At 68.0% G+C, this 112445-nt stretch carries 95 protein-coding genes (1 of these 95 only partly in view); 38 read left to right on the top strand and 57 right to left on the bottom strand.

Annotation, left to right across the window (positions count from 1 at the left end; translation table 11 throughout):
* Positions 1-12 precede the first annotated feature (12 nt).
* A complete protein-coding gene (locus ABL840_RS30375; protein WP_093301933.1) occupies positions 13-1185 on the bottom strand; it encodes a DUF3883 domain-containing protein in 1173 nt (390 codons plus the stop codon).
* A gap of 317 nt (positions 1186-1502) precedes the next feature.
* Here ABL840_RS30375 and ABL840_RS30370 point away from each other — a divergent pair, with 317 nt between their 5' ends.
* Together ABL840_RS30370 and ABL840_RS30365 are read left to right on the top strand one after the other, a co-directional pair.
* Positions 1503-2339 carry a class I SAM-dependent methyltransferase gene (locus tag ABL840_RS30370; protein WP_093301930.1) on the top strand — a complete coding sequence of 279 codons (837 nt, stop codon included), beginning with the start codon at positions 1503-1505 and terminating at the stop codon, positions 2337-2339.
* A 123-nt stretch (positions 2340-2462) separates the two neighbouring features.
* On the top strand, positions 2463-3095 hold the full coding sequence (locus ABL840_RS30365; RefSeq protein ID WP_093301928.1) for a DUF938 domain-containing protein: 633 nt from the start codon (positions 2463-2465) through the stop codon (positions 3093-3095).
* Positions 3096-3109: 14 nt separating this feature from the next.
* Here the strand turns inward: ABL840_RS30365 and ABL840_RS30360 are convergent, their stop codons facing one another.
* Positions 3110-3955 (bottom strand): HEAT repeat domain-containing protein, encoded by an 846-nt coding sequence (locus tag ABL840_RS30360; protein ID WP_093301926.1) that lies wholly within the window; start codon positions 3953-3955, stop codon positions 3110-3112.
* Between the two features lie 80 nt (positions 3956-4035).
* Entirely contained in the window at positions 4036-4314 is a 279-nt protein-coding gene (locus ABL840_RS30355; protein ID WP_093301922.1) for a hypothetical protein, read from the bottom strand.
* 196 nt (positions 4315-4510) lie between these two features.
* On the opposite strand from ABL840_RS30355, the gene ABL840_RS30350 reads away from it, so the two are divergent.
* From ABL840_RS30350 to ABL840_RS30340, 3 genes are all read left to right on the top strand, one after another.
* Positions 4511-4798, top strand: coding sequence for an HU family DNA-binding protein (locus ABL840_RS30350; protein ID WP_093197585.1), 288 nt, complete (start codon positions 4511-4513; stop codon positions 4796-4798).
* Between the two features lie 176 nt (positions 4799-4974).
* The gene (locus tag ABL840_RS30345; RefSeq protein WP_093301920.1) at positions 4975-5514 is read left to right on the top strand and encodes a C40 family peptidase; all 540 of its coding nucleotides are present in this window, start codon (positions 4975-4977) and stop codon (positions 5512-5514) included.
* A gap of 7 nt (positions 5515-5521) precedes the next feature.
* A complete protein-coding gene (locus ABL840_RS30340) occupies positions 5522-6052 on the top strand; it encodes a YcxB family protein (protein ID WP_093301918.1) in 531 nt (176 codons plus the stop codon).
* A gap of 17 nt (positions 6053-6069) precedes the next feature.
* Here ABL840_RS30340 and ABL840_RS30335 read toward each other — a convergent pair whose 3' ends face one another.
* The 13 genes from ABL840_RS30335 to ABL840_RS30275 form a co-directional block, all read right to left on the bottom strand.
* Positions 6070-6786 (bottom strand): DUF2894 domain-containing protein, encoded by a 717-nt coding sequence (locus ABL840_RS30335; protein WP_418116065.1) that lies wholly within the window; start codon positions 6784-6786, stop codon positions 6070-6072.
* Entirely contained in the window at positions 6779-7444 is a 666-nt protein-coding gene (locus ABL840_RS30330; protein WP_093301916.1) for an OmpA family protein, read from the bottom strand. The genes ABL840_RS30335 and ABL840_RS30330 overlap by 8 nt, the downstream gene beginning before the upstream one ends.
* A complete protein-coding gene (locus ABL840_RS30325) occupies positions 7441-10329 on the bottom strand; it encodes a DUF802 domain-containing protein (protein WP_093301913.1) in 2889 nt (962 codons plus the stop codon). The genes ABL840_RS30330 and ABL840_RS30325 overlap by 4 nt, the downstream gene beginning before the upstream one ends.
* Entirely contained in the window at positions 10326-11060 is a 735-nt protein-coding gene (locus ABL840_RS30320) for a DUF3348 domain-containing protein (RefSeq protein WP_093301911.1), read from the bottom strand. The genes ABL840_RS30325 and ABL840_RS30320 overlap by 4 nt, the downstream gene beginning before the upstream one ends.
* 126 nt (positions 11061-11186) lie before the next feature.
* Positions 11187-12470 (bottom strand): FAD-dependent oxidoreductase, encoded by a 1284-nt coding sequence (locus tag ABL840_RS30315; RefSeq protein ID WP_093301908.1) that lies wholly within the window; start codon positions 12468-12470, stop codon positions 11187-11189.
* An 87-nt stretch (positions 12471-12557) separates the two neighbouring features.
* Positions 12558-13937, bottom strand: a complete 1380-nt coding sequence (locus ABL840_RS30310) for a DUF5666 domain-containing protein (protein WP_093301906.1) — start codon at positions 13935-13937, stop codon at positions 12558-12560.
* Complete coding sequence (locus ABL840_RS30305) at positions 13934-14755, bottom strand: DUF6502 family protein (protein ID WP_093197567.1); 822 nt, start codon at positions 14753-14755, stop codon at positions 13934-13936. Before ABL840_RS30305 ends, ABL840_RS30310 begins: the two co-directional genes overlap by 4 nt.
* Positions 14756-14869: 114 nt before the next feature.
* Positions 14870-15385: a GspH/FimT family pseudopilin gene (locus ABL840_RS30300; RefSeq protein ID WP_093197564.1), complete on the bottom strand. Its 516-nt coding sequence runs from the start codon at positions 15383-15385 to the stop codon at positions 14870-14872.
* Between the two features lie 20 nt (positions 15386-15405).
* A complete protein-coding gene (locus tag ABL840_RS30295) occupies positions 15406-18477 on the bottom strand; it encodes a pilus assembly protein (protein ID WP_093301903.1) in 3072 nt (1023 codons plus the stop codon).
* Between the two features lie 43 nt (positions 18478-18520).
* Complete coding sequence (locus ABL840_RS30290; RefSeq protein WP_093301901.1) at positions 18521-19087, bottom strand: hypothetical protein; 567 nt, start codon at positions 19085-19087, stop codon at positions 18521-18523.
* Positions 19084-20250 (bottom strand): PilW family protein, encoded by a 1167-nt coding sequence (locus tag ABL840_RS30285; RefSeq protein WP_093301898.1) that lies wholly within the window; start codon positions 20248-20250, stop codon positions 19084-19086. Before ABL840_RS30285 ends, ABL840_RS30290 begins: the two co-directional genes overlap by 4 nt.
* Positions 20247-20804, bottom strand: a complete 558-nt coding sequence (pilV, locus tag ABL840_RS30280) for a type IV pilus modification protein PilV (RefSeq protein ID WP_093197553.1) — start codon at positions 20802-20804, stop codon at positions 20247-20249. The genes ABL840_RS30285 and pilV overlap by 4 nt, the downstream gene beginning before the upstream one ends.
* The gene (locus ABL840_RS30275; protein WP_093301896.1) at positions 20798-21205 is read right to left on the bottom strand and encodes a type IV pilin protein; all 408 of its coding nucleotides are present in this window, start codon (positions 21203-21205) and stop codon (positions 20798-20800) included. Before ABL840_RS30275 ends, pilV begins: the two co-directional genes overlap by 7 nt.
* Before the next feature lie 220 nt (positions 21206-21425).
* Here ABL840_RS30275 and ABL840_RS30270 point away from each other — a divergent pair, with 220 nt between their 5' ends.
* From ABL840_RS30270 to ABL840_RS30235, 8 genes are all read left to right on the top strand, one after another.
* A complete protein-coding gene (locus tag ABL840_RS30270; protein WP_093301894.1) occupies positions 21426-23498 on the top strand; it encodes a carbon starvation CstA family protein in 2073 nt (690 codons plus the stop codon).
* A gap of 5 nt (positions 23499-23503) precedes the next feature.
* Entirely contained in the window at positions 23504-23713 is a 210-nt protein-coding gene (locus ABL840_RS30265) for a YbdD/YjiX family protein (RefSeq protein WP_093301893.1), read from the top strand.
* 126 nt (positions 23714-23839) lie between these two features.
* Positions 23840-24643 (top strand): class I SAM-dependent methyltransferase, encoded by an 804-nt coding sequence (locus tag ABL840_RS30260; RefSeq protein ID WP_093301891.1) that lies wholly within the window; start codon positions 23840-23842, stop codon positions 24641-24643.
* A 120-nt stretch (positions 24644-24763) separates the two neighbouring features.
* A complete protein-coding gene (locus ABL840_RS30255) occupies positions 24764-25189 on the top strand; it encodes a sel1 repeat family protein (protein WP_093197539.1) in 426 nt (141 codons plus the stop codon).
* Positions 25190-25286: 97 nt separating this feature from the next.
* Positions 25287-25979: a hypothetical protein gene (locus ABL840_RS30250; RefSeq protein WP_093301890.1), complete on the top strand. Its 693-nt coding sequence runs from the start codon at positions 25287-25289 to the stop codon at positions 25977-25979.
* Between the two features lie 22 nt (positions 25980-26001).
* Positions 26002-26619, top strand: coding sequence for a phosphoribosyltransferase (locus tag ABL840_RS30245; protein WP_093301889.1), 618 nt, complete (start codon positions 26002-26004; stop codon positions 26617-26619).
* Positions 26620-26775: 156 nt separating this feature from the next.
* Positions 26776-27876, top strand: a complete 1101-nt coding sequence (locus ABL840_RS30240; protein ID WP_093301887.1) for an alpha/beta hydrolase — start codon at positions 26776-26778, stop codon at positions 27874-27876.
* 83 nt (positions 27877-27959) lie between these two features.
* On the top strand, positions 27960-28442 hold the full coding sequence (locus tag ABL840_RS30235; protein ID WP_093197527.1) for a hypothetical protein: 483 nt from the start codon (positions 27960-27962) through the stop codon (positions 28440-28442).
* Between the two features lie 41 nt (positions 28443-28483).
* On the opposite strand, the gene metC is transcribed toward ABL840_RS30235, so the two are convergent.
* From metC to ABL840_RS30215, 4 genes are all read right to left on the bottom strand, one after another.
* Positions 28484-29689: a cystathionine beta-lyase gene (metC, locus tag ABL840_RS30230; protein ID WP_093301886.1), complete on the bottom strand. Its 1206-nt coding sequence runs from the start codon at positions 29687-29689 to the stop codon at positions 28484-28486.
* Between the two features lie 60 nt (positions 29690-29749).
* Positions 29750-30760 (bottom strand): Bug family tripartite tricarboxylate transporter substrate binding protein, encoded by a 1011-nt coding sequence (locus tag ABL840_RS30225; protein WP_093197521.1) that lies wholly within the window; start codon positions 30758-30760, stop codon positions 29750-29752.
* A gap of 71 nt (positions 30761-30831) precedes the next feature.
* Positions 30832-32415: a rhodanese-like domain-containing protein gene (locus ABL840_RS30220; protein ID WP_093301884.1), complete on the bottom strand. Its 1584-nt coding sequence runs from the start codon at positions 32413-32415 to the stop codon at positions 30832-30834.
* Between the two features lie 87 nt (positions 32416-32502).
* Complete coding sequence (locus ABL840_RS30215) at positions 32503-33093, bottom strand: cysteine dioxygenase family protein (protein WP_093197515.1); 591 nt, start codon at positions 33091-33093, stop codon at positions 32503-32505.
* 106 nt (positions 33094-33199) lie between these two features.
* Here ABL840_RS30215 and ABL840_RS30210 point away from each other — a divergent pair, with 106 nt between their 5' ends.
* Entirely contained in the window at positions 33200-34078 is an 879-nt protein-coding gene (locus ABL840_RS30210; protein ID WP_093197513.1) for a LysR substrate-binding domain-containing protein, read from the top strand.
* A gap of 21 nt (positions 34079-34099) precedes the next feature.
* Here the strand turns inward: ABL840_RS30210 and ABL840_RS30205 are convergent, their stop codons facing one another.
* The 8 genes from ABL840_RS30205 to ABL840_RS30170 form a co-directional block, all read right to left on the bottom strand.
* Positions 34100-35692, bottom strand: a complete 1593-nt coding sequence (locus tag ABL840_RS30205) for a diguanylate cyclase domain-containing protein (protein WP_418116064.1) — start codon at positions 35690-35692, stop codon at positions 34100-34102.
* Between the two features lie 123 nt (positions 35693-35815).
* Complete coding sequence (locus tag ABL840_RS30200) at positions 35816-36637, bottom strand: GNAT family N-acetyltransferase (RefSeq protein ID WP_093197507.1); 822 nt, start codon at positions 36635-36637, stop codon at positions 35816-35818.
* A gap of 29 nt (positions 36638-36666) precedes the next feature.
* Positions 36667-37761, bottom strand: a complete 1095-nt coding sequence (locus ABL840_RS30195) for a hypothetical protein (RefSeq protein ID WP_093301881.1) — start codon at positions 37759-37761, stop codon at positions 36667-36669.
* Entirely contained in the window at positions 37761-38708 is a 948-nt protein-coding gene (locus tag ABL840_RS30190) for a methyltransferase (protein WP_093301880.1), read from the bottom strand. Before ABL840_RS30190 ends, ABL840_RS30195 begins: the two co-directional genes overlap by 1 nt.
* Positions 38702-39586, bottom strand: a complete 885-nt coding sequence (locus ABL840_RS30185; RefSeq protein ID WP_093301879.1) for an iron-containing redox enzyme family protein — start codon at positions 39584-39586, stop codon at positions 38702-38704. The genes ABL840_RS30190 and ABL840_RS30185 overlap by 7 nt, the downstream gene beginning before the upstream one ends.
* 118 nt (positions 39587-39704) lie before the next feature.
* On the bottom strand, positions 39705-40535 hold the full coding sequence (locus ABL840_RS30180; protein WP_093301877.1) for an urease accessory protein UreD: 831 nt from the start codon (positions 40533-40535) through the stop codon (positions 39705-39707).
* A gap of 24 nt (positions 40536-40559) precedes the next feature.
* Positions 40560-41090: a nucleoside deaminase gene (locus tag ABL840_RS30175; protein ID WP_093197494.1), complete on the bottom strand. Its 531-nt coding sequence runs from the start codon at positions 41088-41090 to the stop codon at positions 40560-40562.
* Entirely contained in the window at positions 41087-42109 is a 1023-nt protein-coding gene (locus tag ABL840_RS30170) for an ABC transporter substrate-binding protein (protein ID WP_093197493.1), read from the bottom strand. The genes ABL840_RS30175 and ABL840_RS30170 overlap by 4 nt, the downstream gene beginning before the upstream one ends.
* 371 nt (positions 42110-42480) lie before the next feature.
* On the opposite strand from ABL840_RS30170, the gene ABL840_RS30165 reads away from it, so the two are divergent.
* Positions 42481-43563 carry an aromatic ring-hydroxylating oxygenase subunit alpha gene (locus tag ABL840_RS30165; RefSeq protein ID WP_093301876.1) on the top strand — a complete coding sequence of 361 codons (1083 nt, stop codon included), beginning with the start codon at positions 42481-42483 and terminating at the stop codon, positions 43561-43563.
* Between the two features lie 21 nt (positions 43564-43584).
* Here the strand turns inward: ABL840_RS30165 and ABL840_RS30160 are convergent, their stop codons facing one another.
* Positions 43585-44886 carry a D-amino acid dehydrogenase gene (locus tag ABL840_RS30160; RefSeq protein ID WP_093197488.1) on the bottom strand — a complete coding sequence of 434 codons (1302 nt, stop codon included), beginning with the start codon at positions 44884-44886 and terminating at the stop codon, positions 43585-43587.
* A gap of 128 nt (positions 44887-45014) precedes the next feature.
* Between ABL840_RS30160 and ABL840_RS30155 the strand changes: the two genes are divergently transcribed.
* From ABL840_RS30155 to ABL840_RS30145, 3 genes are read left to right on the top strand one after another with little or no spacing between them, the layout of a single operon-like run.
* Entirely contained in the window at positions 45015-45482 is a 468-nt protein-coding gene (locus ABL840_RS30155; protein ID WP_093197485.1) for a winged helix-turn-helix transcriptional regulator, read from the top strand.
* A gap of 12 nt (positions 45483-45494) precedes the next feature.
* Positions 45495-46022, top strand: coding sequence for a GNAT family N-acetyltransferase (locus ABL840_RS30150; protein WP_093301874.1), 528 nt, complete (start codon positions 45495-45497; stop codon positions 46020-46022).
* Positions 46019-46420, top strand: a complete 402-nt coding sequence (locus tag ABL840_RS30145; RefSeq protein ID WP_093197483.1) for an OsmC family protein — start codon at positions 46019-46021, stop codon at positions 46418-46420. The genes ABL840_RS30150 and ABL840_RS30145 overlap by 4 nt, the downstream gene beginning before the upstream one ends.
* Positions 46421-46441: 21 nt before the next feature.
* On the opposite strand, the gene ABL840_RS30140 is transcribed toward ABL840_RS30145, so the two are convergent.
* Positions 46442-47629 (bottom strand): serine hydrolase domain-containing protein, encoded by a 1188-nt coding sequence (locus ABL840_RS30140; protein ID WP_093301873.1) that lies wholly within the window; start codon positions 47627-47629, stop codon positions 46442-46444.
* Positions 47626-47979 carry a winged helix-turn-helix transcriptional regulator gene (locus tag ABL840_RS30135; RefSeq protein WP_093198433.1) on the bottom strand — a complete coding sequence of 118 codons (354 nt, stop codon included), beginning with the start codon at positions 47977-47979 and terminating at the stop codon, positions 47626-47628. The genes ABL840_RS30140 and ABL840_RS30135 overlap by 4 nt, the downstream gene beginning before the upstream one ends.
* 128 nt (positions 47980-48107) lie before the next feature.
* Here ABL840_RS30135 and ABL840_RS30130 point away from each other — a divergent pair, with 128 nt between their 5' ends.
* Complete coding sequence (locus ABL840_RS30130; protein WP_093301871.1) at positions 48108-49010, top strand: NAD(P)-dependent oxidoreductase; 903 nt, start codon at positions 48108-48110, stop codon at positions 49008-49010.
* Between the two features lies 1 nt (position 49011).
* Here ABL840_RS30130 and ABL840_RS30125 read toward each other — a convergent pair whose 3' ends face one another.
* Entirely contained in the window at positions 49012-50073 is a 1062-nt protein-coding gene (locus ABL840_RS30125; RefSeq protein ID WP_143042934.1) for an alpha/beta hydrolase, read from the bottom strand.
* Positions 50074-50316: 243 nt separating this feature from the next.
* Between ABL840_RS30125 and ABL840_RS30120 the strand changes: the two genes are divergently transcribed.
* The 3 genes from ABL840_RS30120 (at position 50317) to lpxO (ending at position 53414) form a co-directional block, all read left to right on the top strand.
* On the top strand, positions 50317-51000 hold the full coding sequence (locus ABL840_RS30120) for a response regulator (RefSeq protein WP_093197474.1): 684 nt from the start codon (positions 50317-50319) through the stop codon (positions 50998-51000).
* Positions 50997-52424 (top strand): sensor histidine kinase, encoded by a 1428-nt coding sequence (locus ABL840_RS30115; RefSeq protein ID WP_093301868.1) that lies wholly within the window; start codon positions 50997-50999, stop codon positions 52422-52424. Before ABL840_RS30120 ends, ABL840_RS30115 begins: the two co-directional genes overlap by 4 nt.
* 93 nt (positions 52425-52517) lie before the next feature.
* Positions 52518-53414: a lipid A hydroxylase LpxO gene (gene lpxO, locus ABL840_RS30110; RefSeq protein WP_093197469.1), complete on the top strand. Its 897-nt coding sequence runs from the start codon at positions 52518-52520 to the stop codon at positions 53412-53414.
* A gap of 10 nt (positions 53415-53424) precedes the next feature.
* On the opposite strand, the gene ABL840_RS30105 is transcribed toward lpxO, so the two are convergent.
* The gene (locus tag ABL840_RS30105) at positions 53425-54309 is read right to left on the bottom strand and encodes a LysR family transcriptional regulator (protein ID WP_093301867.1); all 885 of its coding nucleotides are present in this window, start codon (positions 54307-54309) and stop codon (positions 53425-53427) included.
* A 124-nt stretch (positions 54310-54433) separates the two neighbouring features.
* Between ABL840_RS30105 and ABL840_RS30100 the strand changes: the two genes are divergently transcribed.
* Both ABL840_RS30100 and ABL840_RS30095 read left to right on the top strand, forming a co-directional pair.
* Positions 54434-55426: a tripartite tricarboxylate transporter substrate binding protein gene (locus ABL840_RS30100; protein ID WP_093197464.1), complete on the top strand. Its 993-nt coding sequence runs from the start codon at positions 54434-54436 to the stop codon at positions 55424-55426.
* A complete protein-coding gene (locus ABL840_RS30095) occupies positions 55423-56529 on the top strand; it encodes a threonine aldolase family protein (protein ID WP_418116063.1) in 1107 nt (368 codons plus the stop codon). The genes ABL840_RS30100 and ABL840_RS30095 overlap by 4 nt, the downstream gene beginning before the upstream one ends.
* Before the next feature lie 12 nt (positions 56530-56541).
* Here ABL840_RS30095 and ABL840_RS30090 read toward each other — a convergent pair whose 3' ends face one another.
* Positions 56542-57231: a phosphatase PAP2 family protein gene (locus ABL840_RS30090; RefSeq protein WP_418116062.1), complete on the bottom strand. Its 690-nt coding sequence runs from the start codon at positions 57229-57231 to the stop codon at positions 56542-56544.
* A gap of 104 nt (positions 57232-57335) precedes the next feature.
* Between ABL840_RS30090 and ABL840_RS30085 the strand changes: the two genes are divergently transcribed.
* The gene (locus ABL840_RS30085; protein WP_093197459.1) at positions 57336-58019 is read left to right on the top strand and encodes a response regulator transcription factor; all 684 of its coding nucleotides are present in this window, start codon (positions 57336-57338) and stop codon (positions 58017-58019) included.
* A 4-nt stretch (positions 58020-58023) separates the two neighbouring features.
* Entirely contained in the window at positions 58024-59376 is a 1353-nt protein-coding gene (locus ABL840_RS30080) for a sensor histidine kinase (protein WP_093301864.1), read from the top strand.
* On the opposite strand, the gene ABL840_RS30075 is transcribed toward ABL840_RS30080, so the two are convergent.
* Complete coding sequence (locus ABL840_RS30075; RefSeq protein WP_093301862.1) at positions 59312-60484, bottom strand: acyltransferase family protein; 1173 nt, start codon at positions 60482-60484, stop codon at positions 59312-59314. The two genes, ABL840_RS30080 and ABL840_RS30075, sit on opposite strands and share 65 nt — an antisense overlap.
* 74 nt (positions 60485-60558) lie before the next feature.
* Here ABL840_RS30075 and ABL840_RS30070 point away from each other — a divergent pair, with 74 nt between their 5' ends.
* Complete coding sequence (locus ABL840_RS30070) at positions 60559-60783, top strand: oxidoreductase-like domain-containing protein (protein WP_093197451.1); 225 nt, start codon at positions 60559-60561, stop codon at positions 60781-60783.
* 293 nt (positions 60784-61076) lie between these two features.
* Here the strand turns inward: ABL840_RS30070 and ABL840_RS30065 are convergent, their stop codons facing one another.
* The 3 genes from ABL840_RS30065 to ABL840_RS30055 all read right to left on the bottom strand — a co-directional run bounded on the left by ABL840_RS30065 (position 61077) and on the right by ABL840_RS30055 (position 64382).
* Positions 61077-61973, bottom strand: coding sequence for a YihY family inner membrane protein (locus tag ABL840_RS30065; RefSeq protein WP_418116061.1), 897 nt, complete (start codon positions 61971-61973; stop codon positions 61077-61079).
* A 95-nt stretch (positions 61974-62068) separates the two neighbouring features.
* Positions 62069-62449 carry a cupin domain-containing protein gene (locus ABL840_RS30060; RefSeq protein ID WP_093301859.1) on the bottom strand — a complete coding sequence of 127 codons (381 nt, stop codon included), beginning with the start codon at positions 62447-62449 and terminating at the stop codon, positions 62069-62071.
* A 223-nt stretch (positions 62450-62672) separates the two neighbouring features.
* Complete coding sequence (locus ABL840_RS30055; protein WP_093301857.1) at positions 62673-64382, bottom strand: phospholipase D-like domain-containing protein; 1710 nt, start codon at positions 64380-64382, stop codon at positions 62673-62675.
* 202 nt (positions 64383-64584) lie between these two features.
* Between ABL840_RS30055 and ABL840_RS30050 the strand changes: the two genes are divergently transcribed.
* From ABL840_RS30050 to ABL840_RS30040, 3 genes are read left to right on the top strand one after another with little or no spacing between them, the layout of a single operon-like run.
* Positions 64585-65268 carry a response regulator gene (locus ABL840_RS30050; RefSeq protein ID WP_093197441.1) on the top strand — a complete coding sequence of 228 codons (684 nt, stop codon included), beginning with the start codon at positions 64585-64587 and terminating at the stop codon, positions 65266-65268.
* Between the two features lies 1 nt (position 65269).
* Complete coding sequence (locus ABL840_RS30045) at positions 65270-67045, top strand: hybrid sensor histidine kinase/response regulator (RefSeq protein ID WP_176947467.1); 1776 nt, start codon at positions 65270-65272, stop codon at positions 67043-67045.
* 29 nt (positions 67046-67074) lie between these two features.
* Positions 67075-72723, top strand: a complete 5649-nt coding sequence (locus ABL840_RS30040; protein ID WP_093301854.1) for an alkaline phosphatase D family protein — start codon at positions 67075-67077, stop codon at positions 72721-72723.
* A 33-nt stretch (positions 72724-72756) separates the two neighbouring features.
* On the opposite strand, the gene ABL840_RS30035 is transcribed toward ABL840_RS30040, so the two are convergent.
* The 5 genes from ABL840_RS30035 to ABL840_RS30015 form a co-directional block, all read right to left on the bottom strand.
* Positions 72757-74085, bottom strand: coding sequence for a TolC family outer membrane protein (locus ABL840_RS30035; RefSeq protein WP_093301853.1), 1329 nt, complete (start codon positions 74083-74085; stop codon positions 72757-72759).
* A gap of 3 nt (positions 74086-74088) precedes the next feature.
* Positions 74089-75456: an HlyD family type I secretion periplasmic adaptor subunit gene (locus ABL840_RS30030; protein ID WP_093301851.1), complete on the bottom strand. Its 1368-nt coding sequence runs from the start codon at positions 75454-75456 to the stop codon at positions 74089-74091.
* Positions 75457-75500: 44 nt separating this feature from the next.
* Positions 75501-77225, bottom strand: a complete 1725-nt coding sequence (locus ABL840_RS30025; RefSeq protein ID WP_093301850.1) for a type I secretion system permease/ATPase — start codon at positions 77223-77225, stop codon at positions 75501-75503.
* On the bottom strand, positions 77222-79015 hold the full coding sequence (locus ABL840_RS30020; protein WP_093301848.1) for a type I secretion system permease/ATPase: 1794 nt from the start codon (positions 79013-79015) through the stop codon (positions 77222-77224). The genes ABL840_RS30025 and ABL840_RS30020 overlap by 4 nt, the downstream gene beginning before the upstream one ends.
* Before the next feature lie 88 nt (positions 79016-79103).
* Positions 79104-82784 carry a beta strand repeat-containing protein gene (locus tag ABL840_RS30015; RefSeq protein WP_093301847.1) on the bottom strand — a complete coding sequence of 1227 codons (3681 nt, stop codon included), beginning with the start codon at positions 82782-82784 and terminating at the stop codon, positions 79104-79106.
* A 294-nt stretch (positions 82785-83078) separates the two neighbouring features.
* On the opposite strand from ABL840_RS30015, the gene ABL840_RS30010 reads away from it, so the two are divergent.
* Complete coding sequence (locus tag ABL840_RS30010) at positions 83079-83906, top strand: response regulator transcription factor (RefSeq protein ID WP_093301845.1); 828 nt, start codon at positions 83079-83081, stop codon at positions 83904-83906.
* 13 nt (positions 83907-83919) lie between these two features.
* On the opposite strand, the gene ABL840_RS30005 is transcribed toward ABL840_RS30010, so the two are convergent.
* From ABL840_RS30005 to ABL840_RS29995, 3 genes are read right to left on the bottom strand one after another with little or no spacing between them, the layout of a single operon-like run.
* Entirely contained in the window at positions 83920-85314 is a 1395-nt protein-coding gene (locus ABL840_RS30005) for a class II fumarate hydratase (protein WP_093301844.1), read from the bottom strand.
* Between the two features lie 4 nt (positions 85315-85318).
* On the bottom strand, positions 85319-86308 hold the full coding sequence (locus ABL840_RS30000) for a tripartite tricarboxylate transporter substrate binding protein BugD (protein WP_093301842.1): 990 nt from the start codon (positions 86306-86308) through the stop codon (positions 85319-85321).
* 40 nt (positions 86309-86348) lie between these two features.
* Entirely contained in the window at positions 86349-87731 is a 1383-nt protein-coding gene (locus ABL840_RS29995; RefSeq protein ID WP_093301841.1) for a class-II fumarase/aspartase family protein, read from the bottom strand.
* A gap of 127 nt (positions 87732-87858) precedes the next feature.
* Between ABL840_RS29995 and ABL840_RS29990 the strand changes: the two genes are divergently transcribed.
* Positions 87859-88602, top strand: a complete 744-nt coding sequence (locus ABL840_RS29990; protein WP_093302457.1) for a GntR family transcriptional regulator — start codon at positions 87859-87861, stop codon at positions 88600-88602.
* Between the two features lie 34 nt (positions 88603-88636).
* Here the strand turns inward: ABL840_RS29990 and ABL840_RS29985 are convergent, their stop codons facing one another.
* The 4 genes from ABL840_RS29985 to ABL840_RS29970 all read right to left on the bottom strand — a co-directional run bounded on the left by ABL840_RS29985 (position 88637) and on the right by ABL840_RS29970 (position 92250).
* A complete protein-coding gene (locus ABL840_RS29985; protein WP_093197410.1) occupies positions 88637-89407 on the bottom strand; it encodes an ABC transporter permease in 771 nt (256 codons plus the stop codon).
* Between the two features lie 13 nt (positions 89408-89420).
* Positions 89421-90293 (bottom strand): ABC transporter ATP-binding protein, encoded by an 873-nt coding sequence (locus ABL840_RS29980; protein WP_093301839.1) that lies wholly within the window; start codon positions 90291-90293, stop codon positions 89421-89423.
* Positions 90293-91324: an ABC transporter substrate-binding protein gene (locus tag ABL840_RS29975; protein ID WP_093301837.1), complete on the bottom strand. Its 1032-nt coding sequence runs from the start codon at positions 91322-91324 to the stop codon at positions 90293-90295. Before ABL840_RS29975 ends, ABL840_RS29980 begins: the two co-directional genes overlap by 1 nt.
* Before the next feature lie 152 nt (positions 91325-91476).
* Positions 91477-92250, bottom strand: a complete 774-nt coding sequence (locus ABL840_RS29970; RefSeq protein ID WP_093197403.1) for an IclR family transcriptional regulator — start codon at positions 92248-92250, stop codon at positions 91477-91479.
* A 150-nt stretch (positions 92251-92400) separates the two neighbouring features.
* On the opposite strand from ABL840_RS29970, the gene ABL840_RS29965 reads away from it, so the two are divergent.
* From ABL840_RS29965 to ABL840_RS29955, 3 genes are read left to right on the top strand one after another with little or no spacing between them, the layout of a single operon-like run.
* Positions 92401-94047 carry an OPT/YSL family transporter gene (locus tag ABL840_RS29965; RefSeq protein ID WP_418116060.1) on the top strand — a complete coding sequence of 549 codons (1647 nt, stop codon included), beginning with the start codon at positions 92401-92403 and terminating at the stop codon, positions 94045-94047.
* Positions 94048-94107: 60 nt separating this feature from the next.
* Positions 94108-95172, top strand: coding sequence for a DUF917 family protein (locus ABL840_RS29960; protein ID WP_093197400.1), 1065 nt, complete (start codon positions 94108-94110; stop codon positions 95170-95172).
* Positions 95173-95194: 22 nt separating this feature from the next.
* Positions 95195-95986 (top strand): aspartate/glutamate racemase family protein, encoded by a 792-nt coding sequence (locus tag ABL840_RS29955; RefSeq protein ID WP_093301836.1) that lies wholly within the window; start codon positions 95195-95197, stop codon positions 95984-95986.
* A 17-nt stretch (positions 95987-96003) separates the two neighbouring features.
* Here the strand turns inward: ABL840_RS29955 and ABL840_RS29950 are convergent, their stop codons facing one another.
* Positions 96004-98304 carry an NADP-dependent malic enzyme gene (locus tag ABL840_RS29950; RefSeq protein ID WP_093197395.1) on the bottom strand — a complete coding sequence of 767 codons (2301 nt, stop codon included), beginning with the start codon at positions 98302-98304 and terminating at the stop codon, positions 96004-96006.
* A 255-nt stretch (positions 98305-98559) separates the two neighbouring features.
* On the opposite strand from ABL840_RS29950, the gene ABL840_RS29945 reads away from it, so the two are divergent.
* Positions 98560-99900 (top strand): NAD(P)/FAD-dependent oxidoreductase, encoded by a 1341-nt coding sequence (locus ABL840_RS29945; protein WP_093197393.1) that lies wholly within the window; start codon positions 98560-98562, stop codon positions 99898-99900.
* A 110-nt stretch (positions 99901-100010) separates the two neighbouring features.
* On the opposite strand, the gene ABL840_RS29940 is transcribed toward ABL840_RS29945, so the two are convergent.
* Genes ABL840_RS29940 through gcl form a run of 3 tightly spaced genes read right to left on the bottom strand, consistent with a single transcriptional unit; the run spans position 100011 to position 103546 of the window.
* Complete coding sequence (locus ABL840_RS29940) at positions 100011-100922, bottom strand: 2-hydroxy-3-oxopropionate reductase (protein WP_093197390.1); 912 nt, start codon at positions 100920-100922, stop codon at positions 100011-100013.
* Between the two features lie 30 nt (positions 100923-100952).
* A complete protein-coding gene (gene hyi / locus ABL840_RS29935; RefSeq protein WP_093301834.1) occupies positions 100953-101735 on the bottom strand; it encodes a hydroxypyruvate isomerase in 783 nt (260 codons plus the stop codon).
* A gap of 20 nt (positions 101736-101755) precedes the next feature.
* Positions 101756-103546 carry a glyoxylate carboligase gene (gene gcl, locus ABL840_RS29930; protein WP_093301832.1) on the bottom strand — a complete coding sequence of 597 codons (1791 nt, stop codon included), beginning with the start codon at positions 103544-103546 and terminating at the stop codon, positions 101756-101758.
* A 111-nt stretch (positions 103547-103657) separates the two neighbouring features.
* Here gcl and ABL840_RS29925 point away from each other — a divergent pair, with 111 nt between their 5' ends.
* Positions 103658-104560 (top strand): LysR family transcriptional regulator, encoded by a 903-nt coding sequence (locus tag ABL840_RS29925; RefSeq protein ID WP_093197383.1) that lies wholly within the window; start codon positions 103658-103660, stop codon positions 104558-104560.
* A gap of 33 nt (positions 104561-104593) precedes the next feature.
* Here ABL840_RS29925 and ABL840_RS29920 read toward each other — a convergent pair whose 3' ends face one another.
* From ABL840_RS29920 to ABL840_RS29910, 3 genes are all read right to left on the bottom strand, one after another.
* Positions 104594-106090 (bottom strand): carotenoid oxygenase family protein, encoded by a 1497-nt coding sequence (locus tag ABL840_RS29920; RefSeq protein ID WP_093301830.1) that lies wholly within the window; start codon positions 106088-106090, stop codon positions 104594-104596.
* Positions 106091-106103: 13 nt separating this feature from the next.
* On the bottom strand, positions 106104-106541 hold the full coding sequence (locus ABL840_RS29915; RefSeq protein WP_093301827.1) for a DUF2141 domain-containing protein: 438 nt from the start codon (positions 106539-106541) through the stop codon (positions 106104-106106).
* A 154-nt stretch (positions 106542-106695) separates the two neighbouring features.
* Positions 106696-107808, bottom strand: coding sequence for an AI-2E family transporter (locus tag ABL840_RS29910; RefSeq protein ID WP_093301826.1), 1113 nt, complete (start codon positions 107806-107808; stop codon positions 106696-106698).
* A gap of 563 nt (positions 107809-108371) precedes the next feature.
* Between ABL840_RS29910 and ABL840_RS29905 the strand changes: the two genes are divergently transcribed.
* Positions 108372-112445, top strand: partial view of an RHS repeat-associated core domain-containing protein gene (locus ABL840_RS29905; RefSeq protein WP_418116059.1) — the 5' portion only. The gene runs 681 nt beyond the window's last position; the window shows 4074 of its 4755 coding nt (coding positions 1-4074); its start codon is at positions 108372-108374; its stop codon lies off the right edge, out of view.

Genomic DNA, 112445 nt, shown 5'->3' with positions numbered 1-112445 from the left:
TTAGGTCTTCCTCTAGCGGTGTACGCCTTTCTCGAAGCCCTTCGGTGCTTTGACCATGAAGTTCTGAGGCAGTAGATCGCACCAACCCAAGACGTCTACTGCTCGATAAACTAGGCAGTCCGTCGGCTCGCCATCTCGGTCGTACGTCACTAGGTAGAAGAAGTACCGCTTACCTTGCCCCTCGCTCTGAGCAATTCGAAGCTCATTTGCGGACAAGAAGAAGCTGGACCTAGTGAATGTCTTGACCTCAATATGGCGGGGCTCGTCAGCGTCTGAGAACGAGTCAAAGTCGTAGCCGTACCTTGGCTTCTTTGTCCTGTCGAGAATCTTCGGAATCAGGTGCCCCAGGCCTCGTGAGCGAAGCCTGGCCTTCTCTCTCTCAAGTGCAAACCGCTCGCTCTTCTCTCCTTTCTCCCGAGCTTTCTTTGCTAACTCTTCAAAGTTCGGCTCGAAATCCAGGTTGGAAAACTTGGGCTTCGGCGGAGGCGCCTTCCGCTGAGGCGGAGCAACGCCTGTTAGGTCGCCCGAAACCTGCTGCAGTAAGAAGTCTGTGAGCTTGAGATTGCTCCATCCCTTGAAGATTGGTAGTCGCTGCTTCAATCGAAGCGTCTCATGCTGGATCTCGCTGGGCGACTTACTATCGATATCAAGCGCCCGTGCCAGTTCCAAGAGGATATCTTCGCTGCAGATTGGCAAGTACAGATCGCCAAAGTAGAGACTGAGGATCTTGGCTTTCAGCATCTGCGATAGTCGGTTGGCGTCCACCGCTCTAAAGTCCAAGATCCGACCTCGCTCAACAAGACTTGTCAGCTCATCACGAACGATAGGAAAAACCAGGGCTTCTGCTCCCTCGAGCGATAGGTTTCCAGCGAACTTCTTTGTGTAGCGAAAACGTTGTTCGGGCCGCTTGCCTTCGTGTCCGTAATAGATGCCGAATTTGCTGGATGTCGCACCTTTGATGCGAGCCCACTTGTCGGTCCCGGGCTCAGCCCAATGACAGAACGTCTGACCCTTGTTCTGGCCAATGGCGTATTCTTTGAGAGTCAGCGAGCGGAGAGATTCGATAGGGAAGCGTTCTAAGAACTCCCCACGTTGCATGTCAGCCCCATTCTCCCAAAGTCCGTCATAGATCCGATTGAAGTGCGCGGCAGCTGCCACCAAGGTCTGCGAGATATTTTTCCTCATTCTTTGGATTTCCCTGTGTAGAGCATCGATGAAACACTGCGGTGGTTTTCAAAACTCTAACCAGAGATGGCGACTGTGGAGGCATAGTCTTCCCCTAGATGCAGTGCGCTCAAACAGCCTAAGCGTGCCGAGATCAACTAGACAAGCCCTAGCATACGTTGACGAGGCTAGCCCACAAGGCCACCATGGTGCTACGCCGCCAATGCCCATCAAGCGGCGCGCCTGTTGAAGCCGCCCGGCCCCGCGCTGGACCTAGAGGTAACCTAAGTAGGGCGCCCAAGCGCACCGCTCCGAACAAGCTTTCAAGGAGACCCCCCATGCCCGAAACCGACAAGGTATTCGCAGGTTCGATCCCGAAGTTCTACGACACGCTCATGGTCCCCCTGATCTTCGAGGCCTATGCCCTCGACATGGCGGAGCTGGTCGCAGCCTCTTCGCCCGGCGCGGTGCTCGAAACGGCGGCCGGCAGCGGGGTGGTCACGCGGGCGCTTGCGCCCAGGCTCGGCGCCGGCGCGCGCTACGTGGTGACCGACCTCAACCAGCCCATGCTCGACTATGCCGCCACCCGGCAAGGCAACGGCGCCGATGGCCACAGTAGCACCGGCATCAACATCGAATGGCGGCAGGCGGATGCACTCAAGCTGCCGTTCGAAGATGCCTCGTTCGATGTCGTCTGCTGCCAGTTCGGCGCGATGTTCTTCCCCGACCGCACCGCCGGCTATGCCGAAGCGCGCCGTGTGCTGAGGCCGGGCGGGCGCTTCGTTTTCAACGTGTGGGACCGCATCGAGGAGAACGCCTTTGCCGACGAGGTCACCAACGCCATGGCCGGGCTGTTCCCGCAAGACCCTCCGCGCTTCCTGGCGCGCACGCCGCACGGCTATCACGACGTCGCGTTGATCCGCGAAGACCTGAGCCGCGCAGGCTTCACCAGCATCCAGATCGACACGCGCGAGAAGCTCAGCCGCTCACCCTCGGCGCGCGAGGTCGCCACCGCCTATTGCCAGGGAACGCCGCTGCGCAACGAGATCGAGTCGCGCGACGCCAACGCGCTCCAGCTGGCCACGGACCGCGCGGCACGGGCGATTGCGAGCCGTCATGGTGAAGGCCCGGTGGCCGGCAAGATCCAGGCGCATGTGATCGTGGCGGCGGGGTAGGGGCGCAGGTCGCACGGGTGTGGCCCAGTCAGCCCCGCAGCGCCGAGCGTGGGGCCAACTGCGGGTACAAACGGCAGTTCCCGATCTCGCTCAGCCGCTCTTCTTCTTCTTCTTCGAAGTCAAATGTCCAGTCTTCCCCACAGCCCCGCCGCCGACCGCAACAAGCAGCCGATCCTCGATGCGTTGACCGGCATCCTCGGCGACGAGGGCGCCGCCCTGGAGATCGCATCCGGCACGGGCCAGCACGCGGTGTGGTTCGCGGCTGCGTTGAGCAGATGGACCTGGCAGCCCACCGACGCAGACGCGCGCATGCTGCCCGCAATGGCAAGCCGTATCGCGGAGGCCGCGCTGCCCAATCTGCGCCCGCCGCTGCTGCTCGACGTGATGGCGCCTCGATGGCCATCGGAGGGCTTCGCGTTCGCAGCGGCAACAGAAGAAGAAAAGCAGTTCGACGCGATCTTCTGCGCCAACATGCTGCACATCTCGCCTTGGGCCACATGCGCCGCGCTGATGCAAGGGGCCGCGCGGCATCTGCGTGCTGGTGGGATGCTCGTCACGTACGGGCCCTACATCGAAGACGGAGTGCCGACGGCGCCGAGCAACATCGCGTTCGATGAAGACTTGCGTGCGCGGAATCCCGAGTGGGGTATTCGGTGGCTGGAGGATGTGGCCGTGGAGGCGCGGAGGGCGGGGCTCGTGTTGCGGGAGCGGCATGCGATGCCTGCGAACAATCTACTGCTGGTTTTCCGTTCTTAGGCCAGTCAGATCATCTAGGCCGTGCTCGCGGTACACGCCGCGATGGCCGCCTGGAGGCGACCAGACCAATAGCTATCGAGCTTCGGCGAGCCCCGGTCTCGTGCAATTGCCTGCAATGCTTCCAGCAGCAAGGGGCTCGCCAGCTTCTCTGCAGCCTCCAACTCATACACCCGGCAGTCGGCGTCCAGATGCTCGACCAGATAGTCGATAGCTCTTGCATCACCTCGCGCCGCCAGTCCAACGAGCGCCTCGCCGCGGACCTCGGCATCTCTGTCTTCCAGGTTATTCCACAGAAGGTCGCGAATCTCTGGCGTGTCTTCTTCGTGGGCTGTTCCCAGGCCGAAGGTGGCCCAGTTGCGTACGTCATCGTCGGCATCGGCTGCGAGTCGACACAACGCTTCAATGGAGGCGGGTTCAGGGTACCGGCCCAGCGCGACCGCGACATTCCACCGGACGGACTCATTGCGGTGAGCCGACAGTCGCACGAGTTCCGGCAATGCCGCGGGATGCGGCCGATGGCCGAGTCCTGAGGCCGCCGCACAAATTACCTCGTCATGCGGATCATGCAGGCCGGCAAGCAGCAGTGCCTGTGTCGCGCCCATACCGTATTCGGTGCTGCCGAATTCGGCGCTGCGTACTCGCGTGCGTAATTGGGATGCGACATAGAGGCCGAGAGCCCTGCGTCTCCAGCTGGCATTGCCTGACAGCCGTTGCACAAACTCGAGCATCTGAGGCGATCCGCGCATCTGCAGTTCGACGATGGCGCGCCAGCGCTTTTCGCTGCCCCAGCCGCGTAGTGCCATGCGAATCAACTGCCGCTGGGTTCGCGTTTTGGCAGAGCTCCTTGCCGTCTTCTTCATCGCGGGGATGTTATCTACCTACCTTGCACATGGAAAAGCCAGTCGAGGCCGATCGAATCGGCTTGTCGATGAAAGCTATCTCACCGCCAGGGCGACTCCATCAGCGCCACGTCCTCGAACGACAACTCCCGCACGGCCCCACCGTCGCGCGGCACCGCAAACCAGCAGCGCCCAAGCGGTATCCGCCCATTCGCGTACATCACGCGAACTACCGCTTCCTGCGCGCCAAGCCGCAACACATGCGCCCCAACCGTCCGCTCCGCGTGCGTGAGCGCGAACTCGGCCAGCGCACGCTCGCATGCGAGCCGGTGCCAGCGCCTGTGGTCCTGCCAGGCCCGAAAACGTTCGAACAGCGTCATCGTCGGTACTTTTCATCCAGTCCGGGCCGGAGTTTCGTGCATCGACAGCGTGCATCGATCACGATGTTTCACTTTTGAAACGCGGGTGTGTGTCTTCATTCCTCGACGGGGCGTTTAAAGTTCGAGCCCGGTGCGCCCCGTGCGCACCTGTTTCATTTCAATCCATTCATCGTCCGACCAAAGAAAGACACCCGTTTTGAACAAGACCGACCTCATCGCCGCCATCGCCACGGACACCAACCTGAGCAAGGCCGACGCCGCCCGCGCGCTCGACTCCGCCATCGACAACCTGTCGCGCGCGCTGGCCAAGGGCGACACGGTGCAACTGATCGGCTTCGGCACTTTCGCCGTGGCCAGCCGTCCCGAGCGCACGGGCCGCAACCCTTCGACCGGCGAGCCGATGACCATCAAGGCCAGCAAGGCGCCCAAGTTCACCGCCGGCAAGGCGCTGAAGGACGCGGTCAACGCGCCCGCCGCAGAGTAAGCAAGTAAGAAAAGAGACCCAAAAAAGAACCCGCAGGAGGCACGCGCAGGCCTCTTGCCCACACCTCCCTCCGTGGCGCCCGCGCAGCAGTGCGGGCCGCGGAGGGCCGGCATCTTCAGGAAACCGTCGCATTCCGCGCTAGAGTTCGTGCAGGTTCACGAGCCCAGCCATCCGACATGTACGACGCGCCTGTGCCGACACCCTCATCCCCCACCACATTGCAGCAGTGGCTGCTTCGGCTTCTTTCGATAGGGGCCTGCCTTCTGTTCATCGGCTGTGCGAGCCCCTCCGGGCCACGGCAGGGCGGCGGCCCTGGCCCCGTCATCGGCGGCACCAGCACGCTGACGGCCGAGCAATCGAACAGCATCGCGATCCACGCGCTCGGCCTCGTGGGCACGCCGTACCGCTACGGCGGCAACACGCCCGACGGCGGCTTCGACTGCAGCGGGCTCATCGGCTACGTATACCTCAACAGCGTGGGTGAATCGCCGCCTCGCACGGTGGCACGCATGACGGCCTTCGGCAGCCCGGTGGCCGTGTCCGAGCTTCGCACTGGCGATCTCGTGCTCTTCGGCTCTTCCACGCCATCGCATGCGGGCATCTACGTGGGCAATGGGCGCTTCGTGCATGCACCCTCGACGGGTGGCGTTGTGCGGCTCGATCGGCTCGATGGCGTGTACTGGTCGCGCCAGACGGTGCAGGCGCGGCGGCCCTGAAGTCGGGATGGCGTCGGAAAGCTTCACCCTCACCGCTGCGGATTACGAACGTCTGCAGAAGGTCGTTCTACGTCGCCTCGGCCGCAAACCGGGCCTGTCGGCCATCATGTTCTGGATGCGGGCGAGTATCTGGATCGTGGTCGGCTTGACCGTCGCGGCGTACGTGCACTTCATGCGCGATTACTCGGAGCTTCCGCATATGTGGTTTGTGACTTGCCTCGTGGTGCTCGTGTTCGTGCTGATGATGGTGCTTCCCGGGATATCGCAGGCGGTCTGGCGCAGGCACCTGCTGGCGCCCGACGGGGCATTTCTCGCGCCGCAAACGATCGATGTCACCGACAGCGCATTGCTGATCGAGTCCCCGACGGCTCGCTCGGAGCTGCTTTGGGGCGCCTTTCTGGCGCGTGACGAAGATGACGTGAACCACTATCTTTTTCTCGATGCGACGCACGCCGTGGTGCTCCCACGTGCCGTAGTCGCGGCATCTTTTGCCGACAGGTTCAAGCGCTTCACGGCGCATCTGAAGAACGGGCCGTGAAAACGCGGGGCGGCTTTTCAGCCGCCCTTGCCGCCGCGACCGCTCTTCTTCGCGCCCTCGGCACGCGGGCTCGCAGCACCCGCCGCAGCGGCACCACCACCGCCATTCAACTGCTCGACCCACGACAGCGCATCGACATACGCCATGAACCGGTTGAGATACTCCGGCGACATGTCGCGCATGAGCGTGAGCGAGCGGTGCACGAGCTGGTGCGAGTTGAGCGGGCCGGCGTTCTGTGGCACCTTCGCGCGCGATTGGTTCAGCCGCCGGTCGGCGCTGAGTTTGGACCACGTGCTCTTGAAGTAGCGGATCGACTTCAGCTCGGCGGCTGGCGCAGGCGCTGCAGCGCGAGAAGAGGGGCGGGGCACTGCCTTGCCCGTTGCTGTTGTCTTCGGCGCTGTGGCTGCCGTTGTTGCGGGAACGTCGCCCGGAGCCGGCGCGTGCTTCGCAATGTGCTCGATGAGCTCCGCGAATGCGTCGCGCTCGGGCTCAGCCGGCTGTTCCGCAGCTTCCGCGGACTTCGCCTTCTCCTGATCCTCGCCATACGCCGCAAGCAGCGCGATCACCTTGTCGTCGACGATGCGCCGAACTTCGCCGTCGAGTGCAGCCGCGCGCCGGGCCATCGCCTCGATGACGCGAAAGCGCACCGGGTCGAAGCGTTGATCGCCGCGCGCGAGCGCCGCGGCGACCATGGCGCCGGTGTCGCGAGCGGTGACGTCTTCCTGCTCAGTCACGAGGCTTCGCGCTGGCGCTGGAAGAAGAAGGGCGCGGCGTGGGCGCCATTTCCACGCGACGGTTCTTCGAGCGGCCGTCCGCGTCGGCATTCGACGCCACGGGCTGCTCGGAGCCGAAGGCGGCGGCGAAGATCGTCGATGACGGCACGCCGGCCTCGATCAGCGAGCGCGTCACGGTCAGTGCACGTTGTGCCGACAGCTCCCAGTTGTCCGCGAACTGGCGTGCGTTGTCGCGCATCTGCCGGTCGTCGGTGAAGCCGCTCACCATCAGGATTTCGTCGCGCGACTTGAGATAAGTGGTCAGCGGCGCGGCCAGGCTCTTGAGCAGCTGCTTGCCCTCGGGCTGCAGTTCCGCCGAGTTGAAGGCGAACAGCACGTTGCCGCTGATGCCGATGCGGCCGTTGGTCAGCGTCACGCGGCCGGCGGCAAGCGGCGCCGCCAGGGCCTGTTCGAGCGTCTGCAGGCGCTTGGCTTCGGCCTGTCGCTGCTTGACTTCGGTTTCCAGCTTCGACGCCAGCTCCATCTGCATGCCGAGCGCGCACACGAGGATGAGCACGAAGGCGCCGAGCAGGCCGGCCATGAGGTCGCCGAACACGGCCCATACCGGCACGCCGGGCTCGTCGAAGCCGGCCTCGATGTCTTCGCGGGTGCCCATCATGCTTCGCTGTCCGCGGGCGCCTGCAGTTGCTTCTCTTGCCTGCTGGCGATCTGCTGCATGTCTTCGACTATCTGCTTCTGCGACATGATGCTCAGGTCGATCACCTCGCGCGCCTGTGCGACGTAGTAGGCGAGCTGTTCGTCGCTGCGCGAGATCGATTTGCCCAGCGCGCCTTCGATGCGCTGCAGGTGGGCCGCGAGCTTGTCGTTCGACTGGCTGAAGAGCTGTACGGCGAGGCCGAAGGCCTCACCCAGGCTGGCCACCTCGACGGCGCTGCCGGCGATCTGCGCGGCCACGTTGCTCATCTTGTCGGACTCGGCTTCGGCCTTCTCGGTGAAACGGCTGCCGACGCGCTCCAGCATCTCGGCCGATGCCGACACCAGCGTGTCGATGGCGGCGCGCTGTTCGGTCGAGGCGTGGTTCACCGCGTCGAGCAGGGTGGAAAGGGTTTCGAGGATGCGGCTGCGCTCCTCCAGCATGGTGTTGTCGCGCGCCATGCTGTCGGCGAGCTTCTGGCGCAGCTCCGTTACCACTTCGGCTGCGGCACGTGGTGCTTCCGAAGCGGCCTGCAGCAACTGGGCGATCTCGGTGACGGTGCTCTTCGCGTGCGCCTCGGTCTGCGCCGACATGTCGCGCGCGGTCTGGGCCATGGTGTCGAAGAGCTGCTGCTGCTGGCTCGCGTTGTGCGAGTTGGCCTGCTGCCATTCCTGCTGCAGCGAGGCAGCCATGGCGCCCAGCGATTGGGTCCATGCCGCGAGGCGCTGTTCGTCGCGCGATGCCATCTGCGACATCGCATCGGCCGCGGCCTGCGGTGCCTCGGCGGCGGCCTGCAGCAGCCGCGAGATCTCGGCGACGGTGTTCTTTGCGTGCGTCTCGGTCTGCGCCATCGTGTCGCGCGCGGTCTGCACCATCGTGTCGATGAGCTGCTGTTGCTGACCTGCGTGGTGCGCGTTGACCTGTTTCCATTCCTGCTGAAGCGAAGCGGCCATGGCGGTCAGCGATTGCGTCCAGGTCGCGAGGCGCTCTTCGTCGCGCGATGCCATCTGCGACATCGCGTCGGCAGCAGCTTGCGGTGCCTCCGATGCGGCTTGCAGCAGCCGCGCGATCTCGGCGACCGTGCTCTTCGCGTGTGCTTCGGTCTGCGCCATCGTGTCGCGTGCGGTTTGCGTCATCGCGTCGATGAGCTGCTGCTGTTGGCCCGCGTGGTGCGCGTTGACCTGCTGCCATTCCTGCTGCAGCGATGCGGCCATGGTGGTCAGCGATTGCGTCCAGGCCGCGAGACGCTGTTCGTCGCGCTGCGCAATCTGCGACATCGCGTCCGACGCGGCCTGCGGTGCTTCGGCCGCGGCCTGCAGCAGTCGTGCGATCTCGGCGACGGTGCTCTTCGCATGCGTCTCGGTCTGCGCCATCGTGTCGCGTGCCGTCTGCGCCATCGTGTCGAGCAGCTGTTGCTGCTGGCTCGCGTTGTGTGCGCCGGCCTGCTGCCATTGCTGGTGGAGCGAGGCGCCCATGTCGGCCAGCGATTGCGTCCAGGCCGAGAGGCGCTGTTCGTCGCGCGCCGCCAGCTCGGTCTGCAGCTTCGCATGCGCCTGGTCCACGGTCTGCAGCAGCGATGCGGTGTGCTGCTCGAACGCGGCGGTGGCGGACGTCAGGGCCTGGTGCGCATTGCCCGACAGCTTCTCGCTGACCTGCTGGTGCTGCGCGAGCGCGTCGCCCCAGGTCTTCGACACGTTGCCGACGGTGCTTTCGAGGCGCGCGGAGACGCTGTCGACCAGCGCGGCGGAGCGCTGCTCGAAGGTCTGCGCGAAGTGGTCGTGCGAGCCGCGCACGTCCTTCGACAGCGCTTCGCTGGTGTGCTGGTGTTCGGCGAGCGCGGTCTTCCAGGTGTCGGCCACGCGGTCGGTGGTGGCCTCGAAGCGGCCGGAGAGGCCGTCGAGCTGCTGCTGCACGGTGCTCGAGATGGTCTGGTGCAGCGCCGCCGTCTCGCGCGCGATGCCGGCCATGGTGGCTTCGACCACGGGCTGGATCGCGGCGCCCGCGACGCGCGCGCTCTCGGTCAGGCTCTGCTTGAGCGACTGGTCGACGGAAGATGCGAGGTTTCCGTACACGGCCTCGGCCTTGCTGTGGAAGCTGTCCTGGCTGGCCGCGAGCCGGTCACTGAGGGACTGGTTCTGCCGTTCGATGGCGTGCACCATGGCCTGCAGCTGGCCGATCATCTCGGGCATGGCGTGGGCCTGCTGCTGCAGCAGCTTGAAGGACTCTTCGCGCTGGTGCGTCTGCGAGAAGACGCGCAGCACGGTGGCGATCTTCGTGTCGAGCAGTTGTCCGGCCTGCAGGCGCTCGCGGCGGCTCAGTGCAGAGGCCAGGCCGAGCATGGCCGATGCGGCCACGCCCGCCACCGAGGTGCCGAAGGCGAGGCCGAGGCCCTTCACGGGGGCGGAAAGCGAATCGCGGATGGTCTGCAGGTCGGTCGAGCTTTCCAGCGCGAGGCCGGTGCCCCTGAGCGTGACCACCATGCCGATGAAGGTGCCCAGCATGCCCAGCAGCACTAGGAAGCCGGCGAGGTACGGCGTGAGGGCGGGGCCGGGCAGGCCCACGCGCTCGCCCTCGATGCGCAGGCGCACGGCGTTGCGCAGCGAGGGATGCAGCCGGTCGAGCCAGGTGCCGAGGCTGTCAGGCGGGGCCGAGAGGTCGGCCGTGGCCTGCGCCAGGCTGTCGGTGGCCTGCTGGAAGCGGTGCAGCTCCAGCGCGCCCATGATGTAGAACGCGCCGATGACCAGCGTGACGGCCAGCGCCAGCGGGTTGGTGCCGATGTATCCGGCGCCCACCCAGCCCACGACGGCAAGGCCAGCGACAAATACGGCGTAGTGGAGGAATCGGGTCATGAGGTCCTGGTGGCCTGGGTGCGAAGGGCATCGAGCAGCCCTTCGACCGGTTGAAATCTGAAGTCCAGTTCGGCGAGCAGCACGTCCTGGGCGTCCTTGCGGAACACGTCCAGCCACTCGTCGGCGGGCTGGGCACTGTGGGGGTTGTCGTCTGTCTCGGATGCTTCGGCGTCGGCTTCCGCCGGCGGAGCTTCGGCGGCCTTGCGCAGGCGCTCGAAGTGCCGCTCGAGGATGCCCGGCACGGCCGACAGCAGGCTGTATTCGCGCGCTTCGAGCACCTGCGCCATGACCACGTCCACCGACGCGAGCCGGGCCATGGCCGGCGACTTCGCCGCCATGGCCGCGCGCAGCTTGCCGCGCAGGGTGCTCGCACCCGCTTCCATGGCCTGTTGCCGGGCCAGGTAGCGGCGCTTGTAGGGGGTGAAGTCGGAAGCGGCATCCTTGCCGGCGCCGAAGGTGTCGTCCTCGACGATGGCAGTGGCCAGTGCGGCTTTCACGCGCTGGCATTCGCTTTCTTCGTTGTTGCGTGGGGCGCGGAGGCCGGTTTGCGGCGTTGCCGGGGCACCGTCGAGCGCCGCGGACAGCGAGATGGCGTCGGTCCAGCCGAACCACTGGCTCAGCCGGTCGGCGGTGGGTTGCGCGGGTTCCCGGGCGTCGACGTTGGAAAGCCTTGAGAGCAAGCGAATGAGCGCCGAGCCGTTGAAACCTGTGCGCCTTGAAACTTGCTCCATGCCCCCTGAAAGCGCCCGAATGCGCGTGATCCGAAAAACCCGGCAGTCTACAACAGGGCCCTCTGTCCGAGCCCTCCCGCCAAGGCCCGTCAGGCCCCGGCTATGTAACGAAATGCCAGTTTTTCATCATGTGCGCGGCGAGCGCGGCGAAGTCACGTGTTCGGGCCGCAGGCCCAGCCCAACGGCCCGCGCCGGCAGCCGGCGAAGCAGCGGCCAGCGCGCAAGCAGGCGCAGGGGCAAGGGCAGGCGCCGCGGGCCTGTCGCCGGCTTGCCGTCGAGCACGGCCATGAGCACGCGGTCCTGTATGAAGCGCTGCACGGCCTGGGTGACCTGCACGGGCAGTTCCCTGCGGCGCTGCAATTGGGGCAGCAGGGCGTCGATCTGCTTCTCGGTCGCGTCGCCGGCCAGCGTGGCGGCCAGCAGGTTGGCGGCGGCCACGGCGTCCTGTACCGCGAGGTTGATGCCGACGCCGCCCACCGGCGACATCGCATGCGCGGCGTCGCCGATGCACAGCAGGCCGCGGCATGACCAGCTTTCGAGGCGGTCGACCGTCACTTCGAGCAGCTTCACCGCGTCCCAGTCGGGCAAGGCGGAAGGCAGCCGGTCGGCGAGGAAAGGCGCGATACGGCCGATTTCCTCGTGGAAGGCTCCGATGCCGCGCGCCCGCAGCGCGTCATGGCCACCCTTGGGTATGACGAAGGCGCACTGCCAGTAGTCGCCGCGATTCAGCGTCACCAGGAAGTGGCCGCCCGCGACGTGGCCCGCGGTGGCCGACGGGTCGCCGGCCAGTCTCGGAACGGCCATCCACAGCACGTCGATGGGCGCGCCGAAGCTGATGTGCGGCAGCGCCGCCGCATCGCGCAGCGCGGAATGCCGGCCGTCGGCCGCCACCACCAGCGAGGCGTGTAGTTCGACGTCGCGCGGCTGGCCGGCATGGCGGCCGAGCCGCACCTTCACGCCGTTCACGCGGCCCTTGTCCTGCAGCAGGCCGACGGCTTCGGCGTCGGTCCAAAGCTCGAAGCCCGGGTAGCGCCGGGCCTCGTCGCACATGAAGTCGAGAAAGTCCCATTGCGGCATCAGCACGAGAAACTTGCTGTGCGAGGGCAGGTGCCTGAAGTCGGCCACCGCGACGCTGCGGCCCTCGAAGGTGGCCCGCAGTTCGTCGATGCGGTCGTGCGGGCGCTGCAGGAAGGCTTCGAGCAGGCCAAGCTCGTGCAGCACTTCGAGCGTGGACGGGTGCACGGTGTCGCCGCGAAAGTCGCGCAGGAAGTCGAGATGCTTCTCCAGCACGACGACGGGCACGCCGGCGCGGGCCAGCAGCAGGCCCAGCACCATGCCGGCGGGGCCGCCACCTGCGATGCAGCAGCGTGGCGTCGAGGATGCGGGCGCTTGGGTGGCTTGCGTGTCCATGGCTCCGATCGATCGATCCGGTCGCGCCGCGGACGACGTGGCCTGGGTTGCCCGGCACCGCGCAGTACCGGGCTCGGCCCCCGTGGCTCAGGGTTGCGCGAAGGTAACGCGCTGGGCGATGAGCACGCCGTCGACCACGCGGTCTCCGACTACTGTCACGCGCTTGCCGTTGCCCAGGTCCGCGGCGGTGCCGTTTTCGAAGATGGTAGCGGAGCCGCTGGCATTCACGCGCTGGCCGCGCACCATGAAGTCGGCGGCCGACTGGAAGCCGGCGACGGGGCCGATCACCGTGAAGGACGCCGGCCCGCCCGTGCCCGGCACGTAGCGGATGCGCAGCTTCTTCGCAACGAGCACCTGCCCCGAGAGGAAACCGTCGACCTCGACCTTGACGCCGTTGCCGATGGAGCCGGCCGGACCGCCGGTGATCTGTGCGTTGCGCGCGTCGACCTTGTTGCCGAGCACACGGAAGTCGCCGAGCGAGGCGAAGTCGGTGGCGACGCCCGCGAGCTGGAGCGCGATGCCGTCGGCCGTGGGGATGGCGTACCAGCCCTTGACCGTGGTGGCGGTGAAGTGGCCGGCCACCGGCGCCACGGTGCCGCGCACGCGGACGATGGCGCCTTCGGCCAGGCTGGCGGTGTCGAGGCCGGGGCCGTAGTCGACGGTGAGCAGGCCGAGCGTGAAGTGCCGGCCGACAAGGTCGAGGTTCTGGACGGTGCCTGTCACCAGCGGCTCGACGGAGCCCGGCGCGATCTGGACGCGCGTGGCGCGCAGCGTGCCCGGCGCGGCGGGCAGGCCCCAGACCTGGATCAAGTTACCGTCGACCAGGTCGGCCGCGCCGTTGGAGTCGCCCCAGACGGTGGCGGTGTCGGTGGTCACGCGGCTGCCCATGACGGTGAAGCTGCCGTTCGAGAGGTCGATGGCGGAGGCGGTGCCCCGCAACTCGGCGGCCGAGACGACCTGCGCGGCGGTGCCGCTGGTGAAGTTGGCGTCGACCTTGCCGGCGATGCGCGCGCTCATGCCGATCTGCAGTTCGCTGGTGTCTTCCAGGCTGAAGGTGGCGCTGTCGGTGTCGTAGCGCAGGCCGTTGAGGATGACGCTACCGAGGCCGTCCGCGGCGCCGATGCCGGCGGCGTCCGCGCTCACGCCGGTGCCGCCCGAACCCACGCCGGAGCCGTCGCCGTTGGTGTTGCCTGCGGTGCTGGTGCCGTCGCCGCCTGCATTGCCGCTGCCGGCGCCCGAACTGCCGCCGGCGTCGCCGCCCGAGGCGTTGCCGCCGCCACCGCCGCCTGTGTCCGTGCCAGCCGTGGTGCCCGCTGCCGTGCCAGAGACGCCCGCAATGCCGGTGCCGGACGCTCCGCCGCCGCCGCCGCAGGAAAGAAGCATGGCCATGCCGCCTGCGAGCAGCAGGCCGCGCAGGACGCCGTGCGCGAACCGGAAGGAGCGTGTGAATGTGAGGATCGTGTTCATCGTGAGGGCCCGCTCTTCTTCGGCGCGGCTTCGTCGTCTTCGTAATAGGTATAGATGCCGACGCGGATGCGCGCCTTGCTGTCGGCGGGCGCGCGGTCGACGGCCTTGGTCATTTCGCGGGCCAGTTCGTGATGCAGTCCGGCCCAGCGTTCGCGCGCGAGGCGCTCGATGCTCTCGCAGTCTTCCAGCGTGAGCCCGCGCGCGTACACCGCGCGCTCGAGCATGCGGGGCGATTCGCCCAGCGTGTTGGAAACGGCCGCCAGCAGGTGGTCGCGGCCGTTGTCGCCCAGGAAGGCGAGCATCGACTGGAGGTCTTCGACCGGAACGAAGCCGTCGGACATGAGCTCGGCGACGCCGCTGTCCTCGGCCACCATGTTCAGGCGCACCAGCTCATCCAGGATGGTGCGGTGATGGATGTTGCCGCGGCTGGCCAGGCGCGCCACGCGCTCGAACGAAGGCTCCTCGCTCTCGGTGGTCACGGGCAGGCGGCGCAGTGCGTCGTCGCCGGTCATCATCTGCAGCCACAGCGTGAAGGTCTTGGCCGCGGCCGAGAGCTCGGTGTGGGGCAGGGGGTCGACGGTGGAGCGGACCTTGGCGGTGACGGCCTTGCGGTTCAGGCCGGTGGTCACCGAGATCTGGCTGAGGTTGGGCCGCTTCACGCCCTGCTGGCGCCAGGAGCGTTGCGCCTCCTCGATGAGCAGGTCGCGCAGCAGTTCCTCGAGGTGCGGGTGCTTGACGCCCATGGCGAGCGCCAGCCGGACGACCGGACGAAGGATGCGAGCGCAGGCGGCAAGGGCCCAATCCAGCCGGTGTTCCATGAATGCGGTCGTTGCTCCTGGGTTCGTGAGTTCTAAGTTCCAAGACAGGGGCGGGCCGCCATCCAACCCCCGTCGCTGCGCCGTATTGTCGTTGGTCCGCCGGGCCGCTTTTTCCTAGGTCGACGTGCAGGTCCCGTCGTTCGACTTCGTGACGTTGGTGCGCCCCGTCGCGCTGATGCTCACGGCGCGCGACTGGTTGGCGCTGGGGGTGGTGCGGCAGATGGTGATCCGGCTCTGGCCCGCGCCCATGCCGGTGGCCTGGAACACGATGGCACTGGCGCCGCCCGCTTCGCGCAGCAGGTAGCCGGAGGCCGCGGCGCTTTCCACGCGCAGCACCTGCGTGCCGCTCAGCACGATCCAGCCGGCTTCCCATTGCCCGTTGGTGCTGCAGCTGGTGCCGTTGGCCGAGGCGCACAGGGTGACCGGGGCATTGCGCTTGATGGCCTCGCTGCGCGCGAGCTGGCTGCCCGAGACCAGCGAGGTGGCGTAGCCGCTCAGGCGCGTGGACAGCCGGATGCTGTCGAACGAAGGCACGGCGATGGCGACGAGCACCACCAGCACGGCCAGCGTGACCATCAGCTCCACCAGCGTGAAGCCGTGCGCGCGGGCGGTGCGGGGGCGGTTGCGCATGTTGCCGGAGCTCCGCGGGCTCACTTCTGGATGAACCAGTAGACCCGGCCCTTCGGCTGCTTGAACGCGGCCTTGGGCGCGGTGCCCTTGGGGCTGAGGAAGGAGTCGGGGTTGGCGCCGATCACCACGTCGCGCATGCTGCCGTCGTCGAGCTGGACGCGGCCCACCACGGGCGAAGGCGCGAGGCCGCCGCCCACCACGTTCTGGAAGCGGCCACCGGTTCCCTGCGGCGCGGCGTTGACGTACGACACGTTGTAGACGCGCGCGGTGCCGAGGTCGGCGCGGCACGACTGCGTGTTAGGGTTGGTCGGCGTGTGGGTGTTGAAGGTGGTGATGCCGTAGGCCGTGACCGAGCTCGTCACCACCTGCTCGCCGGCGGCGAGGGCGAGGTACCAGCCCTTCTTCGTCGCGAGGTCGGACGAACTCGGCGTGGATGTGTCGGTGATGGGCTGCAGCGAGGCCTGACACAGCAGCCCGTTGCCGGTGCCGCACCGGCTGACTTCACTGCTCAGCCAGGTGCTGTCGGTGGGCTTGTCGACCAGCATGTAGAAGCGGTTGGTCACGCCGAGCGCGACGTTGTAGTAGCGCAGCGGCTTCTCGCGGTCGCCGGAGCCCAGCAGGATCACGAAGGAGCCGTTGTCCTCCACCACGTCGGGGGCGAACATGAACTTGCGGTTGGGCGTGCAGGTGGTCACGGTGTCGCAGCCGAGCGAGGCGACCTGCGTCATGGTCCAGGCGGACGGCGCTCCGCTGTCGAGCGCGATGCGGTAGACGTTGCCGCCCAGGTCCGCGGCATAGGCGATGCGGGCGACGCCGAGGGAGTCGGTGACGACGGTGACTTCGCCGACCACCGGCCGCGCGGTGGCGAACATCTGCAGGCGCGCGCCGGTGTCGGCGTCGAGCACGTAGATGCCGCTGCCCTTTGCGCCGCTGCCGCAGGCCTGGCTAGCGCTGTTGGTGTCGACGTCCTCGCACTTGTCGTAGCCGCCGCCGAAGATGAGCAGCGGGCTGTTGCCGCCGCCGTAGCCGCTGGCGCGCATCACCTTGGGCGCCGACCAGGTCTGGCCGAGGCCCTCGAAGCCGGTGTCGCAGCCGGTGTCGTCGCCCTGGTTGGGGCAGCCCTTGCGCCACTTCAGCGTGGGCGCGGAGGCGGAGGAAACATCGAAGGCGTAGATCAGCCGGCCGCCCCGGCGCATGCTCGCGTAGAGCCAGGCGGTGCTGTCCTTGCGATAGGCCGAGACCGGGCCGTCCATGCCGTAGGGCTTGGGCGCCACCGCGCCGGCGGTGACCGGCAGGCCGGGGAAGTTGATGCGCGTGGTGTCGTCGTAAAGCCGCTTGAGGCTGCCGTAGAACTCCGGCGGCATGAAGGACCAGAGCTCGTCGCCAGCGGCCGCCGAGCCGATGGCCGCGCTGCGGTTGCCGTTGACGGCGCGCAGCACGCCGTCGTTGCCGCCGTAGAACACCACCACCTGGGGCGAGGCGTCGGTGCCGTAGTTGATGGCCACCGGCCGCGAGTGCACCACGTCGCCGTGCACGGAGGGGCGCATGGAGGTGGAGGTGACGGGGTTGCCCTGCGCGTCGAGCCGCTCGTCGCCCTTGTTGTCGAGGCCGCGCGCCCAGTTGATGAGCGCGGTGCGGTCGGTGTCCGCCGTGACGCCCAGCGCGGCCTTGGTGATGGCGGAGTTGCCGTCTGCGAAGGCCGTGAGGGCGGTGCAGCTGCCCGGCGCGCAGGTCTTCATGTTGCGGTTGGCCACGGCGAGGCGGCGCAGCATGTAGCCCTGCGCGCCTTTTTCCACCACGTTGCCGTCGGGGCTGTCGGCGGCTTCCTTGCCCAGGCAGTCGCCGGAGGGCCGGAAGCTCCAGTAGACGTCGGTGTCGCTGGGCGCGGGTGTCCAGAAGCTGCGCGCGCAGGGCGCGACGAAGCCGGTCTGGTTGTTGACGGCGTTGTTGCCCACCGAGTCCTGCAGGATCAGCTGGTTGGTGCTGTCCAGGCCCAGCTTGTATTGCTTGAGGTTGCCGTTCCAGCGCGGAAAGGCGTCCTGGTCGGGGCGGAACATGCCCACGAACACCTGGTTCAGGTAGGTGCCCTGGGTGTTCACGCTCACCGGCAGGCTCACCGAGGAGAACACGCTGTTGACCGACTGGATCTTGCTGAAGATGTCGTCCAGCGCCGCGCCGAGCGCGCTGCCGAGGTTGGGCTGCGCCGAGATGTCGTAGTACTCGCCCTTGCTCTGGGTGGCCATGCTCTTGAGCAGCGCGCTCCAGCCCGGGCCCTGGCCGCCGGTAGCCTTGGCGGCCTCGATGGTGTAGACCTTCACGCCCATGCTGGTCTGCAGGAAGCGCGACCATTCGTCGGCCGTGTTGTCCTGCGAACCGCTAGGGCTCAGTGCGATCTGCGTCGCGTCGCCGCCCGCTGCGCGCAGGGCGGCGTTGGAGATCTGGCTGTCGCTGGTGTTGTCCTGCGCCGCGCCGTTGCTGATGTAGATGACGTAGGTGCCGGTGCAGTTCTCGGTGCTCGGGCCGACGTAGGTGGTGGCGGAGAAGCCGCTGAGCGCGTTGCGCGTGAGCGCGTAGATGTCCTTCGAGGCCTGCGTGCCGCTCACGTTGCCGCTGTAGTCGGCCTTGTTCTTGCTGTTGCCGGCGATGGGCGTGCCGCTGGCGAGGTAGCGATAGACCTCGGCCATGGTCTTGCCGGCCTTGCCGCCGTTGGACTTGTCGCCGATCTTGTCGAGGCTGCGGATGAGCGCGCCGTACTTGATCTTGGTGCCGTCGTCCAGCGTGCGCACCGCGGCGCGCACGTAGCCGCCATCGGAGTTGGAGTTGCCCTGGCCGGTCTCGGTGAACATCATCAGGCCGACCTTGAACTTGTTGGCCTTCAGGCTTTCGAAGGCCGAGGCGAGCGCGGTCATCTCGGCGGTGAAGGGCTGGTTCCAGTTGGCCGTGTTGTCCAGCACGAACAGCACGTTCGGCGCTTGCGCCGCGCTGGGGTTGTAGCCCACGAAGAGGTCGATGTCCTCGGCGCGGGCATGGCCCGCCGTCAACGCGGTGAGCGCGGCGGCCGTCCACAGCGAAGCGAGAAGTTTCCGGATCATGGTGCGGGCCTGTTCGTCGTCGGGTTGTCGTGAAGTGGCATGCCTAGGAGGCACAGAAGGCATCGAACTGCGCCTTGTTGAGCAGCACCCGCACGCCTTGCCGTACGGCGGTGGATGTGCCGGTGATGCTGTCGGTCACCGTGGTGCTGATGTCCCAGACGGAGTTGTATTGGTCGGGCAGCGTTGCCAGGCCGGAGCCGCTGCTGGAAGCGCCGCCCGTGACGCCGCCGGGACCCGTGGAGCCGCCGCTGCCGCTGTCCAGTGCCTTGGTGGCACGCACGCAGACGGGAGGCGCGACGTTCACCTGGTAGTCGGTGACACCGTCGTTGTTGATGTCCACCATGCTCACGGTCTGCTGCGGCGCCGCGAGCGTCGGGCTGCCGTCGCTGCCGGGCACCAGCAGGCTGCTGGCGACTTCCTCGATCGCGCGGTTGGCGGCGGCGACCGCCTCGTTGCGCGTCTGCAGGTTGCCCACGGCCTTGAGGTTGGCGTTGCTCAGGTTGAAGGCGGCGGTGACCACCAGCGTGATCAGCAGCAGCATGATCATTCCGATGAGCAGGGCGGCGCCGCGCTGGCCGGTGCCGCGGGCGAGTGGCGCGCGTGGGTTCATGGCGTTTCCCTCCGGCCGGTGACGTTGGTCAGGCGCACGGAGGTGGAGAACGCGTGCCGCTTGTAGTGGTCGTTGAAGGGGCCCAGCGTGGAGCCGCCGAGCTGGTAGGTGCGGGTGTCGGTGTGGCCGGGCGACGCCTCGGCGCTGCGCGCCAGCACGTGCAGCTTGACGGCCACCACGTTGACCAGCTGGTCGGCGGTGCAGGCCGGGCTGGTGCTGCAGTGCACGAAGGCGCCGTCGGGGCTGCCGTCGCCGCGGTTGGCGGGCGTGGACTTGTTCGCGGGGTCGGCCCAGGCGATGGCCGTGGTGTAGTCGACGGCGGCGCCGGTCTTGCTCAGCGTGTCGAGGCCGAGCTCGACGCGGAAGCCCTCGACGCCCTCGATCAGCGGCACGGGCGGCTGCTGCGCGAGCGTGCCGCCCGCCAGGTCGAAGCGCGAGCGCGCGAGCGTGGGAACGCCGTCTCCGGCGGTCTCGGCGTAGTCGCGCACGTAGTAGATGTCCGCCACGAGCTTGCGCTTGGGCGATGGGGTGGTGCAGTCCTTGCGGAACATGGTGTCGAAGCCGGCGGTCGACAGGGCGAACGAGGAAGGCTTCTGCGTGCCGCACAGCGACGACTGGAAGTACATGGCGCCGCTCATGTCGGCATCGCAGTTGGTCGTGCCGGGCAGGCAGGTCTCGGCGTGGCGCACCACGAGGATGTCGGTGCCGGCCTTCTTGTTCTTCAGCAGGTCGGCGCAGCTCGCGGGGACGCTGTCGTAGGTCTGCACCGGCAGGTCGAGCAGCTGGCGCTTGTAGTCGTCGGTCCAGTTCGCGACGGAGTAGGGCAGGCACGGGTCGGGCAGCGCGCCGGTGGGCACGTGCGTGGGGGCGCCGGTGACGGTGAGGTCGTCGAACTCGGGCATGTAGTTTTCCCAGAAACCCGCGTGGGAAAGCTCGTTCTCGAGCACGAAGACGCTGAGGCGGCCGGTCTCGATCTGGCGGTTGACACGCTCCAGCTCGCGCTGCGAGTTGCTCACGTTCAGGAACAGCGCGAGCAGCGCCGCCACCACGATGAGCATGATGGTGATGGCGACCATCAGCTCGATCAGCGTGAGGCCGCGCTGGGCCCGCAGTGGCGAGCGCAAGCGGCGCGGCGCGGCGACCGCGGTGCGGCGGCTGGTCATGAGAGCGACCCGATGCGCACCAGCGTGGTCACGGTGCGACGGCACTTGTCGTCCTTGCACTGGGTGCCGGTGTCGTACTGACCCTTGCCGCAGGCCACGCCGTCGGGCGGCGCCGAGATCGGCCCCAGTCCCTGCCAGGCGACGGTGACGAGGTACTCGTTGTTGCCCATGTCCTCGACGCAGCCGCGCCCGCCGATCACGGTGCCGAGCTTGCTGTTGCCGGAGACCTCGGCGGCTCCCTGCAGCGCGTTGCACCACTCCTTGGCGTCCACCTGCTGCCGCGTGCCGGTGGAGGTGGGGCAGGCGGCGTCGGCGCCCAGCGGCGCGCTGGTGATGTAGCTGGCGGCCGTGCGGCGGTTGGTCGCGATGCGGCTGGCCATGTCGTTCAGCAGGATCAGCGCCTGCGAGCGCTGGTACGACTCCATCTCGGAGGCCTGCATGCGGGCCTGGAGGCCCACGAGGCCGAACAGGCCGAAGGCCAGGATGAGCAGCGTGACCAGCACCTCGATGAGCGTGGTGCCGCGCTGGCGGCGGGCGGGGCGGCTCGTCACCATTTGCCGGACGGCGTCTTCACGCCTTCGCTGGTGAGGGAGAGAGCGCCGTCGCCCGACTGCGAGCCGGTCGGCGTGAAGGTGAGCGTGTAGCTCGGGGCGCCGGTGGTGGAGAGCGTGACGTCGTAGCTGTAGCTGCCGGAAACCTCGGCGGGCAGGTTGTAGCCGCTGGCGGTGAGCGCCGCCTTGTCGGCGTAGCCGCGGTTGGCGATGAGGAACTGCTGCTGCCGGTTGGCGATGTCCAGCATCTGCGCCTGGGCCGCCGAGCGCTTCGAGCGGATGACGTACTGCTGGTAGCTCGGCAGGGCGATCGACGCCAGGATGGCCACGATCGCGACCGTGATCATGAGCTCGATCAATGTGAAGCCGCTGCTGCGTCTGCGTGCCTGCGAATGCTGGTTCATCGTGGCTCGAAAGGAATGTTTCACATTGTTAAGAATGTGAATTTATCACATTTATACGAAATGCAAGCCCTCGAACGGGCCCGTTGCCGGGTCCGCGCAACAGCGGAATCGAGGGTTTTCCATTACGCAAAGCCACGCGGCCGCTCCGCGCGGTCCGACGGATGCGCCGACGCCCCGGCCCGGCAAAACTCCCCGGGTTCAATACCTAGGAGACATCCGCATGCACAGCATCCGACGCCATCTGGTGTGGCTGGTCGTGGCCGTGATCGGCGCGTTCGCGCTGGGCACCGTGGCCCTGACCCGAGGCGAAAGCGTCAACGCCCTCTGGGTGGTGGCCGCCGCGATCTGCACCTACCTGATCGCCTACCGCTACTACAGCCTCTTCATCGCCGACAAGGTGCTGGGCCTGGACGGCAACCGCAAGACGCCGGCGCACCGCCACAACGACGGCCTGGACTACGTGCCGACCGACAAGAACGTGCTGTTCGGCCACCACTTCGCGGCCATCGCGGGCGCGGGGCCGCTGGTGGGCCCGGTGCTCGCGGCGCAGATGGGCTACCTGCCCGGGTTGCTGTGGGTGCTGGCCGGCGTGGTGTTCGCCGGCGCGGTGCAGGACTTCATCGTGCTGTTCATCTCCACGCGGCGCGACGGCCGCTCGCTGGGCGATCTCGTCAAGCAGGAGATGGGGCCGGTGCCCGGCATGATCGCGCTGTTCGGCACCTTCATGATCATGATCATCATCCTCGCGGTGCTGGCGCTGATCGTGGTGAAGGCGCTGGCCGAATCGCCGTGGGGCACCTTCACGGTGGCCGCGACTATTCCCGTGGCGCTCTTCATGGGCGTGTACCTGCGCTACATCCGCCCGGGCCGCATCGGCGAGGTGTCGCTGATCGGCTTCGTGCTGCTGATGCTCGCCATCTTCGGCGGCCAGGCCGTGAGCCAGAGCCCCGAATGGGCGCCGCTCTTCACCTTCGACGGCAAGGCGCTCACCTGGATGCTGGTGGGCTACGGCTTCGTCGCCGCCAGCCTGCCGGTGTGGCTGCTGCTCGCGCCGCGCGACTATCTCTCGACCTTCCTGAAGATCGGCACCATCATCGCGCTGGCCATCGGCATCGTGTTCGTGATGCCCACGCTGCAGATGCCCGCCGTCACGCAGTTCGCGCAGGGCAACGGCCCGGTGTGGTCGGGCAGCCTGTTCCCGTTCCTGTTCATCACCATCGCCTGCGGCGCCGTCTCTGGCTTCCACGCGCTCATCTCCTCGGGCACCACGCCCAAGATGCTCGACAACGAGCGCCACGCGCGCTTCATCGGCTACGGCGGCATGCTGGCCGAGTCCTTCGTCGCCGTGATGGCGCTGGTGGCGGCCTCGTGCATCGAGCCCGGCATCTACTTCGCGATGAACAGCCCCGGCGCGCTGGTCGGCACCACCGCGCAGCAGGTGGCGGCCACGGTGTCGGGCTGGGGCTTCGTGATCACGCCCGAGATGCTGGTGCAGACCGCCAAGGACGTGGGCGAGACCACCATCCTCGGGCGTACCGGCGGCGCGCCGACGCTGGCCGTGGGCATGGCCCACATCCTGCACCAGGCGATCGGCGGGCAGGCCATGATGGCCTTCTGGTACCACTTCGCGATCCTGTTCGAGGCGCTCTTCATCCTCACGGCAGTCGATGCCGGCACCCGCGCGGGCCGCTTCATGCTGCAGGACCTGCTGGGCAGCTTCGTGCCCGCGCTCAAGCGCACCGACTCGCTGCCGGCCAACCTCGTCGCCACCGCGCTGTGCGTGGCTGCCTGGGGCTACTTCCTGTACCAGGGCGTGGTCGATCCGCTGGGCGGCATCAACACGCTGTGGCCGCTCTTCGGCATCTCCAACCAGATGCTGGCCGCCGTGGCGCTGATGCTGGGCGTGGTGGTGCTGTTCCGCATGAAGCGCGAGCGCTATGCGTGGGTTGCCATTGCGCCGGCCGCGTGGCTGCTGGCCTGCACGCTCACGGCGGGCTGGCAGAAGATCTTCTCTTCCGACCCGAAGATCGGCTTCCTCTCGCACGCGGCCAAGTACACCGAGGGCATCGCCAACGGCGTGCTGGTGGCGCCGGCGAAGACGCCCGAGGCCATGTCGCGCATCGTCTTCAACGACCGCCTCGACGCCGCGCTGTGCGCGCTCTTCATCTTCGTGGTGCTGAGCGTGCTGGTGTACAGCATCAAGGCCTGCATCGCGGCGCGCGCGGCCAACCGGCCGACCACGCAAGAGACGCCGTTCGAGGCGATGGGCGCCGCCACCACGGCCGCCCACTGAACGCCATGGGCCTCGCTGCATTGCCGGAAGCCGGGCGCTACTTCGCGCGCTCGCTCAAGCAGTCGTTGCGGCTCATGGTCGGGATGCCCGACTACGACGCCTACCTGACGCACATGGCGGCTACCCACCCCGACCAGCCGCCGATGAGCTACGAGGCCTTCTTCCGCGAGCGGCTGGAGGCGCGCTATGGCGCCGGCAAGGGCCGCTGCTGCTGAGCCCGGCGCGGCATTGCGTTACAGCTCTTGCCTGTCGAAGCCCCGTCCCGAGGGATGGACGGGCTCGTTAGCCGAGCCTAGAGTCCCGCCCATGTCCGCAGCCCCGTGGCTGGCATGGAGGGCGATATGTCCCAGGATCCCTTTGCAGAGTTCAAGAACCGGCAGCGCGAGATGTGGTCGACCTTCGCGCCGACCGCCATGTTCACGACTCCGGTGGCCGGGCACCTCGTCAGGTTCGCGCAGGTCGAGCAGGGCGAGTCGGTGCTGGACGTCGGAACCGGAACCGGCGTGGTGGCCGTCACGGCGGCACGCCGCGGCGCACGCGTCACGGGGCTCGACCTGACGCCCGAGCTGATCGAGGCAGCGGGAGAGAACGCGACCATCGCCGGGCTCGAGGACATCGTCTGGACCGAAGGCGATGCCGAGAACCTGCCGTATGCCGATGCCTCCTTCGACGTGGTGCTCAGCCAGTTCGGCCACATGTTCGCGCCGCGCCCGGAAGTGGCCATTGCCGAGATGCGCCGCGTACTCAAGCCCGGCGGGCGTATCGCCTTCGCCACCTGGCCGCCCGAGCACTTCGTGGGCCGCTTGTTCGCCTTCATCGGTCGCAACTCACCGCCGCCTCCGGCCGGCGCGTCGCCGCCACCGCAATGGGGCAACCCCGGAATCGTCGTGGAGCGCCTGGGGCCGCACTTCGATGCACCGTTCTTCGGGCGCGGCACCATGCACTTTCCGGCCCTGAGCATCGACCACTTCCGCCTGTTCCTGGAGCGCTCGGTCGGCCCGATGCGCAAGCTCGTCGAAGGCCTCGCCGACGATCCGCAGAAGCTGGCGGCGCTACGGGCCGAGTTCGACGCGTTGGCCGAGCCGTACTACGTCGACAACGTGGTGCACCAGAGCTACCTGCTGACGCGCGCGCGGGTACGCTGAGCATGGGTGAGGGCGTCGCCTCAGTCTGCGGCTGAGTCCGCCTGCGCGAATTCCAGCTTTTCCGTTCGGCGCGGCAGCGCGACCATGCCTCCACGACAACATCACTCGTGGAGAACCTCGATGCCATCCGAACTCAACCTCAACCAGATGACCGGCCTGTCGCTGCGCCTGCGCGTCCTGCTGTCGGGCGTGCTGTTGCTGGTGGCGGCGATCAGTGCGGCGCGTCCCGCGGGTGCCGACCTCGACCTGCAGGCCGAGCAGCGCTTCCAGCTCGCGCTCGAGGCGCAGGCCGGTCGCGACTACCGCGCGATGCTCGATCACCTGCGGCAGGCCGCCATCGAAGGCCACGCGGAGGCGCAGGAGATGCTCGGCATGGTGCTGATGACCGGCCCGGCGCTCTACGGCACCGCCGTGAAGGCCGACCGCTGCGAAGCCGGCGAGTGGATGCGCCGCGCGGCGGTGCAGGGCAGCGAGACGGCGAAGGTGCAACTGACCTTCCTGAACCGCCTGCGGACCTCGCCCTCCGGCAAGCGTGCCTGCGACTGACTGAGTCGGCATCCGACTACGGCGGCGCCCGTGCGCCGGTCGCACAATGCCGCATGGCAAGGGCATCCGGTCGCCCTCGACGCGAGGACAGTCAACCATGCGCAATGTGCTCGACTTCAGTTCCTGGCAGGGCCTCTTCACGACGCTGCTGGGACTGGTGCTGGTTTCCGTCGTGGCGGTCGGCATCCGCCTGCTGGTGATGCACGGCGTGCAGCAGCGGCGCGAGCGGCAGAACCGCCAGATCAACGAGCGGCTGAAGACGCTCATCGCGGCTTACAAGGTGCTGGGTGGCTCGTTCACCGGCGACCTGGCCGTCGACCCCAGCCATCTGCGTGAGCTCAGGCAGCGGGCCGAAGCCGCTTCGCCGGAGGATGCGGCGGGCCATGCCGACCCGTCCGCATCGGACCGCCGCAGGCGCATCCGCGATGCAGTGGAGGCTGCGCTCTCCGACGTGATCCTGCTGGGCACCGAGACGCACGTGCGCCTTGCGACCAAGGTGGCCAACGACATGGTCGCGGGTCGAGCGGTCGAGACCGCCGAGCTGGTCGTGGCGCTGCGCACCTTCATCCGCGATGTGCTCGACCTCGATCCCGTTCCGGCGGAACTGAGCATTCCCAGGCAGGGTCCCGTGCGAGCCAAGGGCACGCCCGCGCGCGGCGAGGGCGCTGGTGGCGGGCGCGGTGGCGGTGCGAAGGGTGGGACCGGCGGAGGCGGCGGCGGTGGCATGGGCATGCGCGCCGAAACCGTCCTCGAAGGCGGCGACGCTCGCGCGCCAGGCGGCCACGGATGAAGCGCGTGCAAAGAGGCATGCCATGTTCAGGGATCGAACCGATGCCGGCCGGCAACTGACGACGCTGCTGAGCCACTACCGCGATGCGCAGTGCTGCATCGTGCTCGCATTGCCGCGGGGCGGCGTGCCGGTCGGCGCCGAGGTGGCTCGGGCGCTGAACCTGCCGCTCGACGTGCTCGTCGTGCGCAAGCTTGGCTTCCCGGGCCATGAGGAATACGCAGTCGGCGCCATCGCCACGGGCGGCATCCACGTGACCGGCGAAGACGTGCCGGGCGTGGCGCGCGTCCTGAAGCGCGAGCGGCGCGAACTGCAGCGGCGCGAGCACGAGTACCGCGAGCATTGCGCGCCGCTGGACCTGCGCGGCATGACGGCATTGTTGGTCGACGACGGGCTCGCCACCGGTCTTTCGATGCGCGCGGCGGTGATCGCGGCGCGGGCGCTCGGTGCGGAGTCTGTCGTCGTGGCCGTGCCCGTGGGCAGTGCGACTGCGTGCGATGCGTTGAAAGGCCCGGCGCCCCGTGCCGACGAGGTGGTGTGCATGCACGTGCCCGAGCCCTTCGTCGCTGTCGGCAACTGGTACCGATCGTTCGGTGCGACCACCGACGAAGAAGTGCGCCGGATATTGGCGCAGTGGCGCTGAGTTTTCATTCCATCTGAGTGCTTTTGTCCGCATCGGACGCAATCGCGATGCCTTCGCTTGGGGTTTCAACGGGTGCTTGCCGCGTGCGTGCAATGCGAGCATCGATGCGCACGGCCTTCAGCCGGCGCCATCCACAAGACAAAGAAGAGGAAGCCGATGATTTCCAGGATCTCGCGCGCCGCGGCGCTGCTCGCCGTCGTCGTCCTGTCTGCGTGCTCCACGCAAGCCCCGCAGACCTATGCCGAGAAGGCCACCGCACAGGCCACGGCCAATGCGCAGCCCGGCGGGCGACGCTCGCCGGCCCAGCTCAGCCCCGTGCCCACGAACGAGGTGAGCCCGCAGATGCAGGCCCTGATCGCGGCGCCATACCCGCCGCATTTCAACGCGGCGCCCAAGGACGCGGCGGAGTGGAAGCAGCTCGTCAACAGCCGCGCCGCGCCGGTGATCGCTGCGATACCCGCGCTGAAGCAGAAGCTCGGCGTCTCCGTGCAGGCCACGAAGATCGCGGGCGTGAACGCCTTCATCGTCACGCCCAACAAGATCGCGCCCGGCAACGAGAAGCGGCTGCTGATGCACGTGCACGGCGGCGGCTACGTGTTCGGCCCCGGCGAGTCGGCCCTGCCCGAGGCGATCCTGCTGGCCGGCATCGGCGGCTACAAGGTCGTCTCCGTCGACTACCGCATGCCGCCGGACTTCCCGTACCCGGCCGCCATGGACGACGCAATGGCCGTATGGAAGGAATTGGTGAAGACCAACAGGCCGAGGAACATGGCGGTCTTCGGCACTTCCACCGGCGGTGCGATGACGCTGGCGCTGGTGCTGCGCGCCAAGGCGGAGAACGTGCCGCCGCCCGCCGCCATCGCACCGGGCACGCCGTGGTCCGACATCTCGAAGATCGGCGACAGCTACCAGACCAACGAATGGATAGACAACATCCTCGTCACCTGGGACGGCTGGCTCGGCCGCGCCGCGCTGCTGTACGCGGCGGGCCGCGACCTGAAGGATCCGCAGCTCTCGCCGATCTACGGCGACTTCAAGGGTTTTCCGCCCGCGATCCTGACCAGCGGCACGCGCGACCTGTTCCTGTCGAACACCGTGCGTACCCATCGCAAGCTGCGCCGCGCAGGCGTGGAAGCCGAGCTCAACGTGTACGAGGGACAGTCGCACGCTCAATACGGCATCAATCCGGATGCGCCTGAGACGAGGGAGGCGTTCGGCGATATCGCGCGGTTCTTCGACAGGCATCTGGGGCGCTGATCGGGGAAAACCGCTAGCCGACCTTCGTCATCCTGGCGTTTTCCATGGGGTAAGGTTGCTCCTTCAGTAAAAGGAGCGAGGAAATGAAAAGGTTCGGCGTTGCCGTTCTGTTGGCCGCTTGTTCGGCCGCCCATGCCGTAGGCTGGAACTACGAAGAGTCGGTCGACAAGATGACGGGGAAGAAATCTGCAAGCGCTCAGACGGTTTCGGACAACTTGCTGAATTTCGACTTTCCCTATCAAGGAAAAAACCGGGGCTACCTCACCGTCCGTCAGCATCCTCAGTACGGGCTTGATGTCCTCATTTCGATCGACAAGGGGCAGATGCTCTGCAGCACCTATGACTGCAAGGTCACGATCAAATTCGACGACGGGCCTCCGGTGCGCTTCGGGGGCAACGGGCCGGCTGACCACAGCAGCGAGACGATCTTTCTGCAGGGCGCGGGCAAGTTCATTGCATCGGCAAAGAAGGCAAAGAAGATCCTCGTGCAGTTCAATGCCTTCAAGAATGGATCGCCCGTGCTGGAGTTCAGTACGCCGCAATCGCTGGACTGGCCGAGGAAGTAGGCGCGCAGCGACCAGGACATGCGACACATGGAGGCTCGATCTCAGGTCACCATGTTCATCGCATCGAACCCACGCGCCAGATCCGCCGTGAGATCCGCCGGCGCCTCCAGCCCGACATGCAGCCGCACCACCGGCCCACGCTTGCTCCAGTCCGTCACGCTGCGCGCGGCGCGCATGTTGGTCCAGGCCACGAGGCTCTCGTAGCCGCCCCATGACGAGCCGCGCCCGAACAGGCTGAGCGCATCGACGAAGCGCTCGACCGCCGCGTTCTCGACGCCCGGCTGCAGCTCGATGGAAAGCAGCCCGTTCGTTCCGCTGCAATCGCGTTTCCAGATCTCGTGCCCCGGGTGCTGAGGCAGGGCCGGGCAGAACACGGTCGCCACTTCGGGCCGCTTCTCCAGCCAGTGCGCGACTTCGAGCGCATGCCGCTCGTGCACCTGCAGCCGCGCCGACAGCGTGCGCATGCCGCGCAGCACCAGCCATGCATCGTCGGGGCTCACGGTCATGCCGAAGGCGTCGCAGCGTTCATTGAGCGGACGCCATGCGGCTTCGGTCGTGGCGACGGTGCCCATCATCACGTCGGAGTGGCCCGAGAGGTACTTGGTGGCGGCCATCGTCGAGATGTCGGCGCCCAGCGCGAGAGGGCGGTATTGGACGCCGGAGCCCCAGGTGTTGTCGGCGGCGAGCAGCGCGCCGCGCGAGTGGGCTAACTCGGCGAGCTTGGGCAGGTCGCACATCTCGTAGACCAGCGAGCCGGGGCACTCGGCGTACACCAGCCGCGTGTTCGGCTCGAACAGCTCCTCGATGCCGCTGCCGTCTGCCGCGAAGAACGAGCTGTGGATGCCGTACGGCTCCAGGAACGAGTGCACGAGGTTGCGCGTGGGCTCGTACACGCTGTCCGACATCAGCACGTGGTCGCCCGGCTTCAGGTACGACAGCAGCACCATGCCGATGGCCGCGAGGCCGGTCGGAAAGAGCCGCGTCCGGTAGGCGCCCTCGAGTTCGCTCACCGCGTCTTCCAGCGCGAACGCGGTCGGCGTGCCGCGCGCGCCGTAGCTGAAGACGCGCTCCTCGTCGCGCCGCGCCCGTGCGTCGCGCATCGCCCCCACGCTGTCGAACAGCACGGTGCTCGCGCGCACCAGAGGCACGTTGACGGGGGATCCGCCGGCGTACGACGCGGTCTTGCCGGTGCGGGTGAGCCGGGTGTCGAGCTTCAGGTCGGCGGGAGCGTTGTGCGAGTCGGACATGTGCAGAGGAGGCGAGGAGAAGAGAAGACGAGGAGCGGGCGGCCCGCTATGTTGCTCCAATCAGTCGGCGCGCGCACCGGAAAGCTTGACGATGCGCGACCAGCGATCGATGTCCTGTTTCAGCTGCGCGGCGAAGGCCTCGGGCGTGCTTGCCACCACCTCGCTGCCGCCGTCGGTGACGAGCTTGCTCACTTCGGGCATGCGCAGGGTGCGCACGATGGCTTCGTTGAGGAAGGCCACGCGCTCGGGCGGCGTGCCGGCGGGGGCGAAGAAGCCGTACCAGTCCTCGAATCGCGCGCCGTGGTAGCCCAGCTCTTCCAGCGTGGGCACCTTGGCGAACACGCCGATGCGGCGCGGGCTGGTCACGGCCAGCACGCGCAGCTTGCCGCCTTGCACCATGCCGGCCACCGATGCGGTGGAGGTGACCATCACGTCGACCTGCCCGCCGATCAGGTCGGTGAGCGCCGGGCCGGCGCCCTTGTAGGGCACGTGCGTCATTTCCACGCCGTTGTCCTTCGCGAGCACCACGCCGACGAGGTGCGACAGCGTGCCGTTGCCCGGCGTCGCGTAGGTCACCTTGCCGGGGCTCGCCTTCGCCTTGGCGGCGAGGTCGGCGAAGCTCTTGATGGGCGAGTTCGCCTCCACCACCAGTGCGAGCGGCGCGGCGTTGATCTGCGTGATGGGAACGAAGTTCTTGATCGGATCGAAGCCGGGCGACGCATATAGCGACGGGTTCACGGCCATGATCGACACCTGCGAGGTCAGCACCGTGTAGCCGTCGGCCTTGGCATCGGCCACGGCCTTGGCGCCGATGTTGCCGCCGGCGCCGCCCCGGTTGTCGACCACGGCGGGCTGTCCCATGATTTCCGGCAGGCGCGTGGTGACGAGGCGCGCGGTGGCGTCGTTGCCGCCGCCCGGCGGAAACGGCGAGATGAACTTCACCGGTTGCGACGGGAAGCCGTTTCGCGGCGCCATCGGTTCGGCTGTGGCTGGCTGCAGTGCGAGTGCCGAGAGCCAGGCGGCTGCGACGGCGAGACGGGCGATATGCGGGATGCGGCTGGCGAACGACATGACGGAACTCCTGGAATAGGAACTGACAAGGACGAACAGAAAGCGGGACCGTTGGCAGGCTGGCGGGCAGGTCAGCCGTGCGATGCGGCGGCGGGCAGCCGGAAGGCCGCGCGCTCCTGCGCATCGAGCTGCGCGACCAGGCCGGTCTCCCATGCGAGGTAGCGGCGCGCGGCTTCCTTGTTGCCGTCATGCCGGTCGTGCACGAAGAACAGGTAGTCGATGCAGTCCGCATCGGCGGGCAGCGCGGGAGTGGCTTCCACCGGCAGGCCGGCGGCGCTCCAGGCGGCCATGCCGCCCGCCAGCAGCAGCGGGGCGGGCGAGATGCCGGCGAGCTCGGATGCGGCCGCCCATGCGGCGAGCGCCGCGTCGTCGGCGATCAGCACCAGCTGGCGGGTCTCGCTCTTCACATCGGCCGCGAGGCGAGGCCGGATCGACCAGCGCGCCTGCGCAATGTGGCCGGCGCGAAACTGCATGCTGCCGCGCAGGTCGATCACCGCCACGTCGTTGCGCTCGATGCGTGCCGCGAGGGCCTGCGCGTCGATGGTGGCCAGCGCGGGCGCCACTGGTGCCGCAACCGGTGCGAGCGAGAGCCCGCTCGCCAGGCCACCTTCTAGCACGCTCGCGTCATGCCCCATCTGCCGCAGCCAGCTCGCGACGGTGGGCGCGCGCACGCCGTCGTTGTCGAACAGCACCAGCCGCGCGCCGCGCACGCCGAAGTACTGGTCGCCAGCCTGCATCAGCTGGCCGCCGGGCGTGTGCTGCGCGCCGGGCAGGCTGCCGGCCGCGAATTCTTCCGGAGTGCGCACGTCGCACAGGAAGAGGCTGCGGCCCGCGTCGTCGGCCCACTGGCGCACGGTCTGCGCGTTCACGGTCGGTACGTCGAAGCGTGCGGCCAGCGCCTTCGCGGCGGGGCGCAGGTCGGTGTTGCCGCTGTCGTCGGCGTAGCGCTGCGTGCCGCCGTGTTCCAGCTTGTGGTCGTTGAGGTACCAGCCCTGCGTGCCGTTCTCCAGTGCATACACCGGGTTGGGCAGGCCGAGGTTGATGAGCGTCTGCGCGCCGATGATGCTGCGCGTGCGGCCCGCGCAGTTGATGACGATGGGCGTGGTGGTGTCGGGCACCAGCCGGCGCACGCGGTAGGCCAGCTCACCGTTGGGGCAGCAGGTGGCGCCGGGGATGTTCATCTTGCGGAACTCGCCGGTGGGGCGGCCGTCGAGCACCACCACCTTGTCCTTGCGCGCCAGCATGTCGGCCAGCTGGTCGGCGCTGACGCGGGGCGTGTGATAGACCTCTTCGGCGAGCTCGCCGAAGGTCTTCGAAGGCAGGTTCACGCCCGCGAAGAGCACGTAGCCCGCCGCCTTCCATGCGGGGGCGCCGCCCTGCAGCACGTGCACGTCGGTGTAGCCCAGCGCGGCGAGCCGCGCGGCGGCGCGCTCGGCGACCTTGGTGCCGTCGCCCTCGTCGTAGACAACCGTGCGTGCGCCGCGGCGCGGCACGAGGCGCGGCGCGTCGATCTCCAGCCGGCTGAAGGGCAGGGGGATGCCGTAGAACAGGTGCGCCTCGCCGTACTGGCCGTGCTCGCGCACGTCGAGCAATGCGATCTCGCCGCCGTCGTGCAGCCAGGATTTGAGGGTCTTCGGGTCGATGAAGGAAGTCATGAGGGCAAGTCGTCGGGACGAACGAAGTCCTGCGGGGCCACGGCGTGCGGCCCGCATGAGGAAGGGATGCGAATGGGGAAGCGGCGGCTAGCGGCGCGTCTGCACGCCGATGCCCATGGTCTGGTACGTGCCGGCAGCCAGGTCGTAGGCGGTGCGGCTGTTCAGCGTCTCGAGGGCGCGGCCATACATGTGCAGGTGGCGGATGACTTGCTCGCCCTGGATCTCGACCGAGTGGATGTCCTCGGGCATCAGCGCGATGCCCTTGCCCGGCGCGACGACCACCAGCTCCGTCTGCTTCAGCTTGCCCACGCCCGGCACGCTGCCGTCGTCGGTGCGCTCGTACACGCGGTTGTGCTCGGTGCCTTCCACGGCCGCGATGCAGGCCCAGGTCGTGTGGTTGTGCGGCACGATCTTCTTGCCGGGGCGCATCACGTTCAGGTAGAGCGCATAGCTCTGGTCCGGGTCTTCGGCGATCAGGTAGCGGGCCTGGTGCTCGCCGGCCTCGGGCGGCGGGAAGTCGGCGGCGCCCCAGTATTCGGTGTGCGCGGCCAGGCCTTGCAGCGAATCGAGCACCACGTCGAGTTTTTCGCGGGTGGCTTCAGCGCCGCCGATGGCTTTCTTCATCTCGGCGATGGACGCCTCGACGGCCCGGCTGCGTTGCTCGGATGGGGTGCTCATGCGATTTCTCCAGTGGGGTTGCCTGTTTCGTGTGCATCCACTGTAGTGACGGGGGCGTGACGCAACAATCCAGCCGACGCAGTAAACACATTAATAAAATTGATGTATGCCCACGCTAGATCTCGAGTTGCTGCGCTCCTTCGCGGCCGTCGTCAGCCTCCACAGCTTTGCCGCCGCCGCCGTGCACCTGGGGCGCACGCAGTCGGCCATCACGCAGCAGATGCAGCGGCTGGAAGAGCAGATCGGCCACCCGCTGTTCGTCAAGCAGGGCCGGCAGAAGCGGCTGACGGAGCACGGCGAGAGGCTGCTCACCTACGCGCACCACATGCTGGCGCTGAACGACGAGGCGCTGCGCAGCCTGCGGCAGGGGCAGCTGGAGGGCAACCTGCGCATCGGCGCGCCGCACGACGTGGCCGAGACCATGCTGCCGCTGCTGCTGGCCGAGGTGGCGCGCACCTCGCCGCTGCTGCAGCTGGACATCCACATCGGCCGCAGCCCCTACCTGATGACTTCGCTCAAGAGCGGCGAGGTCGACATGATCATCTCCAACCGCGCCGACGCGCAGTCGCAGTTCGAGGGCGTGGTGCTGCGCAACTCGCCCACCGTGTGGCTGTGCGCCGCGAGCTACGTGCACGACCCGACCAAGCCGGTGCCGCTCATCATGGCCGACGGCCCGAGCATCTTCCGCCGCATCGGCCACGAGGCGCTCGACACGGCGGGCGTGGCCTGGACGCCGCGCTACACCTCGTCGAGCCTGATCGGCATCAAGGCCGCGCTGCGAGCCGGGCTGGGCGTGACGGCGCGCGGCGTGGAGCAGCTCGACGCCGGCCTGCGCGTGCTCGGCGCGGGCGACGGCATGCCCAGGCTGCCCGACCTGGCCTACTACCTCTACGTGCGCAGCCACGTGGTGAACCCGGTCACGCGGCAGGTGTTCGAGACGCTGAAGAAGCACCTGCGGCTGCCGCGTACCGACATGCCGGCGTAGGAGCCGAAGCGGCGCCAGGGCTTACGTCCCGGTCGCCACGCCCGTCATCGCATAGCTGCCGCGCCCGCCCTGCTTGGCCCGGTACATCGCCTTGTCGGCCGCGGCGAGCAGGTCCTGCGGGGTTTCGCTTCCGTTGCCCAGGGCGATGCCGATCGACGCGCCGATCGCCATGCCTGCCAGCTCCTGCGGCAGCGGCGCGGCAATGGCGTCGATGCATCGCTGCGCCAGCACCAGCGCGCCCTGTTCCGCCGGCGCCTTGAGGCCGGTGGCGAGCAGCACGAATTCGTCGCCCCCGATGCGCGCCACGGTGTCTGTCTGCCGCACCAGGCACTGCAGGCGGCGCGCGATTTCCCCGAGGGCCTTGTCGCCCGCCTCGTGGCCGAAGGTGTCGTTGAGGCTCTTGAATCCGTCGAGGTCCAGGTAGAGCACGGCCACCTGGTGCCCGTGCCGCCCGGCGTGGGCCAGCGCCTGCTGCAGCCGGTCGCGCAGCAGCTGGCGGTTGGGCAGGCCGGTCAGCGCGTCGTGGTGAGCGAGGTGCGCCAGCGCCTCCTGGTTGTCGACGAGCTTGGCCAGCAGGCGGTTGAAGGCCTGCGTGAGGTGCCCGATCTCGTCGTCGCGCACCACCCGAAGCGGCGCCAGCGCGAGTTCGCCGCGGGTCATGCGGTCGGCCTGGTCGGCGGCGCGGAAGAGCGGCCGCAGCAGCCAGGTCATGATCAGGCCGATCACGAGCAGCACTGCGGTCACGGCGGGCGCGCGTTGCTGCAGGATGAATGTCTGCATGCGCGCCACCGGCGCCAGCGCTTCCGAGACCGGCAGCCGCGCCACCACGAACCAGCCGGCGCTGGGCACCGACGCGATGGCGGATATCTCGTCGATGCCCCTGGCGTTGCGCGTCGTGCCGCTGCCGCGAAAGCCCGCCATGGCGCGGTCGTGCAGCAGGTTCACGCCATCGGCCGGCGTCGGCTTGAGGGACATCGAGACGTCCGTCGAGGCAACGAAGAGGCGGTCGCGCGGCGAGATCACCAGGATGCCGCCGTTCTGGCCCACGCGCCCCTCCTGCAGATGGTCGAGCAGGCCGTCGGCCGTGAGGTCCGCCATGCCGAGCAGCACGGCCGTGACCTGGCCGGCGGCGTTGCGCACGGGCACGCCCATGGGCAGGGCCGAGTGCTGCGAGGCCGTGGCCCGTGGCCGGCCCACGGCGCGCCGCCCGGCGGACGCGGCGGTGAATTCCGGACTGTCCGTTGTGATTTGTCCGGAGTCGTCGAGCCGCTTGCCGTCGACGTCGGCGACCGCCAGCCCCAGCGGGAAGAGGTCGCTCAGCGCGCCTCGCTCCGCCAGCCACGCGTGCAGTTGCCGGGGCTGCGACATGAGTTCCGGCGGCAGGGCGAGGGCCAGTCGTTCCAGGAAGGACAGCCGCTCGACGATGTAGTTGTCCACGTCGCGGGCCACGTAGGCGGCCAGCGCCGTCTGCTGCGTCGCCACCGACTTCGTCAGGTCCTCCCGCAGGAAGCGGGTGAGCTGGATGTAGCTGGCCGCGGTGCCGACGAGCGCCATCGCCAGGCCCATGACGAGGAGACGGAAAACCAGACTGTTGGCGGTTCTTCGGAAGGTCACGCTGGCGGCAGGTCTTGAGGCGGGCTGGTGCGGGACTGTATCCGAAGCGCTCCTGCTGCCCTTTCGGCGCCGTTTTCGCGCCCGTTTTGCGCCGTCTTCGCGTTGCCGTTCAGGTGCCCGTGTTCACGCCTGAATGCCGAAGAAATGCTGGCGGTAGCGCGGCGAAACCTCGTCCACCCGCAGCATCAGCGGCAGGTCGGCGGTGTTGAATGCCACGTCGAGCGCGGGCGGCCCGAGCAGGCGCGCGCCGCAGCGCAGGTAGCCCTTGATGAGCGGCGGCGTGGCGGGAGGAGGCAGGTCGCTGTCGGCATCGGTGTCGGGCTCAGCATCCAGCGGCAGCGCGATGCGCGGCTCCACGCGCCAGCGCTCCTCCACCAGGTGGGTGCGGCACAGCCGGTGCCACAGCCGCGCCGCGGCCGTGCCCTGGTCGTCGAGCCCGATGCTGGCGCAGCCGATCATGGTGTCGAGCGCGTGGTCGACCATGTACTGCCCGAGCGCGGTCCACAGCGCCATGATCACGCTGCCCGAGCGCCAGTCGGCGTCCACGCAGGAGCGGCCCAGCTCCAGCGCGCTGCCGCGCAGCGGGGCGAGCGGTGCCAGGTCGAATTCGGTGTCGGTGTAGAAGCCGCCCGCGCGGCGCGCGGCCTCCGGCGTGAGCACGCGGTAGGTGCCGATGAGCGGGCCGGGGCCGTGCACCGGATCGACGGCACGCACCAGCAGGTGGTCGCAGAAGGCGTCGAAGCGGTCCGCGTCCAGCCCGGGCGGCGTGCCCTCGGGCGGCGTCAGCCGGGCGCCCATCTCCTGCGCGAACACGCAAAAGCGCAGGCGCTGCGCTTCGCGAACGTCCTCCTCGCAATCGGCCCAGCGGGTTTCCAGGACGGGCGCCACGGCCGCGAGGGGCGTGGGCGAGCGGTGGGGCAGGGCGTGCGGGGCGGTGATGTCCATGTGCGTGCGACGACTCGGTCGGAAGGTGCTCAGTTGGAAGGTGGATAGCGGTCGACCAGCCGGTTCTGCCGCCGGTTGAGCCGCGCGAGCGCGAGCAGGCCGATGGGCTTCACGCCGGCCCTGCGCTGCGCCGCGCCGATGGCGAACAGCAGCCGCTGCTTGGCGAAGACCATGCGGAAGCCCTGGATCACGCCGATGTCGGGGTCCCACGCCTCGATGGCCTCGGAGCCCGCGCCGTTGACTTCCATGATGGTGAAGCCGCGCCCGGCGCCGAGCTCGCGCAGGCTTTCGTAGCGCACGTCGAAGCGCCCGAAGCGGAAGTCGGGCATGTCGCGAGCTACGGCGTCGATGGCGCGCACCAGTTCAGGCGTGACGAGCGCCGCGCCGTCGCGGTAGAGGCCGCCCACGCGCGTCGAGCCGATGGTGGCCAGCCGCACCTGCTGCCCGGCGGCGGGCACGCTGTCCGGCGGCACGCTGCATTGGTGGCGCGGCGAGCGCGCGATGCGGCGGGCGCGCACGTCGGCCGCCACGAGCTGCGCCACGGTGCTGCGGCCGTCTCCCGTCACGCGGGGAAAGTAGCGCAGCGCCAGCCCGATGACGCGGCCCTCGGCGGTGGCCGGATCGCGGGCGTAGAAGATGCCGGCTTCGCCTTCCTGCGGCAGGTAGCGCTGCAGCACCACCGTTTCGTCCGCGGGGAAGACGGCCAGGTAGGCCAGCAGCGCCGCCATGTCGGGCACCAGGCGCACGCCGTAGCCGCACAGGCCCAGGTCGGGCTTGGCGACCACGGGAAACGCGAGGCCGCTGGAGGCCATGGCCTGCAACAGCGCGTCTTCGGTGGCCGTGCCGTCGTTCAGCACCCCGACGTGTTCGGCCGTGACCGATCGCGCCAGCGGCCCCATGCCCCGGAAGTATTCGAGCTTGCCTTCGCCGGCCATCCCGCCCGAGGTGATGTGCGGATTGGCGGCGGTGGGCACGGTGGCGCCGCCGTAACGCACCGAGAGCCACAGCCACTGCACCACCAGCGGCACGCAGATGAGCCACTTGGGCATGCGCTCCAGCACGCTGCACTCGCGCACCACGGCGAGCCGGGCGGTGTCGATGCCGAGGTCGAGCCCGGCGGCCATCAGGCTGCCTCCGCCGCGCGGGTGGCGACCAGGCCGACCGCGGCGATGCGGTCGATGTGCGCGTACACCGGCCGCTCCAGCTCCTCGCCGAACACGTCGGGGTCGATCTCGGCATAGGACCAGGCCAGGCCCGGTGCCGCGAGCAGCGGCTGCATCTCGGCGAGGAAGGGGTCTTCGCCGTCGACCATCGCCACGCCGGTGTAGAGCAGCAGCTGCCCGCCCGGCGCGAGCCGTTTCAGCGACTCGGCCGCGATGCGCACGCTGAGCGCCCGCCCCAGCCGCGCGCCGCCGTGGCGGTAGGCGCGCTGCGCGGCGTCGTCGAGGTAGGGCGGGTTCGACACGATGAGATCGAAGTCGCCATCGACCGCCGACAGCGCGTCGCCCTGTGCGAGCGCGACGGCGATGCCCGCCACCTCCGCGTTGGTCGCCGTGTACTGCAGCGCGAGGGGGTTGATGTCGTTCATCACCACCGTTGCCGCCGTACCTGCGTCCGACAGCGCGCGTGCTGCCGCGATACCGCCGGCGCCGCTGCCGCATCCCACGTCGAGCACGCGAAGAGACTGCCGTTGCGCCTTGCGCGAGGCCAGTGCATGGCCAATGAAGCGCGCGAAGCGGCTGGTGTCGGGGCCGAAGAACACGGCGTTCTCCTCGACCGTGGGATAGGCCGAGTGGAAGAACAGGTCGTCGCCCAGGCTGGCGATGCGCACCGTGCTGCGCAGCAGCGATCCCTCGCGCCGCACGATGCCGGCGCGCTCCATGCCGGCCAGCAGTTCGGGCGGCAGCGCGCGCGCCTCGAACGGCAGGTTCCAGCCGAAGATGTCGCGCAGGGTGGCGCCCGGCTCGCGTCCGCGCCGCGCGAGCACGCGCTGGTGCGTCAGCGGCGTGACCGCGGTGAAGCGGTAGCCGGTGGCCGCCACCTGGCGCAGCACGTCGGCCGCGTTCAGCATGCGGCGACCTCTTCCGGCTGCCGCAGCTCGGCGCCGTAGCGCTCGAAGCAGCGTTCACCGCAGGTGAGCCGCATCAGCGCGCCCTCGGCGATGAACTGTCCGCAGGCCGGGTCGGCCTCGACCAGCGGCAGGATCACCTCGCGATTCCACGCGCGGGAGTGCGACACGTCGAGCGCCGCATGCAGGTCGAAGTAGGCACGCGCACGGCCGCCGAGGTCCAGCCGCCGCATGCCGGCGGCCACCTGCTTCACGCGACCGGGGGCCGTGAGCTCGATGACGCCGAGCGCGCCGATGGCGTGGAAGGCGTAGCGCCGCGTGGTGGCGAGCGCGACCATGGTGTTGGCGAGTGCCAGCGATTCCCAAACCGTGGTGTCGACGGCCGGGTGCAGGTCGAGCTCGCGCACCATCTGCTCCAGCATCTGGCCGTGCATGGCGCTTTGCTTGCCGTGCCCCATCTCGTCCCAGAAGTTGCGCGCGCACTCCAGTTTGGGCTGCGGCGGGAGCTTGACCTGGGCGTAGGCCAGCAGGTCCTCGAAGCCGGCCTCGCCCGCGGCCTCCTGCGTGAGGAACCAGCGCATCTGCGGCAGCGTGGCCTCATGCGCCAGCCAGTCGAACAGCGGGTGGCCCTGGCCCGGCCCGGTGTGCGCCAGCGATTCGAACCAGGCGACAAAGTGCGCCGCGTTGCCGCAGGACGACGACGCGGCCGCCTGCACGGTGGCACGCAGGCCTTCGACGTACTCGCCTTCGAGCAGGCGGCAGGCATGCTCATGCTCCAGCTCTTCCTTCCACCGGGGCGAAGGGATGCCGGGCCTCAGCCGTGCGGCGTTGAACCGCGCCAGTCGGCGGTGAAGGGTGTCCGGGGTGTCGTCAACAGGCATGGCCGATCCTCGTCATCCGCTGGGCAAGGGGCCAGAGTGCGCCTTTGCGCGGCGGCTGTCCGTCAGACGGTGCCTACAGATTCATCCCCGGAGGCCCCGGGGGCAGGGCGAAACGGCCTCAGGTCGACCAGATGCGCGGCGTGGCTGCCGGCAGCCGCCACAGCTCCGCGCGCCATGCCTGCCAGACCTGCCGCAGCAGCTGCATCGCGGGTTCGACCACGGGCGCCAGCACCCGCAGCACCACCACTTCGGCGTGCGGGCTGGTGGCGCCGGCGCTTTCGGCCAGCGGGCTCGCGTCGAGCAGCGTGCGCGCGTGCGCCAGCAGGGCGTCGCGCCGGGCGCGCGCGATCGGCGAGCCCGCCACGAAGAAGAGCGAAGCCAGGCAGCGCTGGCCGCCGAGGCCGATGGGGCTCTGCAGCAGGCGCTGGTCGGCCGCGTCGATGCGCCCGCGCTCCAGCCAGACGCCGGGCACTTCGATGTGCTGCAGGTAGGTACCGCGCTCGAAGGGCTGGCCGGCATTGGGCAGGCCCAGCGCGGTCACGTCCCAGCCGATCAGCTCGGCGCCGGGCGCGGCCTCGATGGAGAGCCGGTTCTCCGCGCGGCAGCCGCTGTAGCAGATGGCCTCGAGCGGCAGCCATTCGAGCCGTGCGCCGGCCTCGAGTCGGATGTGCGTGCGCTGCAGCGCGAGATCGCCCTCGGAGCGGTAGAAGCGCGAGGCGCCGGGCGTGGTGATCAGGCCGTGGCTGCCGTCGGCCGCCTCGATGTCGATGTCGAGCGTGTCGCCGCCCACCAGGCCGCCCGGCGGATGCACCAGCACGTTGTGGCAGATGGCGTCGCCCTCGGGATACAGGCTTTGCAGGATGCGCAGCGGACCGTCATGGCGGAAGCGGGCGACGGTGCGGGAGGCTTCCTGCCGGTAGGAAAGATGGAGACGGGCGTGCCAGGGCATCCGGGGAGTCTAGTGCGCCGGCTTTCAGGTCTTCCAGGCGCCGTCGTGGGCCGCGCTGGCCTCGTCGATCAGCGCCGGGCCGATGCATTCGATGGGATGCGGCGAGGCACGGAACACGTCGCGGCACGAAAGCTCCGCGTCGCGCTGGTCCTGCCGCTCGCCGCGGAACACGCGCAGCCGCTCGGCGTCGATGCCGAACACCACGCGGCCGATGTTCGACCAGAAGATCGCGCCCGCGCACATCACGCAGGGCTCGCCCGAGGCGTAGAGCGTGGCGCCGGCCAGCTCCTCGCGCGAGATGTTGCGCCCGGCCAGCGCGCGCAATGCGTTGACCTCGGCATGGGCGGTGCAGTCGCCCGTTTCCGTGTTGCTGTTGCCGGCCTCGGCCAGTATCTCGCCGGCGGCCGAGACGATGACCGAGCCGAAGGGGCGGTTGCCCCGCCGGCGCGCCGCGTGCGACCACACGATGGCCTTGCGCAGGTAGCGTCCGTCGCGCTCGTCGAGCGCGGTTTCCGCGGGGTAGGTGATGCCGTTGTTGCTGCTGGTGGTGTTCATGCCTTGGGGAGGGAGCGTTCGCTGCGCGATGGAAGCATCGAGGTGTTGAAGATGGCGTCGGAGGCAGGCTTGACTTTCAGGCCGAAGACATCGGCCACCTCGTCGACCTGCTGCTCCAGCGTGAGCTTCTTTATATCGCCGAGGCCGTGGCCGCGCGTGTCGGCGGCGCCCACGTACTGCGCCGTGATGCCCCAGCGCTCGAGCTCGATTTTCTCATCGAGGATGGGCTCGCGCTGGCGCATGGCCGCGATGCTCGGTGCCGGGTTGGCGAAGGTCTCGACGATGGCCCGGTTGCTCGCGCGAAGAAAGGCGGCTACCACCTTCGGGTTCTGCGCGATCAGGTTGCTGCCCGCGAGGATGGCGTTGCCGTACAGGTTGACGCCCGCGTCGGCGTACTTGAGCACCGAGAGCTCCTCGGGCTTCATGCGCGCGAAGAGCGAGACGGCCGAGTCGTGGAAGTAGGTGGCGGCGTCGACGTCGCCGCGCACCATCACGTTGTCGCGCGCGCTGAAGTCGGTGGTCTGCCACTGGAAGGCGTCGGCGCGCATGCCCTGCTTGCGCGCGACCATCGGCCAGGCGCGGCGGGTCGATTCGACGGCCGCCGCAGCGACCTTTTTGCCCGCAAGGCTCCTGAAGTCGCCGTTCACGCCGCGGTCCTTGCGGCCGATGATCACGAACGGTGCGCGGTTGTAGTACTGGTACACGGCCTGCACCACCGGCGTGCCGGAGTTCTGCGCATTGAACTCCACCAGCGAGCTGATGTCGCCCAGCCCCAGCTGGTAGACGCCGCTGGCGATGCGGGTGATGGATGCGACCGAGCCGGCGCCGGTGTCGATGCTCACGTCCAGCCCTTCGTCGCGGTAGTAGCCCTTGGCGAGCGCCAGGAAGAAGGGCGCGGTCTGTCCGTTGATGCGGAAGTCGAGCGTGAACTTGAGCGGGGTGAGCTTGCCGTTCTGCGCAAGCACGGCGGGGGCGGCAATGGCTGCGGCGCTGGCCGCGAGGAAGGATCGACGTTGCATGTGGGGCCTCGGAAGCTTCGTGTCTTGAATCCGGTCGCCTTTTCCTGGTGAAGGAGGGCGGCGGGCATTTCAAGAGCAATTTCCGGGCGGGCGCACTTTCATGGTGCGTGCGCTGCTGAACGCTTCTACTCTTGCGGCCGGTCATGCACGACGCATGCCAAGGGCCCTCTTGACTATCTTGCTCGGGTGTTTTGCTCGGGCTTTGCGGGCCGGGGCTTGGAGCGGCGGCGCGGTCGAGCCACAATCCGGGCGCGCAACTTGCAAGGCAGTCTGCGCAGAGTAGAAGCGTTCAGCCGCGCGATGCCCCACGCATCCAGGCAGGAAATTGCTCTTTCAGTTCGTCCCCACACGACCACGGAAGGAGTCCGCGCATGCTCGTCACCCAACAACCCGTCTTCCGCAAGTTCTGGTATGCCGTCATGCCGCTCACCGAACTTGCCAACGGCCCGAAGCCCTTCAGGCTGCTGGGCGAAGACATCGTCCTGTTCATCGACGCCGACGGCCAGCCCGCCGCGCTGCGCGACCGCTGCTGCCACCGCACCGCGAAGCTTTCCAAGGGCTGGTGCGTGGACGCCGAAGGCCAGGCCTGCGGCACCGGTGCGATCCAGTGCGGCTACCACGGCTGGACCTACGACCGCAGCGGACAGGTCATCCGCATTCCGCAGTACGAGCCCGACCGGAAGATCTCGCCGGAGTACCGCACCACGGCCTACCGCTGCACCGCGCGCTACGGCTATGCGTGGGTGGCGCTGGAGGAGCCCATCGCCGACATTCCGGCGATTCCGGAGTTCGACGACCCGGGCTACCGCACCATCTTCCAGTTCTACGAGGAGTGGCAGACCAGCCCGATGCGCGCGCTGGAGAACTCCTTCGACAACTCGCACTTCAGCTTCGTGCACCGCGCCACCTTCGGCGTGGCCGCGAGCCCGAAGCCGAGCAAGTACGAGCTGGTGGAGAACGATTCGGGCTTCTACGCGGAGACGGTCATCGAGGCCACCAACCCGGTGAAGTTCCATGCGATCAGCGGCGTGACCGACCCGATCACCACGCGCCACATGCGCAACGCGTATTTCCTGCCGTTCTCGCGCCGGCTCGACATCGAGTATCCGAGCGGCGTGCGCCACATCATCATCAACTGCTTCACGCCCATCGACGACGGCCGCATGCAGCTTTGTCAATGGCTGTTCCGCAACGACACCGAGGCCGACTGCACTGCGCAGATGCTGATCGACTTCGACGAGGCGGTGACGCGCGAGGACAAGGACATCCTCGAGTCGACCGACCCCGACGCGCTGGTCGACACGCGCCGGCGCGGGGTGGAGTATTCGATGGAGTCGGACCGGCCCGGCATGCTGATCCGCAAGCACCTGATGCAGTTGCTCGCGAAGCACGGCGAGGCGGAGGTCTATCGTGGCATGAGCAGTGCCGTGATTCCGATCGCAAAGGCCGCCTGAGCGGCCCCTGCATCAAGCGCATCAAGCCGGCGCGGTCGCCGGGTTCGGGCGCGTTGCGCGCGACGAGCCCGTTTCGTAGCGGTCCATCGCCAGGCCGTCGGTGCGGATCTCGGGGCGCTGGCCCATCACCATGTCGGAGATGAGCTTGCCCGAGCCGCAGGCCATGGTCCAGCCCAGGGTGCCGTGGCCGGTGTTGAGGAACAGGTTGGCGTAGCGCGTGCCGCCGACGATGGGCGTGCTGTCGGGCGTCATCGGGCGCAGGCCGGTCCAGAAGGTGGCCTTCGGCACGTCGCCGCCGGGGAAGAGGTCGGTCACGACCTTTTCGAGCGTGGCGCGGCGCGCCGGGTTCAGGCGCAGGTCGAAGCCGCCGAGTTCGGCCATGCCGCCCACGCGGATGCGGTTGTCGAAACGCGTGACGGCCACCTTGTAGGTTTCGTCGAGCACGGTCGACTGCGGCGCCAGCGATTCGTCGACGAGCGGAACGGTCAGCGAGTAGCCCTTGACCGGGTACACCGGGATGTCCAGCCCCAGCGAGGCGATGGCGGCGCGCGAGTAGCTGCCGAAGGCCATCACGTAGCGGTCGGCCGTGAGGATCTTGCCGGCCGTGGTGCGCACGCCGGTGATGCGGCCGCCGTCGGTTTCGAGGGCGGCGATGGTCTGGCCGAAGCGGAAGTCGACGCCCATGCCGCGTGCAATTTCGGCGAGGCCGCGGGTGAACAGGTGGCAGTCGCCGGTCTCGTCGTTGGGCAGGCGCAGGCCGCCGGTGAGCCGGTCGCGTGCACCGGCCAGCGCGGGCTCGATGCGGGCGAGGCCGTCGCGGTCGAGCAGCTCGTAGGGCACGCCGCATTCCTCGAGCACGGCGATGTCGCGCTCCACCGCGTCGAGCTGGGCCTGCGTGCGGAACAGCTGCAGGGTGCCGCCGGTGCGCTGCTCGTACTGCAGGCCGGTGTCGGCGCGCAGCTGCTGCAGGCAGCCGCGGCTGTATTCGGCCACGCGCATCATGCGTTCCTTGTTCACCGCGTAGGCCTCGGGCGAGCAGTTGCGCAGCATGGCGGCCATCCAGCGTAGCTGGAACAGGGTGCCGTCGGGGCGGATCGACAGCGGCGCGTGCTTCTTGAACATCCACTTGATCGCCTTCAGCGGAATGCCCGGCGCGGCCCATGGCGTGGAGTAGCCGGGAGACACCTGGCCGGCGTTGCCGAAGCTGGTTTCCTCGGCGGGGCCGGCCTGCCGGTCGAGCAGGGTGACCTCGGCGCCCGAGCGGGCAAGGTAGTACGCCGTGGTGGTGCCGATCACGCCGCCGCCGAGAACGATGACTTTCATGGTGTATTCGCCGATTCAAATGGAATGAATGGAATCTAAAGTCCTCAATGCAGTGGATTCCACTGATTTCGGCGACTTGGCAGTGGAATACACTGCCGAAAATCGCCCAAGGCGCCCTCCGAAGTGAAATGCCCGAACTCGACCGCATAGACCGCAAGATCCTCGACGTCCTGCAGCGCCAGGGCCGCATGTCCATGACCGAGCTGGCCGAGCACATCGGCCTGTCGGCGTCGCCCTGCGCCGAGCGCGTGAAGCGCATGGAGCGCGACGGCGTCATCACCGGCTACCACGCCCACGTGTCGCCCGAAGCGCTGGACAAGACGCTGCTGGTGTTCGTCGAGATCAAGCTCTCGGCCAAGTCGGGCGACGTGTTCGACAAGGTCCGCAAGGAGCTGCTGCACATGCCCGAGGTGCTCGAATGCCACCTGGTGTCGGGCAGCTTCGACTACCTCGTGAAGGCGCGGCTCAGCGGCATGAGCGAATACCGGCACCTGCTGGGCGACATCCTCAAGAAGCTGCCGGTGGCGGCCGAGTCGCACAGCTACGTGGTGATGGAAGAAATCAAGGAAACGCTGATGCTGGCGGTGGACCGCTGAGTAACTGAACCGATGAGCACGAACAACGACGTTCCGGACGTCACCATCCGGCCCTGGCGCATCGAGGACTTCGACGCGGTGAAGGCCATCCTCGACGACACCTTCGCCGGCACCTGGCTGCCGGAACTCACGCCCGAGGCCGCCAGGGCCCACGAGGAGAGCGGCGCGCCCGTGGGCTACATCGACGAGAAAGGCCCGGACTTCTTCGTGGCCGAGATCGACGGCGAGGTGGTCGGCATGGTGCACTGGGAGCACGACTTCGTGCACGCGCTGCATGTGCCGGCCGTGCACCAGCGCAAGGGCATCGCCCGCGCCCTCATGGCATTCGCCGAAGACGGCATGCGCGCCGACGGCGTGGAGCTCGCGCGGCTGGAGACGGACACTTTCAACACGAAGAGCCAGGGCTTCTACCTTGCGCTCGGCTACCGCGAGGCCGACCGCTACCCCGACCTCGAATGGCACAGCGGCTTCACCACCATCCTGTACGTGAAGACGCTTTCTCCCCGAACCGCAACACCCTCCCAGAGGAAACACGCATGAGCATCTCGATCCGCCGCGACGGCACCACGGGCACGCGACACATCCTGAAGATCCGCAACCACGAGATCCCGGTCGATGCATCGCCGGCCGGCGGCGGCAGCGACGCCGGCCCCGAGCCGCACGACCTGTACGACGCATCGCTCGCGGCCTGCAAGGCGCTCACCGTGCTGATCTACGCGCGCCGCAAGGGCATTCCGGTGGAAGACATCGAGGTGGTGGTCGACCGTGACGACAGCGAGGAGCGCAAGGGCGTCTACCGCCTCAAGTCGGGCCTGCGCCTGAGCGGCGACCTCAGCGAGGCGCAGCGTGAAGAGCTGCTGCGCGTGGCCGGAAAGTGCCCGGTGCACAAGCTCATGACAGAGGTGAAGACCGAGATCGAGACCGGCTGGGCAGAGTGAGCCGGCTCTTCCTCTCGCCAATCACTGCAGCGCGCGATATGTCCGTACCGCGCGCAGCAGCGCCCACAGGCCGGCCTCGGCCGGCACCTTCTTCTCGTTGAACGCCACGGCGATGTAGACGTCGTCCGCCGGCACGTAGGCCACGATGCTCGTGAAGCCCTCGATGCCGCCGCTGTGGCCGAGCATCAGCCCGGGGCCGTCCGGCACGTCGTACAGCTGCACGCCCATGCCGTAGAACGAGTTGCTGCCGGCGTAGGGACCGAGCATCGCGGGCATGCCGGTGAACATGCGATGCACCGATTCGCCCGGAAGCACCTTGCCCGCGAGCAATGCGTGCCAGAACACCGCGAGGTCGCCTGCCGTCGATGCCAGCGCGCCTGCCGCATAGGGCGTTGCGTACTGGTCGGGCGCCTCGACCGGCCTGCCCGAAGCATGGCCCGTGGCGACGGGCAGTTCGACGCCGGCCTTGCGCATGACGGTGTGCGTGAGCGCCAGCGGCTTGATGAGCCGCTTCGAAAGCACTTCGGCGAACGGCGCGCCTTCCACCTTCTCGACGATCATTCCGAGCATCGCGTAGCCGGTGTTGCTGTAGCTCCAGTTCGTGCCGGGGCAGAACTGAGGCTTCTGCGATGTGCCGAGCGCGACGATGTCGGCGGGCGTGCGGTAGGCAGTGCCCAGCGACGGCAGCGCGTTGAAGCTCACGAGCCCGCTGGTGTGGCGCAGCAGCTGCTCGATGGTGGTGAGCTTCGCGTTCGGCGCGTCGGGAAACCACTTGTCGATGGTGTCGCCGAGCCCGAGCCTGCCTTCCTCGACGAGCTGCAGCACGACCGCGGCCGTCAGCGTCTTGGCTGTGCTCGCGACCTGGAACTGCTGGTCGGGCACCACGGGCTGCGCCGGTTCCCTGCGCGCCAGGCCCCGCGTGGCGGACCAGATGCCTTCGCCGGGAATGGCGACGGCCACGCTGGCGCCGGGAACGTGCTGCAGCATCTTGTCGAGCGCATCGCCGAGGGCGGCCTGCAGCCCTGCGGGGAGCTGTCCGTCGATGGGGCGCTTGAAGTCCTTGCGCCAGACCGTGTCGGGCGCGCTGCGCATCTGCGGGCCGGCCCATGCGGGAGAGGGCGAGCACGCGGCCTGTGCCATGCCCGGCGAGGCATGCAAGGCCGCGCAGAGCGCGAGCAGCGCGGCGGCAGACTTCGTCCGCCTCGTCACTTCGCGGCCTCAGCCCGAGTGCGCGCGGCCTCCACGCGCTTCGCGTAGCGGTCGCCCCAGTCGGCCAGCGGCGCGAGCGCCGCATTGAGCGTGGCGCCCAGCTTCGTTTCCGAGTACTCCACGCGCGGCGGCACTTCGTGGAACACCTCGCGGTGGACGATGCCGTCGGTTTCCATCTCGCGCAGCTGCTGGATCAGCATCTTCTCGCTGATGTCGGGCAGCGCCCGCTTCAGCTCGCCGAAGCGCAGGGGCTGCACGTGCAGCTCCCACAGGATCACGGCCTTCCACTTGCCGCCGATCACGTCGAAAGCCGGGCCGATGCCGCAGTTGTAGGGTTTCTTGGATTTCATCTTCATCCCCATCAGTAGGTAATACATACATTTTGGTAAGTACCTAACTTAATTGTAGGTACTTGACCGTTAGGAAGCCCGATTCCTACGATACGTCCATCTTCACAACCCGCAACGAGCGAATCGTCATGAGCAGCAAGAGCAACGACATCAAGGAAGTTTCCGTTCTGGGCCTGGGAGCGATGGGCGAAGCCATCGCGCGGCTCTATCTCGACCAGGGCTACAAGGTGACCGTGTGGAACCGCACGGCAGGCAAGGCCGATGCGCTGGTCGCGAAAGGCGCGGTACTGGCGCGCAGTGCGAGCGAGGCGGTGCGCGCCGCGCGTGTCGTCGTGATGTGCGTCTACGACTACCGCGCGGCCGATGCCATCTTCGCGCTCGACGGCGTTGCCGCCGCCATGGACGGCCGCCTGCTGGTGCAGCTGACCACCGGCAGCCCGCAGGACGCTCGCGACGCGCAGGCGTGGGCGCGCAAGCAGGGCGCCGCCTACCTCGAAGGCGCGATCCAGGCCGCACCCGACCAGATGGGCCAGCCCGACACGCCGCTGCTGGTGTCGGGCGCCAGGCCGGTGTTCGACGAAGCCGAGCCCTGGCTGAAGGCGCTGGCCGGCGGCATCGTCTACCTGGGCGGGGCCGCTAGCGCGGCGGCGGCCATGGACCTCGCCACGCTGTCCACCATCTACGGCACGATGCTCGGCTTCATCCACGGCGCGCGCATCGCCGAGCACGAAGGCTTCGATGTGGCCGAGTACGGCCGCATCGTCGCGGGCATCATGCCGACCTTCGCCGGCTTTCTTCAGCACGAGGGCTCCGTCATCCAGTCGGGCGACTTCGCCATCTCGCAGAGCCCGATGCGCATCTCGGTCGAGGCGACGCGGCGCATCCTGCAGTCGGCGCAGGACTCCGGCATCGACACCGGCTTCCCGGCCTTCGCGGCCGGCATCTTCCAGCGGGCGGACGCAGCCGGCCTCGGCGGCGAGGAACTCGCGGCGCTGATCAAGCTGCTGCGCGCGAAGCAAACATCGGCATAGCTCAGGCCCATGTCATGAACTGGATGGCGCGCAGCACCTCGGCCTCGCGCTCCATGATGAAGTCGCCGTGGCTGGCGTTGTCCAGCGTGAGCCGGTTCGGCGTGTCGAGCGCCGCCACGAGCTGATTCGAATTCGTGATGGACACGCGACGGAAGATGCGCAGATAGTCGTCAGCGTCTTTCTGTGTCTTCGCGTCGAGCGGAAGCTCGAGCCACGGGAACATGTCGCGCCTGCCAGAGGGCAGGGCGGTCACGACAAGCGACGGCGCGCGCACGGCCTTGTAGTCCGGCGAGAAAGAGTGTCCGGCTGTGTCCACGGCGGTCTCCACTTCATCGGGGGTATTGAGGCGCACGCTTCCGTCGCCGCGTATGTCGATGGCGTCGCGCAGGTTCGCTTCCAGCGCAGGCCACCAGTTCTTCGAGTTGCGCCGGAAGAAGGCGATGGCGGCCTGCAGGGATCGGCCGTCATCCGGTGTCGGCTTGGGCTCGTGGAGCAGGCGGTTGTCCGGCACCGTCTCGCCTCCGCTGTCGCCGTCTAAGGTGTAGTCGAAGGTGGTGTCCAGGTAGATGAGTCCTTGCGTCCGTTCCGGATACAGGCCCGCGAATCGCGTGAGCTCGTTGCCCGCGATCGAATGGCCGCCCAGCATCGCGCGCTGCACGCCCAGCGCGTCGAGCACCGCCTTCAGGTCCGCGACCAGCGTATCGACCTCGTAGTACTGCGTGGCGGTCTTCACCGGCATCGGCTTGTCCGAGAGTCCGTAGCCGCGCCGGCTGATGGCGAGCACCCGCGATCTCGCTGCCAGCGCGGGCGCGAGGCTGTCGAAATAGCGTGCGTTGCCGCCCAGTCCGGCCAGCAGCACGATGACGGGCCCGGTGCTGCCGGGCGGCTGCCAGTCGCGCACCTGCAGCGAGACTTCGGGCGTGGCCGACACCTTCACCCGGCGGTCGATGACCGTGGGCTTGCCGCCGCCACCGGTGTCAACCCCTCCTACCCCTCCGACCCCGACACCGCCGTGGCTGCCGCCACCGCAGGCCGCGAGGCCCGCGACGCCGGTCAGCGTCATGGCATGAAGAATGTCCCGCCGTCGAAGGCGGTAGCGGTCCGGTCGGGCAGTACGTGCCGGGGGCGAGGGCAGGCCATTCACTTGGGGGTTCCGTTTCCGTGTGCAGGGAATGGCTCCAGTGTCCGAGCCGCACCTGAAGGCCTGCTTCGGCATTCATGAAGATTTCCTGAAGTGCCGTGACGGCGCTTGGCAGATACTTCCGCCACATTCCGGAAACGGAGTGGTCAGTTCACGTGGAGGCTCATGAATCTCTTGCTTGTTGAGGACGACCTTGACCTCGGCAATGGCGTGCGCATTGCGCTGGCCAATCAAGGCATGGATGTGGTGTGGGTCCGCAGACTCGACGACGCCCTGCGCACCCTCGATGGCGGCACCTTCGACATGGTCCTGCTCGACCTCGGCCTGCCCGACGGCGACGGGCTCGACCTGCTGTTCCGCCTGCGTCGCGACCGACAGATATTGCCTGTGCTGGTGCTCAGCGCGCGCGACGCGCTCAACGACCGGCTGCGAAGCCTGGACGACGGCGCCGACGACTACCTGGTCAAGCCTTTCGCGCTGGCCGAATTGCTGTCGCGCGTTCGTGCGCTCGCGCGCCGAAGCTACGGCTTCAACGACGAGACCATCCGCATGCGCGGGCTGGCGCTGCACGAGCCCACGCGCGGCGTGATCGTCGACGGCGAGCCGGTCGAGCTGTCGCGCTGCGAGTTCGACCTGTTGGCGCTGCTGCTCAAGCGCACTGGCCGCGTGGTCACGCGCCGCGTGATGGAAGAGCAGGTGCTGCCCGGCGGACAGGCCAACGGCAGCAACTCGCTCGAGGTGCACATCTCCAACCTGCGCAAGAAGATCGGCCAGGGCTACATCCGCACGGTGCGCGGCATCGGCTACGTGATCGACGTGCAATCGCTGGCGCGGAGCACGCAGAAATGATTCAGGCGCTGGCGCAGCGCTGGAAGAACTGGAAACAACCTTCCCTGATGCGGCGCCTGCTGCTTGCGCAGATGGGCGTGGTCGCCCTGTTGTGGACCATGGCCATCGCCCTGCTGCTGTACGACTCCTACGAAGACCCCGAGCTGCTGAAGTTCGACAAGATCTTCCAGACGGTGATCGCGATCGCGAAGAACACCGCCGACCGGCCCGACAAGCAGCAGGAGACCATCGCCGCCTTCGATGCCGCGCTGCTCGAGACCATCGGCGACGGCGACGCCGCCTCGGACACCTCGCCGGTCCTGCAGGTGTGGCAGGGCGACAGGCTCGTCTACCGCTCGACGGCCGCGGTGCCCGTCATCCTCAATACCGAGCCGAACCGCATCGAGACCGTGAAGGCGGGCAATCGCGAGTGGCGGGCGCGCACGCTGGCCTCGCCCGACAGCGACATCCGCGTGATGCTGGCCGAGCCCAGCGTCTGGCGGCTGACGGTCACCGTGATGTATCGCGGCTACTACCTGCTGCCGCTGGTGATCAGCCTGCCTTTCCTGATCTTTCCCGCGTGGCTGTCGGTGCGTCTCGCGCTGCGGCCCTGGCGCCGCGTGAGCCAGGAAACCGCCGAGCGCGGGCCGGCCGACCTCACGCCGCTGTCGTACACGCCGCCGCACAAGGAGCTGCAGCCGCTGGTGCAGAGCATCAACAGCCTGCTGCAGCGGGTGCGCGACAGCACCTCTCGCGAGCGCAGCCTGATCGCCGACGCCGCCCACGAGCTGCGCACGCCGCTGGCCGCCATGCGCGTGAACGTGGAGGCGCTGAAGGAGCAGAGCACCGACGAGCGCCAGCGCGAGCTCATGGGCAACCTGCTGCGCAGCAACGACCGCGCGGCCCGGCTGGTGGGGCAGCTGCTGCAGCTGATGCGCAGCGACGCGGTTTCCGACAGCGCGCTGCCCGTGATGCTGTCGTTCGACGCGCTGGTGCAGGACCGGCTCGCCATGATCGAAAGCCTGGCCAGCGCCCGCAATGTCGAACTGGAGCTGGAGTGCGAAGACCGCGTGCCGGTGCTCGGCGAGCGAGAGAGCCTGGTCTCGATGATCGACAACCTCATCAACAACGCGATCAAGTACAGCCCGCCCGGCGGCACGGTGGTGGTGAACGTGGCGCGCGACGACTCGCAGGCCCTGCTGACGGTGGCCGACCAGGGCCCCGGCATCCCGCCCGCGCTGCGCGAGCGGGTGTTCGACCGCTTCTTCCGCAACCCCGACCAGAACCAGAGCGGCAGCGGGCTGGGGCTGGCCATCGTCAAGTCGGTGGTCGACCGCCACGGCGGCGAGGTGACGCTGGGCGAGACCGCCAGCGGAGGCCTGCTGGCCACCGTGCGGCTGCCGCTGGCCTTGGCCGATTCGCCCCAACCCATGCTGTGCAGCTGAAACCTCCCCCGGTGCACGGCCAAAGGGCGCCGTCAGGTCCATTTCGGGGCGAGGAATTACACTACCCGGCGCTGCTTACAGGACACTTTCCAAATGAAGTGGGTCATTCTTGCCATCTTCGCGCTCAGTGCGCTCTACGTTCATTTCCGCGGCCAGGTGCGGCATCGCTTCTTCAGACAGCTCTCTGACCACTCGACCTTCCTGGCCCCGCTGAACGTCTTCATGTACCTTTTCTCGAAGGTGCCGGGTACGCCCTACCTGTCGCCTTCGCAGTTTCCCGAGATGCGCGTGCTCGAGGAGAACTGGGAAGTCATCCGCGAGGAAGCGCTCGCCATGCGCAACGGCGGCAGCATCAAGGCGTCGAACCAGTTCAACGACGTGGGCTTCAACTCCTTCTTCAAGAGCGGCTGGAAGCGCTTCTATCTGAAGTGGTACGACGATGCGCATCCCTCGGCCGCCGTGCTGTGCCCGCGCACCACCGAGCTGCTCAAGGGCATCGGCACCATCAAGGCCGCCATGTTCGCCGAGCTGCCGCCGGGCAGCCGCCTGGTGCGCCACCGCGACCCCTTCGCAGGCTCGCTGCGCTATCACCTGGGCCTGTGGACGCCGGGCGTCGAGGGCTGCTACATCGACGTCGACGGCCAGCGCTACCACTGGCGCGACGGCGAGGCCGTGGTGTTCGACGAAACCTACATCCACTATGCCGAGAACACGACCGACCACGACCGCGTGATCCTGTTCTGCGACATCGAGCGCCCGCTGAAGTACCGCTGGGCCAGCGCGGTGAACCGCTGGTTCGCGAAGAACCTGCTGGCCGCAGCCGCCTCGCCCAACGATGCGAACGACAAGACGGGCGGCCTCAACCGCGCCTTCAAGTACATCTACCAGATCCGTGTGGTCGGCAAGCGCCTCAAGGCCTGGGACAAGCGGGTGTACTACCTCGTGAAGTGGGCCATCTTCGGCGGCCTGGCGCTCTGGATCTTCTGGTAAGCCCCTTCTTTCACGGCCTTCGCTGGAGGCCGAACGCGGTTGCGAAGGCCTGCGCAACCGCCTCCACGTTGCGGTTGCCTTCGTCCGAGTTGCGCCATACCAGCGAGAGCTTGCGAAACGGAGCGCGGCTTCCCAGTCCCACCTCTCGAACCGCGTAGGCATCGACCAGCGGGCGCCTGGGTTGCGGCACCACCGACACCCCCAGGCCCTGGGCGACCATCGCGACGATGGCGTCCATCGAGCGCAGTTCCATCACGCAGCGCGCATCGGGCTTCAGGCTGCGCACGTACCGCGCGGCGACGCGCCCACCCGAAAGAGACAGGTCGTAGCCGACCCAGTCATAGGTCTCCAGCAACTGCCTGACCGTCTTTCCCGATGCGTTCGGCGGCGCAAGCAGCACGTAGGGCTGGCGGTGCAGCTCCTGCCAGACCAGGCGGCGCGAGCCGCCGGCTTCGGGGCGCACCAGCAGGGCTACGTCGAGCCGCGCCGCCTTGAGCTCGGAGATCATCTCGTCGCTGTCGTTCAGCGGCGGCACCACCACGTCCAGCGTCGGGTGCTTCTGCCGCAGCGCATGCAGCGCCTGCGGCAGCACGTCGCTCTGCATGCTGGTGATCACGCCCACCCGGATCCGGCCCGCCACCCCGACCGCCGGGCGCGAGCGCAGCATCTGCAGCCTGTGGGAGAAATCGCCCACCGCGCTCACCACCTCGCGGGCAAATGCCGTCGGCACCACCACGCGCGTGGAGCGGTCGAACAGCGGCCGTCCGAAGTACTGCTCCAGCTGCTTGACCTGCAGGCTGACCGCGCTCGGGCTGCAGCCTACGACGCCCGCCGCGGCGGTGAAGCTGCCCTGCTCGAGAATGGTGCGCAGCGTGACGAGCATCGTGAGATTCATGAGAAATCCTCACAGTTGGTGTTTGTATATCTCGCTTTACTCATTCTATGGGGTGCCTACGATCGCTCCGGTCCATCGCAACTGTCACAACCGCCACGCCTGCCAGACCGGAAGCCCCCGACATATGAACAAGACCCGACCACATCGCCTCGCGCGCGCCAGGAGCCTGGTGTGCACCCTGGGGCTCGCATTCGCCGCATGGCAGGCGCAAGCCGCCGCCGCGTGGGTTCCAGAGCGTCCCATCCACCTCATCTCGCCGAGTCCTCCCGGCGGAGGCACCGATGCGGTCTCGCGCCTGCTCGCGGCCAAGCTGGGCGAGCAGGCCGGATGGCAGGTGGTGGTCGACACCAAGCCTGGCGCCGGCAACAACATCGGCCTGGAGTTCGGCGCGAAGTCGCCGCCCGACGGCTACACCGCGGTGCTGGGCGAGACCAGCAACCTGACCGTCAACCAGTTCCTCTACAAGAAGCTCAACTTCGATCCGGTGAAAGACCTCGCGCCGGTCGCGCTGGTGGGCACGGGCGTGTCGGTGCTGGTGGTGAATGCCGCCAGCCCCATCGACAGCCTCGCCTCGCTGCTGGCCACGGCGAAGAAGAAGCAGCTTGCCTATGCGTCTTCCGGCAACGGCACCGTCGGGCACCTGGTGGCGGAAAGCCTGCGCGTGACGGCGGGGGCCAACGTGCTGCACATTCCCTACAAGGGAGGCGGCCCCGCCATGACCGACCTGCTGGGCGGGCAGGTCGACTTCTACATTTCCTCCCTGGTTTCGGCGCTGCCGCTGATCAAGGACCGCAAGCTGCGCGCGCTGGCCGTGACCTCGGGCACGCGCGATGCCTCGCTGCCCGAGGTTCCCACCTTCATCGAGAGCGGCTTCAAGGGCTTCGAGTACTACACCCTCTACGGCGTCGTGGTGCCCGCGAAGACGCCGGACAACATCGTGCGGACCATGAACGCGGAGATCAACAAGGTGCTCGACGCGCCCGACGTGCGGGCCGGCCTGGCGGCGCGCGGCGTCTATGTGCGCACCGGAACGCCGGAGTCGTTCAACGCCTTCCTGAACAGCGAGAGAAAGAAATGGGCGGAGGTCGTGAAAGCGTCCGGCGCGACGGCCGAATGACGCAGCAACCCCACGCCATGGCCGCTCCCGGCGCCGAAGACTGCGGCACGACGGTGGACCTGCGCAGCGACACCGTGACGCGCCCCACGCCGCAGATGTACGACCGCATCGCGTCAGCCATCCTGGGCGACGATGGGCTCGACGGCGATCCGACCGCACTGGAGCTGGAGTCCGAGGCCGCCCGCCTGCTGGGCAAGGAGGCCGCGCTGTACGTTCCCAGCGCGACGATGGCCAACCTGCTGGCCATCCTCGCCCAGGCCGGGCGCCAGGAGGTCGTGCTTGCCGAGGCGGCCTCGCACATCTACGTGACCGAACGCGGCGCGGCCGCGCTGACCGGGTCTTTCTACCAGCCCATCGACGGCGTCGACGGCGCCATGGACCTCGGCCTGCTCGCGCAGGCACTGGCTCCGGGCCGCAACAAGCTGCGCACCGGGCTCGTCTGCCTCGAGAGTTCGCACAACAACGCCGGAGGCGCCGTATTGCCGCTTTCGCACATGCAGGCGGTGTACGGCGCGGCCAAGGCCGCGGGCGCCTCGGTTCACCTGGACGGCGCGCGGCTGATGAATGCCGCGGTGGCGCTGGGCGTGCCGGCGTCGGGCATCACGGCCTTCGCGGACACGGTGTCGCTGTGCCTGTCCAAGGGCCTCAGTGCGCCCATGGGGGCGGTGCTCGCGGGGCCCGCGGTCACCATCCAGCGTGCGAGGTGGCACAGGAAGCTGCTCGGCGGCAGCCAGCGGCAGGTCGGGATCGCCGCCGCCGCGGGGCTGGTCGCCATCACCACCATGGTGGGCCGTCTCGCGGACGACCACGCGAACGCGCGCCGGCTCGCTCACGGCATCGGCCAACTACAGGGCCTTTCGGCGAACGTGCCGCAGACCAACATCGTGCAGGTCGACGTGGCCGCGTCGGGGCACGACGCGGCCTGGTGGGAGGCCGAGCTGCGCAAGCTGGGCGTGCTGGTGCGCACCTGGGGCAGGAACAGGCTGCGCTGCGTCACCCATCGCCACACGGGCGAACCCGAGATCGACACAGCCCTGAAGGCGTTCGGCATCGTCGCGGCGCAGGGCTGCGACGTTCCGCTGGACGAGCGCAAGACCGGTTGAGACTGACGGGGCTCAGGCCCCGGTCCACACCAGCCGGCTGCGCGTGTTGCCGGCCCAGCTCACGACGGCCGCGAGCAGCGAGCCGCCGAGCACGTCGAGCAGCACGTGCTGGCGCGTGGCCAGCGTCGAGTAGACGATGCCGAGGGCCCACAGCATGTTCAGCACGCGCACCCATGCAGGCGACCCCACCGCGTGCAACTGGCGCTCCAGCAGTACGGCAGTGAACACCGCGAACGCCACATGCAGCGACGGAAACGCATTGCCGCCCGCGTCGGCGGACTTGAGGAACTGCAGCGCCGGGTACTGGGCCCAGTCGACCGCGAATGCCGGCACCGTCGTCGGGAAGAGCCAGAACACCACGAGGCCCACGCCTGCCATGAGGGCGGCATCGCGCGCGCAGGCCCATAGCTCCGCCTTGTCCTTCGCGAAGGCCGGCGCGAGCGAGATGTAGAACCACAGCGAGCCGTAGAGCAGCATCGCGTCGTCGCTCACGCCCACCCAGTGGTCGAGCAGCGTGAGCGGCATCACTGTCGGCTCCGAGGGCGGGTTGTGCATCAACCAGAAATAGATGACGAAGAAGCCCGAGATGCCGACAGTGGTGCCGATCATCTTCACCACCCACAGTGTGGCGATGCGCCGGCCCAATGCCTGGTACCAGGAAACGGAGGGTGCGGGGGAGGAAATCGCCGGGCGGGAGTTCATTGGCGCCCCAGCTTATGCAACTGCATTGCGTGAACATTGCGTCTTCCGCAAGAGGGCCTCTCCTAGAATGGCCGGCCTTTGGCCTCTCTTTCCTCCGTACTCCCATGAGAATCCTGCTCGTCGAAGACGAAGTCGACCTGGCGCAAGCCTTGGCTTCCGCATTGCGGCAGAACCAGGCGGTGGTCGACGTGGCGGGTTCGCTGCGCGAGGCCGAGGACGCGGCGCTCTCGGCGCAGCACGACGTGATCGTGCTCGACCGCGGCCTGCCCGATGGCGACGGCCTCTCGCTGGTGGCCTTCCTGCGCGAGAACGACATTCCCGCCGCCGTGCTGGTGCTCACCGCCATGACCGACGTGGCAGAGCGCGTGCTGAGCCTCGACGGCGGCGCCGACGACTACCTCGCCAAGCCCTTCTCGATGGACGAGCTCATGGCGCGCGTGCGTGCGCTTGCACGTCGCCCCGCGGTGCGCGCGAACCTCGTCATGACGCTCGGGCAGCTGCGCTTCGACCACCACACGCGGCAGGCCCACGTGGGCGAGCACTGCATCACGCTGCCGCGCCGCGAGCTGCTCGTGCTCGAGGCGCTGCTCGAGCATCGCGGCCGCACCGTGCTGCGCGAGGCCATGCAGGAGCGCGTGTACGGCCACGAGGACGACATCCAGTCGAACGCGCTCGACACGCATGTGTCGCGGCTGCGCTCCAAGCTCGACAAGGCCGGCGCGCAGGTCGAGATCCATGCCATCCGTGGCGTGGGCTACCTGATCTGCGCGGCCCGTCCCGCGGCATGACGGCATGAGGCAGGGCCTTCTCTCGCTGCGCTGGCGGCTGATCTGGAGCCTGATCCTGCTGCAGGTGGTCGTCGGAACGCTGGTGATGGGCGGCTTCCTCGGCCTTGCCTGGGTGCTGGGCCGGGTGGTCGACGAGACGGGGCAGGAAACCATCGCGGTGATCCAGCGCTCGCTCGCGCGCGGCCCCGACGGACAGCTGGTGGTCGAGCCCACGCCCGAAGTGCAGCGCCTGCGCGAGGCAGACCCACCGTTCTGGTTCATCGCGCGCGACGAGAAGGGCTCGGAGGTGCGCAACGGCGAGGTGCCACCCATCTATGCCGCGCTCTTCGATTCGCTCGACGGCATGGAGCGCATGGCCATCAACCCCGAGAGCGACAACACCCGCCCCAAGGCCCGCTTCGAGCGCGTGGAGACCCGGGCCGGTCCGGTGGCGCTGATGACGCAGACCGGTGGCCCGTTGACGGTGAAGAACACGCTCAAGGGCACCGGCATCGCCTTCCTGTTCCTGGTGGCGCCGATGGCGCTGGTGACCTGCCTCGGCGTGATCCTGGCCACGCCCTTCGTCGTGAAGCGCGGCCTCAAGGGCGTGGTGGCCACGGCCGAGCATGCCGAGAGCATCGACGTGCACGAGCGCACCACGCGGCTGCCGCTGGCCAACGTGGCGAGCGAGATCCGCCCGCTGGTCAACGCGGTGAACCGCGCCTTCGACCGGCTCAACGAGGGCTACGACCGGCAGGAGCGCTTCCTCGCCGATGCCGCGCACGAGTTGCGCACGCCGATCACCACGCTGCAGATCCATCTCGAAGGGCTGCGGGACGGCCCGCTCAAGGTGAAGCTGATGCAGGCGTCGGCGCGGCTCGCCACGCTGGCCGAGCAGTTGCTCGACCTGCAGCGGCTGGACCGCATTGCCGCGCACGACCAGCAGCAGGTCGACCTGAAGGCGCTGTGCGAGCGCGTGGCGGGCGACATCGCGCCGCTGGCCATCATGAACCGCTGCACGCTGTCGGTGGAAGCTCCGAAGCCGCTGTGGGTGCGCGGCGACGCGCCTTCGCTGGAGCGCGCGTTGAGCAACCTGATCCAGAACGCCATCGAGCATGGCGGGCAGGGCTGCGACATCCAGGTGCGGCTGTGGGAGCCCTCGGGCTTCGAAGTGCTCGACTCGGGCCCCGGCATTCCGGAGGCCGACCGCGAGCGCGTGGTGGCTCCCTTCCACCGGCTGGTGCCGCGAGGACGCGGCGCAGGGCTCGGGCTGCACCTCGTGGCCGAAGTGGCGCGCCTGCACGGCGGCCAGCTCACGATCGGTTCCAGCGAATCGGGCGGAGCGAAGATGCGGCTGGAGCTGAACCTCGACCTCTGAGCGCGCGGTTGCAGGGCTCGGAGAACCACTGCGCGAAGACCTGCCCCAGCAGCCCCGAGGCCGCGACGACCGCGAAGAACCACAGCGGGATCCACGACGGCGACGCGCCCAGCCACTGGAAGAGCCATGCGGCGGGAATCACCACGAACATGTGGCTCAGGTAGACCTCGTAGCTGTTGCAGCCGAACCAGCGCAGCGGCGCGGCCATCGCTCCGGCGCACCAGGTCCACGGCCTCCAGTGCGCAGCGACGAGCATCAGCGCGATGCCCAGCTCCAGCAGCGTCACCTGCAGGCCGAAGCGCGTGAGGCCCAGCTGGTACACCTCCTTGCGGAAGCAGAACACCGCCACGCTCAGAACCAGGCCCGTCAGCAGCACTGCACGGCGTATCGCTGCTGTCGGCTTTTGCGGCACGCGGTGCGCGAGCAAGGCGGCGAGACAGCCGAAGGCGATGCCGTCCATGCCCGAGAGATAGGAGTGGTCTTGCCACAGCTCGTTGTCGCTGAGCATGCTGCGCGCCAGCGGCCCGAGCACGATGGGCACGACCAGCAGCAGTGCCAGTCGCCGCTCGCTGCCGCACAGCACGCAAAACAGCGGAAAGCCCAGGTAGAAGGCCTCTTCCACCGAAAGCGACCACAGCACGCCCCATGGCCCGGGCAGGTAGCCGACCTGCGCCTCAAGCCAGTTGAGATGCAGCCCCAGCGCTGCCAGCAGCGCCCGCCACAGCGAGACCTTCGAGGTGTCGAGCGCGAACCATGCGCTGCCCGCCAGGTGCAGCACCGCCAGCACTGCGAGCAGCAACAACAGGGGAGGCAGGATGCGCGCCGCACGGAGGCGATAGAACGATGCGGGCCGCACGCGCGACAGATCGCCCCAGCGCCGTATCGACGCGCTCGTGATCAGGTAGCCCGAGACCACGAAGAACACGATCACCGCGTAGTAGCCGCTGCGAAAAAAGATCCCCGAGGCCCGGGGCCCCAGCCACTGGGCCAGCTCCGGCGGCCCGAAGGGAATGCGCAGGTTGGCGTGCAGCAGCACCACGAAGATCGCGAGCAGCCCGCGCAGCAGGTCGACGTGCGCCAGGCGGGGCAGCGGGGCGGAGGAAGACATCGCGCGATTCTGTGGCCGTCCGGCGGGCGACGGCTGAAGGGCTCCTGAAGCACCGACAATCGCAGCCTGCCGCCATGCCTCTCGCCGACCAGGACCTTTCCCCTCCGACCGATCTCGCCACCGCACAGGCGCTGATCGCCCGCGTCCGCGCGCAGCTCGATGCCGAAGGGCTCGCCATGCGCGCACCGCCGCCCGAGCCCACCACCTGCTGCGGGCGAGGCTGCAACGGCTGTGTATGGGAAGGCTGGCTGGCCGCGGTGGCCTACTGGCGCGACGAGGCTTCACTGCTGCTCGGGTGAAGGCATCAGGCGATGCCGGTGCGGCAACTAGGGCCTGTTCACACTATTTCCGGGGTCGCGTTGGCGCTCCAAGGGGCTGGCTGCGGCGTTGCCCGCGCTTGCAAGGCATCAGCCTTGCAAGCGCGGGCGCCTTGCAGCCAGCCCCTTGGAGCGCCAACCCTGCGGGAAGGGCAGCCAGGGCGGGCCACTCGGCGTTGCGCTCCTGGCGTGTGCGCATGCACACGCGTCGTCGCGCGCCTTGATTGGCCCGCCCTGGCTGCCCTTCGCGACCCCGGAAATAGTGTGAACAGGCCCTAGGCCCGCGCGGGCTTGCCTGCCGGTCGCTGTCGGGTGAGCGCCAGGTTGGCTGTCATCATGGCCGCGACCAGCGTGACCAGCCATGAGAAGTACACCCACAGCAGGAACATGGGGAGCACCGCGAACGCCCCATACAGCGCCTTGTACGTTGGCACCTTGACGAGATAGGTGGTGAAGCCGCGCTTGCCGAGCTCGAAGGCCATGCTGGCGACCAGGCCGCCCGCGAAGGCATCGCGCAGCCGTACCTTGGTGTTCGGAACGAGGTAGAACATGCTCGTCAGTACAACCATCCCGAGCATGAGCGGCCCGAGGTCGAGCACGAATGCGAACGAGGATGGCAGCGCGCCGATCAGGCCCATGGAGATACCCAGCAGGTACGACGTGGCCCACAGGCTCAGGCCCAGGACGGGTGGGCCGACGGCCAACATCAGCAGATACAGGCCAACTCTCCTGAAGAACGGTCGATTCTTCCGGATCTTCCACATCTGGTTCAGCGCGTTCTCCACGGTGAGCAACATCGCGATCGCCGTGCACAGCAAGAAGAGCGAGCCGACCCAGGTCAGGCCGCTGGCGTTCGCGGCGAACTGGTTCAGGTACTTCAGCACCGTGCGTGCGATGTCCGCGGGGAGCAGCCTGCTGAGCAGGAACTCCTGGAGCGCATCCTTGAACCGGGTGAAGGCATGGAACCGCGTGAGCAGCGCGAAGCTCGCCGCCAGCAGGGGCACGATGGAGAGCAAGGTCGTGAACGCCAGGCTTCCGGCTACCTGAGGCAAGCGCTCCTTTCTGGCGCGGTCGATGGTCAGGCGGGTCAGGGCAAACATGTATCGCTGAGGAAGAAGGAGTCGAACGGGTTCGCGGGCGAAAGGACCGCGGCCGCTGCGGCCGATTGTCATCGGTCCGCCGGATCATTCCAGTCCGGCGTTCCGTTCGGACAGCATTCCCGTTCGACCATCCCGAGAAGTTCTGCCCTGAGGTCTCTCGCCTCGGGTCAGCTCTTGGACTTTGCGTATTCCTCCGCGCTCATCATCTCGAGGCCGACGAACGGGGCGTTGCCTTCGACCCATGCGTCGTGACCGGGCGGAATGGTGTACGACATGCCTTCCTCGATGACGGTCTGCGAGCCGTCATCCATTTGCACGGTGATCCGGCCGGAGACCGCATAACCGACATGAGCCGCCTGACAACTGTCGGTGCCCACGACCGGCTTGATGCACTTCGACCAGCGCCACCCGGGCTCGAACTTGAAACGTCCGAGCGTGTACCCCTCGAGGCGGACCACTTCGACCCGGGTCTTCTCGGGCTCCCGAACCTCATCCGGTTCGTCATGGGATTTCGTCTGAAGCTTGTTGACACTCATAGGACTTGCCATCGCGACTCTCCTTGCACGAGTGAGCAATTGGTCCGCGGCAGCCTCGTGCAGAACCGCACGTGAACGATTGAATGGTAGTCCTGGGCCACGCTTGCGTTGATCTATTTATTGCGCAGCCGCACTCTCTTGCACGCAACTCGATCACGTGCACGGAATCTTCGGCAAGCCCTTCTTGATGCCGCTCCATGCAGAGAGCGTCATGTGGCAATTTGGGTAAGCCGCGTTACAGAAAATCTTCGTCCACCACCAGGGACAGCACCGACCAGCGCAGTCGCTGGGCCCAGTTCGATTCCGGTTCCCGATGCAGTACCCAGCGGCGTCCTTCGCGCAGAAAGCTCCATTGCAGGCCGCCGCGCTGCGGCGCCTCGCTCACGGTGAAGCTCGCGGGCATGCGCACGCGCCGGATCAGTTCGGCCAGCTCGCCGGCCAGCGCAGGGCTGTCGACGATCAGGCCCAGCTCGGTGTTGCAATGTGCCGAGCGCCGGTCCATGTTCATCGACCCCACGTAGAACCAGCGCCGGTCGACCACCGCCAGCTTGGCGTGCAGGCGGCCCAACGAACCGCGGCCGCTGTCGGTGTCGCTCCAGGCCGGATGCGATTCGCCGGCCGGCATCAATTCATACAGCGCGGCGCCCATTTGCAGGAGTGCGCTGCGGTAGCGCGCGTAGCCGTAGTGCACCAGCGGCTCGTCGGTGGTGGCGAGCGAATTGGTCATCACCGACACGCTCGCGCCCTCGCGGCTCGCATGGGCGAGCGCCTCGATCATGCGGGGCATGGGGACGAAGTAGGGCGAGACGACGAGCACCTCGGAGCGCGCGGTCTTGAAAAGGTCGAGGTTCGCGGCCATGACCGCGCCTTCACGGCCTCGCGGTTCTCCGGCTTCCCCGACGTCTCCGCCGGCGTCGCTCGCGAAGGAGGCTTGCACCATCGCATCCGCTACCACGCGCACCTTCGCCGGCACCAGTTCGACCAGCCCCTGCGCCAGTTGCGCGCCGACCGGGCCGCGCCCCAGCACGTCGCGCTCGCCGGGAGGCACGAAGCGCGCGAGGCCGCGCACCAGTTCGGCGAAGCGTTCGCGGGCATGGGCCGGCGTCGCGCGTTGGCCTGCTGCGATGGCTTCGAACGGGTACGACAGCGGCCCGTTCCAGAAGGCATCGAAGCTCGCCGACAGCGCGCGCACCGCCGGCCCGGCCAGCAGCGCGTCCATGTCGATGAAGTTCGCCGGCTTGCTGCGCCCGAAGTACTCGTCGGCGATGTTGCGCCCTCCTGTGATCGCGAAGCTGTTGTCGGCAATGAAGAGCTTGTTGTGCATGCGCCGGTTCACGCGGCCGACCTCGTGCAGCGACAGCAGCACGCGCGTGCGCAGACCGCCGCTGCGCACCGGCAGCGGGTTGAAGACACGTACCTCCACGTTGGCGTGTGCGGCCAGCCCTGCCAGCATCTCGTCGTCGCCGCCCGCGTACAGGTCGTCGACCAGCAGGCGCACTCGCACGCCGCGCCGGGCCGCGTCGCGCAGCTCGCGCAGGAATTGCCGCCCCGAGGTGTCGCCGGCCACGACGTAGTACTGTGCGTCGACGGTATGCAGCGCGGCCTGCGCGAGCGCGATGCGTGCGTCGAAGGCCTGGTCGCCGCCGGGCAGCAGGCGCACGCCGGATACGTCGGTTGCTTCGGGCATCGCGCCGTCCAGGCCCGGCAGCGACGCGGCGGCGATGCGTGCGAGCGCGCTGTCCCCGACGTCGGTGCGTGCCTGCGACGCGACACGGTGCACGTTGTCCGGCAATGCGGCGCAACCCGCCAGCAGCGAGACCACGAGCATGGCCGCAGCGCACAGCGCGCGGGCGAGCATCGCGTGGTGGAGCGCCAGGATGCAGAACCGGCACGCAAGGGGCTCCCATGCGGCACGCAGCACGGCAAAAGATTTCGGGGTGTTCATGGCGGTCCTCGGTGCATCGGATGCAGCCAGTCTTCCGCGCGGCGCCCGCCGCAACAATTGAACGGTGCGCCTAGTCCCCGGTGCAGTGCCGGCGTGGCCATCCGACTAGGCCGTTGGTGTAGGTGCGCGCACTCGCTTGTTGGGGTGCTTTGCGCTAATCTGCATTCAGGACGGGGAGGGCCACCGTAGACGAGAGGCCTGTATGAAGGTTCTGCTGGTCGATGACCATGAGATCGTCTGGAACGGCACCCGCCTCCTGCTGGAGCGCATGGCCGCCGAGATCGAACCGGGCCGCCCCTTCCACTTCGAAGCCGTGCGGGACGCCGAGCAGGCCTGCCGGCTAGACCCCGTCGGAGTCGACCTGCTGCTGCTCGACTATCACCTGCCTCAACTCTCCGGCCTGGCCGCGCTCAAGGCCGTGAAGGCGCATTTCGAAGCCACGCCCGTGTGCATGCAGTCCGCGGAGAGTTCGCCGCAGCGCGTGCGCGAGGTCATCGAGGCCGGCGCGGCCGGCTTCATCCCCAAGTCGTACCGTCTCGAGGACATGGAGGCCGCCCTGCGCGTGGTGCTGCGCCACAGGATCTACCTGCCGGCCGAGTTCGTGCTGGCCGACGACGTGACCCGCGCGCGCGAGCCCGACGAATTGCCGCGCGAGGATCTCGCCGGCTTCCTGCGCGTCGAGCTGTCGCCGCGGCAGCGCCAGGTGCTGGCGCTTGCGATGCGGGGCATGCCGGTCAAGCTGATCGCGCGCCAGCTGATGATTGCCGAGGGTACCGTGAAGGTGCACCTGTCGATGGTCTACCGCGCGCTCGGCGCCCGCAACCGCACCGATGCCCTGTGCCGCGTCTTCGACGCGCAGGCGGCATGGGCGCTCGAGGCTGCGTGACATGCCGGCCGCACCGGACGAGCTGGACGAACGGCGCCTGCAGGTGGTCGCCGAACAGGCCGTGGGGCTGCGCTGGCAGATCCTGCTCACCGCCGTCGTCGTCGCGGCCATCGTCTGGCGCGACCTTCCGGCGCCCTGGGTGCTGGGCTGGTTCGCAGCGGTGATCGCCAGCCGCGAGTGGCGCGCCGCCGCGCTCGCACGCATGGCCGCCGACCGCGCCCGCCCGATCGCCGAGCGGCTGCGCGCCACCGTGCGCTGGAACGTGCTGATCGGCGCCTGCAACGGCTCCGCGGCGCTGTTCATGGTCCGGCTCGATCCGACGCTGGATGCGGTCCTCACGATGATCCTGGTGTCGTGGGGCGCGGGGGCCGTGTCCACGAGCGCGACCGTGATGCCCGCCTTCCTGGCCTACGCGGGGCTGCTCTTCGTGCCCACGGCGGCCATGTGGCTGATCGCCGGCGGCTGGCTCGGCTGGGGCGTGGGCGCGCTGGTGCTGATGTTCTTCGGCGTGCAGACGCGCTTTGCCCGGCGCAACCTGCAGACCTTCGAGGAGTCGTTCGGCATCCGCGCCGAAAACCAGGCGCTGGCCGTTTCGCTGGAGTTCGAGCGCACGCAGCTGGCCATCGCCCGCGACCAGGCGGTGCGCGCCAACAACGACAAGAGCCGCTTCCTGGCCGGTGCCAGCCACGACCTGCGCCAGCCTCTTCAGGCGATGGCGCTCAACGTGGGTGCGCTGCGGCACGTGGCGATGGCGCCCGATGCGCGCGCGATCGTCGAGGTGGTCGACAGCAGCCTGGAGCAGCTGCGCGCGATGCTCGATGCACTGCTCGACGTCTCGAAGCTCGATGCCGGCGTGGTCGTGGCCCAGTCCCAGCGCGTGCGCATCGACCGGCTGCTGACGGCCGTGATGGCCAGCTTCGGCGCGGCGGCAGCGGCGCGCCGGGTCGGCCTGCGCACTGCCTGTCCGCCCGGCCTGGCGGTGCGCACCGATCCCGACCTGCTGCGCCGCATGCTGGCCAACCTCATCGACAACGCGATCAAGTTCTCGCCCCCGGACGGGCAGGTCCTGGTGCGAGCCTGCACGCGGGATGCACCGGATGCATCGGACGCACCGAATGCAGAAGTCGAGCTGACGGTGCAGGACAGCGGCCCCGGCATCGCACCCGAGAACCACCGGATCGTGTTCGAGGACCTGGTGCAACTCCAGGCGGTGGGCCCCGGCGCCGCGGCTGCAACGGGGCATGGCCTGGGCCTGGGCATCGTGCGACGGATGGCCGAGTTGCTGGGCGTGCCGGTCGAGCTCGAGTCCAGTCTCGGCGCTGGCGCCTGCTTCCGCCTGCGGCTGCCGCGCGCGGCCTCCCTCGGCGCCGATGGTTCCGAGGTTGATGGCGCGGGCGCTCCGTGGAGCCTGGACGGTCGCTGCGTGCTGGTGCTGGAGGACGACCCGATGGTGCGCGGTGCCTACCTCAACGCGCTGGGCGCGATGGGCTGCCGCGTGCTCGCCGCTTCCACGCTCGACGAGGCACTGCAGCAGATCGACGAGCCCGATGTGCTGGTGGTCGACTGCCGGCTCGGCGGGATCTCGGGCTTCGATGCCGCCGAGCGCCTGCGCGCGCAGCGCTGCGCACAGCCGGCCCTACCCATCGTCATGGTCACGGCCGACACCGACCCGGCGGTGGTCGAGGCCGCGCGGCGGCAGGCGCTGCCGCTGCTGCGCAAACCCGTCGACGACCAGACGCTCGGCCGCACGCTGGCCGCAGCCATCGAACATTCCTGAATCCGCGACCACCCTGCGAAGAGCCGAACATGAACGACGGCGGCCGCCATCACGACGAGACCCCGGGCGATCGCCTGCTCTCGGAGGGCGCCGAAGTGCTGGTGCGGGAGATCCTCGCGGCTCCGCCCGACGCGCTGCATTGCGAGGTGCTCGTTATCGGCAGCGGCTACGGCGGTGCGGTGGCGGCGGCACGGCTGGCGGGCGCGCTGCCGGTGGACGCATCGCCCGGCACGGCAGCGAACACTGTGCCGATCAAGGTCTACGTGCTGGAGCGCGGCAGCGAATACCTGCCGGGCGAGTTTCCGGCCACCTTCGCGGAGCTGCCGGGACACGTGCGCTTCAGCATGCAGGACGGCAGGCCCGCGCGCGGCAACGCCTCGGGGCTGTTCGACCTGCGCCTGGGCGGCGATGTGAACGCGCTGCTCGGCAACGGGCTGGGCGGCGGGTCGCTCATCAACGCCGCGGTGATGGAACGCGCCACGCCCGATGCCTTCGAGGGCGGTGCCTGGCCCGCGGGCCTCGATCTCGCCGCGCTGGCGGACGGCTACGACAAGGCCGAGGCCATGCTGGGCCTGGAGCAGATTCCCGAGAGCGTGTCGAAGCTCGACTCCTTGCTGAAAGCGGGTGAGCGGCTGCACGCGGAGCGCGGCAAGGCACACGTTGCGATCGCCTTCGTCGACGGCACGCGCACGCCGGCCCAGGTGGTGATGCACCGCTGCCTGCGCTGCGGCGATTGCGTGAGCGGCTGCAACCACCGCGCCAAGAAATCGCTGGACACCAACTACCTCGCGCTGGCTCACGCGCGCGGTGCACGCCTGTTCACCGGCGCCACCGCGCATCGCATCGCGGCCCTGCCGGGAGGAGCCGGCTTTGCGGTCGAGTTCTTCTTCACCGACCGGCGCAAGGCACGCAGCGACAACAGCCGGCCCTACGTAGTGCGCGCGCGGCGGGTCGTGGTGGCCGCCGGCACGCTGGGCTCCACCGAACTGCTGCTGCGCTCCAGGGCCGCCGGCCTGCCGGTTTCCCAGGCTCTGGGCACGGGCTTCTCGGCCAACGGCGACATGATCGCGGCGGCGACCGACCAGCACGACGAGGCGTTGTCCAGTGCGCTCGAGGGCGACGCGCCGGCGCAGCGCGGCGTCGGGCCGACCATCACCGGGCTGCTGCGTATCCGCGCGAAGCAGGGCGAGCGCCCGCTGGTGATCGAGGAGTTCGCCGTTCCCGCGCCGCTGCGCCGCCTGCTGGCCGAAGTGGTGACCACCACGGACGCACTGCAGGCACTTGCGCGCATGGACCTCGACCTTCACGCACCGGACGAGGGGCGCGATCCGCTGGCCGTGGACGACGACATGCTGCGCCGCACGCCGGTCTACGGAATGATGGGCGACGACGGCGCCGCCGGCATCATCGAACCGGTCGGCCATGGCGGCAGCGACGCGGTGCTGGCCGATGCGCAAGTGCGCGTCGCGTGGGACAAGGTCGCGGCCCTGCCGGTGTTCGCGGCGCAGATGCGTGCGCTGCATGCGGCCCACGACGGCGTGGGCGGACTCGGCGGCCGCGTGCTGCCCAATCCGCTCTGGAACCCGCTCCCGCCGTTTCGCAGCCTCGAGTCCCTGGTGGGAGCGGCGGGCTCGGTGCTCACGGTGCACCCGCTGGGCGGCTGCCGCATGGCCGACGGGCGCGAGCGCGGCGTGGTCGACAGCTGGGGCCGCGTCCACGACGGCGCCGCTGCCGGTGCTGCTGCGCTGGTGCCCGGCCTGGCGGTGCTCGACGGCTCGATCGTGCCGGTGTCGCTCGGCATCAACCCCTCGCTCACCATCGCGGCACTGGCCGAGCGCGCAGTGCCCGTGCTGGCCGCGGACTGGGGCCTGGCGCTGGTGGATTCGCCGCAGCCCCCGGCGTCGGAGCGCCCGTTGCGCCGCGACCTGACCCGGCCCCGCGCGCCCGCGCCCACGCGCGTCTCCCTGCGCGAGCGGATGACGGGCCGCGTGCATATCGACGGCCAGGACTTCGCGTTGAGCGCCGAGGTGGAATTCGAGCCGGTCGACGTACAGGCCCTGCGCGCGACACCGCGCGCGCTGGCCCAGCCGGTGGTGGTCCTGCGCTTCGGCAAGGGCGACGACGCGCCCGTCGCGCATTGCACCGGCACCGCATCGATGCTGGCGCGCGAGAAGAGCGACAGCATCGAGCGCATCCTGCGCAGCCACGAGTTGGCCCGCAAGAAGCTGCAGGCGCTGGCGGAGGTACTGCTGCCTTCGCGCGCGTCAACGGTGGGCCCGAACGGCGGCAACGACAAAGGCGGAGAGAGCCTGGCCTTCGACGGTCCGGTCATGGCCGACCTGATGGCGCTGTGCTCGCACCTGGGGCAGGTGCGCCTCATCGAATACGACTGGACGGTGGCGCGGGTCGAGCATGGCGCGCCATTGAAGGTAGGCGACCGGCTGCGGCTCAGCAAGCGCATCGCGTTCGTCGAGGGCGGCAACCCGTGGCGGCAACTGAGCGAGGGCGAACTGCAGCGGATCGATCACCTCGGCGCGCAGCGGTTGGGCCGGATGGTGCTGGACCCTTCCTACTTCGTCGAGAAGCTGCAGCCGCTGCTGCGTGTCGAGCATCAGCAGGACATGCCCAACCAGCTGGGCGACCTGGCCGAGCTGGCGTTGTGGGTGCTGCGCATCGTGCTGCACGTCCATCTGCTGGACTTCGTGCCGCCGCCCGACTCGCCGCGGCGCGACTGGGAGCGCCTGCCCGGCGAGGTGTACGGCGTGCGGCCCGAGCCGGTCGAGCTCGACGCCGCTGCCGGCCCTGGCGGCGTTCCGTCGCGACTGCTGTCGCGCTATCGCCCGCCGGCGCGCCGCGCGGGCACGAGGCCCGTGATGCTGATCCACGGCTATGGCGCGAGCGGTTCCACCTTCGCGCACAGGAGCATTCCCGGCAACCTGGTGCACAGCCTGCTCGCGGCCGGGCGCGAAGTCTGGGTGCTCGACCTGCGCACCAGCATCGGCTTTTCGAACCGGCCGCGGCCCTACTGGTCGTTCGACGAGGTGGCGGAGACCGACATTCCCGACGCCTTGCGCACCGTGCAGGCGGCGTACGCCATGCCCGACGAAGCAGCGCCTGTCCAGGTCGACGTGGTGGCGCATTGCATCGGTGCCGCCATGTTCAGCGTGGCGGTGCTGCGCCTGCCGGGGCTGCATGCGTCCATCGGCGCGGTGGTGCTGTCGCAGGTGGGGCCGTTGCTGCGCGCCACGGCTTTCAACCGCTTCCGGGGCTATGTGGCGGGCTACCTGCGGCAGTTCATCGGCGTCGACGAGTTCGACACGCGGCCTGCGCTCACGCACATGAAGCGCCTGCTCGTCGACGGCCTGCTGGCGACCTTTCCCTACCCCGATGACGACGGCGAAGCGCAGCGCCTGCGCGAGGCACCGGGCTTCGCGGCAGTGCGGCACCGGGCCGACGCCATCTTCGGCCAGACCATGCGGCTGCACAACATCGGCAAGGACACGCTCGATGCGCTCGATTCGATCTACGGCTTCGTGAAGCTGCGAGGCCTCGCCCAGGTCGGCAACTACGCCCGCGAAGAGGTGCTGACCGACGCCGGCGGACAGGGCCACGCCGTCGGCTTCGAGCAGGTCGGCGAGCGCTTCGGCTTCCCGGTGTTCATGCTGCATGGCCAGCGCAACGCGGTGTTCGACTGGCGCGGCTCGTACGACAGCTTCTGGCTGCTGAAGCGCGTGTTCGGCAAGGACGGTGGCCTGTCCCGGGAGCCGCCGGAGCTGCCGGACCCGTCGGACCCTTCGGACTCCTCGAGCCCTTCCGGAGGCGACCTGTTCCTCGGCGAAGGCACCCCGCACCAGCTGCTGGTGCTCGGCGCCTACGGCCACCAGGACACGCTGATCGGCGAGAAGGCCTGCAACGACGTGTTCCCGCACATCGTGCGGTTCTTCGAGACCTTCGACAGGAAGCCCGGCCCCGATACGCCGGTGCCGCCCGACTGGCGCACCAGCCTGCCGTGGACCGGCCCATGGCTCGGCCATGCGAGTCGCGTGGCCGGCAACGCGGGCCGGCTGCATTGCCGGCTGGCGCTGCGCCCGCCGCCCGCGCATGTGTCGGCGCGCGCCGTGGTCTTCGTGCCCGCGTGGCGCCGCGGCGGGAGATGGTGCTTCGACTTCGCATGGATGGTGGCACTCCAGACCACGCGCGAAAAGCTCCTGCAGGAGGCGGTGGAGATCGACCTCTTCGACGACCGGCTCGCCGACTACCAGGGCTTCGCGGTGCTGACGGCGCACGACGACCTGCCCCTGGCACGCGGCCCTGTCGAAGTGCTGGGCCGGCGGCTGGAGACCGGGCTGTTCGCGCAGCCGCAGGACGAACCGATCGAGCCCATCCGCCGCCAGGTGACGAGAACGTTGGACGCGGCCACCGACGCGCAGCTCGAACGCGCCGTGGTGCGCCTCGACCCCGCATGGACGGGCGCCGTGCAGCGCGAAGGCGAGCCCGCGCAGGCCTCGCTGTGCTTCGCGCTCGCCAGTTGCCAGTACGTGCCGGGCCTGGTCGACCGGGTGCCCGCGCAGGCGTCGTACCGGCGGCTCGCGCAGCGGCTGGAGGCGCTCGCGCCACCGCACAAGCCGCAGCTGCTGTTGCTCGTCGGCGACCAGGTGTATGTCGACCAGACCGCGGGCCTCTTCGTGCCGGCGGGCGGCGACGACGTCGGCCAGGCCTATGCGCTCACCTTCAGGCTGGAGGCGCTGCGCCAGGTAACGGCCTCGCTGCCGACCTATCCGCTGCTCGACGATCACGAGGTGATGGACGATTGGGAGCCGGGCCCCGAACCCTACGGAACGCCGGCAGTGCGCGTCGCGCTCGAGGCCTACTTCGCGCAGCAGCACAAGCTGGTGCGCGACACCGGCCCGCGCCGCGACCAGCGTCCCTTCGACTATCGCATCGCGCCGGCCGGCTTTCCGTTCTACATGCTCGACACGCGCAGCACGCGCCAGCAGCGGGTGCTGCGCGCGGCCGAGCAAGCCGCGACCGTCGCCGCGCCGCTGGATCGGGCCGCGATCCGCGCCGAGGCCGGCATGGACGACCTGAGGAAGTGGCTCGAGGCCGCGCCCGCCGGACTGCCCAAGTTCATCGTGTCGCCGGTGACGCTGTTCCCGATGCCGCGCGCGGCCGTCTTCGGCGACCCGGCGCAGCGCCTCGGGCTGGACGACTGGAGCGGCTACCCGGCCTCGCAGCGAGTGCTGCTCGAATTGCTGCGCGACACCACCGCGCGCCACGTGGTGGTGCTGTCGGGCGACCGCCACATGTCGAGCGTGTCGAGCCTCTGGCTGCAGGCGGAAGGCGGGCCGGTGGAGGTGATCTCGGTCGTGTCCTCGGGCCTGTATGCCCCATGGCCCTTCGTCAACGCGCGGCCCGACACGTTCTGGCTCGACGGCCATGTCGATCCCGGCCCCATGTCGGAAGCCTTCGGCGGCACCATGGTCACTGCGGCCGTGGGCACCGGCAACGGCTTCGCCATGCTGCAGGTGGAGCGCGGGGCCGGCGGCCATTGGCGGATCGGCGTCACGCTCGACCTGGACGACGGGCTCACGCGCTGCGTTCGCGACCTCGATCCGGCCGCCGGCACCGGCTGGCAGGTGGAGGGGCCGGCGCGCTTCGCAGGCGTGCAGCGCCCATGAGTCCCGGCCTGCCGATCCGGACCGCTGGCGTCGTCAGCGCGCGAGCCAGCCGTTGATCTCCTCGATGACTTCGGTCTTGGCGCCGCCCGAGAGTGCCTGCAGGCGTATGCGAGACATCAGGTAGACGAACCGGGCCTGCGCCAGGTCGCGCTGGGCGGAGACCTTCTGCTGTTCCGCGTTCAGCACGTCGGGCAGGGTGCGGCTGCCGGCCTCGAACGAGCGCCGGTTCGAGAGGACGACCTGCTCCGCGGAACGCACCGCCTGCTCCAGGGCCTTGACCCTCAGGGGGCCTTCGGTCACGCCACGGAATTCGCGGTGCAGCCGCACCCCGAGGTCGCGGCGCAGGGCTTCGAGGGCCTCTTCGGCCCGCTGCTGGCCCGCGACCGCCTGCCTCACGGTGGAGCTCACATGGCCGCCTGAATACAGGGGAATGTTGAGCTGCAGGCCGATGGACTTGTTGCTGTAGCGGGTCTTGATGCTGGTGATCGTGTCGCTGTCGTTGCGGGACCACTGGGCGATGGCGTCCAGGGTCGGATAGTGGCCTGCCTGTGCCTTCGCCAGTTCGTGCCTGGCTGCTTCGACCTGGGCACCGAGCGAACGAAGCTCCGGGCTTTCGAGCTCGGCCCGCTCGATCCAGTCCTCGACCCGGTCGGGCATCGGCCGGACGAGCTGCATCCTGGATGGGTCCAGCGGCGCCAGCCTGTCGATCGGGCGATTGACCAGGCTCTGGAGCTGCCTGCGCGTGAAGTCCAGGTTCTGGCGCGCCTCCAGTTCCTGCGCCACATTGAGGTCCAGGGCCGCACGCGCTTCGTCGATGTCGGTGCGCGTGCCGAAGCCCGCGCCGAGCCGCTTCTGCGCGGCATCGAGCTGGGTCGTGTAGGCCGTCTTCTGCGAGAGCACCAGCGCGAGATGCTCCTCGGCCAGCAGCGCCTCGAAATAGGCGCCGCTCACCCGGACGCCGAGGTTCTGCAGTTCGCGATCGAGAGTCGCCTCGGCATCGTCGACCTGCGCCTGGGCCTGGCGGTAGTCGGCCATCTGGTACATGCGGAAGATGGGCTGCCTCAAGCTCAGCACTTCGCTGCTGCTGGTGTAGCGCAGGTTGGCCGTGACGAGTTGCCCGGAGGTGTCCGGCGAAGTTCTTTCCAGCCAGTTCCGATAGCGCGAGACGCTTGCCGACAAGTTTGGAAGCAGTTGCGCGCGGGCCTGCGGCAGGCGTTCGCGCCGGGCGTCCGTGGCTGCCCGCACGGATCGGATCGTCGAGTCCTGTTCCAGTGCTTCCCGGTAGGCCTGGGACAGGTCGAGCGACCAGGCCGGCCCCGAGAGAAGGCCGGCGGCAGCGAATGCCAGCGCGGTTTTCTTCACCGGTCATTCCTCCGTCATGGAGGCTGCGATGCGCTTGGTGAGCGGGTGCAGGAGATAGGCGAGCAGCGAGCGCTCTCCCGTCTTGAAGACTACCTCGACCGGCATGCCCGGCTGCAGCGAACGCTTGCCCAGCTTTCTCAGGCCCTCCTGAGTCACGGCCACCCGCGCGAGGAAGTAGCTCGTGTTGGTCTGGGGGTCCGTCAGCAGATCGCCGGAGACCGAAACCAGCTTGCCCTGCACCACGAGCTGCGGGGAATGGGCGAAGGTCGAGAAGCGCACGTCCACCGGTATGCCGGCGTGGACGCGGTCGATCAGATGCGGCGGCACTCTCGTCTCGAGCAGCAAGGGCTCGTTGACGGGCACCACGTCCATCAGCCTTTGCCCCGGTGCGATCACGCCGCCCACGGTCTGCGCCACCAATGCCACCACCTGGCCCGAGGCGGGCGAGCGGATCTCGGTGCGGCCCAGTTCGTCCCGCAAGGCGACGAACTTCTCGAAGTCTCCGAGCACCTCGCGGCTGACTTCCGCCTGCTGAGTCTCCACTTCCTTGTGGTACTCCTGCTGCCTTGCAATGGCACGCTGGCGAAGCTCCGCGACCGAGCGTCGGGCCCGGCCCATGTTGCCGAGAAGTTCGGCAATGAAGGTGCTCGATTCCGCGACCTGGCGCTCCATCTCCATCTGGCGATTGCGCGGAACATACCCTTCGGCAACCATCTTGCGTGTCTGGCCCAGTTCCTCGTCGAGAAGAGAAAGCTGGGTCCGGCGGCTGCTCAGCATGCTCGCGTAAGCCTGGGCCAACGCCTGCTGGCCCTGGATGTTCTCCTCGATCGATTGCAGATCGGCGCGCAGGGCGGCGCGCCGCGACTTGAGCAGCTGCTCCTGGTTGAACATCTGCTGCCGGATCAGCGGATCCGAGGCCGCCACCTGCAAGTCCGGATGGAAGTCGATGGCGTCCAGTCCTCCCTGTTCGGCCAGCAGGCGGCCTTGTATGGCGCGGAACCCCAGGTAGCGCTGCCGCACGGTTTCGAAGCTCGCCCTGGCCGCGGCGTCGTCGAGCTTGAACAGCAACTGGCCTTCCTGGACCTGATCGCCTTCGCCGACCCGCACTTCCTTGAGGATGCCTCCGACCTGGTGCTGGACCACCTTGCGCTTCGTGTCGATGGCGACCTGCCCCTGGCTCGGCACGCCCTCGTCCAGCGGAGCAAACGCGGCCCACAGCAGGAACCCGCCGAATCCGGCGACCAGGGCCCAGACGCCGATCCGCCCGGCGCGTCCGAGCCCGGTCCCGAGGTCGTCCGCGTCCTGCGATCGATCTTCCCCGACCGGCGACGGGATGGCAGTCACGTCCCTGAGAGCATTCGGCTTGGCCATCTGGAACTCCCTTCGAGATCGATATGTTGCAGGACGGCTCCGGATCAGGCCGACTGCGCCAGGACTGCCGGCCGCACGTCGGGCTGAGGTCGGCGCAAGGACGCGAGCACGGCGTCTCGTAGCCCGTCCGCGGTCAGTTCGCCGTCGCTCAGGACCATGAGGCGGTCGGCCACGGCAACCGCGCCCTGGCGGTGGGTTACCAGGAACACCGTTTTCCCCCTGGATTTCAGTTCCCGTATGGCTCGCAGCAGCGCTGCTTCGCCGGCGTCGTCCAGGTTGGCGTTCGGCTCATCCAGAACGATGAGCGACGGGTCGCCGTAGAGCGCCCGGGCCAGTCCGATCCGCTGCCTCTGCCCCCCGGAAAGCAGATGGCCCGCGTCCCCGATGAGGGTGTCGTAGCCTTTGGGAAATCGCAGGATCGTCTCGTGCAGGCCGGCACTGCATGCGGCCTCGATGACCTTGCGCGAGTCGATCTCGCCGAGCCGCGCAATGTTCTCGGCAATGGAGCCGCCGAACAACTCGACGTCCTGCGGCAGATAGCCGAGATGCGGACCCAGCTCGAGACGATTCCAGCTTCGGACCGGCACGCCGTCGAGCAGCACCGCGCCGCGGGATGCGGTCCAGATCCCGACCATGACTTTCACCAGGGTGGACTTGCCGGAACCGGAAGGCCCCAGCAGCGCGACCACTGTTCCCGCGGGGACCGCGAACGAAATGTTCTTCAGGATGGGCGCCGGGCGCCCCGCGGCTCCCGCGAAGACGCCTTGCAGGCTGATCTCGCCGGTGGGGCCGGCCCGGGGAGGGAAGGGGGGCTGCCCGGGGAACTCGGCCAGCAGCTTTTCGAGACGCCCGAATGCGGCGCGGCAGGAGACAAAGCCTCGCCACGTGCCGAGCAGCTGGTCGATGGGTGCGAGGGCGCGGCCCATCAGCACATTCGCGGCAATCATGGCGCCCGGCGACAACTGGCCATCGATCACCAGCAGCGCGCCCGCCCCCAGCGCGAGCGACTGCTGGCTGTAGCGCACGAACTTGCTCCAGCCGGCGACGCGATTGACAAGACCATTCGCTGATGCGCTCTTGTCCATGCAGGCCGCGTGCTGGCGATTCCAGCGCTTCTGCAGGTTGGCGACCATGCCCATCGATTCGAGCACCTCGACGTTCCGGAGCTTGCCCTGCAGGTCGCCCATCGTCTCGCTCGCGGCTTTCAGGGCCGCTTCCGACGGCGCGACGGTCTTCCTCTGCCCGAACCAGGCCAGTGCGGCCTGGACCAGCGCGAAGCCGAGTGCCAGGACGCCGAGCCAGGGATGAAGAAAGAAGATCACCGCGATGTAGATCGGCGTCCAGGGCGCATCGAAGAGCGCGAAGACGCCCGGGCCCGTCAGGAACTGGCGGATCTGGTTCAGGTCCGCGAACGGCCTTGACGCGCTGGGTGCCGACTGGCCGAGGCAGGCCTGAAAGCTTCCGTTGAACACCCGTGTGCCCAGTTGCCGGTCGAAGCGCAGGCTGGCCCTCACCAGCAGCCGCGAGCGCAGCCATTCCGACAAGGCCAGCGCTCCGAAAAGCAGCAGCGTGATCAGCGAAATCGCGAGCAGGGTCAGTTCGCTTTGACTGGCGAGCACGCGGTCGAATATCTGCAACATGTAGATGGTCGGCGCGAGCATGAGCAGATTGCTCAGGAAGCTCAGCGATCCGACCTGCAGGAAGTCTCCTCGGAACCCCCAGAGAGCGCGTCCCAGGTCGCTGCGGTCGAAGAACGCAGGTGTCTTCATGGCAGCGTGTGCGCCTGAAGCGCGATGCCCGCGGCGTTTCCGGCATCGCGCCGCTTCGATGCAAGGCTGCCTTCCGCCTTGCGCATCCGGTCCGCCGCCTGTTCGTTGGCCTGCCGCAGCGAGGCCAGGACCTCGTCGCGCGCGCCGAACGCCTGCATCGTGCCGTCGCACAGCACCAGCATCTTGTCCGCCACGGCCAGCACGCTGGTGCGGTGCGTCATGACGACGAAGGTCGTGCCGCGCGCCTTGAGGTTCAGGATGGTGCTCGCCAACGCTGCGTCGCCGGCATCGTCGAGGCTCGAATTCGGTTCGTCCAGAACCACCAGCGCGGGCTCGTCGTAGATCGCGCGCGCCAACGCGACCCGCTGCCGCTGTCCGCCCGACAGCACGGCGCCTTCGGGTCCGATCGGGCTGTCGTAGCCCAACGGAAGGCTCGTGATGGATGCGTGCAGGTCGACGGCCAATGCCGCCGCCTTGACCTTCGAAGGCCGCACCTCCCCGAAGCGCGCGATGTTCTCGGCCAGTGTGCCGTCGATCAATTCCACGTCCTGGGGCAGATAGCCGATGTGCGGGCCGAGTTCGCTCTTGTCCCAAGTGAACACGTCCGCGCCGTCCAGCCGCACCTTGCCGCTGGCTGCCGGCCAGAGGCCGACGATCAGGCGCGCCAGGGTCGTCTTTCCCGCGGCAGAGGGGCCCACGACGGCAAGCACTTCGCCGTGCGCCAGGGCGAAGGCCACGTTCTTCAGGATGGCCGGGCCATTGCCCGGCGCGCCCGCCACGAGGTTTTCGACCTGCAGCGCGCCCTTGGGTGGCGGCAAGGACATCGCGTTCGGTCTCGGGGCAATGGCGCCCAGCAGGCTGTCCAGGCGTTGCCACGCGTCGCAGGCATTGACCACCATGCGCCATTGCGCCAGGAGCTGTACCAGCGGCGCCAGGGCCCTGCCGCCCAGGATCGAGCCGACGACCATCATCGCGGCATTGCCGTTGAGCGGGTTCTTCAGCAGCAGCCAGGCGCCCAGGCCGAGCAACAGCGAACCCATGGTGACCTGCAGGAATCTGCTGACGGCCTGGCAGGCTCCGGCGCCGTCCGAAGCCACGGCCTCGCGCTGCAGGAAGTCACGTCGTCTGGCGATCCATCGGCGGTGGACGTCCCGCAGCATGCCCATCGACTCGATGACCTGCGAGTTTCTCAGCGCCGCGTCCGCATACTGCTGCGCTTCGATCGCGCATCGATTGGCCGCCACCAGCGGCGGCCGCGTGTTCCGGTCGTTGATCCAGCCCACGAACACCTGCAGCAGCGAGCCCACGACAGCCGACCAGCCCAGCACCGGGCTGATGGCGAACATCAGCGCCAGGAAGACCAGCGAAACCGGTGCTTCCATGAGCGCCAGCAGCGGCGGCGAATACAGGAATTCCCGCAAAGTCCGGAGGTCGTTGAGCGGCTGCACGGTTCCGCCCGGCAGCCGCTTGAGGCCCGCTTCGAAGACGGCGGCGAACACGCGGTCGCGCATCTTCCGGTCCAGCTTCTGCCCCGCCTGGTACATCACCTCCGCGCGTGCCCAGTCGAGTATTTCCATCAGGCAGTAGGCGGCCAGGACCAGCAATGTCAGCATGGCCAGCGTGAGCATGCTGCGACTGTTCACGACCCGCCCATACACCTCCAGCATGTACGCGCTCGGAGCCAGCAGCAAAAGGCTCGAGCAGACACTGAACCAGGCGGCCCGCACGAAGCAGGCGTGGAGCGTTGTCACCGCCTGCCGCAATTCGCCAGACTTTTCCTGGGGCTTCATACCACCTCGCAGGTTCGACATCGGTAAGCCCGGGCACAGGCCGGGCGAGAAGGGGCGGCATTTCCGCCACCCCTTGCTCCAGGGCTCGCTATGCGATCGCCTCCGTTTGCTGGGTCGTGCCTATCAGGTTGGCCACGCCGTCGATCTCCAGGTGGACGTCGAAGTCGAAGCCCGCGAAGTCGGCGTCGCCGTCGATCACTTGACCCACGAAGTTCAGGTCCACGTCCGAATTGATCGTCGTCGACGTGATCACGTCGATCTTGATGATCTTGAACACGTCGTTGTCCGCCGTATCGGCGTAGTTCGTGCCGGTCGCGGTCAGATTCACCGTGTTATGGCCAGTCAGGCTGATGCCCGTGCCGGTGATCTCTTCGGTGCTGCTCAGGACCTGCAGGCCCGTGATCTGGTAGTTGGCGCTGTCGTAGTCGTCCTCGCCGATGCTGACCACCTTCAGGCCTCCTCCGGCCGATTGGTAGTCCGCCGCGGAGTTGGCGATCAGGAGCCTGGTCGTGGTGGTGTTGGTCGACGCATTGAACAGCTTCAGCAGAACGGCCACGTCTTCGCCGTCCGTGATCTGGTCGATCGTGATGTTGATCGCGTCGGCATAGGCCGTGTCCGTGCCGACGATGGCCGCCCCGGGGCGCTGCGGCGGACTCGTCAGGTTGGGGTTGCTCACCGGATTCGACTTGTAGAAGTCGAAGTTCAGCAGCTCGCCGGACTGGACGGTGTCGGAGTTCACCCCGAGTGTGTTGGTCGCGACGTTGACGAAACCGGCACTCTCGCTGGTGAAGGTCTCGCCCGGCACGAATGCGTGATTGTTGCCCGCCAGCAGGTCGCCGGAATCGCTCGGAGGCGTGGCGGACCTCGCGGACAGCACGCCGAAGAAGTCGTTGCTGTATTTCTGGACCACGATCTCCGGCGAGTTGTTGCCTATGGTGTCGTAGTTGAAGGATGCCAGCGGCGCACTCGTGGAGAACGTCGTCTGTCCTCCGAAGACCTGGTCCAGGTCGAAGGTGAAGGTACCGTCCGTCTTGTTGAAGACGACCGTGCCCGTGGCCGCCTGCGTCGTCGTCGACGTCGGCCCGGGGTAGTAGTTGAAGCTGAAGTTGTAGGTGACCGTCGTGGCGTCTTCCGCGAAGTGGGAGACCGTCGCATCGGTGATGGGCCGTCCGCCGCCGGTCGTTCCAGTCAGGCTGTTCAGCACGATGCCGTCGGTCGACGCGTTGTCCACGTCGTCGGCGCCGATGGAGAAGTTGTAGGTTCCGGCGATGGGCTGGGCGTCGTTCGCTCCGGTGAGGTCGGAGATGGCGGTCGCCGTCGGGCCGTGGTCGTCGAACTTGATGTTCGCGCCGATGTTGAGCACCTTGGAGTCGGAGGCGGTGTCGCCATCGCCATCGGTGAGCGTCACGGCATTGGTCAGGGTGATCAGGTCGTCGGCCATCGTGGCCTGCTGGGCCGCGTAGTTCGACGAGGAGCCCGGCAGCGCGTGGTCGATCTCGGCGAACTGCCGCAGCGTCACCGAGCCGGCGCCATTCACGCTCACGTCGAAGATGGTGTTGGTCGCCGAAATGCCTGCCTCGGTGGCGGAGGTCGAGCCGATGACCGCTCCGGCAACCAGGTACAGCCTGATGGCCGCGCCGTCGCTCGTGAGCCCGGATGCGCCGCCCTGCGTCTTCACGCCGAGCGTGAAGATCGAGTCGGTGCTGCCCGCCCCGTCGGCGCCATGGCTGCTCGAAGTCGTGCCGAAGGCCGGCGCGAAGTCCTGGATGGAGGAGTCGGTGGCCGCGCCGACGGTCTGTGCGTCCTGGGTGTTGAGCAGCGTCGTGTCGGTGGGCGTTGCCAGCACGATGGTCGGGCCGTCGTCGTCGAACTTGATGTTCGAGCCGATGTTGAGCAGCTTGGAGTCGGAGGCCGTGTCGCCATCGCTATCGGTGAGCGTCACGGCATTGGTCAGGGTGATCAGGTCGTCGGCCATCGTGGCCTGCTGGGCCGCGTAGTTCGACGAAGCACCCGGCAGCGCGTGGTCGATTTCGGCGAACTGCTGCAGCGTCACCGAGCCTGCCGCGTTCACGGCCAGGTCGAAGACCGTGTTGGCCGCCGCGACGCCGAGCTCGGTGGCGGAGGTCGAGCCGATCACCTTGCCGTTCAGCAGGTACAGGTAGATGGTCGCGCCGTCGCTCTTGAGCCCGGAATCGATGCCCTGTGCCTTCACGCCGAGCGTGAAGGTCGGGTCGGTGGTGCCGGCTCCGTCGCTGCCGAAGCTGCTCGAAGTCGTGCCGAAGGCCGCCGCGAAGTCCTGGGTGGCGGAGTCGGTGGCTGCCCCGATGGTCTGCGCGTCCTGGGTGTTGAGCAGCGCCGTGTCGGTGGGCGTTGCCAGCACGATGGACGGGCCGTCGTCCTCGAAGACCATCATGGACCCGACCTCCGCCGTCGCGCTGGAAACCTGCAGCAGCCGGAAGCCACCGATGTCGAAGTCGGCGTGGGTGTTGCCCGAGGCATTGAGGGCGGCCCCGTTCTCGATGAGTACGCGGTTGTGGTCCGCCGAGGTCGTGTATTCGACCGAGTAGCCGGCCTTGACGCCGGTGATCATCGCGACGCCGCCGGTGATGCTGATGGCGATGGCCGCACTCTGTCCGCCCTCGGCACCGTTCGCGTAGGTCTCCAGAGCCGCGCCGGTAACGGAGTCGAGCACGCGCACGCTCGTGATTGAAATCACCTGGTCGCCCGCGTAGCCATCGATGAAGCTGTTGCCGGACTCGACCGCCGTGCTGTATGCGGTGATCCTGACCTGGGCACTCTTTCCGCTTTGCAGCTGCACCACGTCGAAATCGGCGGTCCTCGCTCCGAACATGCCGGTGAAGTCGATGTTCGACTCCAGGTCGGCCTCGTTCTGGTCAAGGTTCGGAATGGTGACGTTCGCCCTGGCGCCGGTCACGAACGTGAAGCGGATGCCTTCCTGCTCGGTGATCATCTGGCTGTTGGTGCCGAACGTCGTCGGCCCGCCGGCCTGGCTGGTGTTGATCGTGTCGCCGGTCGAGATGTTGATGTCGTCGGCGGTGCTGTTGGGATTGGCCCCGGACTGGTTCGCCGGGTCCTTTCCGGTCGCGATGATCGTCACGTCGGAAATCCGGCCGTTGACGATCGTCGGATTGCCCTTCGTGAACATCAGGAACAGGTTCTGGCCGGATGGCGCGCCTGCGAGGTTGAACTCCGCATCCTGGCTGACGCTGACGAAGACCTTGTTGAGCAGGTTGACTGCGTCGTCGGGGTTGGTCGCGTCGGGGTTCGCGATCGCCTCGTACTGGACCATCCAGATCTTGGCGCCGCTCACCGGGGTTCCGGTTTCCTCCAGGTAGGCGGCGAACACGACGACATTGAGGGCGGTCTTTCCGTAGACGACGTTGTTGTTGGTCGTGTCGGTGTAGAGGAAGATGTCTTCGCCGTCGGCGGTATCGAGTCCGCTGTCGAAGCCGTTGAGCGGAGCGCCGTTCGCGTCCGTGAAGGAAATGTCGGTGACCGTGCCCGATATGCTGAATGTGAATGCGTTGGTGCCGGTGTTGGACCCGTTGTAGCCGCTCAGCGCGGCATTGATGGCGGTTCCGACACTCTGGGCCGCGAGGCGGCTGCTGAAGGCAGCCGGCAGCGAGCTCGCGGAGATGTCGTTGTCGTTGCTGTCGCCGGCAGCGGCGGGAGTAGCGGCAAGGTTCTGCAGATTGGCGGATTCGTCCAGAGTGACGGTCGAGCCGGCCGTCAGATTTAGCGCAGCCATAAACACTCCTCGGTTGACAAGAAAACCCGCCGACAGGCATCACCCGATCGAGGCGCGTTCGCTGCCAATCAACCAGGTTCGCGTATCAGCAGAGGAGGCATGCTGAACCGCGCGACGATGCCTTGTCCATAGGATAAAAGTTGTCACCCAAAGGGTGACGCGCCGTGCCGGGCATGCGCCCGCAAGCCCTTAACCTTTTGATACCTTGCGAAGGTTGCGGGCCTACCTGCACGGCGGTGTGGTCTTTATCATTACCTTTCGGATGCCTCCAAAACAAGTGCTTCGGAGGAAGCCATGGAAGAAGTCCCACTGTCGCCTGCCGGGCTCGAACCTGCGTGGAACGCGGATACGCGGCCGTTCACGCAAGACTTTCCCCCGACGTCGCCATTCGCGCCGCCTGCACTGTGGACATCAAGCGGTTTTCAGCCGGCTTGCCTGGAGATTCGATCCCCTTTCCCTGCGGTCGAAGTCTGTGTTCCGGTTCTCGTCGCAACCTGTCCAGGCCGTGCATCGCCGCTGTCCGGGCCGGGCCTGTTGGCCTCGAGGCTTCGGGCCGGGCGGATGTACCAGGTCGAGCATGCGGAGATGAACGGCCTCTCCGACCTGGACGCCCGTTGCCGGCAGCAGGCGCCTCGCCTGGTGCTGGTTGACATCGCGTTGATTTCGCCCGAGAGAGTCGACAGGCTGGACGATCTGCGCTGCCGCTTTCCAGCCATCGACTGGCTCCTTGGCTGGGAGGCGCCCTCCATGCTGGGGCTGGATGCGGCGATCCGGATCCAGGCGCGCGGCTGCGTCGAGTGGGCAGCGAGCGCGGAGCAGTTCGCGCAATCGCTGGATGCCGTGCTGGCAGGCATCCTGGGCTTCCCGGGGCCGGTGTTGCAGGCGCTGTATCTGTCGGTGCTGCGATTGAAGGCAGCCGGCGGACCGGCGGCGTCCCGCGCGATATCGCCTGCAACGAGGCTGACCGCACGAGAGGACGAAGTGCTGTCGCTGATGCACCGGGACCTGACCAACAAGCAGATCGCCGAGCGACTCGACATCAGTGTCAACACAGTCAAGAAGCATCTCGCGCATGTGTTCGCGAAGCAGGGACAGCACAGCCGGCGCCGGCATCTGGTCTGATCCGGCGTTGCCGCTAGCTCTTTCCCTTCGCCATGCGAATAGGGTCGACCAGCCGGTCGTACGCCTCGACGCTCAGGTAGCCCAGTTCGACGGCCGCTTCTCTTGGCGCAATGCGGCGCTCCACGGCAGTGCGCGTGATGCGCGCCACCTTGTCGTAGCCCAGCACCGGATTCAGCGCCGTCACCGACAGCAGCGCATTGCCCAGGTTCGCTTCGAGCCGTTCGCGATCGACCTCGAGGCCGGCAACCAGCCTGCCTGCGAAGACGCGCGCGCTGTCCGCCAGTATGCGGATCGATTGCAGCACGCCGTGGATCAGCACCGGCTTGGCCACGTTGAGCTCGAAGTTGCCCGAGGCGCCTGCCATCGTCACCGTCACGTGGTTGCCCGCCACCTGCATGGCAGCCTGGGCCACCACTTCTGCGATGGTCGGGTTGCGCTTGCCCGGCATGATCGACGAGGTCAGCCCGTCGTTTGGCACCACCAGCTCGCCGATGCCGCAGCGCGGGCCCGATCCCATCCAGCGGATGTCGTTGGCCATCTTCGTCAGCGAGGTGGCGATCACGTTCAGGGCTCCGGACAGCTCCACCAGCGCATCGTGGCCCGACATGCCTTCGAACTTGCACGGATGAGGCTCGAATGGCAGGCCCGTGAGCTTGCCGATCTCCTCGCAGAAGAACACGTCGAAGTTCTCGGGCGCATTGAGCCCTGTTCCCGCCGCCGTGCCTCCTTGGGCGAGCAGCAGCAGTCGTGGCAATGCGTCCTTCAGCCGCGCGATGCCGCTGTTCGCCTGCCATGCGAATGCCTCGAACGCCTGGCCCATCGTCATCGGCACGGCGTCCATCAGGTGCGTGCGCGCCACCTTGGCCGCGTCGGCGAAAGCGCGTGCGCGGTCTTCGAGCGCGTCCCTCAGCACGGTGAGCGAGGGGACCAGCCGCTGCGTCAGCTCCATCGCGGCCGCGATGTGCATCACCGTCGGAAAGCTGTCGTTCGACGACTGCGATGCGTTCACATGGTCGTTGGGATGCACCGGCGACTTCGTGCCCAGCGGCTGCCCGAGCAGTTCGTTGGCCCGGTTCGCGATCACCTCGTTGGCGTTCATGTTCGTCTGGGTTCCCGAACCGGTCTGCCAGATCGTGAGCGGGAAGTGGTCGTCGAACAGGCCGCGTGAAAGTTCCCCGGCGGCCGTGGCAATGCTTTCCGCCAGTGCCGCGTCGAGCGCGGCGCAGCGGGCATTGGCTCTTGCCGCCGCGATCTTCTGCAGCCCGAAGGCGTGCAGCAGGCATACGGGGAAGCGCTCGGTTCCCACGTCGAACACGCCCAGCGCGCGTTGTGTCTGCGCTCCCCAGTACCGGCCGGCCGGAATCTCCACCGGCCCGAAGGCATCGTGCTCGATGCGCGTGGCCGTCATCGCGTCAGTCCAGCGAGATGCTGGCCTTGGCCGCAACGGCCCTCCAGCGGGCCACTTCCGCTTCGGTGTGCCTGCCCAGCGCGGCGCCGGTGTACTGCTCCGGCGGCAGCATCTGGATCGCCTGCTCGGCCAGGCGGTCGGTGAAGGCCTTGTCGCCCATCACCTTCAGGTAGGCCTGCTGCACCTTGTCGAGCACCGGCTGCGGCGTGCCCTTGGGCGCGTAGATGCCGTACCAGGTCGAGGCCTCGAAGCCGGGCAGCACCGTCTCGGCGAGCGTGGGCACGTCCTTGAGCTGCGGCAGCCGCACCTTCGAGGTGACGGCCAGCGCGCGGACCTTCGCTTCCTTGATCTGCGGCAGGGCGGTGTTGGTCTGGTCGAAGATGCCGTCGACCTGGCCGCCGATCACGTCGATCAGCGCCGGCCCCGCGCCCTTGTACGGAACCTGCGAGATCCTGATGCCCGCCGAGGCGGCGAACAGGGCCGCGATGAGGTGCGAGCTGGAGCCCACGCCGGCGTTGCTGATGAAGAGCTTGTCGGGGTTGGCCTTGCCGAAGTCGACCAGTGCCTTGATGTCCTTCGCCGGATGCTCCTTGCGCACCATCAGCACCAGCGGCGTGTCGGGGAAGCGGAACACCGGCGCGAAGTCCTTGACCGGGTCGTAGGCGAGCTTCTTGTACAGCGCCGGCGCGGCGCCCATGTAGCCCATGTGCCCGACCAGCATGGTGTAGCCGTCGGCCGGCGCGCGCGATGCCTTCGCCGCGCCCACGGTGCCGCCTGCGCCCGGTGCGTTGTCGATGACGATGGGCTGGCCCAGTTCGCGCGCGACCCGCTCCGCCACGGCCCGTGCGAGCGCATCGGTGGGGCCGCCCGCCGCGAACGGAACGATCCAGGTCACGGGGCGGGCCGGATAGGCCTGCGCGCTCGCGCCGTGTGCCGCGGTTGCGAATGCCACTGCCAGCAGGGCACGCGCGGCCAGCTTCTTGATGTCGATCATCTGTCTTGTCTCCTCGGGGTTGGTGGTTCGTCGTCGCGGCTCAGGCCGCCACTTCGGCGGACAGGGCCAGCGCGCGGTCCACCATCAGCGGCGCGAGGCCGAGATAGTTCGCCGGATCGGTCATGCGATCGATGGCCGCGCGGTCGAAGTGCTTCGTGACCTCGGGCAGCGCCGACAGCGCCTCAGCCAGGGTGCCGCCCTTTTCGTTGACGGTGCGGCAGGCGTCGTAGACCACGTCGTGCGCCTGCTGGCGGCCGATGTGGGGCGCCATGCCCATCATCACGGCCTCGGCCACGATGAGGCCGCGGCTGATGCCCAGGTTGTGCTTCATGCGCGCCTCGTCCACGATCAGGCCGCCGAGTGCGAACTTCGCCTGGTGCAGCGCGCCGGAGGTGAGGATGAAGCTCTCGGGAATGGCGATCCATTCCGCGTGCCACGGGCCGGTCGCCCGCTCGAAGTCCTGCACCATTGCATCGACCATCAGCCCCGCGTGCTGCCGCACGGCCTTGGAGGCGGCCAGCATCAGCTCGCTGGAGATCGGGTTGCGCTTCTGCGGCATCGTGCTCGATGCACCGCGTCCCTTGACAAAGGGCTCGTAGACCTCGGCGAACTCCGTCGAGGCCATGATCATGATGTCGAGCGCGATCTTTCCCAGCGAGCCGGTGACGAGCGCGAGCAGGTTCACCGCCTCGGCGAAGCCGTCGCGCGCCACATGCCAGGTGGTGGCGGGCACGCCCAGCCCCAGTTCCTCGGCCATGGCCTTCTGCACCTCGAAGCCCTTGTCGCCGAGCGAGGCCAGCGTGCCCGCGGCCCCGGCGAACTCGACCACCGCCACGCGAGGTCGGAGCTCGGCGATGCGCTGCTGGTGCCTGTCGAACATGGCGAGCCAGATCGCGACCTTGTAGCCGAAGGTCACGGGCAGCGCCTGCTGCAGGTGGGTGCGGCCGGCCATCGGCGTGTCGCGGTGCTTCTTCGAGAGCGACGCCAGGATGCCGCGCAGCTCGCGGATGTCCTCGCCGATGCTGTCGAGCGCGTCGCGCACCTGCAGGGCGACTGCCGTGTCCATGATGTCCTGCGTGGTCGCGCCCCAGTGCACGTAGCGGCCGGCCTCGCCGCACATCCCCACCAGCTGGTGCACCAGCGGGAGGATGGGGTAGCCGACGATGTCCGTCTCCTCGCGCATGTGGTCGAAGTCGATGCGCTCGATCCTCGATTCGCGCGCTATCACTTCCGCCGCCTCGGCCGGGATCACGCCGGTGCGGGCTTCCGCCTTGGCAAGCGCGATCTCCGCATCGATGTAGCGCTGGACCAGCGCGCCGTCGGAGAAAAGCTGCCGCATCTTCTGGGTGCCGAAGGCGTCGCGGAACAGGATGGAGTCGACGACGGTGCTGGCCGTCGGGATGGGTGGGCGGGTGAAGTTCATGGGAGCCGTTGAAAGTGGAAGCAGCGAACGCAAATATGTTCGGACATATTAAAGTTGAATATGTCCGAACATATTCGACGAATCGGGGTTTACCCTTGACGCCATGAATGCGATCCTCGGGGGCAACATGTCTTCGCCATCCAAGCCTCACCACAGCGACATCTCGCGCCACCTCACCGAAGCCATCGCCAGCGGTCATTTCGCCGTCGGCTCGGTGCTCCCGACGGAACTCGAGCTCTGCGACCACTACAAGACCAGCCGCCATACCGTGAGGGCGGCGCTGGCCGAACTCCAGCGGCTGGGCCTCGTGTCGCGGCGCAAGAACGCGGGAACCCGCGTCGAGGCGACCAAGCCGCGCGACACCTTCCGTCCCTCGATCGCGTCGGTGGACGATCTCGTGCACTTCGGCACCGAGTACCTGCGGCAGGTGCAGTCGATCGAGGAGGTGGCCGTGGCGGCCCCGGTGGCCAGGGACCTGGATTGCGCGCCCGGCACGCGCTGGCTGCGCATCTCCAGCCTGCGGCTCGACACCGGCGGAGAAAGCGGACCCATCGGATGGACCGACCTGTACGTCGACCCGGCGTATTCGGATGTTCGCGACCTGGTGCGGGAGTCGCCCGGCACCCTCGTCAGCTCACTGATCGCCGAGCGCTACGGTCGGCAGATCGTGGAGATCCACCAGGACGTGCGTGCCGACACCGTCAGGGACGCGGCGATGGCGAAGGCCCTGCAGGTGGAGCAGGGCGCGGCGGCGCTGAAGATCGTGCGCCGCTATCTCGATGCCGAGGGGCTGGCCTTCGAGGTCTCGGTGTCGGTCCACCCCGCGGATCGGTTCTCGGTGTCGATGCGGCTGCAGCGTTCGGCCTCGTAGCCGCAGCCCGCATCGCCCGCATCGACGTGGCGGCTCACTGGTTCTGCGAGCCCCGGTGCGCCCAGCCGGTGGTGTGCTTCTCGACCACGCTGAAGAGCTCGTACATCAGCATCGCCATCGCGCCCACCACCATCAGGCCCGCGAAGGCCAGGCCCATCTGCATGGCCGAGCCGGCCGAGATCAGCAGGTAGCCGATGCCTTCGTTGGCCGCCGTCATCTCGCTGACGGTGGTGCCCACGAAGGCCAGCGTGATCGCCACCTTCAGCGAGCCGAAGAAGTAGGGCATGGAGCGCGGCAGGCCGATCTTCATGAGCACGTCCCAGCGCCTGGCGCCCAGCACGCGCAGCACGTCTTCCAGCTCGGGTTCGAGCGTGGCGAGGCCGGTCGCGATGTTGACCATGATCGGGAAGAAGCTGATCAGGAAGGCCGTGAGGATCGCCGGCCCGATGCCGATGCCGAACCACACGACCAGGATCGGCACGAAGGCCGCCTTGGGCAGCGCGTTGAAGGCCGTCATCAGCGGGTAGATCGCCGCGTACGCGATGCGCGAGCTGCCGATCACGAAGCCCAGCAGCACGCCCACCACGATCGCGAGGCCGAAGCCCGCCATCGTGACCCAGAAGGTGCGCCACGCGTGGCCCGCGATGACTTCCTTGAATTCCCAGAACTGGTTCCAGATGCGCCACGGGCTCGGGAAGATGAAGTCGGAAACCTCGAAGGCCGAGCAGATGATCTGCCACAGCAGGATCACCGCCACGAGCAGCAGCCAGGGCGACCAGCGTTCGATTTGCCTGGTGTTCTTCATGTGTCGCGCGCCCTCAGTGAGATACCGCCGCGGCGGACTGGGCGGCGCTCGCGCCGGTGTTGCGGATGGCTCCGATGTGCCCGCGCAGTTCCAGCACGATGTCGGTGAACTCCTTCGTGTAGGTGAGCTCGAGCTCGCGCGGGCGCGGCAGGTCGATCTCGCGCTTCACCACGAAGCGGCCCGGGCTCTTGCTCATCACGTACACCGTGTCGGCGAGGAACACCGATTCGCGCAGGTCGTGCGTCACCAGGATCACGTTGAACTGCTGCTCGGTCCAGAGGTCGCGCAGGATGCACCAGAGCTCCTCGCGCGTGAACGCGTCGAGCGCGCCGAAGGGCTCGTCGAGCAGCAGCATCTTGGGCTCGTGGATGAGCGCGCGGCAGATGCTCGCGCGCTGCTGCATGCCGCCCGAGAGCTGCCACGGAAACTTGTCCTCGTAGCCGCCGAGGCCCACCTTCTGCAGCAGGCGGCGGGCGCGCTCCTCGTACTCCTTGCGCCTGGCCTTGAAGCTGGAGCGGTAGGGCTCGACGATCTCCAGCGGCAACAGCACGTTGTCGACCGTGGTGCGCCACGGCAGCAGCGAAGGCGCCTGGAAGGCCATGCCCGAGATCTTCAGCGGCCCGGTCACGGGCTGGCCGTCGATGCGGATCTTTCCCATCGACGGCATCTTCAGCCCGGTGGTGAGCTTCATGAAGGTCGACTTGCCGCAGCCCGAGGGGCCGACGATGGCGATGAATTCGCCGCGCTTGACCTTCAGGTCGATGGCCTCGACCGCGAAGTGGTTGGCGCGCAGCAGCTCCTCGTTGTAGGCGAGCCAGACGTCCTGGAAGTCGACGAAGGGAGCGACGAAAGGGGCTGCGGCCGCGTCCTGCGATGCGGCTGCCATCACTTCTTCAGGATGTTCAGTTCGGCGGCCGGCGGCAGCAGCGCGGCGGTCCACACCGCGTCGGGGCTCACGCGCGTCTTGGTGTTGAAGGCGTCCGACACCTGCGAGGCCATCAGCGACATGCGGCCCGCGTTGACCGCGCCGAAGCCCTCGGCGCGCGCGTCTGCGCTGTTGATGACGGTGTCGATGGCCAGCTGCAGGCGGCGCGTCTCGAGCTTGCTGTCGATGATGCCGTCGCGCGCCTTCACAGACTCGATGGCCACCGCCGGATTGGCGATGACTTCCTTCGCGCCCTTGGCGAAGGCCGAGAGGAATTTCTTCACCGCCTCCGGGTGCTCCTTGATGAGCTTGGGCGAGGCGATGATGACGTTGCCGTAGAGCTTCACGCCGTAGTCGGGGTAGGGGAGGATCACCACGTCGGCCGTCTTGGCGCCGCGCGCCTCGAGGTTGAGCAGCGAGGTGAAGGTGAAGCCGGTGATGGCGTCGATGTCGCCGCGCATCAGCATGGTCTCGCGCAGCGTCGGGTCCATGGCGGTCCAGTTGACCGTGCCGATGTTGTTGGCCTTGGCGAAGATCGGGAAGGCGCGGCGGCCCGCGTCGAACACCGGCGCGCCCAGCTTCTTGCCCGTGAGGTCTGCGGGCTTGGTGATGCCGCTCTTCTTGAGCGTCATGACCGATGCCGGCGTGTTGTTGTAGACCATCATCACCGCGACCGGCTTGTTGGGGCTGTCGGGGTTGTTGGCGTGAAACTCCATCAGCGCCGCGAGGTCGGCGAAGCCCATGTCGTAGGCACCCGAGGCCACGCGCGTGACGGTGCCGCCCGAGCCGTTGCCGGCGTCGATGGTCACGTCGAGGCCGGCGGCCTTGAAGTAGCCCTTGGCGGCGGGATGCAGGAACAGCGCGGCCGGTCCTTCGAAGCGCCAGTCGAGCTGGAACTTGATCGGCGTCGAGGTCTGCGCAAGGGCCGGGGTGAGGCCGAAGCTGAGGGCCGAGGCGGCGAGGAAGGACTGGAGCAGTTGGCGCTTGTTCATGCGGAGATCGATCCGTTGGATGAAAGGGGATTGAATGCTTCTGCATTCAAGCAAAAACGGTGCCCGCACGTGATTGGTGCGAACCCTTCCTGTGGATCGAACTGGTGCGTCGTTTCCGAATTTCGCACCTCCGGCGGGAAATCCCTTCGGTTTCAGGGGGCGCTTGCACCGAATGCGAGCCAGTACGGATCGCCGACGCGCTTGCCGACGCTCGCGGCGGCATCGCGCACGATGGCGCCGAAGCGCTCGACCAGCGCGTCCGACAGCAGCTCCGCGGGCAGCGCGATGCCGAAGGCGTAGGCCTGTCGCGTGGCCGGGTCGAACACGGCGGAAGAGATGCCCGCCACGTTGGTCACGTACTCGCCGCGCGACAGGGCCCAGCCGGTTTCGCGGATCACCGCGAGGCGCGCCAGCAGGTCCTTGCGCGTGCGGGGTGCGTCGCCGCGTCCCTGGTCTAGCCGGCCGCCCAGCAGGGCAGTCACTTCGGCGTCGCCCTGCCGCGCGAGCAGGGCGCGGCCCATGGCGCTGGAATAGGCCGGTGCGCGGCTTCCCGGCGGCGTGTAGATCTGCAGCGCGCCGGCGCCGGCGCGCATCTGGATCACGAGCGTGTCGGCGCCGTCGAGCACGTTGATGTAGCCGGTGAAGCGCGTCTCGGCCACCAGCGCGTCGAGCGCTTCCTCCACCAACGAGGCGGCGTTGCGCGAAGCGCGGAAGTGGTACGAGGCTTCCATGATCACGCCTCCCGGCCGGTAGGCGCGCGTGGCCGCGTCGCGATCGAGAAAGCCGTAGCTCGCCATCATGCTGAGGGTGCGCGAGGCAGAGCTCTTCGGCAGGCCCAGCTCCGTCACCACGTCGGTCACCGTGATGTCGCGGCGCAGCCGCGCGATCAGCTTCAGGACGTCCATGGCGTTGGCGAGAGTGCTCATAGTTCAGATGGGTTGGCGGGTGGGAATCATAGGTTCCGCGCGCAACGCGTCCGCCGGCTCGGGGTGAACCAGCCTTGACAGCGCTTCGGCGGGTTCTATCATCTGGTTCAATTTTGTTGGATTGAGTTCCATAAAATGGAACTTCAAAAAATGACCATGAACCACGAGGCAACAGCGGCGATGCCGCTGCAGGAGGGCGACGCCGCCCATCCGTCACCGGAATTGCACCCGAAGGCACTGGCGCCGGCCAACCTGATCCTCACCGTGGTGCTGAGCGTGTTCGGCGCCATCGTCGGCATCCAGATGCTGGCGAGCCTGGGCATCACGCCGAGCACCTCGCTGATCGGCGCGCTCGCGGCGATGACGCTGGCGCGCGTGCCGCTGGCCATGTTCCGGGGTTTCCGCTCGGTGCATGCGCAGAACCTCGCGCAGACCAGCATCTCGTCGGCCACCTTCGGCGCCGCCAACAGCCTGTTCCTGCCCATCGGCATTCCCTTCCTGTTCGGGCTGCCCGACATGGTTGTGCCCATGCTCGTCGGCGTGAGCCTGGCGATGCTGCTCGATGCCTGGCTGCTCTACCGCATGTTCGACACGCCCGCCTTCCCGGCGAAGAACCCGTGGCCGCTGGGCATCGCGGCGGCCGAGGCCATCAAGGCGGGCGACGGCGGCGGCAAGCAGGCCTGGCTCTTGTTGGGCGGGCTCGCAACGGGCGTGGTGGGCGCGGTGTTCAAGCTGCCGATGTCGGCCTTCGGCGTGGCGCTGATCGGCGGACTCGGCGCGATGACCGCCTTCGGCATCGGCCTGCTGCTGCGGGGCTACTCGGCACAGCTCTTCGGCTTCGACATCGACGCGCGCTACGTGCCGCACGGAATGATGATCGGCGCGGGCATCGTGGCGCTGGTGCAAGTGGGGCGCGTAGTGCTGAAGAAGCACGGCTCCGCCGCGCCCGGCACAGGAGCAGCTGCGTCGCTGGAGGCACGCGACGCCACCGCGCTGGGCCGATCGCTGCGTCTCGGCGGCGTGGGCTATCTCGCGATCATGGTGCTGCTGGCGGTGGGCACGGGCGTGTACACCGGCATGTCGCCCGGCATGCTCGTGTGCTTCGTCGTCTACGGCACCTTCGCGGCCTTCGTGCACGAGCTGATCGTGGGCATCGCGGCGATGCACTCGGGCTGGTTCCCAGCCTTCGCTGTGGCGCTGATCTCGCTGCTGATCGGCATCCTGATCGGCTTTCCGCCCGAGGCGCTGGTGGTGCTTGCGGGCTTCTCCGCGGCCACCGGGCCGGCCTTCGCCGACATGGGCTACGACCTGAAGGCCGGGCACCTGCTGCGCGGCGAGACATCGGGCACGTCCTTCGAGATCGCGGGCCGGCGCGAGCAGATGATCGCGGGCATGGTGGGCTTCGCCGTGGCCATCGTGGTCGTGGCCTGCAGCTACAGGCTGTTCTTCGCCAACCACCAGACGGCGCCCATCAACGCGGCCTACGTGGCGGCCATCAAGGCCGGCATCTCGGGCGACACGGCGCGCAATCTCGCGCTGTGGGCGCTGCCCGGCGCGCTGCTGCAGATCGTGGGCGGCGCGCGACAGCAGCTCGGGGTGCTGTTCGCCACCGGCCTGCTCATCGCGAGCCCGATGGCTGGCTGGATGGTCGCGGCCGGCATCGCCTGCCGGCTGGTCGTGCATCGCGCTCTCGGCTCCTCGGCGCGCGAGCGGCTCGAAGTGTTCGCGGGCGGCGTCATCGCCGGCGACGCGCTCTACAGCTTCTTCTCCGGCGCGGTGAAGAGCCTGCGCAAGTAGCGCCACGGCACCGCGCTCCGCCTTTCCTCATTCCCTTCATCACACAGGAACCACGAATCCATGAAACGCAATCTGACAAGCGACGACGTCCGCGCGGCCATCTGGGGCGGCGCCATCCTCGGCGGCGGTGGCGGCGGGCTGATCGAGTCCGGCGAGCGCGCCGCGAAGCTCGCGCTGCAGGTCGGCACGCCGCAGCTGTGGAGCATCGACGAATTCGACGACTCGGCGCTCACCGCCACCATGGCGCTGGTCGGCGCCCCGGCCGCGCCCGATCCGCACGTGCAGCCCGCGCACCTGCTGCGCACGCTGGAGTTGCTGCGCCGCGAACTGCCGGCGGGCCAGAAGCTGGTCGGCCTGCATGCCAACGAGAACGGCGCGGAGACCACGGTCAACGGCTGGTTCCATGCCGCGATGAGCGGGCTGCCCGTGATCGACCTGGCCTGCAACGGCCGCGCGCATCCCTCGAGCGTGATGGGCGCGCTGGGCCTGCACACCGAGCCCGACTACCTTTCGGTGCAGGCCTACGCGGGCGGCGAGCCGCATCGTTATGTCGAAGGCGTGGTGTCGGGCCGCCTGGAGCAGACCTCCGCCGTGGTGCGCCGCGCCTCCGTCGAGGCAGGCGGCCTCGTGGCGGTGGCGCGCAACCCGGTCAGCGTGGGCTATGCGCGCCGGCACGGGGCGCCGGGCGCCATCAGCCATGCCATCGCGCTGGGCCAGACGTACCTCGATGGCGGCGTCGATGCGGTGGCCCGTTCGCTGGAAGGCCGCATCGTGGCCGAGGGCGAGGTGCGCACCTACCGCTGCGAACAGCAGGAAGGGCTGGACGTGGGCATCGTCGAGCTCGACGACGCCGCGCGTACCACGCTGCGCTTCATCAACGAGTACATGCTGCTGGAGCAGGAAGGAAAGCGCATCGCCCGCTTTCCCGATCTCGTGATGACCTTCTCGGACGACGGCAGGCCGGTGGTGTCGGCCCACGTGCGCCAGGGCGCGCGGCTGCGCGTGCTGGTCGCGCCGCGCGCGCGGCTGCTGCTGTCGCGCACGATGTTCATGCCCGAGCTCTACCGGCCGCTCGAGAAGTCGCTCGGCGAGGCCTTCGCGCCCGCCGAGGAAGCGCTGGCCTGAGCGCGCGCAAGGAGGAGCCGCCATGACGCTGCGCGTGCGATGGATACGGACGGTCGGCAACGACACCTACAACGAGCGCTTCGCCCGTGAATTCGCCGAGGTGAAGAACCCCGGCACCGAGGTCGAGGTGGTTTCGCTGCGCAACGCCTCGGTGCGCCATCACGTCGAATACCAGAGCTACGAGGCGCTGCTGGGCGCCGACATCGTTCGCGTGGTGCGAGACGCGGCCGTGAAGAAGTTCGACGCGGTGGTGCTCGGCTGCTTCTACGACCCGGTGCTGGTCGAGGCGCGCGAGATCTCGGGCGAGACGGTGGTGGTCGCGCCCTGCCAGGCCTCGTTCGAGGTGGCGGCCAACCTGGCGCAGAAGGTGTCGGTCATCGTCGGGCGACGAAAGTGGGTGCCGCGCATCGAGTCGCGCGTGCGCGAGTACGGGCACGGCCACCTGCTGGCCTCGTGCCGCGCGCTGCAGCTCGGGGTGGAAGACTTCCAGCGCGACCGCGAGGAAACCGCGCGCCGCATGATCGAGCAGGGCCGCCGCGCCATCGAGGAGGACGGCGCCGAGGCGCTGATCCTGGGCTGCACGCTGGAGTTCGGTTTCTATCGCCAGCTGCAGGACGTGCTGGGCGTGCCGGTCATCGACTCGGCACTGGCCGCCTTCAAGCGTGCCGAGGCGCTGGCCGACACGCGACAGCGCTTCGGCTGGAAGCCCAGCCGCGTGGGCGGCTGCGAGCCGCCACCGGAGCAAGAGGAACTGCTGGCATGGAAGGTGTTCGACCCGGACGACGTGCCGGTCGCGTCACCGTTCCATGCCTGAGCGGCTCTTGCTGCTGCTTACTTGTCGACCGTGACCTTCGCCACCGCCAGCGCCGTCATGTTGATGATGCGGCGCACCGTCGACGAAGGCGTGAGCACGTGCGCCGAGCTCGCGGCGCCCAGCAGCACCGGGCCGACCGTGATGCCGTTGGCGCCGGTCATCTTCAGCACGTTGTAGAGGATGTGCGCCGAATCGAGGTTCGGGCACACCAGCAGGTTGGCTTCGCCGCTCAGCGTGGTCTCGGGCAGGGCGGTGCGGCGGATTTCCTCCGACAGCGCCGCGTCGCCGTGCATCTCGCCGTCGCATTCGATGTCGGGCGCCATCTGCGCGAACAGGTCGCGCGCCAGCCGCATCTTGCGGGCCGACGAGCGGCTGGAGGTGCCGTAGTTCGAGTGCGAGAGGAACGCCACCTTCGGCGGCAGGCCGAAGCGGCGCACTTCCTCGGCGGCCATCACCGCGATGCTGGCGAGCAGCTCGGCGCTGGGGTCTTCGTTCACGTTGGTGTCGGTGATGAACACCGTGCGCTTGTCGAGCGTGAGCGCGTTCAGCGTCGCGAAGCCCGGCGCGCCGCGCTTCAGGCCGATCAGGTTGCGGATGTGCTCCAGGTGCACGTCGAAGCGTCCGACCAGGCCGCAGATCATGGCGTCGGCATCGCCCAGGTGCATCATCAGCGCGGCGATGGTGGTGTTCGAGCGGCGCACCATGGTCTTGGCGGCCTCCGGCGTCACGCCGCGGCGCCCCATGATCTTGTGGAAGCTCTCCCAGTAGGTGCGGAAGCGCGGATCGTCCTCGGGGTTGACGATCTCGAAGTCGACGCCCGCGCGGATGTGCAGGCCGGCCTTCTTGATGCGCGCGTCGATCACGGCGGGGCGGCCCACCAGGATCGGCTTGGCCAGGCCTTCGTCGACCGCCCACTGGGCGGCGCGCAGCACGCGCTCGTCCTCGCCCTCGGCATACGCCACGCGCTTGGCGGTGGCGATCTTGGCGGCGCTGAACACCGGGCGCATGAACATGCCGGTCTGGTAGACGAAGCGCGTCAGGTGCTGGCGGTAGGCGTCCATGTCCTCGATCGGGCGCGTGGCCACGCCCGAGGCGGCCGCAGCCTTTGCCACGGCCGGCGCGATGCGCAGGATCAGGCGCGAGTCGAAGGGCTTGGGAATGATGTAGTCGGGGCCGAAGGCCAGCTCCTGGCCGGCGTAGGCGGTGGCCACCTCTTCGCTGATGTCGGCCTTGGTGAGCTCGGCGATCTCGCGCACGCAGGCCAGCTTCATCTCTTCGGTGATCTTGCTGGCGCCGCAGTCGAGCGCGCCGCGGAAGATGTACGGGAAGCACAGCACGTTGTTGACCTGGTTCGGGTAGTCCGAACGGCCGGTGGCGATGATGCAGTCCGGCCGCACGGCCTTGGCCAGCTCGGGGCGGATCTCGGGCTCGGGGTTGGCCAGCGCCAGGATGATGGGCTGGCTCGCCATGGTCTTGACCATCTCGGCGGTCATCACGCCGGGGGCCGAGCAGCCCAGGAACACATCGGCGTCCTTCACCACGTCGGCCAGGGTGCGGGCGCCGGTGTCTTTCTGGGCGTAGCGTGCCTTGGATTCGTCGAAACCGCCCGCGCGGCCCATGTAGATCAGGCCCTTGGAGTCGCAGGCGTGGATGTTGGCGGGCTTGGCGCCCAGGCCGACCATCACGTCCAGGCAGGCGATGGCTGCGGCGCCTGCGCCCGAGACGGCGATCTTCACGTCCTCGATCTTCTTGCCCACCAGCTCCAGGCCGTTGATGAGCGCGGCGGCCGAGATGATGGCCGTGCCGTGCTGGTCGTCGTGGAACACCGGGATGTTCATTCGCTCGCGCAGCTTCTTCTCGATGTAGAAGCACTCGGGCGCCTTTATGTCCTCGAGGTTGATGCCGCCCAGCGTGGGCTCCAGCGCCGCGATGATGTCGACCAGCTTGTCGGGGTCGCGCTCGGCCAGCTCGATGTCGAACACGTCGATGCCGGCGAATTTCTTGAACAGGCAGCCCTTGCCTTCCATCACCGGCTTGGCGGCCAGCGGGCCGATGTCGCCCAGGCCGAGCACGGCGGTGCCGTTGGTGACGACGCCCACGAGATTGCCGCGGGCGGTGTATTCGGAAGCCGTTGCCGGGTCGGCGGCGATGTCGAGACAGGGATAGGCCACGCCGGGCGAATAGGCCAGCGACAGGTCGCGCTGGTTCAGCAGGGGCTTGGTCGGGGTGATCGAGATCTTGCCCTTGACGGGCGAGCGGTGGTATTCGCGCGCTGCCTCGCGAAGTGCTTCTTCTGCGGGGGAAAGGGGTGCAGCCATGAAAGTCTCCTTGTTTCTGACGGGCAATGAGGCTACCGCAAAAGCGGGGCCTCTTCTTACTGGGGAAATGCCGAAAACGCCTGGATCCATATCTTCGGCCCGATAGGGCAGGTACGGAAAAGGCGGTCGGACGGGCTGGCGGGTTCGCTAAACTGCAGATCGTTACCCATTGGTTAACTGACCGGCTGTCCAGCCGGGAATCGGGCCGGGGTATCGCCGACAACGACAACACCACGACAAGAGGGGCAACAACGCATGGCATCCGGACCTTTCAACAGCAACGATCCTGACGTCGTCGTCATCGGCGGCGGCCCGTCGGGCTCCACGGTGGCCGCGTTGCTCGCGGACAAGGGGCACGACGTGGTGCTGCTCGAGAAGGCGCAGCATCCGCGCTTTCACATCGGCGAATCGCTGCTGCCGATGAACATGCCGCTGTTCGACCGCCTGGGCGTGCGCACCGAGGTCGAGGCCATCGGCATCCGCAAGCACGGGGCCGAGTTCGTCTCGCCCTGGCACGACCACTCCAGCCAGTTCCACTTCGCCGAGGCGATGGACAAGAGCTTTCCCTACGCGGTGCACGTGCGCCGCTCCGAGTTCGACGAACTGCTGTTCCGCCATGCCGGCAAGCGCGGCGCGCGTACCTTCGAGGGACAGCGCGTCACCGGCGTGGACATGGACGCCGGCAAGGGCACGCCCGACAACCGGCCGGCGGTGAAGGTCAAGGGCGACGACGGCGCCGAGACCACCTGGCGCCCGCGCTTCGTGATCGACGCCAGCGGGCGCGACACCCTGCTGTCGAACCAGTTCGACGCCAAGCGCCGCAACCGCAAGCACGCCAGCGCCGCGCTGTTCGGCCACTTCGCCAACGCCGAGCGCCGGCCGGGCCGCTTCGAGGGCAACATCACGCTGTTCTGGTTCGACCATGGCTGGTTCTGGTACATCCCGCTGAAGGACGGCACGGTGAGCGTCGGCGCGGTGGCTTCTCCGGCCTACTTCAAGCGCCGCAAGGGCTCGCTCGAGGAGTTCCTGATGGAAACCATCGCGCTCGCGCCCAAGCTGGCCGCTCGCCTGAAGAACGCCACGCTGATGGAAGGCGCCACCTCCACCGGCAACTACGCCTACGACTCGGCGTTCTGCCGCGGCGACCGCTTCATGATGGTGGGCGACGCCTACGCCTTCGTCGACCCGATGTTCTCCTCGGGCGTGTACCTGGCGATGAACAGCGGCTTCGAGGCCGCCACAGCAGCGGACCACTGGCTCAAGGGCGAGGCGAAGGAAGCCGAAAAGGCCTTCCGACACTACGAGAAGGTGATGAAGCACGGGCCGAAGATGTTCTCGTGGTTCATCTACCGCATCACCTCGCCGGCCATCCGGCGGCTCTTCATGAACCCGCGCAACATCTGGCGCATGCAGGAGGCGCTGCTGTCCATCCTGGCCGGCGACCTGTTCCGCAACACGCCGATCGGGCCGCGCTTCTGGGGTTTCAAGGTGACGTACTACGCCTCGTGCCTGGGCATCCTGCCGCAGGCCGTGAAGACCTGGGCCTGGCGCCGGCGCAATCTCAAGGAATCCTTGGAGACCGCTGCAAAAACCTGATTCTTTTCGAGGAACACCGCGGAACCGGCTTTGCCGGGCCGCTGGTGTTGCCCCCGGCGAGGGGGAAGGAGAAGCGACACGAAGTGCGCGAAGCCTGGGGGAGTACCTGGTCAGTCCGGCGTGACGGTGTGCTGGGCGAGCGCTTCCAGCGCGCGCACCAGCGCCGAGTGGTCGAGCTGGCCGTAGCCCAGCGCCGCGCAGGCGTTCATGAGCTGCGCCGCGCCGGCCGTCTGCGGCAGCGACACGCCCAGCGAACGGGCGCTCTGCATCGCGAGGTTCAGGTCCTTCTGGTGCAGCGCGATGCGGAAGCCCGGCGCGAAGGTGCGCTTGATCATTCGCTCGCCGTGCACTTCGAGAATGCGCGAGCTCGCGAAGCCGCCCATCAGCGCCTGGCGCACCTTGGCCGGATCGGCGCCGGCCTTCGAGGCGAACACCAGCGCCTCGCTCACGGCCGCGATGTTCAGCGCCACGATGATCTGGTTGGCCACCTTGCAGACCTGGCCGTCGCCGGCGCCGCCCACGAGCGTGACGTTCTTGCCCATCTTGTCGAGCAGCGGCTTCACGCGCTCGAAGGTGCCTTCGTCGCCGCCGCACATGATCGTGAGGCTGGCGGCCTTGGCGCCCACTTCGCCGCCGGAGACCGGCGCGTCGATGTAGCCGGCGCCCAATGCAGTGATGCGGCGCGCGAAGTCCTTGGTGGCGATCGGGTCGATGGAGCTGCAGTCGACCACGATCTTGCCGCTGGAGCCCTTCAGGCCGGCGGCCACGCCTTCGGAGCCGGGCACGCCGAAGAGCACCTTCTCGACGTCGGGCGTGTCCGGCACCATGATGAAGACGATGTCGGCCTGGCGCGTCACTTCGGCCGCCGAGGCGCAGATGGTGGCCTTCGAGACGAAAGGCTCGGGCGTGTTGCCGTGCGTGTTCACGAACAGCTGGTAGCCGGCATCGAGCAGGTGGCCCGCCATGGGCGCACCCATGATGCCGAGGCCGATGAATCCGATTTTCTGTTGTTGGGTCGTCATGTCTCTGTTTCCTTGTCCGATGTCATTCATTCATTGCTGCGTGAGCGCCTGGCGCCATCCGAGGCCCTCGACCGTGGTGGCGCGGGGCTTGTATTCGCAGCCGATCCAGCCGTCGTAGCCGAGCGAGTCGATGTGCTTGAAGAGCCACGGGTAGTTGATCTCGCCCGTGCCCGGCTCGCCGCGGCCCGGGTTGTCGGCCAGCTGGATGTGGCCGATCTGCGCGAGGTGCTTCGTGAGCGTGTTGCCCAGCTCGCCTTCCATGCGCTGCGCGTGATAGATGTCGTACTGCACGCGCAGGTTGGAAGAGCCGACTTCCTCGATCAGCGCCAGCGCCTGGTCGGTGCGCGTGAGGAAGAAGCCGGGGATGTCGAAGGTGTTGATGGGCTCGATCAGCAGGCGCAGACCCGCTGCTTCGAGTTCGCGCGCGGCGAGGCGGAGGTTGGCCACTACCGTCTTGTGGGCCGCTTCCCTGTCGACGCCCGCGGGCACCTTTCCCACGAGGCAGTTGACCTGCGGGCAACCGAGAGCGGTGGCGTAGTCGATCGCCACGCCGATGCCTTCGGCGAACTCGCCCGTGCGGTCGGGATGGCAGGCGATGCCGCGCTCGCCCTTGTCCCAGTCGCCGGCGGGCAGGTTGTGCAGCACCTGCTGCAGGCCGTTGTCGCGCAGGGCGGCGGCGAGTTCCTTCTTCTCGAAGGGGTAGGGGAAGAGGTACTCCACTCCCTTGAAGCCGGCCTTGGCGGCGGCCTCGAAGCGCTGCATGAAGGGCAGCTCGGTGAAGAGCATCGTCAGGTTGGCTGCGAACTTGGGCATGTCTTTTCTCTTCCTTCGTCTCAGTCGAGCAGCGCTGCCACGGCGGTGGGCGCGTCGGCCAGCGTCTCGGCCAGCGGCTCGAACTCGGTGATGTTGTCGATCTCGGTGCCCATCGCGATGTTGGTCACGCGCTCCAGCATCACCTCGATCACCACCGGCACGCTGAACTCGGCCATCAGGGCCTCGGCGCGGCGGATGGCCGGCGCGATCTCTTCCTGCCGGTTGACGCGGATCGCCTTGCAGCCCAGGCCCTCGACCACCTTCATGTGGTCCACGCCGTAGCTGCTCTCGATGCCCGCGTCGGGCGCCGCGTTGATGTTGTCGAACGCGAGCTGCACGCAGTAGTCCATCTCGAAGCCGCGCTGCGCCTGGCGGATCAGGCCGAGGTAGGAGTTGTTGACCACGATGTGGATGTACGGCAGCTTGAACTGCGCACCCACGGCCAGCTCCTCGATCATGAACTGGAAGTCGTAGTCGCCCGAGAGCGCGACGATCTTGCGCGTGGGGTCGGCTGCACGCACGCCCAGCGCTGCGGGAATGGTCCAGCCCAGCGGGCCGGCCTGGCCGCAGTTGATCCAGTGGCGCGGGTTGTACACGTGCAGGAACTGCGCGGCCGCAATCTGCGAGAGACCGATGGTGCTCACGTAGCAGGTGTCGTTGCCGAAGTTGTTGTTCATGCACTGGTACACGCGCTGCGGCTTCATCGGCACTTCGTCGAAGTTGGTCTTGCGCAGCATGGTCTTCTTGCGCTCGATGCACGCCTTGGCCCACTCGCGGCGGTCGGTCAGGCGGCCGGCGGCCTTCATTTCCTCGGCCACCTCGACGAAGAGTTCGAGCGCGGCCTTGGCGTCGGACACGATGCCGAAGTCGGGCGTGAACACGCGGCCGATCTGCGTGGGCTCGATGTCCACGTGCACGAAGGTGCGGCCCTTGGTGTAGACGTCGACCGAGCCGGTGTGGCGGTTGGCCCAGCGGTTGCCGATGCCCAGCACGAAGTCGCTGGCGAGCATCGTGGCGTTGCCGTAGCGGTGGCTGGTCTGCAGGCCGCACATGCCGGCCATCAGCGGGTGGTTGTCGGGAATGGAGCCCCAGCCCATGAGCGTGGGGATCACCGGCACGCCGGTGGCCTCGGCAAAGCGCACCAGCAGGTCGGACGCGTCGGCGTTGATGATGCCGCCGCCGGCCACGATCAGCGGGCGCTCGGCCGCGTTGAGCATGCCGATGGCCTTCTCGATCTGGGCGCGCGTGGCGGCCGGCTTGTACGGCTTGAGCGGTTCGTAGCTGTCGATGTCGAACTCGATCTGCGCCATCTGCACGTCGAAGGGCAGGTCGATCAGCACCGGGCCCGGGCGGCCCGAGCGCATCAGGTGGAAGGCCTGCTGGAACACCTGCGGCACCTGGCCCGGCTCGCGCACCGTGACCGACCACTTGGTGACGGGCTTGGAGATCGATTCGATGTCCACCGCCTGGAAGTCTTCCTTGTAGAGCCGCGCGCGGGGCGCCTGACCGGTGATGCAGAGGATGGGGATCGAATCGGCCCAGGCCGAGTACAGGCCCGTGATCATGTCCGTGCCCGCCGGGCCCGAGGTGCCGATGCACACGCCGATGTTGCCTGCCACCGCGCGGGTGTAGCCCTCGGCCATGTGCGAGGCGCCTTCCACGTGCCGCGCGAGGATGTGCGCGATGCTGCCGCGCTGGCGCAGGGCCGAGTACATCGGGTTGATCGCCGCGCCGGGCACGCCGAAGGCCTGCGTGACGCCTTCTTTTTCCATCACCAGAACCGCGGCCTGGACCGCTGCCATCTTTGCCATCTGAGTCTCCTTTGGGATGGGCTCACTGTAGGAAGCGGGGCGGATTCCAAGAAGACGGCTGCGGACCATAAAACCTATTCCACGGCGGAATAAGTGACTACCATCCGGCCCATGGACAGATTGCTGGCAATGGAAATGTTCGTGCGCGTGGTCGAGACGGGCAGCTTCTCGAAGGCCGCGCGCGAGTTCAACACCACGCAGCCCACGGTGACCAAGCAGATCGCCGCCACCGAGGAGCGGCTGAAGGTGCGCCTGCTCAACCGCAACACGCGTGGCGTGAGCCTCACCGAGCCGGGCGCGCTCTACTACGAGAAGTGCAAGACCATCGTGCGCGAGGCCGAGGAGGCCGACAGCATCGTGCAGCTGCGGCAGACCCAGGCGCAGGGGCTGCTGCGCGTGGGCACCTCGGTGGCCTTCGGGCGGCGCGTGGTGGTGCCGCTGGCGCTCGAATACATGAGCCGGCATCCGCAGGTGCAGCTCGACCTGAGCTTCGAGGACCGCTACGTGGATCTCATCGCGCAGGGCATCGACGTGGCCATCCGCATGGGCAAGCTGGCCGACTCGTCATTGGGCGCGCGCTACCTGGGCGCCAATCCGTGGGTGATGGTCGCCTCGCCCGCCTATCTGAAGAAGCACGGCACGCCGAAGCGCGCGCAGGACCTGAGCGCGCACGTGGCGCTCATCTACAGCAGCGTGGTGGGCGACGAGTTCTGGCGCATGCACACGCCCAGGGGTGAGCCGGTCACGGTGCCGGTGTCGGGCCGCTTCCGCTCGAACAACCTCTCGGCCGTGCTGGCGGCGGCGCGCGACGGGCTGGGCATCGCGCTGATGCCGCGCTACGTGGCCAGCGACTCGCTGGCGGCCGGCAAGGTGCGCGAGGTGCTCGGCGACCACGCGCTGCCCGAGCAGGAGATACACGCCGTCTTCCCGTCGCCCAAGCTGGTGCCGGGCAAGGTGTCGGGCTTCGTGGCCTTCCTGCAGGGGCGCTTCGACGAAGGCTGGTGGGAGGCCTGAATTTCTTCTTCTTCTTCTTCTTCTTCTTCTTCTTCAGGCGCTCACGAAGGCACCGTGCAGGCCTAGAGGAAGGGCGTAAGGCAGCGTGGCCTGCGCCACCGGTCCCGCAGCCAGGTTGTCGGCCGCGAAGCACGACAGCACCGTCGTCTGCCTGCCGAAGTCGAGCACGGTGCCCAGCACCCAGCCCGCTTTCGAGCCGTCGGGCACGAAGACGTGTTCTTCCACCATGGCCTGCGTGCCGTAGCTGTAGCGCTGGCTGCGGCCGGTCTCGACGTCGGTGCGCGCGATCGCGCCGAAGCCGGGCAGGTCGCGCCGGATCTGCGTGGCGTGCACCACCTGGCGATGGCGCAGGCCGACGCGGCGCGGGTCGATGCGCGGGAATTCGGCTTCCTGCGCCAGCGTCTTCTGCGTGGCGCGCTCCGTGGACAGGTTCAGCGTGGCCACGGTCAGGTGCGGCTCGGTGGTCTTCATGCGGCGGGCGCGCATCAGTTCGCGGCTGGTGACGAACACCGAGTCGGCGTTGTCCGAGCGCACGTAGTCGATGTGGATCTGCGTGCCGCGCGGCGTGTCTTCCTCCCAGGCGTTGCCGACGTGGAACAGGAAGCCGGCCGGCAGCGCGAGCACCTGGCGCTTTTCCCAGTTCCGCTTGTCGATGACCAGTGCGCGCATGCCGAGCTCCGGCCGCCAGACGTGCGCGTCGAGAAAGCTCGCGCCGGCGGCCTTGCGCTTGCTGTCGTAGACCAGCGGCGGCAGCAGGAACACCAGGTGCCGCTCGGTGACGGCGAAGTCGTGGACCATCGGCATGTCTGCCACCGGCACCACGGCCGCGCGCCGCAGCGCGCCTTCGGGCGCGATCTCGTACAGCGCCAGCAGGCCCTGGCCGGAGCTCACGCCGAAATTCCACACCGTGCCGTCCGGATCGACCTTGGGGTGGGCCGAAAACGGCATGCCCGCGAGATCGGCCCGCCAGGTCTTCACGCCCAGCGTGTCGAGCGTGAGCGCGTCGATGCGCGTGGCCGAGCCGCCTTCCCACAGCGCCAGGACCTCGCCGCGCATCGGCAGCACGCTGGTGTTGGCGACGTTGATGCTGTCGGCGGAAGTCGGCGGCTCCACGCCCGGCGACATGGTGCCGAAGGCCTCGAACAGGCGGCGGCCGGCCTTCACTTCGGCCACGCGCTTGGGCGTGGCGACATAGCGGCCCTGGTGACGCACGTCGGTTCCCTCGATCACGAAGCGATGCACCATGCCGTCGCCGTCGAACCAGTGGTGGTAGCGCTCGCCGCCCAGGTCGTGGCCGGCCGGGCCGATGCGGAACAGCGTGCCCGCCACGGCGTCGGGGAAGCGTCCGCGCACCGTGGCACGGGTCAGCGGAAAGTCGTCGGCAGGCGTGGCGAAGCCGGTCTTCCAGGGGGCGTCGGCAGCCTCGAACTGGGTATGCCAATCGTCGGTGCCGGCCGCGCGCGCCAGCGGTGCCAGCAGGGGCAGGGCGCCGGCCGAAGCCAGCAGGCGCAGGAGTTCGCGTCGTTCCATGGCGTCGTGCTCCTCAGCGCAGGTGGATGACGGTCTGCAGGTCGGCGTCGACGGCGATCGCGGCGGCCTCGAAGTCGGGCGCGGCGCGGTTGCCCTTGGCGTCGTTCGAGAAGCCGTAGCGCTCGATCGGCATGCCCATGAGGTTGGTGTCGAGCTTGCCGTTGCCGTTCTCGTCGGCGAATGCGCGCAGCGCGTAGCGTCCGGGCGCCAGCCCCGCGAACACGAGGCGGGCCTTGCCGTCCTGCATCGGCGCAGTCTGCGAGGCCACGGCCTTGCTCTCGGCGTAGCTGGCGGCGTCGTTGTACAGCGCGACGTAGAGCGTGGCATTGGCGGCGGGGCCGTCGGCGACGCTCAGGCTCAGGTCGGCGGCGAAGGCGCCGGCGGGCAGGAGGATCGCGGCGGCACACAGGGCGTGCACGGCCGGACGGGACATGAATGCGGGAAGTTGCATGGCGGGCCTCGTTGGAAGTTGGAGGCCCGACGATCTCGCAGGCCGGGCACGGTGCCCAGCGCCATGTGACGAAACGCAGGATTGCGCGCGCGAAATGCGCGCGGAGGGGGCGGAACGGAGGAGCGGGCGGGTGCCTGCTCCTGCTTCAGCCGCCTCAGCCCTTCTTCTTGCCGCTGTTCTCGGCGCCTTCCACGCCTTCGGCCGCCTCGTGGCCGTTGCCCACGTGCCCCGAATCGGCGAAGAGGCTCCACGCGGCCATGAACAGCGCCGCGATCACCGGCCCGATCACGAAGCCGTTGATGCCGAAGATCGCCATGCCGCCGATGGTCGACATCAGCACGATGTAGTCGGGCATCTGCGTGTCCTTGCCCACCAGCACGGGGCGCAGGATGTTGTCGACCAGGCCGATCACGAACACGCCCACGAAGATCAGCACGCCGCCCTGCCAGAAATGGCCCGTGGCCAGGAAGTAGATGGCCACCGGCGCCCAGATCAGCGCCGCGCCCACGGCGGGCAGCAGCGACAGGAAGGCCATCAGCACCGCCCACAGCAGCGCGCCCTGCACGCCGAGGAACCAGAACGCCAGCCCGCCGAGCGCGCCCTGCGCGACGGCCACCGCCACGTTGCCCTTCACGGTGGCGCGGATCACGGTGGTGAACTTGTTGAGCAGGTAGTGCGTGTGCGGCTTGGCCAGCGGCACCGCGTCGCGCATCGTCTTCGACAGCGTCGCGCCGTCGCGCACTAGGAAGTACAGCAGGTACAGCATCACGAAGAAGCTGACGATGAAGTCGAAGGTGTTCTGGCCGATGGCGAGCGCCTGGCTCGCGATGATCTGGCTGGCCTGCCCGGCGGCGGCCGAGATGCGCGCCTGCCAGGCCGCCATGTCGCCGAGGTTGAAGCGCTCGACCAGGTTCAGCAGCCACTGCGGCGAGGCGTCCAGGATCTGCTGGAAGTAGGCCGCGAAGTTGAGCTGCCCGGAACGGATGCTCTGCGTGACCAGCGCGATCTCCTGCACCAGCGACACGCCCACCATGGCCAGCGGCAGGATCACGATGAACAGGCAGATGGCCAGCGTGGAAAGTGCCGCCGCGTTGGGCCTGCCGCGCATCTTCTTCAGCAGCCGCTTGTAGAGCGGCGTGAACAGGATCGCCAGCGCCACGCCCCACAGCACCGCGCCGAAGAACGGCATCAGCACCCAGAGGAAGGCGATGGTCACGACGGCGAGAAGGGCGAGGAACACGCCGCGCTGGAGTTGGGGTGAGTTCATAAGTGTCTCGGACTGTAGCCGAGCACAGCGACGGCGGAAGCCGTCCGCCGGCCGCGGCTCACTCGATCGATCGAGGATCTGCCGTCCTGGGGCGGGAATATCGAGATAAATCGCACCAAAGCTCGCTCGTTTATTTCAGATGGCCGAATTCGTGTCGGCCTGAGTCCTAGGATTGCCTGCAAGAAATAAGAGAGGGAGGTGAGCGTGAGCTCAATTTGCAATTGTTATTCGTGCAGAACGATTTGCCCACGGATTTGCCCGTGGGCTTCTCACCGTATCTGCATATATCGGCCCTCTCATGATCCGGCACGCCGGATTCAGATCCCGTCGGCAGAGGCGCCGTAATTCCGCAAGCCGGGAGCCCGGCTACGAAGCCGGTCCCGTGCGCATGCGCGACTGAGCCTCTTTTTTTACCAATCGATTTTCACGACACAAGCAGACGCAGTCAGGGAGACTGGACAATGGGATCAGGCACGCCCCAGCGGCCACCATCGGGCACACATCAAGGCCAGCCCGCACCAACACCGATCACCGAGCGCGAGCCCCAGACGGCCGTCGCCCCGTTGAACACCATCGCCAAGGAAGACATTGCCGCCGCGAGCAAGGTAGTGGACGAGTGGCTGCGGTCCTTCACCGGCGGCTACGTCACGCTCGATCGGCTGACCACGGTGCTGGGCAGCATCCCCATCGTGGGCAACGTCATGGCGCTGGTGGATGTGTTTCTCGACATCGTCACCATCCTCGAGAAGAAGTCGACCGATGCCGTCACCAGGTTCCTGAACTGGGCGAGCCTCGGCATCAACCTCATCGGCCTGATCCCGGCGCCACCCACCATGGCCGCAGCGCGCGTGAGCCTTCGACCCACGCTGCATCTGCTCAAGCAGGAACTCATGCATGGGGCCAGGAATCTCGGCGGGACCATCGTCACCATGCTGGCGGGGCACCTCAATGCATCGATCGTCGGTGAGCTGGAGACCTTCATCGATGGGGCCATCGCAAGGCTCTCGGGCATTCTGGAAGATTGTGCAAAGCTCTCCGACAGCATCCTGGACGATCTGATCGGCATCCTTCAGCGCATGCTCGGCGGGCAGGACCTTTTCACCGTAGCCAAACCGGGCGCCGCGGAAATCAACGAATACGACCCCAAGACCCAAAGCACGTGGAGCGGCATGTGGCGCCGGGCGGTGAAGTACTCCGAGGGCACGGCCAGGCGCGCCGCCAACTACGCTGCCAGGAAGGCGGCCGCTTACCTGCCCGAAAGCGTCAGGGCCAGGGTCAACGCGGTGATCGAGAGCCTGGGGGCCTTGAAGGCGGACTTCCGCAAGCAACTGACCGACCTCGCCGACCAGGAACTGCAGGGCAGCATCATGTGGCTGCTGCGCCAGCTGCTGTTGGCCATGGCACAGAAGAAGAGCCTGCGCGCAGCCATCGTGCCGCCAGGTGCCGGTGGCGAAGCAACAAGAAACAGGCCCGACACCCGGGTCGAACACCTCCGCGTGCAGGCGCCGGTCAGGGGTGATCCCGGTTGCAAGAACTGTCCGCTTTCCGGCGCGCAGGTTCCCTCGTCAAGCAGGTTCGCCATCAGCCTGGCGACCGGCTGCGAAAGCTTCACCCACGTCGACTTCGCGCTGGCTGCGCCGATGCCTATCACCTGGGCACGCACCTACCGGAGCAACCTCGGCGCCTTCGACGAGGGCAGCCTCGGCGCGAGATGGCTTACCCCATACAGCACTCGCGTGGACATCGCCACGCCGGCCCAAGGTCCGCGGGCCGGCGAGCTCAGCCTGATCTATCACGGTGCCGACGGCCGCAGCCATGCCTACCCGCTGCTGGCCGCGGGCCAGAGCTACCGCGATGCCATCGAAGAAGCGACGCTCACACGGCTGAGCGAGACGCTGTTGACCGTGGATTTCGGCAAGGCCGCAACGGCGGGCGAGGCCAGCGACTGGCGCGAGGTCTACGAGCTGGTGGATACCTCGGCTCGCAAGGTATCCACGCAGGGCAGGCAGCACTTTCGTCTCGTCGCGCTGCATGCCGGCAAGGAAGCCAGCATCGGCCTGCGCTACGACCACGTGATCGCAGCCACTGGCGAACAGGTCTTGAGCGACATCGTCAGCAAGCAGGGCGATCGCACGATTGCCCATGTGGGCACTCGCCCCGATGCGCGAAGCGGATTGATCAACAGCCTGTGGGAGATCAAGGACGGCCAGGTCGTCCGCCAACTTGCCACCTATGTGCACGACGCCGAAGGCGATCTCGTCTCGGCGCAGGACGAGAACGGCGAAACCTGGAACTACCGCTACAGCCACCATCTCGTGACCCGATACACCGACCGCACGGGCCGGGGCATGAACCTCGAATACGACGGCACCGGCGTCGATGCCAGGGCGGTTCGCGAATGGAGCGATGACGGGAGCTTTGCCCTCAGGCTGGAGTGGGACAGGAACATCCGCTTGACCTACGTGACCGACGCGCTCGGCGCAGAGACCTGGTACTACTACGACATCCTCGGCTACACCTACCGGATCATCCATCCCGACAAGCGCCAGGAATGGTTCTTTCGCGATGAAGCGAAGAACATCACGCGTCATGTCCATACCGACGGCAGCACGGACGATTTCAGCTACGCCGCCGACGGCAACCTGCGGACCCACACCCGGGCCGACGGCAGCCAGGTGCATTTTGCGCACGACCAGCGCGGACGCATGACGGGCCTGCGCGACGCCGAAGGTGGCGTCTGGACGCGCGACTACGACGCTGACGGCAATCTCGTCGAAGAGATCGACCCGCTGGGGCACAAGACCGGATACGCCTGCGACAAGGCTGGCCGGCCCGTGCGGATCACCGATGCGAAGGGCGGCGTCAAGACGCTGACCTACACCTGGGCGGGCCAGCTTGCCAGCCACACCGATTGCTCGGGCAAGACCACGCGGTGGGAGTACGACGAGCGAGGGCGCCTGGTCAAGGCTACCGATGCCATGGGCCAGAGCACGCGGTATCGCTACGCGGACGCGAAGGAAGAGCGCAAGGCCACCGCCGCGACGAACGCCAACCGTCCGGGCCGACTCGAGGAGATCATCCTGCCGGACAACAGCAGCGAGCATTTCGTGCACGACGCCGAGGGACGCCTGCTCGCGCACACCGACGCGCTGGGGCGCAGGACGAGCTATGACTACACGCGATCCGGCCGCGTGTCCCGGCGCACCGATGCGGCGGGGCGCACGCTCAAGTACCGCTGGGATCTGCTGGGACGTTTGAGCGAACTGCACAACGAGAACGGCAGCCGCTACGACTTCCGCTATGACCTCGTAGGCCGTTTGCTTGAAGAAGTGGGCTTCGACCGCAAGACCACACGCTTCTGCTATGAGGACTCCACGGGCGTGCTGTCGGAAGTGGTCGAAGGTAGTCACACCACGCGACTGCAATTCGACCTGATCGGCCGCTTGATCGAGCGCACGGCCGGCGGCGTTGCCGAGAGCTTTGCCTACGATCGGAACGGCCGGTTGGTCGAAGCCAGCAACAGCGACGCGAAGCTGCAATGGTTCTACGACCCCGCGGGCAACCTAACGCGCGAGCACCAACACTACCTGGAAGGCGCCTGCACCGCGGTCTGGCAGCACGGCTACAACGAACTCAATCAGCGCGTCGCGACCATCCGCCCGGACGGTCACGTGACGCAGTGGCTCACCTATGGCTCCGGCCACGTGCACGGATTGCTCGTCGACGGGCAGGACATCCTGGGTTTCGAGCGCGACGACCTGCACCGCGAGATCGGGCGCGAACAGGGCAATGGGCTCCTGCAGAAACAGAGCTACGACCCGGCCGGCCGTTTGCTGGAGCAGCAGATCTTCCAGACCAGGCGCGGCGCCTTTCAATCCGCCGGCATCCGCCGCAGCTACCAATACGACAAAGCCGGCCAGTTGATCGCCATCAGCGACAGCCGGCGCGGCAACCTCAGCTACCGCTATGACCCGGTAGGGCGGCTGCTCGAAGCCAATAGCCGATTGGGACGGGAGACGTTCGCGTTCGATCCGGCGGGGAATATCGGCAACCCCTCTTCAGAAGCGGAAGGCACAGCGCAGCCGGCAGGCCGCATCACCAATCGCGTCGCTGTTCGCGCGGGCAGTGATGGCCGCAGCACGTCCGGCAAGCTGATGGACAACCTGCTGAAGGACTACGCAGGCACCCGCTACAAATGGGACGAGCGCGGCAACCTGATCGAGCGCAGCCGCAACGGCGAAAAGACCGTGTTCACCTGGGACGGCTACAACCGCATGCGCAGCGCCGAAACCTTCGGCGAAACCACGACCTTCAGCTACGACCCGCTGGGCCGGCGCATCGCCAAGTGCACGCGGCATGGAAGCACCTTGTTCGGGTGGGACGGCGACACGCTGGCGTTCGAGAGCACGCAAAGCACAGAGGCGCAGCAGGAACAGACATGGCGGGGCGACAGCGTCCACTACATCCATGAACCTGGCGCGTTCGTGCCGCTGGTGCAGATCCGGCAGGCGCAGGCGGTTGCGCTGAGCAAGACGACGGATGTGAAAGCGCTGATGGCCGAAAACGGCGGGCGCTATGACATCGAGCAGGACCCGCTATGGAATGGCGAACATAGCCGAGCGCCCGCGCCATTCGTC

It is taken from the genome of Variovorax sp. NFACC27 (genome assembly GCF_048301545.1).
GTDB classification, from domain to species: Bacteria; Pseudomonadota; Gammaproteobacteria; order Burkholderiales; family Burkholderiaceae_C; genus Variovorax; species Variovorax gossypii.
This window is presented reverse-complemented; position numbering and strand designations above follow the sequence as displayed.

Excerpts from the sequence above, each read along its gene's own strand:
- ABL840_RS30375 (WP_093301933.1), bottom strand. The coding sequence starts at position 1,185 with ATGAGGAAAAATATCTCGCAGACCTTGGTGGCAGCTGCCGCGCACTTC.
- ABL840_RS30370 (WP_093301930.1), top strand. The coding sequence starts at position 1,503 with ATGCCCGAAACCGACAAGGTATTCGCAGGTTCGATCCCGAAGTTCTAC.
- ABL840_RS30365 (WP_093301928.1), top strand. The coding sequence starts at position 2,463 with ATGTCCAGTCTTCCCCACAGCCCCGCCGCCGACCGCAACAAGCAGCCG.
- ABL840_RS30360 (WP_093301926.1), bottom strand. The coding sequence starts at position 3,955 with ATGAAGAAGACGGCAAGGAGCTCTGCCAAAACGCGAACCCAGCGGCAG.
- ABL840_RS30355 (WP_093301922.1), bottom strand. The coding sequence starts at position 4,314 with ATGACGCTGTTCGAACGTTTTCGGGCCTGGCAGGACCACAGGCGCTGG.
- ABL840_RS30345 (WP_093301920.1), top strand. The coding sequence starts at position 4,975 with ATGTACGACGCGCCTGTGCCGACACCCTCATCCCCCACCACATTGCAG.
- ABL840_RS30340 (WP_093301918.1), top strand. The coding sequence starts at position 5,522 with ATGGCGTCGGAAAGCTTCACCCTCACCGCTGCGGATTACGAACGTCTG.
- ABL840_RS30330 (WP_093301916.1), bottom strand. The coding sequence starts at position 7,444 with ATGATGGGCACCCGCGAAGACATCGAGGCCGGCTTCGACGAGCCCGGC.
- ABL840_RS30325 (WP_093301913.1), bottom strand. The coding sequence starts at position 10,329 with ATGACCCGATTCCTCCACTACGCCGTATTTGTCGCTGGCCTTGCCGTC.
- ABL840_RS30320 (WP_093301911.1), bottom strand. The coding sequence starts at position 11,060 with ATGGAGCAAGTTTCAAGGCGCACAGGTTTCAACGGCTCGGCGCTCATT.
- ABL840_RS30315 (WP_093301908.1), bottom strand. The coding sequence starts at position 12,470 with ATGGACACGCAAGCCACCCAAGCGCCCGCATCCTCGACGCCACGCTGC.
- ABL840_RS30310 (WP_093301906.1), bottom strand. The coding sequence starts at position 13,937 with ATGAACACGATCCTCACATTCACACGCTCCTTCCGGTTCGCGCACGGC.
- ABL840_RS30305 (WP_093197567.1), bottom strand. The coding sequence starts at position 14,755 with ATGGAACACCGGCTGGATTGGGCCCTTGCCGCCTGCGCTCGCATCCTT.
- ABL840_RS30300 (WP_093197564.1), bottom strand. The coding sequence starts at position 15,385 with ATGCGCAACCGCCCCCGCACCGCCCGCGCGCACGGCTTCACGCTGGTG.
- ABL840_RS30295 (WP_093301903.1), bottom strand. The coding sequence starts at position 18,477 with ATGATCCGGAAACTTCTCGCTTCGCTGTGGACGGCCGCCGCGCTCACC.
- ABL840_RS30290 (WP_093301901.1), bottom strand. The coding sequence starts at position 19,087 with ATGAACCCACGCGCGCCACTCGCCCGCGGCACCGGCCAGCGCGGCGCC.
- ABL840_RS30285 (WP_093301898.1), bottom strand. The coding sequence starts at position 20,250 with ATGACCAGCCGCCGCACCGCGGTCGCCGCGCCGCGCCGCTTGCGCTCG.
- pilV (WP_093197553.1), bottom strand. The coding sequence starts at position 20,804 with ATGGTGACGAGCCGCCCCGCCCGCCGCCAGCGCGGCACCACGCTCATC.
- ABL840_RS30275 (WP_093301896.1), bottom strand. The coding sequence starts at position 21,205 with ATGAACCAGCATTCGCAGGCACGCAGACGCAGCAGCGGCTTCACATTG.
- ABL840_RS30270 (WP_093301894.1), top strand. The coding sequence starts at position 21,426 with ATGCACAGCATCCGACGCCATCTGGTGTGGCTGGTCGTGGCCGTGATC.
- ABL840_RS30265 (WP_093301893.1), top strand. The coding sequence starts at position 23,504 with ATGGGCCTCGCTGCATTGCCGGAAGCCGGGCGCTACTTCGCGCGCTCG.
- ABL840_RS30260 (WP_093301891.1), top strand. The coding sequence starts at position 23,840 with ATGTCCCAGGATCCCTTTGCAGAGTTCAAGAACCGGCAGCGCGAGATG.
- ABL840_RS30255 (WP_093197539.1), top strand. The coding sequence starts at position 24,764 with ATGCCATCCGAACTCAACCTCAACCAGATGACCGGCCTGTCGCTGCGC.
- ABL840_RS30250 (WP_093301890.1), top strand. The coding sequence starts at position 25,287 with ATGCGCAATGTGCTCGACTTCAGTTCCTGGCAGGGCCTCTTCACGACG.
- ABL840_RS30245 (WP_093301889.1), top strand. The coding sequence starts at position 26,002 with ATGTTCAGGGATCGAACCGATGCCGGCCGGCAACTGACGACGCTGCTG.
- ABL840_RS30240 (WP_093301887.1), top strand. The coding sequence starts at position 26,776 with ATGATTTCCAGGATCTCGCGCGCCGCGGCGCTGCTCGCCGTCGTCGTC.
- ABL840_RS30235 (WP_093197527.1), top strand. The coding sequence starts at position 27,960 with ATGAAAAGGTTCGGCGTTGCCGTTCTGTTGGCCGCTTGTTCGGCCGCC.
- metC (WP_093301886.1), bottom strand. The coding sequence starts at position 29,689 with ATGTCCGACTCGCACAACGCTCCCGCCGACCTGAAGCTCGACACCCGG.
- ABL840_RS30225 (WP_093197521.1), bottom strand. The coding sequence starts at position 30,760 with ATGTCGTTCGCCAGCCGCATCCCGCATATCGCCCGTCTCGCCGTCGCA.
- ABL840_RS30220 (WP_093301884.1), bottom strand. The coding sequence starts at position 32,415 with ATGACTTCCTTCATCGACCCGAAGACCCTCAAATCCTGGCTGCACGAC.
- ABL840_RS30215 (WP_093197515.1), bottom strand. The coding sequence starts at position 33,093 with ATGAGCACCCCATCCGAGCAACGCAGCCGGGCCGTCGAGGCGTCCATC.
- ABL840_RS30210 (WP_093197513.1), top strand. The coding sequence starts at position 33,200 with ATGCCCACGCTAGATCTCGAGTTGCTGCGCTCCTTCGCGGCCGTCGTC.
- ABL840_RS30200 (WP_093197507.1), bottom strand. The coding sequence starts at position 36,637 with ATGGACATCACCGCCCCGCACGCCCTGCCCCACCGCTCGCCCACGCCC.
- ABL840_RS30195 (WP_093301881.1), bottom strand. The coding sequence starts at position 37,761 with ATGGCCGCCGGGCTCGACCTCGGCATCGACACCGCCCGGCTCGCCGTG.
- ABL840_RS30190 (WP_093301880.1), bottom strand. The coding sequence starts at position 38,708 with ATGCTGAACGCGGCCGACGTGCTGCGCCAGGTGGCGGCCACCGGCTAC.
- ABL840_RS30185 (WP_093301879.1), bottom strand. The coding sequence starts at position 39,586 with ATGCCTGTTGACGACACCCCGGACACCCTTCACCGCCGACTGGCGCGG.
- ABL840_RS30180 (WP_093301877.1), bottom strand. The coding sequence starts at position 40,535 with ATGCCCTGGCACGCCCGTCTCCATCTTTCCTACCGGCAGGAAGCCTCC.
- ABL840_RS30175 (WP_093197494.1), bottom strand. The coding sequence starts at position 41,090 with ATGAACACCACCAGCAGCAACAACGGCATCACCTACCCCGCGGAAACC.
- ABL840_RS30170 (WP_093197493.1), bottom strand. The coding sequence starts at position 42,109 with ATGCAACGTCGATCCTTCCTCGCGGCCAGCGCCGCAGCCATTGCCGCC.
- ABL840_RS30165 (WP_093301876.1), top strand. The coding sequence starts at position 42,481 with ATGCTCGTCACCCAACAACCCGTCTTCCGCAAGTTCTGGTATGCCGTC.
- ABL840_RS30160 (WP_093197488.1), bottom strand. The coding sequence starts at position 44,886 with ATGAAAGTCATCGTTCTCGGCGGCGGCGTGATCGGCACCACCACGGCG.
- ABL840_RS30155 (WP_093197485.1), top strand. The coding sequence starts at position 45,015 with ATGCCCGAACTCGACCGCATAGACCGCAAGATCCTCGACGTCCTGCAG.
- ABL840_RS30150 (WP_093301874.1), top strand. The coding sequence starts at position 45,495 with ATGAGCACGAACAACGACGTTCCGGACGTCACCATCCGGCCCTGGCGC.
- ABL840_RS30145 (WP_093197483.1), top strand. The coding sequence starts at position 46,019 with ATGAGCATCTCGATCCGCCGCGACGGCACCACGGGCACGCGACACATC.
- ABL840_RS30135 (WP_093198433.1), bottom strand. The coding sequence starts at position 47,979 with ATGAAATCCAAGAAACCCTACAACTGCGGCATCGGCCCGGCTTTCGAC.
- ABL840_RS30130 (WP_093301871.1), top strand. The coding sequence starts at position 48,108 with ATGAGCAGCAAGAGCAACGACATCAAGGAAGTTTCCGTTCTGGGCCTG.
- ABL840_RS30125 (WP_143042934.1), bottom strand. The coding sequence starts at position 50,073 with ATGACGCTGACCGGCGTCGCGGGCCTCGCGGCCTGCGGTGGCGGCAGC.
- ABL840_RS30120 (WP_093197474.1), top strand. The coding sequence starts at position 50,317 with ATGAATCTCTTGCTTGTTGAGGACGACCTTGACCTCGGCAATGGCGTG.
- ABL840_RS30115 (WP_093301868.1), top strand. The coding sequence starts at position 50,997 with ATGATTCAGGCGCTGGCGCAGCGCTGGAAGAACTGGAAACAACCTTCC.
- lpxO (WP_093197469.1), top strand. The coding sequence starts at position 52,518 with ATGAAGTGGGTCATTCTTGCCATCTTCGCGCTCAGTGCGCTCTACGTT.
- ABL840_RS30105 (WP_093301867.1), bottom strand. The coding sequence starts at position 54,309 with ATGAATCTCACGATGCTCGTCACGCTGCGCACCATTCTCGAGCAGGGC.
- ABL840_RS30100 (WP_093197464.1), top strand. The coding sequence starts at position 54,434 with ATGAACAAGACCCGACCACATCGCCTCGCGCGCGCCAGGAGCCTGGTG.
- ABL840_RS30095 (WP_418116063.1), top strand. The coding sequence starts at position 55,423 with ATGACGCAGCAACCCCACGCCATGGCCGCTCCCGGCGCCGAAGACTGC.
- ABL840_RS30090 (WP_418116062.1), bottom strand. The coding sequence starts at position 57,231 with ATGAACTCCCGCCCGGCGATTTCCTCCCCCGCACCCTCCGTTTCCTGG.
- ABL840_RS30085 (WP_093197459.1), top strand. The coding sequence starts at position 57,336 with ATGAGAATCCTGCTCGTCGAAGACGAAGTCGACCTGGCGCAAGCCTTG.
- ABL840_RS30080 (WP_093301864.1), top strand. The coding sequence starts at position 58,024 with ATGAGGCAGGGCCTTCTCTCGCTGCGCTGGCGGCTGATCTGGAGCCTG.
- ABL840_RS30075 (WP_093301862.1), bottom strand. The coding sequence starts at position 60,484 with ATGTCTTCCTCCGCCCCGCTGCCCCGCCTGGCGCACGTCGACCTGCTG.
- ABL840_RS30070 (WP_093197451.1), top strand. The coding sequence starts at position 60,559 with ATGCCTCTCGCCGACCAGGACCTTTCCCCTCCGACCGATCTCGCCACC.
- ABL840_RS30065 (WP_418116061.1), bottom strand. The coding sequence starts at position 61,973 with ATGACAATCGGCCGCAGCGGCCGCGGTCCTTTCGCCCGCGAACCCGTT.
- ABL840_RS30060 (WP_093301859.1), bottom strand. The coding sequence starts at position 62,449 with ATGGCAAGTCCTATGAGTGTCAACAAGCTTCAGACGAAATCCCATGAC.
- ABL840_RS30055 (WP_093301857.1), bottom strand. The coding sequence starts at position 64,382 with ATGAACACCCCGAAATCTTTTGCCGTGCTGCGTGCCGCATGGGAGCCC.
- ABL840_RS30050 (WP_093197441.1), top strand. The coding sequence starts at position 64,585 with ATGAAGGTTCTGCTGGTCGATGACCATGAGATCGTCTGGAACGGCACC.
- ABL840_RS30045 (WP_176947467.1), top strand. The coding sequence starts at position 65,270 with ATGCCGGCCGCACCGGACGAGCTGGACGAACGGCGCCTGCAGGTGGTC.
- ABL840_RS30040 (WP_093301854.1), top strand. The coding sequence starts at position 67,075 with ATGAACGACGGCGGCCGCCATCACGACGAGACCCCGGGCGATCGCCTG.
- ABL840_RS30030 (WP_093301851.1), bottom strand. The coding sequence starts at position 75,456 with ATGGCCAAGCCGAATGCTCTCAGGGACGTGACTGCCATCCCGTCGCCG.
- ABL840_RS30025 (WP_093301850.1), bottom strand. The coding sequence starts at position 77,225 with ATGAAGACACCTGCGTTCTTCGACCGCAGCGACCTGGGACGCGCTCTC.
- ABL840_RS30020 (WP_093301848.1), bottom strand. The coding sequence starts at position 79,015 with ATGAAGCCCCAGGAAAAGTCTGGCGAATTGCGGCAGGCGGTGACAACG.
- ABL840_RS30015 (WP_093301847.1), bottom strand. The coding sequence starts at position 82,784 with ATGGCTGCGCTAAATCTGACGGCCGGCTCGACCGTCACTCTGGACGAA.
- ABL840_RS30010 (WP_093301845.1), top strand. The coding sequence starts at position 83,079 with ATGGAAGAAGTCCCACTGTCGCCTGCCGGGCTCGAACCTGCGTGGAAC.
- ABL840_RS30005 (WP_093301844.1), bottom strand. The coding sequence starts at position 85,314 with ATGACGGCCACGCGCATCGAGCACGATGCCTTCGGGCCGGTGGAGATT.
- ABL840_RS30000 (WP_093301842.1), bottom strand. The coding sequence starts at position 86,308 with ATGATCGACATCAAGAAGCTGGCCGCGCGTGCCCTGCTGGCAGTGGCA.
- ABL840_RS29995 (WP_093301841.1), bottom strand. The coding sequence starts at position 87,731 with ATGAACTTCACCCGCCCACCCATCCCGACGGCCAGCACCGTCGTCGAC.
- ABL840_RS29990 (WP_093302457.1), top strand. The coding sequence starts at position 87,859 with ATGTCTTCGCCATCCAAGCCTCACCACAGCGACATCTCGCGCCACCTC.
- ABL840_RS29985 (WP_093197410.1), bottom strand. The coding sequence starts at position 89,407 with ATGAAGAACACCAGGCAAATCGAACGCTGGTCGCCCTGGCTGCTGCTC.
- ABL840_RS29980 (WP_093301839.1), bottom strand. The coding sequence starts at position 90,293 with ATGGCAGCCGCATCGCAGGACGCGGCCGCAGCCCCTTTCGTCGCTCCC.
- ABL840_RS29975 (WP_093301837.1), bottom strand. The coding sequence starts at position 91,324 with ATGAACAAGCGCCAACTGCTCCAGTCCTTCCTCGCCGCCTCGGCCCTC.
- ABL840_RS29970 (WP_093197403.1), bottom strand. The coding sequence starts at position 92,250 with ATGAGCACTCTCGCCAACGCCATGGACGTCCTGAAGCTGATCGCGCGG.
- ABL840_RS29965 (WP_418116060.1), top strand. The coding sequence starts at position 92,401 with ATGACCATGAACCACGAGGCAACAGCGGCGATGCCGCTGCAGGAGGGC.
- ABL840_RS29960 (WP_093197400.1), top strand. The coding sequence starts at position 94,108 with ATGAAACGCAATCTGACAAGCGACGACGTCCGCGCGGCCATCTGGGGC.
- ABL840_RS29955 (WP_093301836.1), top strand. The coding sequence starts at position 95,195 with ATGACGCTGCGCGTGCGATGGATACGGACGGTCGGCAACGACACCTAC.
- ABL840_RS29950 (WP_093197395.1), bottom strand. The coding sequence starts at position 98,304 with ATGGCTGCACCCCTTTCCCCCGCAGAAGAAGCACTTCGCGAGGCAGCG.
- ABL840_RS29945 (WP_093197393.1), top strand. The coding sequence starts at position 98,560 with ATGGCATCCGGACCTTTCAACAGCAACGATCCTGACGTCGTCGTCATC.
- ABL840_RS29940 (WP_093197390.1), bottom strand. The coding sequence starts at position 100,922 with ATGACGACCCAACAACAGAAAATCGGATTCATCGGCCTCGGCATCATG.
- hyi (WP_093301834.1), bottom strand. The coding sequence starts at position 101,735 with ATGCCCAAGTTCGCAGCCAACCTGACGATGCTCTTCACCGAGCTGCCC.
- gcl (WP_093301832.1), bottom strand. The coding sequence starts at position 103,546 with ATGGCAAAGATGGCAGCGGTCCAGGCCGCGGTTCTGGTGATGGAAAAA.
- ABL840_RS29925 (WP_093197383.1), top strand. The coding sequence starts at position 103,658 with ATGGACAGATTGCTGGCAATGGAAATGTTCGTGCGCGTGGTCGAGACG.
- ABL840_RS29920 (WP_093301830.1), bottom strand. The coding sequence starts at position 106,090 with ATGGAACGACGCGAACTCCTGCGCCTGCTGGCTTCGGCCGGCGCCCTG.
- ABL840_RS29915 (WP_093301827.1), bottom strand. The coding sequence starts at position 106,541 with ATGCAACTTCCCGCATTCATGTCCCGTCCGGCCGTGCACGCCCTGTGT.
- ABL840_RS29910 (WP_093301826.1), bottom strand. The coding sequence starts at position 107,808 with ATGAACTCACCCCAACTCCAGCGCGGCGTGTTCCTCGCCCTTCTCGCC.